Source organism: Sphingomonas sp. Xoc002, assembly GCF_050408055.1.
GTDB lineage: Bacteria > Pseudomonadota > Alphaproteobacteria > Sphingomonadales > Sphingomonadaceae > Sphingomonas > Sphingomonas yabuuchiae.
Map to the genome: position 1 here is coordinate 1 of NZ_CP191175.1, position 111681 is coordinate 111681.

At 67.1% G+C, this 111681-nt stretch carries 108 protein-coding genes, 1 tRNA gene and 1 pseudogene (1 of these 110 only partly in view); 56 read left to right on the plus strand and 54 right to left on the minus strand.

The genetic code is table 11. From position 1 onward, the window contains the following. Both ACQR50_RS00005 and ACQR50_RS00010 read right to left on the minus strand, forming a co-directional pair. Nucleotides 1–382, minus strand: a 382-nt coding sequence (locus ACQR50_RS00005; RefSeq protein WP_428969325.1) for a Maf family protein, incomplete at its 3' end; no start/stop codon positions are given. Continuing rightward, entirely contained in the window at nucleotides 379–1197 is an 819-nt protein-coding gene (locus ACQR50_RS00010) for a pyruvate, water dikinase regulatory protein (protein WP_056438836.1), read from the minus strand. The genes ACQR50_RS00005 and ACQR50_RS00010, both read right to left, overlap by 4 nt. A gap of 372 nt (nucleotides 1198–1569) precedes the next feature. On the opposite strand from ACQR50_RS00010, the gene hemE reads away from it, so the two are divergent. From hemE to rho, 3 genes are all read left to right on the plus strand, one after another. Then, a complete protein-coding gene (gene hemE / locus ACQR50_RS00015; protein WP_428970741.1) occupies nucleotides 1570–2535 on the plus strand; it encodes a uroporphyrinogen decarboxylase in 966 nt (321 codons plus the stop codon). Then, nucleotides 2535–2996, plus strand: a complete 462-nt coding sequence (locus ACQR50_RS00020; RefSeq protein WP_428970742.1) for a CopD family protein — start codon at nucleotides 2535–2537, stop codon at nucleotides 2994–2996. The genes hemE and ACQR50_RS00020 overlap by 1 nt, the downstream gene beginning before the upstream one ends. A gap of 324 nt (nucleotides 2997–3320) precedes the next feature. Further along, entirely contained in the window at nucleotides 3321–4577 is a 1257-nt protein-coding gene (gene rho / locus ACQR50_RS00025; RefSeq protein ID WP_042486922.1) for a transcription termination factor Rho, read from the plus strand. Between the two features lie 383 nt (nucleotides 4578–4960). Here the strand turns inward: rho and ACQR50_RS00030 are convergent, their stop codons facing one another. Then, a complete protein-coding gene (locus ACQR50_RS00030) occupies nucleotides 4961–5452 on the minus strand; it encodes an outer membrane protein assembly factor BamE (RefSeq protein WP_056439014.1) in 492 nt (163 codons plus the stop codon). A 148-nt stretch (nucleotides 5453–5600) separates the two neighbouring features. Here ACQR50_RS00030 and ACQR50_RS00035 point away from each other — a divergent pair, with 148 nt between their 5' ends. Next, nucleotides 5601–6134, plus strand: coding sequence for a ubiquinol-cytochrome C chaperone family protein (locus ACQR50_RS00035; RefSeq protein WP_428969326.1), 534 nt, complete (start codon nucleotides 5601–5603; stop codon nucleotides 6132–6134). Next, nucleotides 6131–6658, plus strand: coding sequence for a YceD family protein (locus ACQR50_RS00040; protein ID WP_428969327.1), 528 nt, complete (start codon nucleotides 6131–6133; stop codon nucleotides 6656–6658). Before ACQR50_RS00035 ends, ACQR50_RS00040 begins: the two co-directional genes overlap by 4 nt. A gap of 73 nt (nucleotides 6659–6731) precedes the next feature. Here the strand turns inward: ACQR50_RS00040 and ACQR50_RS00045 are convergent, their stop codons facing one another. Both ACQR50_RS00045 and ACQR50_RS00050 read right to left on the minus strand, forming a co-directional pair. Beyond that, nucleotides 6732–7265 carry a SixA phosphatase family protein gene (locus ACQR50_RS00045; RefSeq protein WP_184105771.1) on the minus strand — a complete coding sequence of 178 codons (534 nt, stop codon included), beginning with the start codon at nucleotides 7263–7265 and terminating at the stop codon, nucleotides 6732–6734. Then, nucleotides 7262–9997: an ATP-dependent DNA helicase gene (locus tag ACQR50_RS00050; RefSeq protein WP_428969328.1), complete on the minus strand. Its 2736-nt coding sequence runs from the start codon at nucleotides 9995–9997 to the stop codon at nucleotides 7262–7264. Before ACQR50_RS00050 ends, ACQR50_RS00045 begins: the two co-directional genes overlap by 4 nt. A 323-nt stretch (nucleotides 9998–10320) precedes the next feature. On the opposite strand from ACQR50_RS00050, the gene ACQR50_RS00055 reads away from it, so the two are divergent. Continuing rightward, nucleotides 10321–11895 carry a lysine--tRNA ligase gene (locus ACQR50_RS00055; RefSeq protein ID WP_428969329.1) on the plus strand — a complete coding sequence of 525 codons (1575 nt, stop codon included), beginning with the start codon at nucleotides 10321–10323 and terminating at the stop codon, nucleotides 11893–11895. 38 nt (nucleotides 11896–11933) lie between these two features. Here the strand turns inward: ACQR50_RS00055 and ACQR50_RS00060 are convergent, their stop codons facing one another. Further along, nucleotides 11934–12635: a dienelactone hydrolase family protein gene (locus ACQR50_RS00060; RefSeq protein WP_428969330.1), complete on the minus strand. Its 702-nt coding sequence runs from the start codon at nucleotides 12633–12635 to the stop codon at nucleotides 11934–11936. Between the two features lie 70 nt (nucleotides 12636–12705). Between ACQR50_RS00060 and ACQR50_RS00065 the strand changes: the two genes are divergently transcribed. From ACQR50_RS00065 to ACQR50_RS00090, 6 genes are all read left to right on the plus strand, one after another. Beyond that, a complete protein-coding gene (locus tag ACQR50_RS00065; protein ID WP_428969331.1) occupies nucleotides 12706–12930 on the plus strand; it encodes a DUF6489 family protein in 225 nt (74 codons plus the stop codon). Between the two features lie 8 nt (nucleotides 12931–12938). Then, nucleotides 12939–14225 (plus strand): tRNA uridine-5-carboxymethylaminomethyl(34) synthesis GTPase MnmE, encoded by a 1287-nt coding sequence (gene mnmE, locus ACQR50_RS00070; RefSeq protein ID WP_428969332.1) that lies wholly within the window; start codon nucleotides 12939–12941, stop codon nucleotides 14223–14225. Between the two features lie 81 nt (nucleotides 14226–14306). Then, nucleotides 14307–16142, plus strand: a complete 1836-nt coding sequence (gene mnmG / locus ACQR50_RS00075) for a tRNA uridine-5-carboxymethylaminomethyl(34) synthesis enzyme MnmG (protein WP_428969333.1) — start codon at nucleotides 14307–14309, stop codon at nucleotides 16140–16142. Next, nucleotides 16139–16753, plus strand: coding sequence for a 16S rRNA (guanine(527)-N(7))-methyltransferase RsmG (gene rsmG / locus ACQR50_RS00080; RefSeq protein ID WP_428969334.1), 615 nt, complete (start codon nucleotides 16139–16141; stop codon nucleotides 16751–16753). Before mnmG ends, rsmG begins: the two co-directional genes overlap by 4 nt. Beyond that, nucleotides 16750–17541, plus strand: coding sequence for a ParA family protein (locus tag ACQR50_RS00085; RefSeq protein ID WP_056438807.1), 792 nt, complete (start codon nucleotides 16750–16752; stop codon nucleotides 17539–17541). The genes rsmG and ACQR50_RS00085 overlap by 4 nt, the downstream gene beginning before the upstream one ends. Beyond that, nucleotides 17538–18464: a ParB/RepB/Spo0J family partition protein gene (locus tag ACQR50_RS00090; protein WP_184105765.1), complete on the plus strand. Its 927-nt coding sequence runs from the start codon at nucleotides 17538–17540 to the stop codon at nucleotides 18462–18464. Before ACQR50_RS00085 ends, ACQR50_RS00090 begins: the two co-directional genes overlap by 4 nt. Before the next feature lie 123 nt (nucleotides 18465–18587). On the opposite strand, the gene ACQR50_RS00095 is transcribed toward ACQR50_RS00090, so the two are convergent. Beyond that, the gene (locus tag ACQR50_RS00095) at nucleotides 18588–19256 is read right to left on the minus strand and encodes an HAD family hydrolase (RefSeq protein WP_428969335.1); all 669 of its coding nucleotides are present in this window, start codon (nucleotides 19254–19256) and stop codon (nucleotides 18588–18590) included. Then, the gene (locus ACQR50_RS00100; protein WP_428969336.1) at nucleotides 19253–19912 is read right to left on the minus strand and encodes a YggS family pyridoxal phosphate-dependent enzyme; all 660 of its coding nucleotides are present in this window, start codon (nucleotides 19910–19912) and stop codon (nucleotides 19253–19255) included. Before ACQR50_RS00100 ends, ACQR50_RS00095 begins: the two co-directional genes overlap by 4 nt. A gap of 22 nt (nucleotides 19913–19934) precedes the next feature. Between ACQR50_RS00100 and ACQR50_RS00105 the strand changes: the two genes are divergently transcribed. Both ACQR50_RS00105 and ACQR50_RS00110 read left to right on the plus strand, forming a co-directional pair. Next, the gene (locus tag ACQR50_RS00105) at nucleotides 19935–20486 is read left to right on the plus strand and encodes a thiamine phosphate synthase (protein ID WP_428969337.1); all 552 of its coding nucleotides are present in this window, start codon (nucleotides 19935–19937) and stop codon (nucleotides 20484–20486) included. Between the two features lie 22 nt (nucleotides 20487–20508). Then, on the plus strand, nucleotides 20509–20988 hold the full coding sequence (locus ACQR50_RS00110; protein ID WP_428969338.1) for a hypothetical protein: 480 nt from the start codon (nucleotides 20509–20511) through the stop codon (nucleotides 20986–20988). 38 nt (nucleotides 20989–21026) lie between these two features. On the opposite strand, the gene ACQR50_RS00115 is transcribed toward ACQR50_RS00110, so the two are convergent. Next, complete coding sequence (locus tag ACQR50_RS00115) at nucleotides 21027–21719, minus strand: hypothetical protein (RefSeq protein WP_428969339.1); 693 nt, start codon at nucleotides 21717–21719, stop codon at nucleotides 21027–21029. Between the two features lie 248 nt (nucleotides 21720–21967). On the opposite strand from ACQR50_RS00115, the gene ACQR50_RS00120 reads away from it, so the two are divergent. Genes ACQR50_RS00120 through holA form a run of 4 tightly spaced genes read left to right on the plus strand, consistent with a single transcriptional unit; the run spans nucleotide 21968 to nucleotide 26473 of the window. Then, a complete protein-coding gene (locus ACQR50_RS00120) occupies nucleotides 21968–22402 on the plus strand; it encodes a DUF3576 domain-containing protein (protein WP_056439008.1) in 435 nt (144 codons plus the stop codon). Nucleotides 22403–22414: 12 nt separating this feature from the next. Then, nucleotides 22415–24916: a leucine--tRNA ligase gene (gene leuS / locus ACQR50_RS00125; RefSeq protein ID WP_428969340.1), complete on the plus strand. Its 2502-nt coding sequence runs from the start codon at nucleotides 22415–22417 to the stop codon at nucleotides 24914–24916. Beyond that, entirely contained in the window at nucleotides 24913–25440 is a 528-nt protein-coding gene (lptE, locus tag ACQR50_RS00130) for an LPS assembly lipoprotein LptE (RefSeq protein WP_428969341.1), read from the plus strand. Before leuS ends, lptE begins: the two co-directional genes overlap by 4 nt. A gap of 13 nt (nucleotides 25441–25453) precedes the next feature. After that, nucleotides 25454–26473, plus strand: a complete 1020-nt coding sequence (gene holA / locus ACQR50_RS00135) for a DNA polymerase III subunit delta (RefSeq protein ID WP_428970743.1) — start codon at nucleotides 25454–25456, stop codon at nucleotides 26471–26473. Between the two features lie 184 nt (nucleotides 26474–26657). On the opposite strand, the gene ribA is transcribed toward holA, so the two are convergent. The 7 genes from ribA to ACQR50_RS00170 all read right to left on the minus strand — a co-directional run bounded on the left by ribA (nucleotide 26658) and on the right by ACQR50_RS00170 (nucleotide 32638). After that, nucleotides 26658–27707: a GTP cyclohydrolase II gene (gene ribA / locus ACQR50_RS00140; protein ID WP_428969342.1), complete on the minus strand. Its 1050-nt coding sequence runs from the start codon at nucleotides 27705–27707 to the stop codon at nucleotides 26658–26660. Next, nucleotides 27704–28486, minus strand: coding sequence for an exodeoxyribonuclease III (locus ACQR50_RS00145; RefSeq protein WP_428969343.1), 783 nt, complete (start codon nucleotides 28484–28486; stop codon nucleotides 27704–27706). Before ACQR50_RS00145 ends, ribA begins: the two co-directional genes overlap by 4 nt. A 415-nt stretch (nucleotides 28487–28901) precedes the next feature. Further along, nucleotides 28902–29534, minus strand: coding sequence for a LolA family protein (locus ACQR50_RS00150; protein WP_428969344.1), 633 nt, complete (start codon nucleotides 29532–29534; stop codon nucleotides 28902–28904). 67 nt (nucleotides 29535–29601) lie between these two features. After that, a complete protein-coding gene (locus ACQR50_RS00155) occupies nucleotides 29602–30996 on the minus strand; it encodes a carbohydrate porin (protein WP_428969345.1) in 1395 nt (464 codons plus the stop codon). 206 nt (nucleotides 30997–31202) lie between these two features. Continuing rightward, complete coding sequence (msrB, locus tag ACQR50_RS00160) at nucleotides 31203–31664, minus strand: peptide-methionine (R)-S-oxide reductase MsrB (RefSeq protein ID WP_428969346.1); 462 nt, start codon at nucleotides 31662–31664, stop codon at nucleotides 31203–31205. Between the two features lie 22 nt (nucleotides 31665–31686). Continuing rightward, nucleotides 31687–32355, minus strand: a complete 669-nt coding sequence (locus ACQR50_RS00165) for a DsbA family oxidoreductase (RefSeq protein ID WP_428969347.1) — start codon at nucleotides 32353–32355, stop codon at nucleotides 31687–31689. A 79-nt stretch (nucleotides 32356–32434) separates the two neighbouring features. After that, nucleotides 32435–32638, minus strand: a complete 204-nt coding sequence (locus ACQR50_RS00170; protein ID WP_428969348.1) for a hypothetical protein — start codon at nucleotides 32636–32638, stop codon at nucleotides 32435–32437. 220 nt (nucleotides 32639–32858) lie between these two features. Between ACQR50_RS00170 and ACQR50_RS00175 the strand changes: the two genes are divergently transcribed. Further along, entirely contained in the window at nucleotides 32859–33608 is a 750-nt protein-coding gene (locus ACQR50_RS00175; RefSeq protein WP_428969349.1) for an SDR family NAD(P)-dependent oxidoreductase, read from the plus strand. On the opposite strand, the pseudogene ACQR50_RS00180 reads toward ACQR50_RS00175, so the two are convergent. Next, nucleotides 33609–34091, minus strand: a pseudogene (locus tag ACQR50_RS00180) (N-acetyltransferase family protein). 104 nt (nucleotides 34092–34195) lie between these two features. On the opposite strand from ACQR50_RS00180, the gene ACQR50_RS00185 reads away from it, so the two are divergent. Then, nucleotides 34196–34609, plus strand: coding sequence for a VOC family protein (locus tag ACQR50_RS00185; RefSeq protein ID WP_428969350.1), 414 nt, complete (start codon nucleotides 34196–34198; stop codon nucleotides 34607–34609). A gap of 97 nt (nucleotides 34610–34706) precedes the next feature. Here ACQR50_RS00185 and ACQR50_RS00190 read toward each other — a convergent pair. Then, a tRNA-Gly gene (locus ACQR50_RS00190) sits at nucleotides 34707–34781 on the minus strand. A gap of 131 nt (nucleotides 34782–34912) precedes the next feature. Between ACQR50_RS00190 and ACQR50_RS00195 the strand changes: the two genes are divergently transcribed. The 4 genes from ACQR50_RS00195 (at nucleotide 34913) to clpS (ending at nucleotide 41244) form a co-directional block, all read left to right on the plus strand. Further along, on the plus strand, nucleotides 34913–35674 hold the full coding sequence (locus ACQR50_RS00195; protein WP_428969351.1) for a hypothetical protein: 762 nt from the start codon (nucleotides 34913–34915) through the stop codon (nucleotides 35672–35674). Beyond that, a complete protein-coding gene (locus tag ACQR50_RS00200) occupies nucleotides 35565–37118 on the plus strand; it encodes a Y-family DNA polymerase (protein WP_428969352.1) in 1554 nt (517 codons plus the stop codon). The genes ACQR50_RS00195 and ACQR50_RS00200 overlap by 110 nt, the downstream gene beginning before the upstream one ends. Before the next feature lie 161 nt (nucleotides 37119–37279). Next, nucleotides 37280–40573 (plus strand): error-prone DNA polymerase, encoded by a 3294-nt coding sequence (locus tag ACQR50_RS00205; RefSeq protein ID WP_428969353.1) that lies wholly within the window; start codon nucleotides 37280–37282, stop codon nucleotides 40571–40573. 314 nt (nucleotides 40574–40887) lie between these two features. After that, nucleotides 40888–41244 (plus strand): ATP-dependent Clp protease adapter ClpS, encoded by a 357-nt coding sequence (gene clpS / locus ACQR50_RS00210; protein WP_056438998.1) that lies wholly within the window; start codon nucleotides 40888–40890, stop codon nucleotides 41242–41244. Between the two features lie 32 nt (nucleotides 41245–41276). Here clpS and ACQR50_RS00215 read toward each other — a convergent pair whose 3' ends face one another. Next, the gene (locus ACQR50_RS00215) at nucleotides 41277–42224 is read right to left on the minus strand and encodes an NAD(P)/FAD-dependent oxidoreductase (RefSeq protein ID WP_428969354.1); all 948 of its coding nucleotides are present in this window, start codon (nucleotides 42222–42224) and stop codon (nucleotides 41277–41279) included. Nucleotides 42225–42561: 337 nt separating this feature from the next. Between ACQR50_RS00215 and katG the strand changes: the two genes are divergently transcribed. Both katG and ACQR50_RS00225 read left to right on the plus strand, forming a co-directional pair. After that, nucleotides 42562–44823, plus strand: coding sequence for a catalase/peroxidase HPI (gene katG / locus ACQR50_RS00220; protein ID WP_428969355.1), 2262 nt, complete (start codon nucleotides 42562–42564; stop codon nucleotides 44821–44823). Between the two features lie 51 nt (nucleotides 44824–44874). Next, nucleotides 44875–45225 carry a thiol-disulfide oxidoreductase DCC family protein gene (locus ACQR50_RS00225; RefSeq protein ID WP_428969356.1) on the plus strand — a complete coding sequence of 117 codons (351 nt, stop codon included), beginning with the start codon at nucleotides 44875–44877 and terminating at the stop codon, nucleotides 45223–45225. Between the two features lie 31 nt (nucleotides 45226–45256). On the opposite strand, the gene ACQR50_RS00230 is transcribed toward ACQR50_RS00225, so the two are convergent. Then, nucleotides 45257–45946 (minus strand): Crp/Fnr family transcriptional regulator, encoded by a 690-nt coding sequence (locus tag ACQR50_RS00230; protein ID WP_428969357.1) that lies wholly within the window; start codon nucleotides 45944–45946, stop codon nucleotides 45257–45259. A 211-nt stretch (nucleotides 45947–46157) separates the two neighbouring features. Between ACQR50_RS00230 and murA the strand changes: the two genes are divergently transcribed. Then, a complete protein-coding gene (gene murA / locus ACQR50_RS00235; RefSeq protein ID WP_428969358.1) occupies nucleotides 46158–47438 on the plus strand; it encodes a UDP-N-acetylglucosamine 1-carboxyvinyltransferase in 1281 nt (426 codons plus the stop codon). A 131-nt stretch (nucleotides 47439–47569) separates the two neighbouring features. Here the strand turns inward: murA and ACQR50_RS00240 are convergent, their stop codons facing one another. Then, a complete protein-coding gene (locus ACQR50_RS00240; RefSeq protein ID WP_428969359.1) occupies nucleotides 47570–48286 on the minus strand; it encodes a LytTR family DNA-binding domain-containing protein in 717 nt (238 codons plus the stop codon). A 191-nt stretch (nucleotides 48287–48477) separates the two neighbouring features. On the opposite strand from ACQR50_RS00240, the gene ACQR50_RS00245 reads away from it, so the two are divergent. Next, nucleotides 48478–49005 carry a DUF2306 domain-containing protein gene (locus ACQR50_RS00245; protein WP_428969360.1) on the plus strand — a complete coding sequence of 176 codons (528 nt, stop codon included), beginning with the start codon at nucleotides 48478–48480 and terminating at the stop codon, nucleotides 49003–49005. Here ACQR50_RS00245 and ACQR50_RS00250 read toward each other — a convergent pair. Further along, nucleotides 49002–50594 (minus strand): cisplatin damage response ATP-dependent DNA ligase, encoded by a 1593-nt coding sequence (locus tag ACQR50_RS00250; protein ID WP_428969361.1) that lies wholly within the window; start codon nucleotides 50592–50594, stop codon nucleotides 49002–49004. The two genes, ACQR50_RS00245 and ACQR50_RS00250, sit on opposite strands and share 4 nt — an antisense overlap. 7 nt (nucleotides 50595–50601) lie before the next feature. Continuing rightward, nucleotides 50602–50787, minus strand: coding sequence for a DUF1328 domain-containing protein (locus ACQR50_RS00255; protein ID WP_007407044.1), 186 nt, complete (start codon nucleotides 50785–50787; stop codon nucleotides 50602–50604). 184 nt (nucleotides 50788–50971) lie between these two features. Here ACQR50_RS00255 and ACQR50_RS00260 point away from each other — a divergent pair, with 184 nt between their 5' ends. After that, nucleotides 50972–51700 carry a Crp/Fnr family transcriptional regulator gene (locus tag ACQR50_RS00260; RefSeq protein WP_428969362.1) on the plus strand — a complete coding sequence of 243 codons (729 nt, stop codon included), beginning with the start codon at nucleotides 50972–50974 and terminating at the stop codon, nucleotides 51698–51700. A 52-nt stretch (nucleotides 51701–51752) separates the two neighbouring features. Here the strand turns inward: ACQR50_RS00260 and ACQR50_RS00265 are convergent, their stop codons facing one another. The 3 genes from ACQR50_RS00265 to ACQR50_RS00275 all read right to left on the minus strand — a co-directional run bounded on the left by ACQR50_RS00265 (nucleotide 51753) and on the right by ACQR50_RS00275 (nucleotide 53281). Beyond that, nucleotides 51753–52250, minus strand: a complete 498-nt coding sequence (locus tag ACQR50_RS00265) for a Dps family protein (RefSeq protein ID WP_409665373.1) — start codon at nucleotides 52248–52250, stop codon at nucleotides 51753–51755. A 102-nt stretch (nucleotides 52251–52352) separates the two neighbouring features. Beyond that, nucleotides 52353–52910, minus strand: coding sequence for a hypothetical protein (locus ACQR50_RS00270; RefSeq protein ID WP_428969363.1), 558 nt, complete (start codon nucleotides 52908–52910; stop codon nucleotides 52353–52355). A gap of 11 nt (nucleotides 52911–52921) precedes the next feature. Continuing rightward, complete coding sequence (locus ACQR50_RS00275) at nucleotides 52922–53281, minus strand: hypothetical protein (RefSeq protein WP_428969364.1); 360 nt, start codon at nucleotides 53279–53281, stop codon at nucleotides 52922–52924. 172 nt (nucleotides 53282–53453) lie between these two features. Between ACQR50_RS00275 and rpmG the strand changes: the two genes are divergently transcribed. Next, a complete protein-coding gene (gene rpmG, locus ACQR50_RS00280; RefSeq protein ID WP_007407030.1) occupies nucleotides 53454–53621 on the plus strand; it encodes a 50S ribosomal protein L33 in 168 nt (55 codons plus the stop codon). Nucleotides 53622–53870: 249 nt separating this feature from the next. Here the strand turns inward: rpmG and ACQR50_RS00285 are convergent, their stop codons facing one another. Continuing rightward, on the minus strand, nucleotides 53871–54761 hold the full coding sequence (locus ACQR50_RS00285) for a LysR substrate-binding domain-containing protein (RefSeq protein WP_428969365.1): 891 nt from the start codon (nucleotides 54759–54761) through the stop codon (nucleotides 53871–53873). A gap of 262 nt (nucleotides 54762–55023) precedes the next feature. Here ACQR50_RS00285 and ACQR50_RS00290 point away from each other — a divergent pair, with 262 nt between their 5' ends. Beyond that, on the plus strand, nucleotides 55024–57315 hold the full coding sequence (locus ACQR50_RS00290) for a CDC48 family AAA ATPase (RefSeq protein WP_428969366.1): 2292 nt from the start codon (nucleotides 55024–55026) through the stop codon (nucleotides 57313–57315). A gap of 152 nt (nucleotides 57316–57467) precedes the next feature. Here ACQR50_RS00290 and ACQR50_RS00295 read toward each other — a convergent pair whose 3' ends face one another. Continuing rightward, nucleotides 57468–57785, minus strand: coding sequence for an antibiotic biosynthesis monooxygenase family protein (locus tag ACQR50_RS00295; RefSeq protein WP_428969367.1), 318 nt, complete (start codon nucleotides 57783–57785; stop codon nucleotides 57468–57470). A gap of 148 nt (nucleotides 57786–57933) precedes the next feature. Between ACQR50_RS00295 and ACQR50_RS00300 the strand changes: the two genes are divergently transcribed. Further along, nucleotides 57934–58548, plus strand: coding sequence for a class I SAM-dependent methyltransferase (locus tag ACQR50_RS00300; protein WP_056438713.1), 615 nt, complete (start codon nucleotides 57934–57936; stop codon nucleotides 58546–58548). Nucleotides 58549–58675: 127 nt separating this feature from the next. Here the strand turns inward: ACQR50_RS00300 and ACQR50_RS00305 are convergent, their stop codons facing one another. Beyond that, complete coding sequence (locus ACQR50_RS00305; RefSeq protein WP_428970744.1) at nucleotides 58676–59863, minus strand: phospholipase D-like domain-containing protein; 1188 nt, start codon at nucleotides 59861–59863, stop codon at nucleotides 58676–58678. Nucleotides 59864–60010: 147 nt separating this feature from the next. Between ACQR50_RS00305 and rpoZ the strand changes: the two genes are divergently transcribed. Then, complete coding sequence (gene rpoZ / locus ACQR50_RS00310; protein WP_042486773.1) at nucleotides 60011–60355, plus strand: DNA-directed RNA polymerase subunit omega; 345 nt, start codon at nucleotides 60011–60013, stop codon at nucleotides 60353–60355. A gap of 122 nt (nucleotides 60356–60477) precedes the next feature. On the opposite strand, the gene ACQR50_RS00315 is transcribed toward rpoZ, so the two are convergent. Beyond that, nucleotides 60478–60804, minus strand: a complete 327-nt coding sequence (locus ACQR50_RS00315; protein WP_428969368.1) for a hypothetical protein — start codon at nucleotides 60802–60804, stop codon at nucleotides 60478–60480. A 145-nt stretch (nucleotides 60805–60949) separates the two neighbouring features. Between ACQR50_RS00315 and ACQR50_RS00320 the strand changes: the two genes are divergently transcribed. The 3 genes from ACQR50_RS00320 to ACQR50_RS00330 all read left to right on the plus strand — a co-directional run bounded on the left by ACQR50_RS00320 (nucleotide 60950) and on the right by ACQR50_RS00330 (nucleotide 63389). Then, a complete protein-coding gene (locus ACQR50_RS00320; RefSeq protein WP_428969369.1) occupies nucleotides 60950–61423 on the plus strand; it encodes a hypothetical protein in 474 nt (157 codons plus the stop codon). A gap of 133 nt (nucleotides 61424–61556) precedes the next feature. Further along, nucleotides 61557–62504, plus strand: a complete 948-nt coding sequence (locus ACQR50_RS00325) for an MCP four helix bundle domain-containing protein (protein WP_428969370.1) — start codon at nucleotides 61557–61559, stop codon at nucleotides 62502–62504. Between the two features lie 12 nt (nucleotides 62505–62516). Continuing rightward, nucleotides 62517–63389, plus strand: a complete 873-nt coding sequence (locus ACQR50_RS00330) for a methyl-accepting chemotaxis protein (protein ID WP_428969371.1) — start codon at nucleotides 62517–62519, stop codon at nucleotides 63387–63389. A gap of 92 nt (nucleotides 63390–63481) precedes the next feature. Here the strand turns inward: ACQR50_RS00330 and ACQR50_RS00335 are convergent, their stop codons facing one another. Continuing rightward, complete coding sequence (locus ACQR50_RS00335) at nucleotides 63482–64879, minus strand: M20/M25/M40 family metallo-hydrolase (protein WP_428969372.1); 1398 nt, start codon at nucleotides 64877–64879, stop codon at nucleotides 63482–63484. Nucleotides 64880–65124: 245 nt separating this feature from the next. Between ACQR50_RS00335 and ACQR50_RS00340 the strand changes: the two genes are divergently transcribed. After that, a complete protein-coding gene (locus ACQR50_RS00340; protein WP_082442340.1) occupies nucleotides 65125–65778 on the plus strand; it encodes a queuosine precursor transporter in 654 nt (217 codons plus the stop codon). Between the two features lie 48 nt (nucleotides 65779–65826). Next, nucleotides 65827–66726 carry an acetylglutamate kinase gene (gene argB, locus ACQR50_RS00345; RefSeq protein WP_056438695.1) on the plus strand — a complete coding sequence of 300 codons (900 nt, stop codon included), beginning with the start codon at nucleotides 65827–65829 and terminating at the stop codon, nucleotides 66724–66726. A 215-nt stretch (nucleotides 66727–66941) separates the two neighbouring features. Here the strand turns inward: argB and ACQR50_RS00350 are convergent, their stop codons facing one another. After that, complete coding sequence (locus ACQR50_RS00350) at nucleotides 66942–67103, minus strand: DUF1674 domain-containing protein (RefSeq protein ID WP_076714385.1); 162 nt, start codon at nucleotides 67101–67103, stop codon at nucleotides 66942–66944. A gap of 68 nt (nucleotides 67104–67171) precedes the next feature. Between ACQR50_RS00350 and ACQR50_RS00355 the strand changes: the two genes are divergently transcribed. From ACQR50_RS00355 to purH, 4 genes are all read left to right on the plus strand, one after another. Then, entirely contained in the window at nucleotides 67172–68515 is a 1344-nt protein-coding gene (locus ACQR50_RS00355; protein ID WP_428969373.1) for an RsmB/NOP family class I SAM-dependent RNA methyltransferase, read from the plus strand. 33 nt (nucleotides 68516–68548) lie between these two features. After that, complete coding sequence (gene rpe / locus ACQR50_RS00360; RefSeq protein ID WP_428969374.1) at nucleotides 68549–69205, plus strand: ribulose-phosphate 3-epimerase; 657 nt, start codon at nucleotides 68549–68551, stop codon at nucleotides 69203–69205. A gap of 29 nt (nucleotides 69206–69234) precedes the next feature. Further along, the gene (locus ACQR50_RS00365; protein WP_428969375.1) at nucleotides 69235–70965 is read left to right on the plus strand and encodes a heparinase II/III family protein; all 1731 of its coding nucleotides are present in this window, start codon (nucleotides 69235–69237) and stop codon (nucleotides 70963–70965) included. Nucleotides 70966–71308: 343 nt separating this feature from the next. Then, nucleotides 71309–72928, plus strand: a complete 1620-nt coding sequence (gene purH, locus ACQR50_RS00370; RefSeq protein ID WP_428969376.1) for a bifunctional phosphoribosylaminoimidazolecarboxamide formyltransferase/IMP cyclohydrolase — start codon at nucleotides 71309–71311, stop codon at nucleotides 72926–72928. A 129-nt stretch (nucleotides 72929–73057) separates the two neighbouring features. Here the strand turns inward: purH and ACQR50_RS00375 are convergent, their stop codons facing one another. The 4 genes from ACQR50_RS00375 to nadB all read right to left on the minus strand — a co-directional run bounded on the left by ACQR50_RS00375 (nucleotide 73058) and on the right by nadB (nucleotide 81110). Beyond that, on the minus strand, nucleotides 73058–74572 hold the full coding sequence (locus ACQR50_RS00375; RefSeq protein WP_184105734.1) for a lipopolysaccharide biosynthesis protein: 1515 nt from the start codon (nucleotides 74570–74572) through the stop codon (nucleotides 73058–73060). Between the two features lie 196 nt (nucleotides 74573–74768). Next, complete coding sequence (polA, locus tag ACQR50_RS00380; RefSeq protein ID WP_428969377.1) at nucleotides 74769–77543, minus strand: DNA polymerase I; 2775 nt, start codon at nucleotides 77541–77543, stop codon at nucleotides 74769–74771. Nucleotides 77544–78158: 615 nt separating this feature from the next. After that, complete coding sequence (locus tag ACQR50_RS00385; RefSeq protein ID WP_428969378.1) at nucleotides 78159–79148, minus strand: serine hydrolase; 990 nt, start codon at nucleotides 79146–79148, stop codon at nucleotides 78159–78161. A gap of 384 nt (nucleotides 79149–79532) precedes the next feature. Continuing rightward, nucleotides 79533–81110: an L-aspartate oxidase gene (nadB, locus tag ACQR50_RS00390; RefSeq protein ID WP_428969379.1), complete on the minus strand. Its 1578-nt coding sequence runs from the start codon at nucleotides 81108–81110 to the stop codon at nucleotides 79533–79535. Nucleotides 81111–81211: 101 nt separating this feature from the next. Here nadB and ACQR50_RS00395 point away from each other — a divergent pair, with 101 nt between their 5' ends. Beyond that, nucleotides 81212–81961 carry an energy transducer TonB gene (locus tag ACQR50_RS00395; RefSeq protein WP_428969380.1) on the plus strand — a complete coding sequence of 250 codons (750 nt, stop codon included), beginning with the start codon at nucleotides 81212–81214 and terminating at the stop codon, nucleotides 81959–81961. Nucleotides 81962–82113: 152 nt separating this feature from the next. Here ACQR50_RS00395 and pdeM read toward each other — a convergent pair whose 3' ends face one another. Next, nucleotides 82114–82776, minus strand: a complete 663-nt coding sequence (gene pdeM, locus ACQR50_RS00400) for a ligase-associated DNA damage response endonuclease PdeM (RefSeq protein ID WP_428969381.1) — start codon at nucleotides 82774–82776, stop codon at nucleotides 82114–82116. Between the two features lie 158 nt (nucleotides 82777–82934). On the opposite strand from pdeM, the gene ACQR50_RS00405 reads away from it, so the two are divergent. Next, nucleotides 82935–84887 carry a potassium transporter Kup gene (locus ACQR50_RS00405; RefSeq protein ID WP_428970745.1) on the plus strand — a complete coding sequence of 651 codons (1953 nt, stop codon included), beginning with the start codon at nucleotides 82935–82937 and terminating at the stop codon, nucleotides 84885–84887. 188 nt (nucleotides 84888–85075) lie between these two features. Here the strand turns inward: ACQR50_RS00405 and ACQR50_RS00410 are convergent, their stop codons facing one another. Together ACQR50_RS00410 and ACQR50_RS00415 are read right to left on the minus strand one after the other, a co-directional pair. Further along, nucleotides 85076–85342, minus strand: coding sequence for a hypothetical protein (locus ACQR50_RS00410; RefSeq protein WP_042486719.1), 267 nt, complete (start codon nucleotides 85340–85342; stop codon nucleotides 85076–85078). A 196-nt stretch (nucleotides 85343–85538) separates the two neighbouring features. Continuing rightward, nucleotides 85539–86906, minus strand: coding sequence for a DEAD/DEAH box helicase (locus ACQR50_RS00415; RefSeq protein ID WP_428969382.1), 1368 nt, complete (start codon nucleotides 86904–86906; stop codon nucleotides 85539–85541). A 274-nt stretch (nucleotides 86907–87180) separates the two neighbouring features. On the opposite strand from ACQR50_RS00415, the gene ACQR50_RS00420 reads away from it, so the two are divergent. After that, on the plus strand, nucleotides 87181–88182 hold the full coding sequence (locus ACQR50_RS00420) for a fumarylacetoacetate hydrolase family protein (protein WP_428969383.1): 1002 nt from the start codon (nucleotides 87181–87183) through the stop codon (nucleotides 88180–88182). 171 nt (nucleotides 88183–88353) lie between these two features. On the opposite strand, the gene ACQR50_RS00425 is transcribed toward ACQR50_RS00420, so the two are convergent. After that, nucleotides 88354–88644, minus strand: a complete 291-nt coding sequence (locus ACQR50_RS00425; protein WP_058746286.1) for a 4a-hydroxytetrahydrobiopterin dehydratase — start codon at nucleotides 88642–88644, stop codon at nucleotides 88354–88356. Nucleotides 88645–88701: 57 nt separating this feature from the next. On the opposite strand from ACQR50_RS00425, the gene ACQR50_RS00430 reads away from it, so the two are divergent. The 4 genes from ACQR50_RS00430 to ACQR50_RS00445 are packed head-to-tail and all read left to right on the plus strand — an operon-like array spanning nucleotide 88702 to nucleotide 91097. Further along, entirely contained in the window at nucleotides 88702–89121 is a 420-nt protein-coding gene (locus ACQR50_RS00430; protein WP_428969384.1) for a metallopeptidase family protein, read from the plus strand. Further along, nucleotides 89118–89708: a heme ABC exporter ATP-binding protein CcmA gene (gene ccmA / locus ACQR50_RS00435; protein WP_428969385.1), complete on the plus strand. Its 591-nt coding sequence runs from the start codon at nucleotides 89118–89120 to the stop codon at nucleotides 89706–89708. Before ACQR50_RS00430 ends, ccmA begins: the two co-directional genes overlap by 4 nt. Before the next feature lie 8 nt (nucleotides 89709–89716). Further along, entirely contained in the window at nucleotides 89717–90355 is a 639-nt protein-coding gene (locus ACQR50_RS00440) for a heme exporter protein CcmB (RefSeq protein WP_428969386.1), read from the plus strand. Continuing rightward, nucleotides 90348–91097, plus strand: a complete 750-nt coding sequence (locus ACQR50_RS00445) for a methyltransferase (protein ID WP_428969387.1) — start codon at nucleotides 90348–90350, stop codon at nucleotides 91095–91097. The genes ACQR50_RS00440 and ACQR50_RS00445 overlap by 8 nt, the downstream gene beginning before the upstream one ends. Nucleotides 91098–91146: 49 nt before the next feature. Here ACQR50_RS00445 and ACQR50_RS00450 read toward each other — a convergent pair whose 3' ends face one another. The 13 genes from ACQR50_RS00450 to coxB all read right to left on the minus strand — a co-directional run bounded on the left by ACQR50_RS00450 (nucleotide 91147) and on the right by coxB (nucleotide 104603). After that, complete coding sequence (locus ACQR50_RS00450; RefSeq protein ID WP_428969388.1) at nucleotides 91147–92016, minus strand: class I SAM-dependent methyltransferase; 870 nt, start codon at nucleotides 92014–92016, stop codon at nucleotides 91147–91149. A gap of 9 nt (nucleotides 92017–92025) precedes the next feature. Further along, nucleotides 92026–93414 (minus strand): threonine synthase, encoded by a 1389-nt coding sequence (gene thrC, locus ACQR50_RS00455; RefSeq protein ID WP_428969389.1) that lies wholly within the window; start codon nucleotides 93412–93414, stop codon nucleotides 92026–92028. Nucleotides 93415–93427: 13 nt separating this feature from the next. Continuing rightward, on the minus strand, nucleotides 93428–94048 hold the full coding sequence (locus tag ACQR50_RS00460; protein ID WP_428969390.1) for an SURF1 family cytochrome oxidase biogenesis protein: 621 nt from the start codon (nucleotides 94046–94048) through the stop codon (nucleotides 93428–93430). After that, the gene (locus ACQR50_RS00465) at nucleotides 94045–94458 is read right to left on the minus strand and encodes a DUF983 domain-containing protein (protein ID WP_428970746.1); all 414 of its coding nucleotides are present in this window, start codon (nucleotides 94456–94458) and stop codon (nucleotides 94045–94047) included. The genes ACQR50_RS00460 and ACQR50_RS00465 overlap by 4 nt, the downstream gene beginning before the upstream one ends. Next, nucleotides 94448–95359 (minus strand): cytochrome c oxidase subunit 3, encoded by a 912-nt coding sequence (locus ACQR50_RS00470; RefSeq protein WP_184105718.1) that lies wholly within the window; start codon nucleotides 95357–95359, stop codon nucleotides 94448–94450. Before ACQR50_RS00470 ends, ACQR50_RS00465 begins: the two co-directional genes overlap by 11 nt. Nucleotides 95360–95396: 37 nt before the next feature. Next, on the minus strand, nucleotides 95397–95936 hold the full coding sequence (locus ACQR50_RS00475) for a cytochrome c oxidase assembly protein (protein ID WP_428969391.1): 540 nt from the start codon (nucleotides 95934–95936) through the stop codon (nucleotides 95397–95399). Further along, a complete protein-coding gene (locus ACQR50_RS00480) occupies nucleotides 95936–96070 on the minus strand; it encodes a hypothetical protein (RefSeq protein WP_257575300.1) in 135 nt (44 codons plus the stop codon). Before ACQR50_RS00480 ends, ACQR50_RS00475 begins: the two co-directional genes overlap by 1 nt. Beyond that, the gene (locus ACQR50_RS00485; RefSeq protein WP_428969392.1) at nucleotides 96067–96966 is read right to left on the minus strand and encodes a heme o synthase; all 900 of its coding nucleotides are present in this window, start codon (nucleotides 96964–96966) and stop codon (nucleotides 96067–96069) included. The genes ACQR50_RS00480 and ACQR50_RS00485 overlap by 4 nt, the downstream gene beginning before the upstream one ends. Nucleotides 96967–97173: 207 nt before the next feature. Next, nucleotides 97174–98238 (minus strand): NAD(P)-dependent alcohol dehydrogenase, encoded by a 1065-nt coding sequence (locus ACQR50_RS00490; protein ID WP_428969393.1) that lies wholly within the window; start codon nucleotides 98236–98238, stop codon nucleotides 97174–97176. Between the two features lie 161 nt (nucleotides 98239–98399). Next, the gene (locus ACQR50_RS00495) at nucleotides 98400–99788 is read right to left on the minus strand and encodes a DUF1501 domain-containing protein (RefSeq protein ID WP_428969394.1); all 1389 of its coding nucleotides are present in this window, start codon (nucleotides 99786–99788) and stop codon (nucleotides 98400–98402) included. Then, a complete protein-coding gene (locus ACQR50_RS00500) occupies nucleotides 99788–101554 on the minus strand; it encodes a DUF1800 domain-containing protein (RefSeq protein ID WP_428969395.1) in 1767 nt (588 codons plus the stop codon). Before ACQR50_RS00500 ends, ACQR50_RS00495 begins: the two co-directional genes overlap by 1 nt. A gap of 196 nt (nucleotides 101555–101750) precedes the next feature. After that, on the minus strand, nucleotides 101751–103424 hold the full coding sequence (gene ctaD / locus ACQR50_RS00505; protein ID WP_428969396.1) for a cytochrome c oxidase subunit I: 1674 nt from the start codon (nucleotides 103422–103424) through the stop codon (nucleotides 101751–101753). A 3-nt stretch (nucleotides 103425–103427) separates the two neighbouring features. Next, nucleotides 103428–104603: a cytochrome c oxidase subunit II gene (coxB, locus tag ACQR50_RS00510; RefSeq protein WP_428969397.1), complete on the minus strand. Its 1176-nt coding sequence runs from the start codon at nucleotides 104601–104603 to the stop codon at nucleotides 103428–103430. A 252-nt stretch (nucleotides 104604–104855) separates the two neighbouring features. Between coxB and pyrE the strand changes: the two genes are divergently transcribed. From pyrE to ACQR50_RS00535, 5 genes are all read left to right on the plus strand, one after another. Next, a complete protein-coding gene (gene pyrE / locus ACQR50_RS00515) occupies nucleotides 104856–105440 on the plus strand; it encodes an orotate phosphoribosyltransferase (protein ID WP_056438614.1) in 585 nt (194 codons plus the stop codon). Beyond that, nucleotides 105437–106165, plus strand: coding sequence for a pyridoxine 5'-phosphate synthase (locus ACQR50_RS00520; RefSeq protein ID WP_428969398.1), 729 nt, complete (start codon nucleotides 105437–105439; stop codon nucleotides 106163–106165). The genes pyrE and ACQR50_RS00520 overlap by 4 nt, the downstream gene beginning before the upstream one ends. Before the next feature lie 133 nt (nucleotides 106166–106298). Then, complete coding sequence (acpS, locus tag ACQR50_RS00525; protein ID WP_056438608.1) at nucleotides 106299–106709, plus strand: holo-ACP synthase; 411 nt, start codon at nucleotides 106299–106301, stop codon at nucleotides 106707–106709. Beyond that, nucleotides 106706–107686 carry a signal peptidase I gene (lepB, locus tag ACQR50_RS00530; protein ID WP_428969399.1) on the plus strand — a complete coding sequence of 327 codons (981 nt, stop codon included), beginning with the start codon at nucleotides 106706–106708 and terminating at the stop codon, nucleotides 107684–107686. The genes acpS and lepB overlap by 4 nt, the downstream gene beginning before the upstream one ends. Beyond that, nucleotides 107683–108765, plus strand: a complete 1083-nt coding sequence (locus tag ACQR50_RS00535) for an AI-2E family transporter (protein WP_428969400.1) — start codon at nucleotides 107683–107685, stop codon at nucleotides 108763–108765. The genes lepB and ACQR50_RS00535 overlap by 4 nt, the downstream gene beginning before the upstream one ends. Before the next feature lie 194 nt (nucleotides 108766–108959). On the opposite strand, the gene ACQR50_RS00540 is transcribed toward ACQR50_RS00535, so the two are convergent. Next, nucleotides 108960–110066, minus strand: coding sequence for a glycosyltransferase (locus tag ACQR50_RS00540; RefSeq protein ID WP_428969401.1), 1107 nt, complete (start codon nucleotides 110064–110066; stop codon nucleotides 108960–108962). 212 nt (nucleotides 110067–110278) lie between these two features. On the opposite strand from ACQR50_RS00540, the gene ACQR50_RS00545 reads away from it, so the two are divergent. Both ACQR50_RS00545 and ACQR50_RS00550 read left to right on the plus strand, forming a co-directional pair. Beyond that, complete coding sequence (locus tag ACQR50_RS00545) at nucleotides 110279–111247, plus strand: hypothetical protein (RefSeq protein WP_428969402.1); 969 nt, start codon at nucleotides 110279–110281, stop codon at nucleotides 111245–111247. Further along, nucleotides 111244–111681, plus strand: the 5' portion of a protein-coding gene (locus tag ACQR50_RS00550) for a DUF2141 domain-containing protein (RefSeq protein WP_428969403.1). 87 nt of this gene lie beyond the right edge of the window; 438 of the gene's 525 nt are visible here — the first part of the coding sequence; its start codon is at nucleotides 111244–111246; its stop codon lies off the right edge, out of view. The genes ACQR50_RS00545 and ACQR50_RS00550 overlap by 4 nt, the downstream gene beginning before the upstream one ends.

Sequence of the window (111681 nt, forward strand, 5' to 3'; positions counted from 1 at the left end):
GGAGCTTGGCGCGCTCGACATGCCGCCAGACCGGACGGCCATGCTCGGCGATGACGGCGGCGCTCCACAGCTCGTGGCTCCCGCCGCTCATCCGCGCCAGATGCTCGGCCGCCTCCTCGCGGCTCTCCGGCTTGTCGAGCAGCGTGCCGTCGGCGAGCGCGACGATGGAATCGGACCCCAGCACCGGCACCGGCCCGGCATTGGCGGAGACCTTTACCGCCTTCATCTCGGCCAGCGCATCGGACAGGTCGCGCGGGGAAGCCCCGGCCATCGCCGCCTTGACCCCGGCTTCGTCCACCCGCGCAGGCAACGCTTCATAGGCCACGCCCGCCGCGTCGAGCATCGCCCGGCGGGAGGCGCTTTGCGAGGCGAGGATGATCATGCGTCGGACTTTCTCTGGTTCACGAGGGAGATGATCGCCGCCGCCGTTTCCTCGATCGAGCGGCGGGTGACGTCGATCACCGGCCAGTCATTGTCGGCGAACATCCGCCTGGCGAAAGTGAGTTCGCGATTGACCGCCTCCTGCTCGACATAATCGGTGTCGGGCGCCTGGTTCAGCGAGAGCAGCCGGTTGCGCCGGATCGCGATCAGCCGGTCCGCACTGGTGGTCAGCCCCACGACCAGCGGCTTTTTCAGCGTGAACAGGAAGGGGGGCGGGGGGCTTTCGACGACGATCGGGATGTTGGCGGTCTTGTATCCGCGATTGGCCAGATAGATGGAGGTCGGCGTCTTGGACGAACGGCTGACACCCGCCAGCACGATATCGGCCTCTTCCCATTCCTCCCACGCGATACCGTCGTCATGCGCGATGGTGAACTGGATCGCATCGACCCGCGCGAAATAGGCGGCGTCGAGCACATGCTGGCGGCCGGGGCGCATCTTGGCCTGCACGCCCAGCAACCCCGACAGCGCGGCATTCACCGGATCGAGCGGCGCGACCGTCGGCAGGCCCAGCGCGTGGCAGCGGCTTTCCAGCACGCGCCGCGTCGTCGGGTTGACCAGCGTATAGATCACCAGCCCCGGATTCTGCGCGATCTCCTGCAGGATGCGCTCCAGATGACTCTCGGTACGCACCATCGGCCAGAAGTGCCGGACGGTTTCCACATCGTCATATTGGGCAAGCGCCGCCTTCGCGATGTTCTCCAGCGTTTCGCCGGTGGAATCGGACAGGAGGTGCAGGTGGAGCCGCGTCTTCATGACCGACCTAATGACTCTGTGGATAACATGGGAAGAATCGGTAGCGTAACTTCGCCGACCGGCCAAGCGGCGGACCGGCGGTGGATAACGACCGATTCGTCCACAATGAATCTCACAGGTCCGATTCTTTTCCACAGCCTGTGAGTTACGGGGGTCATGAATCCGAATCCCGTTGAATCGGCGATTCCCCATGAGTCAACGTGTTGGCATATCGGGGAGAGCCGCATAATCCCGACAACCAACGTGCCAACCACTTCAACAATCCATTCTTAGAATCTTCTTTAATAGAAGAAGGGGGGTCTCCTGACCGACGTTGCGATTCAAAAGCCCCTGCTCGCCGTGCTGAACGGAGAGCGGCAGGCGACGCCGCCCATGTGGCTCATGCGACAGGCCGGACGCTATCTGCCGGAGTATCGCGCGCTGCGGGCGGAGAAGGGCGGCTTCCTGGCTTTGGCCACCGATCCGGCGGCGGCGGCCGAGGTGACGGTGCAACCGATCCGTCGCTTCGGGTTCGACGGCGCGATCCTGTTCTCCGACATCCTGATGGTCCCCTGGGCGCTGGGGCAGGACCTCAGCTTCGGGGCGGGGGAGGGGCCACGTCTGGCGCCTGCGCTGGTCGATCATGCGCTCAATGCCCTGGAGCGCGTCCCTGAGCGGCTCGATCCGGTCTATGCCACCGTGGCGGGGGTGAAGGCGCAATTGCCCCCACAGACCAGCTTCCTGGGCTTTGCGGGCTCTCCCTGGACGGTCGCGACCTATATGGTGGCGGGGCAGGGGTCGAAGGATCAGGGCGAGACGCGGCGTTTCGCCTATGCCGACCCGGCGGGGTTCGGGGCGATCATCGATGCGATCGTGACCATGACCATCGATTATCTGGCCGGACAGGTCGAAAACGGGGTCGAGGCGGTGCAGCTGTTCGACAGCTGGGCGGGCTCGCTGTCCCCCGCGCAGTTCGAGCGTTGGGTGATCGCGCCCAATGCCGCGATTGTCGAGGGTTTCCGGGCGCGCTGTCCCGGCGTGCCGGTGATCGGCTTCCCCAAGGGCGCCGGGGGCAAGCTGCCCGCCTATGCGCGGGAGACGGGCGTGGATGCGGTCGGGCTGGACGAGACGGTCGATCCGGTCTGGGCCGACGCCTATCTGCCCAAGGGTTTGCCGGTGCAGGGCAATCTCGATCCCCTGGCGCTGATCGCCGGGGGCGAGGCGCTGAACGGGGCGGTGGATCATATCCTGGCGGCCTTCACCGAACGGCCGCATATCTTCAACCTGGGCCATGGCATCCTGCCCGACACGCCGATCGCGCATGTCGAGCGGCTGATCGCCCGCGTACGGAGCGCATGATGATCGGACTGTTGGGGGCCGCCTATGAATGGGTGAAGGCGGCGCATATCATCTTCGTGATCTTCTGGATGGCCGGGCTGTTCATGATGCCGCGCTATCTGGTCTATCATCAGGAGGCGCTGGTCGCGGGCGACGCCACCGATGCGGCGCGCTGGGTCGAGCGCGAGGGCAAGCTGCGCAAGATCATCCTGACCCCGGCGATGATCGTGGTCTGGGTGCTGGGGCTGCTGCTGGCGGGCTCGCTGGGGCTGTTCTCGGGGGTGCCTGGGCTGGGATGGCTCCATGCCAAGCTGTTCTTCGTGCTGCTGCTCAGCGGCTATCATGGCTGGATGGTCGGCTATTCCAAGACACTGACGCGGGGTGAGATGAAGCTGACGGGCAAGCAGCTGCGCATGATCAACGAAGTGCCCGCGCTGGCGGCGACAATCATCGTCGTGCTGGTGGTGATCAAGCCGTTTTAAGGCTGGTCAGTTTTGTTCTTACTCCCCTCCCGCCTGCGGGAGGCACCCCCTTCTGCCCCCCTCCCGTAAACGGGAGGGGTTGGGGGAGGGCAGGGAGTCTCACCGAGACCAGCGCTCGCGGCTTTCCCTCCCCCATCCCCTCCCGCCTGCGGGAGGGGCGTGAGTCTCAAGGGGCGATGGGCTTTCCCCATTGACTTGGGGCACCCCCAATCCTAACTCCTCCCCCGTACGGCGCGGTCCTCGCGTCGGGTACGCTTCCTTATCGACAGCCTCGTTTCGCCGCGATCCTCGCCGACCGACGCCCTCCGACCATCCGGACCGATCATGCATCTGAAAGACCTCAAGAAGAAAACCCCCGCCGACCTCGTGCAGCTGGCCGAGGAATTGGGGGTCGAGAGCGCGTCCACGCTGCGCAAGCAGGACCTGCTGTTCGCCATCCTGAAGGAGCAGGCGGAGAAGGGCGACCAGATCATGGGCCTGGGCACGATCGAAGTGCTGCCCGACGGTTTCGGCTTCCTCCGCTCGCCGGAAGCCAATTACCTTGCCGGGCCGGACGATATCTATGTCTCGCCCAATCAGGTGCGCAAGCACGGCCTGCGCACCGGCGACACGGTGGAAGGCGAGATCCGCGCGCCCAAGGACGGCGAGCGCTATTTCGCGCTGACCAAGCTGACCAGCGTCAATTTCGACGATCCGGAGGCGGTTCGTCACCGCGTCAATTTCGACAACCTCACCCCGCTCTATCCCGAGCAGAAGCTGATCCTCGACCCCGCCGATCCGACCCAGAAGGACAAGTCGGCGCGTGTCATCGATATCGTCTCGCCTCAGGGCAAGGGCCAGCGCACGCTGATCGTCGCGCCCCCGCGCGTGGGTAAGACGGTGATGTTGCAGAACATCGCCAAGGCGATCACCGACAATCACCCGGAAGTCTTCCTGATCGTCCTCCTCATCGACGAGCGTCCAGAAGAAGTTACCGACATGCAGCGCTCGGTGCGCGGCGAAGTCGTCTCCTCGACCTTCGACGAACCGGCGCAGCGCCACGTCCAGGTCGCCGAGATGGTGATCGAAAAGGCCAAGCGCCTGGTCGAGCACAAGAAGGATGTCGTCATCCTGCTCGACTCGATCACCCGTCTGGGCCGCGCCTACAACACCGTGGTCCCGTCGTCGGGCAAGGTGCTGACCGGCGGTGTCGACGCCAATGCGCTCCAGCGTCCCAAGCGCTTCTTCGGTGCGGCGCGCAATATCGAGGAGGGCGGTTCGCTCTCGATCATCGCCACCGCGCTGATCGACACGGGCAGCCGCATGGACGAGGTGATCTTCGAAGAGTTCAAGGGCACCGGCAATTCGGAAATCGTCCTCGACCGCAAGGTGGCGGACAAGCGCATCTTCCCGGCGATGGACGTCGGCAAGTCGGGCACCCGCAAGGAAGAGCTGCTGGTCGAGAAGGACAAGCTGTCCAAGATGTGGGTGCTGCGCCGCATCCTCATGCAGATGGGCACGATCGACTCGATGGAGTTCCTGCTCGACAAGATGAAGAACTCGAAGACCAACGAGGATTTCTTCGACTCGATGAACCAGTAAGGGTTGGGGGGCTCAGTCCCCCACCGACGCTACGGTTTGATGGGTTCGCTGGCGGCAAACAGGCCCGCTTGCGAACCCATTTTCGTTTTGGGGCGTTAGCACGCCCGATCCCACCCCCTTTCGGGATCGTGCCGGTCCAAGCACGGCACGGCCGCGTCGTTGCTTAACACGCGACGCGGCCAAACGGGGGGCACCGGTCGCCTCCGCCTTATCCCCAACTTCCGTTCAGCCTGAGCCCTTCGGCTGGCTGGCCAGCCAGCCGCTTAGGATAAACTTCGGTGCTTTGCACCGAAGTCGAAGGCCAAGGGAATCCTTAGGCCAACGTTGGAACGTGCACGTCGACCTCGCTCAGTGCGAACGGAGCGAGGGAAAATTGGTCGGGATTACGGCCGGGTACGCCCGCCACCCATGCCGCCGCCCTGGCCGCCACCGGCACCCGGCGCACCGACTGCGCCGATATTGCCGAACAGATCCTGGAAGAAGCCGCGCTGGCGACCCAGGGTCGGCGTGGTCTTGCCGTAGGGCGAGATGTCGGCGACCTGGTCGACACCGGCGCGGCGGATCGTCGCGACGTTGCCCGCCTGGTCGAAGCTGATCTGCAATGTGATCTGCGACACGGGCTTGGGCAGGGTATAGCCCAGGTTGCGGCTGTCGCGGGCGACATAATACCAGTCGCCACCGCCGAACTGGCTGGAGATGGTCGGCGTGCCCAGCGTCTGGAGCACCGACTGGCGGTTGTCGACGCCCGGCTGGATCGAGTTGACGAGATCGACATCGACCACATAACCCTGATGCGACCGCAGCGGCGTACAGGCCGACGCCGCCAGGGCCATGATCAGGCCCAGCCCGAGGGCGCGGGTGGAAGAAACGCTCATCATTATCTCCGGGCCGGACGATCGGCCGCACAGGCAGCTATACAGGCGGTCGATCCGCTCGACCGTCACCCCCTCGATATGCCAAGGGAAAGGCGCATACAAGCAATTCGCGCGCAACCGGTCGTGCGGGCAGGAAGGGGAGGGGCACATGGCCTGGGGCTGGCTCAAGCAGGGGATCGCCCGCTATTTCGGGCGGGACGCGGATGCGGCGCTGCCGCTGTACAACGCCATCGTGCTGCGTGCGCGGGCGGAGCATTGGTATCTGGACGGGGCGGTGCCCGATACGGTCGATGGCCGGTTCGACATGATCGCGGCGGTCCTGTCGGTGGTGCTGATCCGGCTGGAGGCCGAGCCCGAGGGCGTGGCGCCCGCCGCGCGGCTGACCGAGCGCTTCGTCACCGATATGGACGGACAGCTTCGCGAACTCGGCATCGGCGACATCGTGGTCGGCAAGCATATCGGCAAGATGATGGCGATGCTGGGAGGGCGCCTGACCGCCTATCGCGAGGGGCTGGCCGGGGATAAGGCGATGATGGACGCCGCCTTGGTCCGCAACCTGTATCGCGGCGCGGCACCCGCGGATACGGATGCCGTTGCCCATGTTCGTGACGCGCTTCGCACCCTACATGAGCAACTGGCGGCCGTTTCGCTCGCCCGATTGACCCTTGGAGACCTGCCGTGACCCCCGAATGGAGCCGCCCCGAAAAGATCGACACGATCGGTGAGCGCGAAAAGCCCGTCTCGATCGACACGACTGCGGACGAACGCCGGGCGCTGGCCGGGCGGTTCGGGCTGCTCTCGGTCGAAGCACTGTCGGCCGATCTGGTCGTGCGGCGCGATGCGGCGGGCATCCTGGTCACCGGCACGGTGCGCGGGTCGGTGGTTCAGCCCTGTTCGGTGACGGGCGACCCGGTCCCGGCCAAGGTCGACGAACCGGTCGCCCTGCGCTTCGTCGAACCCACGGGGCATGGTGCGGACGAGGAAATCGAACTGTCCGAGGATTCGCTCGACACGATCGAGATCGAGGGCGGCACGATCGACCTGGGCGAAGCGGCGGCCGAAACCATGGCCCTCTCACTCGATCCCTTCCCGCGCAGCCCGAACGCGGCGGCAACTCTGAAGGAAGCGGGCGTGATCAGCGAGGACGAAGCGGGGCCGTTCGGCGCGCTGGCTGGGCTGAAGGCGAAGCTGGAAGGGAAGGGGTGAGCTTATTCCTCCCCAAGTTCGCTTGGGGAGGGGGACCGCCGGGCGTCGGCCCGGTGGTGGAGGGGCGGGCGGGCTACGGCGTATCCGGCCCCAGCGTCGGGTCCAGATCGCGCGGCCGGATGAACGCCACCAGCGTCGCGCTATGTGCCCGCACCTCGGCCCAGCGATCGACCGGCAAGGTCATCTGCGCCACCGTCGCGGTCGGGTATTTGTCCTCCACCCGCTCGCGCAATTCGCCGTCGAGCGTCAGGTCGAGGACCAGATCCTCCAGCCCCGGATTATGCCCGACCATCAACACATGGTCCGCTGCGTCGGGCATCGCCTGGACCAGATCGAGCAGGCTGGGGGCGGAGGCCAGGTACATCGCCTTGTTCCATACCGGCTCCAGCTTTTGGCCGTAACCGCTCCACACCTCGTCCAGCGTTTCGATCACCCGCACGGCGGGGGACGCGAGGACATGGTCGAACGCGAACCCTTCGGCCTTCAGATGCCGCCCGATCATCGCTGCCGCGCGCCGTCCCTTGGCATTGAGCGGACGATCGAAATCGCGGGCGACGGGATCGTCCCAGCTCGACTTGGCATGGCGAAGGAGCGTCAGCGTCTTCATCGATCCGGAAACTCCGTCGCGGCGGCTGGCAGGATTTGGCTATCCCCATGCCCTATCGGCGCGTCGGAGGAAAGCCGCCCCGCGACCCGCGCGACCGCTTCGTCGAGCGTCACGCGGGAAATCGCGACACCGGGGGGAAAGGCGTCGAGCAGCCGCGACGGCATGGCGGCGGACAGCAGCACGAACGCCCCCCGGTCATCGGCGCGCCGGATCAACCGGCCGAACGCCTGCGCCAACCGCGCGCGCACGATCCGGTCGTCATAGGCGCTGCCGCCGCCCGCCAGCTTGCGCGCGGCGTGCAGCACGGTCGGCTTGGGCCACGGCACGCCCTCCATCACCACCAGCCGCAGCGACGAGCCGGGCACGTCCACTCCGTCGCGCAACGCATCGGTGCCGAGCAGCGACGCCGATGGATCGTCGCGAAAGATATCCACAAGCGTGCCGGTGTCGATCGGATCGACATGCTGCGCGTGCAGCGCCAGCCCGTCGCGCGCGAGCCGGTCGGCGATCCGGCCATGCACGCCGCGCAACCGCCGGATCGCGGTGAACAGCCCCAGCGTCCCGCCCTTGGCCGCCGCGATCAGCCGCGCATAGGCATTGGCGAGTTGTGGAATATCACCGCGCTTCACATCGGTGACGATCAGCACTTCGGCGCGGGTCGGATAATCGAACGGGCTCTCGGCGACAAAATGGGCGGGGCCACGCGCCAGATGCGGCGCGCCCGTCCGCGCCTCCGCCACGTCCCAATTTCCCCCGGCCCGCAAGGTCGCCGAGGTGACGAGCGCGCCATGCGCAGGCTTCAGCACGATCTCGGCAAAGGGGCGGGTGGGGTCGAGCCAGTGGCGGTGCAGCCCGATATCATATTCGCGCCCCTCGACCCGATCGACCGCCAGCCAATCGACGAAATCGGGATCGACCGGCCCGCCGATCCGCGCGAGCAGCGACAGCCAGGCGGCCACCGTCTCCGCGCGCCATGCGATCGAGGCGATGGCGCCTTCCACCCGCGCGCGCGCTTGCCCGTCGAGCCAGTCGGGGGCTTCCTGTAACACCGCCTCCAGTCGCTGGCCCAAGGTCACGAGCGGCCGCAGCAGCGCGTCGAGCGCATGGGCGGCGGGCCCGGCGGCCTCGATCAGCGCGGGCGAGGGATCGGCCAGTTCGGTCTCCAGGCCATAACCTGCATCGCCCGGTTGCTCGGCGCGGGCAAAGGCGAGCCCACGTACCGCTGCCAGCAACGCCTCGATGGGGCCGAAAGGCTGGCCCTCCGCCAGTCGTCCCAGCCAGCCTTCGCTCGCCAGCGCATGCGCCGCCTGCACCGCATCGCCGATCGCGCGGTTGCCGCCCTCGTCATAGCTGGCGACATCGGACAGTCTCGCGGCGAGGCCACGGCGGCGGCCCCGCGATCCGGCTTCGGGGCCGAGTATCCAGCGGCGTAGCTCGATCGTCTCCGATCCGGTCAGCGCGGTGGCGAACATCGAGTCCGCCGCGTCGAACAGATGATGGCCCTCGTCGAAGACGTAGCGCGTCGGCCGAGTCTGAGTCTCGCGACCGCGTGCGGCGTTGACCATGACCAGTGCGTGATTGGCGATGACGATGTCCGCCTGCACCGAGGCGCGCGCCGCATGCTCGATGAAGCATTTCCGGTAATGCGGGCAGCCCGCATAGACGCACTCCCCGCGCCGGTCGGTCAATGCGGCCGAGCCGTTGCGACGGAACAAGGTGGTCAGCCAGCCGGGCAGGTCACCCCCGACCATGTCGCCATCGGCGGTATAGGCCGCCCAGCGTGCGACCAGCTGCGCCAGCACCGCCGCGCGTCCGGCGAACCCGCCTTGCAGCGCATCCTCCAGATTGAGCAGGCACAGATAATTCTCACGGCCCTTGCGGGTGACGACACGTTCCTTGCGCAGCACGGCATCCGGGAAAATACGCGCCGTCTCCCCGCTCAACTGGCGTTGCAGCGCCTTGGTATAGGTCGAGATCCACACCGCGCCGCCCGCCCGCTCGGCCCAGAGGCTGGCGGGGGCGAGATAGCCGAGCGTCTTGCCGATACCGGTTCCCGCCTCGGCCAGCACCATATTCGGCGTGTCCCGCACCGCGCGCGGGGCGAAGGCCGCGGTGACGGCGGCGGCATAGGCGCGCTGCCCCGGGCGTTCCTCGGCCCCGTCGCCGGTCAGGCGTCGCAGCCGTTCCTCCGAATCCTGCGGCGGCAGGTCGATGGTGCGCGGGGCGGGACGGGGGGCGTCCTCCTCCCATTCAGGCAGCGCGCTGAACAGCCAGCGCTCGTTGTGCTCCGGCCGGGTGAGGCGTGGGCCGATCAGCGGCGCCCAGGGCCAGCGTAGTCGGGCAAGGCTTTGCGCAGCCGTCCAGGCCCCTTCGCGTTCGGGCCAGGCTCCGTCCGGCACGGCGAGCAGCTTCTCACTCGCCCGAAGCAGGAAGGCGGCCACGTCCGCATCGCTTTCCGGTGGTTCCAATCCACAGGCGCGGGCGAGGCCGTGCGGCGTCGGGACCGCGAATTGGGCGGGGCGCAGAAAGGCGAAGAGCTCCAGGATGTCGAGCCCGGACAGTTCGGCATAGCCCAGTCGCTGGCCGATCAACGGCGCGTTGAGCAGGATGACCGGCGTTTCCGACGCCAGCCCGATCGCCTCGCCGCGTGAGACGGCACGGGTCTGTCCCCCGGTGGAAATCCACACACCGCTATGGCTGGCATGAAGGGCGGGGTGGGGGAGTGAAGTCACGTTTTCGATGTGGGGGAGTGGGAACAGGTTGGCAACGGGGATTTGTCCGTTGTTATGTGCTGGGGTGCTTGGGGCTGGCCCTCCCCAAACCCCTCCCGCCTGCGGGAGGGGCTTACCGCATGAGGCGCGCTTGTCCTTTCAACTAGGCACGCCCCTCCCGCAAGCGGGAGGGGATGGGGGAGGGAGGGCCAAACAGTACGATCCCATCTGTTCCACGTGGAACAACCTAACCCTGTGGATAACTCTGTGCATGAACCGGGAGCGGTCCGTGGAAATCGCAAAATGCATTGTGCATCACGCCCCGGCTTGCCAGAGGCAAATCCATGACAGACGAACTCCGCTCCACCGCTCTCGAGTCCAAGGCCTGGCCCTATGAGGAGGCTCGCAAGCTCCTCAAACGCTATCCCGAGGGCAAGCCGGGCGGTGCGCCGATCCTGTTCGAAACTGGTTATGGCCCATCGGGCCTGCCGCATATCGGCACGTTCAACGAAGTGCTGCGCACCACCATGGTCCGCAATGCCTTCCACGCGCTGTCGGATCAGAAGACCCGGCTGATCGCCTTTTCGGACGATATGGACGGTCTGCGCAAGGTGCCGGACAATGTGCCGAACCAGGAAATGCTGCGCGAGCATCTCGGCAAGCCGCTGACCCAGGTGCCCGATCCGTTTGAGAAGTTCGACAGCTTCGCTGCGCACAACAACGCGCTGCTGCGCCAGTTTCTCGACCGCTATGGTTTCGATTATGAGTTCGCCTCGTCGACGGAATACTACACGTCCGGCCGGTTCGACGATGCGCTACGGCTGGTGCTCAAGCATTTCCAGGGCATCCAGGACGTGATGCTCCCGACGCTGCGTGCCGAGCGCCGCGCGACTTATTCGCCGGTCCTGCCGATCAGCCCCAAGTCGGGCATCGTGTTGCAGGTGCCGGTCGAGGTGATCGACGCCGAAGCCGGGCTGATCGCCTTCGAGGACGAGGGCGAGCGGATCGTCCAGTCGGCGCTGGGCGGCCTGTCCAAGCTGCAATGGAAGGTCGACTGGGCGATGCGCTGGGTGGCGCTGGGTGTGGATTACGAGATGGCGGGCAAGGACCTGATCGACTCGGTCACCCAGTCGTCCAAGATTGCGCGCGTACTCGGCGGCCGTCCTCCGGAGGGCTTCAACTATGAGATGTTCCTCGACGAGCATGGCGAGAAGATCTCCAAGTCGAAGGGCAACGGCCTCAGCCTCGACCAGTGGCTGACCTATGGGCCGGAGGAGAGCCTGGCCTTCTTCGCCTATCGCGAGCCGAAAAAGGCCAAGCAGCTGCACATGGGCGTCATCCCACGGGCTGTGGACGAATATTGGCAGTTCCGGGTCAACTATCCCAATCAGTCGCTCAAGGAGCAGCTGGGCAATCCGGTCCACCATATCCATGACGGCAAGCTGCCCGAGGGCGAGCTGCCGGTGACGTTCGGGCTGCTGCTCAATCTGGTCGGCGTGATGGGCGAGGCGACCAAGGAACAGGTCTGGGGTTATCTCGCCAATTACGTTCCGGAAGCGTCGGCGGAGAAATATCCCGAGCTCGACCGGCTGATCGACCATGCGCTGGCCTATGCCCGCGATTTCGTCGCGCCCACGCTCCAGCGCCGCGCGCCCGAGCCGCATGAGGCGGAGGCGCTGCGCCAGCTGGATGCACAACTCGCGGCGCTGCCCGAGGGCGCGACCGCCGAGGACATCCAGAATATCGTCTATGAGATCGGCAAGACCGACGCCTTCCCGTCGCTGCGCGACTGGTTCAAGGCGCTGTACGAAACGCTGCTGGGCTCGGCGCAAGGGCCGCGCATGGGGAGCTTCATCGCGCTTTACGGTGTGGATAACAGCCGCAAACTGATCGCCGAGGCCCTGGCCAAGGCGGCGTAACGGGGAAGGGGGGAGCGGCTGGCTCCCCCCTTTTCATATCAGCGGAGATGCTCCGCAAAGAACGCCATGGTGCGTTCGTCCGCCAGCTTGGCGGACTCATCCGACCGACGCTGACCGAACTCGGTCGCGAAGCCGTGATCCTCACCGGCATAATCATACAGCGTGACCTTGGGGTGATCGTCCAGCCCCTCATGCATCCGCGCTTGCGCGTCCTTGTCGACGAAGTGATCCTCCTGCGGAATGTGGAGCAGGACCGGCTTGGCGATGGCGTGCTTCTCGCCCAGCAGGCCGTCGATGCCGACGCCATAATAGCCGACACTGGCATCCACATCGGTGCGCGTGGCGGTCATGAAGGCCAGTCGCCCGCCCAGGCAATAGCCGACGACGCCGACCTTGAAGTCCGCGCCATGCTCGTCGCGGATCGCCTCGATCGTCGCCTCGATATCGCGAATGCCGCCGTCCTGATCGAACTGGCCCATCAGGTCGAGTGCCTGTTGCATCTCGTTGGGGACGTCGGGATCCAGCTCGATGCCGGGGGCGATCTTGTGGAAAAGATCGGGGGCGACGGCCAGATAGCCCGCCTCGGCCAGCGTATCGCATTTGCGGCGGATGCCCGCATTCACGCCGAAAATTTCCTGGATGACGATGATCGCGGCGGTCGGCTGACCCTCCGGTTCGGCATAATAGGCGTTGAACTGGCCTTCGCCGTGGGTGGCGGCGATGGTCTTGGTGGCAGTCATGCGGGTCTCCTGTGGTCGTCGCGACGATAACGCCTTATGCCGTTCTTGGTCGCGTGATGGAGGATGGCGCATGAAAGTGAATGTGGAAATCGACTGCACGCCCGAAGAGGCGCGCCGCGCCATGGGCCTGCCCGACCTGACGCCGATCCATGAACGCTATGTCCAGATGATGCTCGACACAATGCAGTCCGGCGTGAAGCCTGAGATGATCGAGGCGATGATGCGCAACTGGGCACCGATGGGCGAGGCGGGCATGTCCATGTGGCGCCGGATGTTCGAGGGGCAGAAGGGCTGACCCTGAGCATGACCGACACGATCTTCGCCGTCTCCAGCGGACAGCCGCCGGCCGCCATCGCGGTGATCCGTGTGAGCGGCCCGGCGGCCTTCGCAGCCGCCGAGCGGCTGGGCGGACGGTTGCCCGAGGCCCGTCGCGCGAGCCTGCGGACGTTGAAGGATGGGGCGGGGGCAGTGCTGGATTCGGCGTTGCTGCTCTCCTTTCCCGGCCCGGCGACGGCGACCGGCGAGGATCTGATCGAACTGCACTGCCATGGCGGTCGCGCGGTGGTGGCAGCGGTCGAGCGGGCCTTGGCAGAACAGCCGGGCGTTCGCCGTGCCGAGCCGGGCGAGTTTACCCGTCGCGCTTTGCTGAATGGCCGGATCGATCTGGCCGAGGCGGAAGGGCTGGCCGATCTTCTGGAAGCACAGACCGAACGCCAGCGCCGCGCCGCGATCGGTGCGGTCGAAGGGCGGGTGAGCCAGGCGGTGCGCGGCTGGATGGATCGGCTGGCGATGCTGTCGGCGATGATCGAGGCGATGCTCGATTTCGCCGAAGAGGATGACGTGCCGCTCGATCAGGCGGCGGTGGCGCGGATCAAAAGCGAGATGCACGATCTGGCTATCGCCATGCTGGAGGTGGTCGAGCGGCCGCCGGTCGACCGGCTTCACGACGGTATCCGCGTGGTGCTGGCCGGGCCGCCCAATAGCGGCAAGTCGACCTTGCTCAACCTGCTGGTCGAGCGCGAGGCGGCCATCGTCTCGCCGATCGCGGGCACGACCCGTGACCGGATCGAGGCGAGCGTGCTGCGGGGCGGGGTGGCCTATGTGCTGACCGATACCGCCGGACTGGCCGAAGATACCGATGACGTGATCGAGGCGATCGGCGTAACCCGCGCGCAAGAGGCGATCCTTCAGGCGGACATCCTGTTGTGGATGGCCGACACGCCTCCGCCGCGTGGCGATGCGATCTGGCTCCATTCGCGGGCGGATTTGCCGGGGCGGGAGGGGCTGCCCGAGGGGCGGCGGCTGGCCGTGCGACGTGATGAGGGGAGCAGTGTAGCCAGCGTCTGGGACGCGATTGCGGAGACCGCCACCGGACTGCTGCCGCGCGAAGATGCGATCGGATTCAAGCGGCATCAGCAGGACCAATGCCGCCGCGCCGCCAATGCGTTGATCGCCGCGCCGAGCGATGACATCCTTTTGATGGCGGAGGAATTGCGGGTGGCACGACAGGCGCTGGCGGAAGTGCTGGGCGTCAGTGCGACCGAAACGATGCTCGATGCACTGTTCGGGCGCTTTTGCCTCGGCAAGTAATTGTTCCACGTGGAACGTTAAGCATAGAATGTTGGTGGGGATCGCTTTGACGCTGCCCGGTCCTTCCGGTAGGGCGGGGGCATGTTTGATGTCGTAGTGATCGGTGGTGGTCACGCGGGAACCGAGGCCGCTGCGGCGGCTGCGCGCCGGGGTGCGCGGACGGCCCTTTTGTCCTTCGATCGTCATGGCCTGGGCGCCATGTCCTGCAATCCCGCCATCGGGGGATTGGGGAAGGGCCATATCGTGCGGGAGGTCGATGCCTTTGACGGGCTGATCGGCCGCGCGGCGGATATGGGTGCGATCCATTATCGGATGCTCAACCGCAGCAAGGGCACCGCCGTCCAGGGGCCGCGCGTGCAGGCGGACCGGCGGCGCTATGCCGGGGCAATCCAGGCGATGCTCGCGGCGCAACCCAATTTGACCATCGTCGAGGGTGAGGCCGAGGCTCTGGTTCTCGACGGCGATCGGGTCGCGGGTGTGCAGCTGGCCGACGGCACGATCCTGTCGGCTCGTGCGGTGGTGCTGGCGACCGGGACGTTCCTGGGCGGACGGCTGTTCCGCGGCGACGAACGGCATCTGGGCGGTCGCATCGGCGAGCGCGCCGCGACCCGTATGGCCGAGCAGCTCCGTGCACTCGGCTTGCCGATGGCACGGATGAAGACCGGCACGCCGCCGCGTCTCGACGGCCGCACCATCGACTGGGCCAAGCTGGACGAGCAGCCTTCCGACACCGATCCCTGGACCATGTCGCCGATGACGGCGGCCCGGCCACTGCCCCAGATCGCCTGCGCGATCACGCGGACGACCGAGCAGACTCATACGATCATCGCGGCGGCCTTCCACCGCTCGCCGCTATTCACGGGCGCGATCGAGGCGAACGGTCCGCGCTATTGCCCGTCGATCGAGGACAAGATCAAACGCTTCGCCGACCGCGACAGCCACCAGATCTTTCTGGAGCCGGAGGGGCTGGACGATCCTCTGGTCTATCCGAACGGCCTGTCGACCTCGCTACCGACCGATGTGCAGGAGGCGATGATCGCCTCCATGCCAGGGCTGGGAAGGGCGGTGATCACGCTGCCGGGCTATGCAGTCGAGTATGATCATATCGATCCGCGTGCCCTCGATGCGCGACTGGCACTCGGCGCTTTGGCGGGGGTATTCTGCGCCGGTCAGATCAATGGCACGACCGGCTATGAGGAAGCGGCGGGGCAGGGGCTGATTGCCGGGCTCAACGCCGCGGCCCATGCCTGTGATCTGTCGCCTGTCGTCCTCGACCGGGCATCGAGCTATCTGGGCGTGATGATCGACGACCTGGTGTTGCAGGGCGTGACCGAGCCCTATCGCATGCTGACCGCACGCGCCGAGTATCGTCTGTCGTTGCGTGCGGACAATGCCGAGACGCGGCTGGGCGGCATTGCCGAAGCGGCCGGGTGTCTCTCGGAAGAGCGGCTGACCCATCGGCGGCAGCGACAGGAACAGCAGGCAACGTTGCGCGAGCGGCTGTCCGTGGTTCGCACCGCCTCCGATCTCGCACGCGGTGGGGCTTCGATCGCGCAGGATGGCGCGCGGCGGACGGCCTATGAATGGCTGCGTTTCGACGGCGTCACGCTCGCCCATGTGGCACCCGATGCAGCCGAGGGCTGTGATCCGGCAGTGGTGGCCGAGACGCTGGAGGACGCGCGTTACGCGCCCTATGTCGAACGACAGGCGGAAGAGGTCGCGCGGCTCCGTGCCGATGAGCAAATCCTGTTGTCACCTGCACTCGACTATGCCGCCATCCCCGGTCTGTCGCAGGAGATGATCGACCGGCTCAGCCTCGCGCGCCCCGCCACCCTGGCGGCGGCATCGCGTATTCGCGGCATCACGCCTGCTGCCCTGTCGGCAGTGCTTCTCTACGCTCGAAAGGTCGCCGCATGAACGAGGATCAGGCCCGCGACTGGGCGGTGCAGCGCTTCGGGGAGGATGCAGCGGCGCGGATCGACTGGTTCCTCGACCGTGTGGTGGTGGAAAACGACCAGCAGAACCTCATCTCGCCTTCGACCATCGGCACGATCTGGAGTCGTCATGCGGTCGACTCGGCGCAGCTGATTCCGCTGGCCGAGCGGGCCGATGGCCAGTGGATCGATATCGGCACGGGCGGCGGCTTCCCCGGCATGATCGTCGCCATCGCCTGGCCCGGCCGCGTCGCGCTGGTCGAGCCGCGCAAGAAGCGGGCAGAGTTCCTGCAGGAATGTGTCGACGGGCTGGGCATGGGGGACCGGGTGACGGTCCACGCGTCCAAGATCGAAGCGGTACCGCTCCAGGCCGACATTATTTCTGCTCGCGCGGTGGCGACAGTCGAAAATCTTTTGCGCGCGGCCGCCCACTGCGGCAAACAGGAAACGCGGTGGCTGCTCCCGCGCGGCCGCCTGGACGAGCGCGAAATCAAGACCCTCAAGCGGCAATGGCGCTTCGTGTTTCACGTGGAACATAGCATCACCTCGGCGGAATCGTCGATCGTGATCCTCGACCGAGTAGAGGCCCGATGATCTGCGTTGCCATCGCGAACCAGAAGGGTGGGGTGGGCAAGACCACCAGCGCCATCAATCTTGCCACCGCGCTGGCGGCGACGGGGCTGAACGTCCTGCTGATCGATCTCGATCCACAGGGTAATGCCTCGACGGGGCTGGGCATTCCCAACAGCCAGCGAATGTTCTCCAGCTATCATGTGCTGCTGGGCGAGGCGCGGATCGACGACGCGGTGGTGCACAGCCAGGTGCCGCGTCTGGACGTCGTACCCGCCACGGTCGACCTGTCGGGCGCCGAGCTGGAGCTGGTCGATTTCGAGAATCGCACGCACCGGCTGGACCATGCGCTGCGCCGGACGCAGGGCAATTGGGACATCGTGCTGGTCGATTGCCCGCCCTCGCTGGGACTGCTGACGATCAACGCCATGGTGGCGTCCGACTCGTTGTTCGTGCCGCTGCAATGCGAGTTTTTTGCGCTGGAAGGTCTGTCGCAGCTGCTGACCACGGTCGAGCGGATCCGTGCGCGGTTCAATCCGGGCCTTGCGATCCTGGGCGTGGCCTTGACGATGTATGACCGGCGCAACCGGCTGACCGACCAGGTGTCGGCCGATGTGCGCGCCGTTTTGGGGGGTGTAGTGTTCGATACGGTGATACCGCGCAACGTCCGGCTGTCGGAGGCGCCCAGCCATGGCCTGCCCGCGTTGATCTATGACCATCGCTGCGTCGGCAGCCAGGCCTATATCGCGTTGGCCCGCGAGCTGATCGCGCGCCTGCCGCTCGGCCACCAGCCGGGAGCGGCGGCGGCATGAGCAGCGAGACCACAGCAAAGCGTCCGCGTCCCGGTCTGGGCCGCGGTCTGGGCGCCTTGCTCGGCGATATCGCGCGCGAAGCGCCGATTCGGCCGGGCGATCAGCCGACGCCGGGGGGCGTGCGGATGCTGCCCGTCGGCTCGTTGCAGCCGCATCCCGATCAGCCGCGCCGCCATTTCGAGGAAGCCGCGCTCGACGAACTTGCAGCCTCCATCGCGGCGCGCGGACTGATCCAACCGATCGTCGTGCGCCCGCATGGCAAGGACTATCAGATCGTCGCGGGCGAACGCCGTTGGCGTGCGGCCCAGCGTGCGCGGTTGCACGAGGTGCCGGTCGTCGTCCGGGACTTCGACGATGCTCAGACGCTCGAAGTCGCGCTGATCGAAAATATCCAGCGGCAGGACCTGAACGCCATCGAAGAGGCGCAGGCCTATCAGCGGCTGGCGGGCGAGTTCGGTCATACCCAGGAAGCGCTGGCCAAGATCGTCCACAAGTCGCGCAGCCATGTCGCCAATCTGCTGCGCCTGCTCGAACTGCCCGATACGGTGCAGGGGCAAGTGGTCAGCGGCGCGCTGTCGATGGGCCATGCCCGTGCGCTGCTGGGCGCGAACGAGGTCGAGGCGCTGGCCGATCAGGTCATCGCGCGCGGCCTGAGCGTTCGTGAGACCGAGAAGCTGACCCGCGAAGCCAAGGGTGGCGGTCGCAAGGGATCGGACGAGGGCGAGAAGGGCGCCGCCAAACTGCCGCCGGGGCAGGACGCGGCGGATGCCGATATCGCCGCCCTGGAGGGACAGCTTGCCGATCTTCTCGGCCTGTCGGTGCGTATCGCGCATGGCGAGAAGGGGGGCACGCTGACCCTCAGCTATTCGACGCTCGATCAGCTGGACATGGTATGCCAGCGCCTGACAGGTGAGGGTATTTGAAAGGGATACGCCAGCATCCTTTTAGGACCGGCGCAATTTTCCTTTGATTTTTGAGGGAGTGGGTTCCGCCTGAACCCACTCCCCAACTTCCGCTCAGCGTGAACGGAAGGATGAGGAGGGGCTTCAGAACCCCAGTTCGCGGCGGACGTCCTCATAATCCTGCGCGATCGCGGCGACGCCGATGTCCCGCAGTCTTTGGTCATGGCCGATGGCGCAATGCGTGCCCATGCACATGCCGATGACATGGCCGCCGCTGGCCACCGCGCCGGTCGCACCGACCGGGGAGTCCTCCAGGATCGCGCAATCCGCGATCCGTACGCCCAGCTGCTCGGCTGCATGGAGATAGAGGTCGGGGGCGGGCTTGCCGCGCGTCACATGCTCGCGGCCGCTATAGATATGCTCGCCGAACAGGTCGCGCAGGCCGATATGGCGCAGATGCTGGTCGATCCAGACGGTCGGGCTGGACGAGACGATCGCCTTGGGAAAATCGGCGGGAAGCGACTTCACGAACGCCACCGCGCCGCCGATCGCCGCCACGCCCTCGGCCATGGCGCGCACATCCTCGGCCCGGCGCGCTTCGTAGAAGCTCTCGGGCAGGGTGTGGCCGATACGTCCCTCGATCGTCGCGATGAAGTCCTCGCCCGCCAGCCCCATATAATGGTGCATCGCTTCCTGTGGAGAATGCGGGTGGCCGTTGGCGGTCAGCCATTCGGCGAGGTGGCGATTGCCCTCATATTCACTGTCGATCAGGACACCGTCGAAGTCGAACAGAAGGGCGGCGAAGCGGCTCATGCGCGCGCTCCGAACAAGGCGCTGCCGATGCGGACATGGCTGGCGCCGAGCATCGCGGCGACCTCATAATCCTCGGACATGCCCATGCTGAGCTTCGCCAGCCCCAGTTCGCGCGCCATCTTGGCGAGCAGGGCGAAATAGGGGGCGGCGTCCAGCCCGTGCGGCGGGATCGCCATCAGGCCGATGATGGGAAGGCCGGCACTGCGGGCCGCCTCCAGCATCGCAGGAGCCTCGGCGATGGCACAGCCGCCCTTCTGGTCCTCGTCGCCGATATTGACCTGAAGGAAGCAGTCGGGCCGCTTTCCGCTCTTGTCCATCGCCTCGGCTAGCGCGGCGATCAGCGAGGGGCGGTCGACGGTGTGGATCACATCGAACAACGCGACCGCATCGGCGGCCTTGTTCGATTGAAGTTGGCCGATCAGATGGAGTTCGACGCCCGGATAGGCCGCCCGCAGGTCGGGCCATTTGGCGGCGGCCTCCTGCACCCGGTTTTCGCCGAAGACGCGATGTCCGGCCTCCAGCAGCGGGCGGATCGTGTCGGCATCATGCGTCTTCGACACCGCGATCAGAGTCGGGGTCGCATGCTGCCCGAGCTTCGCGGCGTGCTGAAGCTGGGCGGAGACGGTGGCAAGGCGGGAAACGCTGTCGTCGGTCATGCCCGGCGCTATAATGCCCCCGATGGCCGACCGATACCCCGTGACATGGCTGATGACCGACGAGCGGCTGGGGGAGGGGCTTTGGACCGCGCTGCGCAGGCTGCCGCCCGGATCGGGGGTGGTGTTCCGTCACCACGCGACGCCCCCGGCCGAGCGGCGTGCGATTCACCGCCGCGTCCGGCGAATCGCCAAAGCGCGGGGGCTGGTTCTGCTGATCGCGGGAGGGGGTTTGCCCGGCGATGGTGTGCATAAGGCAAGGCGGGGCAGGGGGCTGCGAAGCTGGCCTGCGCATGATCGGGCGGAAGCGGTGGCGGGATGGAAGGCCGGGGCCGACCTTTTGTTCGTCTCGCCGGTCTTTCCCACGCGCTCGCATCCGGGCGCTCCGGCACTGGGCTTGGCAAGGGCAATGCGAATCGGACGCGAGCTCGGTCTGCCGCGAATCGCATTGGGCGGGATGAATGCGCAACGCTTTCGTCGGTTGCGCAGGGTGTTTCAGGGCTGGGCCGCGATCGATGCCTGGAGTTCGTCCCATCCCATGTGCTCGTCATTAAACGGTCGTGCAGACACGCGATGATGGTCGAGCGAGGAGGAACGTCATGATGGTTTTGCTGGTTCTGGCCGCCTTGGCCGAGCCGATGCCGATTCCTGCTGGGCTGGCCGCCTATGTCCGCGACCTGAAACTCACCCGGTATGATTATGCGCTCCGTGATCTGAACGGCGACGGTCGACCCGAGGCGTTAGTCTATGCTAGGCAAGCACGCGAGGATGGCCAGGACGTCAGCCTATGTGGCTCGGGTGGGTGCGATCTGACGATCCTGACACTGACGCCGACCGGCTATCATGCAGTATCCGATATCAGCATCACGCGTCCGCCTATCCGCGTTCTGAATAGCAGTACGAAGGGTTGGCATGATCTGAGCGTGCTGGTCAGCGGCGGCGGCATCCTGCCCGGCTATCGTGTGCGCTTGCGTTTCGATGGGAGAAGCTATCCGACCAATCCCAGCGTCGCGCCCACCCGACGTTTGAAGGGGCAAGAGCCAGCGGGGGTAACCGTGATCGACGTCAGATCAGACTGACGGGAAATCCATGCCGGGTCCGCGATGGACAGCAGGAATCAGAAGCGGAAGGCCGTTCCCAGATAAACCGCCTGGCTGTTGCGGCGATCGTCGTCGATCCGGGCCAGACGCTCACGATCCGAGCGATAGCGGACACCCGCCGTCACATCGAGATTGCGGGTCAGCGAATAGGAGCCGCCCATGTCGAGCGAATAGCTGGACGGCATGTCGATCATCTTCGGTGCGCCGTCGATCGGGCGGTCGGTCGAGGCCTTTACGCGGCCAGTGAAGCGACTCGCGGTATAGCTGACCGCCACATCGGCGCTTTCGCGGCTGCCCGGCAGCCCGGCCAGATCGACACGCGCGATATCACCCGACAGCGCGACACGCTTCCAGCCGACCGACACGCCCAGATTATAGGAGATCGGGGCCAAGCCGACGGTCGGCGCGGTGTTGGCGGCGACGCGTTCCTCACTGGTGCGGCTGCTCTGCGCACGCACCGCAATGACCACGGGGCGGTTGACGCCACGCTGGCTCTCCGCGGGGGTGAAGCGCAGATCGCCCGCATCGAGTCCGCTCTTGGCGAAGATAGCGGCGAGCCGGGGGTCTGCGGCGGACGGGGTAAAACCACCACGGCCGAGCAGGCTGAGTGCCCGTGACTTGACCGGGTGCTTATTCTGGTCGACCGCACCGATGGCGGGCGCGACCATCGCGGTCGTGGCGGCGAGCGCCCCGATTGCGATTCCGATCACGATACGCCCGAACGACACGGTCCACCCCTTTTATGAGACCCTTTTGCAAGATTGCTCCTAACATGGAATCGGTCGTGAGCGATCCCATTGTTACGCCCGTGATCGCGAATCTTGTCCGAGTGTTGCGCAACCTCCACAGAATCGGTCGCATCGTCCATGATGTCCGGCGCTTGCCGGGGTGTCGGCACCCCTGTAGAGGCTATAGGCAACCCTTATTCCCGTCCTTCATCGCAGTCAGGATAATGCCGATGCTTCGCCGTTCCGCCACCGCGTTCGCGGTAATCGCCGCTTTGTCGCTCGGCGCCTGTGCCGGCAAGAAGGAGCGCCCGCAGGGCGATCTGGCCGCGTCGAAGATCACCACGATCGGCGTCAATTCCTATCTGTGGCGTGCCAGCCTCGACACGCTGAGCTTCATGCCGCTGGCCGAGACCGACTCCAATGGCGGCGTCATCGTCACCGACTGGTATGTCAATCCGCAGGTCCCGACCGAGCGGATGAAGGTCACCGTCACCATCCTCGACCAGGATCTGCGCGCCGATGCGTTGCGCGTGACCGCCCTGCGCGAAGTCAATCGCGGCGGCCAGTGGGTGGAGGCGCCGGTGCAGGCGGCCACCATCCAGAAGCTTGAAGACATCATCCTCACCAAGGCGCGCGACCTGCGCCGCGCCTCGATCACGAAGTAAAAGACCACCCGAATGGCTTCGCGTTACAATGCCCTGAAATCGGATTCGACCTGGCAGCGGATCTGGGAAGAACGGCGCACCTTCGCCGCCGACGACCACAGCCCCAAGCCCCGGTCCTATGTCCTTGAGATGTTTCCCTATCCGTCGGGGCGCATCCATATGGGGCATGTCCGCAACTATACGATGGGCGACGTGCTGGCGCGCTATCGCCGGATGATCGGGCATGAGGTGCTCCACCCGATGGGCTGGGACGCGTTCGGCATGCCCGCCGAGAATGCCGCGATGGAAAAGGGCGTCCATCCGGGCGGCTGGACCCGCGACAATATCGCGACGATGAAGGCGCAGCTGAAGCGGCTGGGCTTCGCGCTCGACTGGACGCGCGAGATCGCGACCTGCGAGCCCGATTATTACGGGCATGAGCAGGCGCTGTTCCTCGACCTGTACGCAGGCGGCCTGGTCTATCGAAAGGAATCGGCGGTCAACTGGGACCCGGTCGACATGACCGTGCTGGCCAATGAACAGGTGATCGACGGGCGCGGCTGGCGCTCGGGCGCGCTGGTTGAGAAGCGCAAGCTGAACCAGTGGTTCCTGAAGATCACCGACTTCGCCGACGAGCTGCTGGAGGGTCTGACGACGCTCGAGCATTGGCCCGACAAGGTGAAGCTGATGCAGGAGAACTGGATCGGCCGCAGCAAGGGCCTTCAGTTCCGCTTCGCCCCCGTGGCGCCCTTTGCGACGCCGATCGAGGTCTATTCGACCCGTCCCGACACCATCTTCGGGGCGAGCTTCGTCGCGATCGCGGCGGATCACCCGATCGCGCGCGAACTGGCCGAAACCAATGCCGACGCGGCCGCCTTTATCGAGCGCTGCAAGGCGGGCGGCACGACCGCGGCCGAATTGGAAACCCAGGAAAAGCTGGGCTTCGACACCGGTTATCGGATGCAGCATCCGATGGACGACGGCATCACCTTGCCCGTCTATATCGCGAACTTCGTGCTGATGGATTACGGCACGGGCGCCGTCATGGGCGTGCCCGCGCATGACCAGCGCGACCTGGATTTCGCGCGGAAGTACGGCTTGAGCGTCACGCGCGTCGTCGCCGATGGCGATGTCACCGCGCCGATGTTCGAGGGCGACACCGCCTTTACCGGCACCGGGCGTCTGGTGAACTCCGGTCCGCTCGACGGCATGGATGTCGAGGCCGCCAAGGCCGCCGTCATCACCCGCGCCGAAAGCGAGGGCTGGGGGCAGGGCCAGACCGTGTACCGCCTGCGCGACTGGGGCGTCAGCCGCCAGCGTTACTGGGGCACGCCGATCCCGATCATCCATTGCGACGACTGCGGCGCGGTGCCGGTCCCCAAGGACCAGTTGCCGGTGACTTTGCCCGAGGACGTGACCTTCGACGTCCCCGGCAATCCGCTCGATCGCCATGCGACGTGGAAGCATGTCGACTGCCCGACCTGCGGCAAGCCCGCCCGGCGCGAAACCGACACGCTCGACACCTTCGTCGATTCGTCCTGGTATTTCATCCGCTTCGCCAGCCAGCCCAAGGATCGTCCGTTCGATCCCGAGGTGGTGAAGCAGTGGCTGCCCGTCGGGCAGTATATCGGCGGCGTCGAGCATGCGATCCTGCACCTGCTCTACGCCCGCTTCTGGACCCGCGCGCTCAAGCATATCGGCTTGATCGACGTGGCGGAGCCCTTTGCGGGCCTGTTCACGCAGGGCATGGTCACGCACGAGAGCTACAAGTCCTCGGACGGCCGCTGGCTCGCACCCGGCGAGATTCGCGACGGCATCGAGATCGCGACCGGTCAGCCGATCACCGTCGGCCGCGTCGAGAAGATGTCCAAGTCTAAGAAGAACACCGTCGATCCCGAGCCGATCGTGGATCAGTACGGCGCGGACGCGGTCCGCTGGTTCATGCTGTCCGACAGCCCGCCCGAGCGCGACCTGCCCTGGTCGGAGTCGGGCATCGAGGGGTCGTGGCGTTTCGTCCAGCGCCTGTGGCGTCTGTTCGACGGCTCGGAAGCGGCCGAGGGTGAGGACAAGGCGCTTTCCCGCAAGCTGCACCAGACCATCGCGGGCGTCGCGGCGGATATCGAGGCGCTGGCCTTCAACAAGGCGGTCGCCAAGCTGTACGAGCTGGTCAACGCCATCGAAAAGGCCAAGCCGTCGGCCGCCCGCAACGATGCGATCCGCACCACCATGCTGCTGGTCGCGCCGATGGTCCCGCACATGGCCGAGGAAGCCTGGGCGGGCATGGGCCAGGAGGGCCTGATCGCCGACGCCGCCTGGCCGGCGGTCGACAAAAGCCTGCTGGTGGAGGACGAAGTCACCGTGGCGGTGCAGGTCAACGGCAAGCTGCGCGACACGCTGACCGTCGCCAAGGGGCTGCCCAAGGATCAGTTGGAGGCGACCGCGCTGGCGTCCGAGAAGATCGTCCGCGCGCTCGACGGCGCAACCCCGAAGAAGGTGATCGTGGTGCCCGACCGTCTGGTGAACATCGTCGCATGAACCGCACGCTTCCCCTGATCGCTGCCGGTCTGGCGCTGACGCTGGGTCTGTCGGGCTGTGGGCTGCATCCGCTTTATGCGGGCGGCGGCTCGGGTCCGGTCGCGAATGCCCTGTCGCAGATCGAGGTCGCGCCGATTCAGGGGAAGGCGGGCTGGCTGATGGCCAATGCGCTGAACGACCGGCTGGGCGGCAAGACCGGCACGGCGCGCTATCGGCTCGACGTGAAGCTGGACGACCAGATTCGCGGGCTTGGCGTGCGGCGCGACGATTCGGTGGTGCGTGAACGCCGTATCCTGCGCGCGCGCTATCAGCTGGTCGACCAGACGAGCAACGCGGTGCTCGTCGATTCCACCGCCGGATCGGACGCGGGGATCGACGTGGTCCGCTCCGAATATGCGACCATCGCGGCGGAAAACACCGCTTTGGAGCGGCTGTCGGTGATCGTTGCGGACGAAATCGTCGCGCGGCTGGCCACCTATGCCCGGTCGCGACCCGGCGAGGCGATGGTGCCCGCCCGCCAATGAAGGCCCGTTGGTCTTGAAGGCTAACGCCAACCAGATCCGACAGGCGCTGGGGCGTCCCTCCGCCGATATCCGCCTCTACCTGCTCCATGGCCCCGACGAGGCGGGGGCGAGCGAACTGGCGCGAATCCTCGCCAAGGCGATGGGGCAGGATGCCGAGCGGATCGACCTGGATTCGGCCACGCTGAAAAGCGATCCCGCCCGCCTGACCGACGAAGCGGCGGCCATGTCGCTGTTCGGCGGCCCGCGCCATATCCGGATCGCCAGCGTCGGCGAGGAAGGGCTGGCGGCGTTCACTGCGCTGCTGGAGGCCGAGTCGGCGGGCAATCCGGTCGTCGCCATCGCCCCCACGGTCAAGACGACCGCCAAGATCGTGAAACTGGCGCTCGATTCGCCGCGGGCGATGGCGTTCGGCTGCTATGCGCCCACCGCCGCCGATGCGGAGCGGCTGGCGACGACGATCGGCGGCGAGATGGGCTTGCGGCTGGCGGCGGGCGTGCCGGCGCGACTGGTCGAAGCGGCGGCCGCCGACCGTTCGGTGATGATGCGCGAGCTGGAGAAGCTGGCGCTTTACCTCGACGCCGCGCCGGATCGCCCGCGCGAGGTCGATCACGCCGCGATGGATGCGATCGGCGCCGATCTGGGCGAGGTCGAGATGGGCGACGTAGTCGAGGCGGTGGTCGAGGGACGCGTGGGCGATCTGGGCGGGGAACTGGCGCTGCTCGACGAGGGCGGGGCCTCGCCCATCCCCTGGCTACGTGCGCTGGCCCGGCGGCTGGTGGCGCTGGCCGAGATGCGCGCCGATGTCGATGCGGGCGAGCCGGTCGACGCGGTGATGAAGCGCCACCGCGTCTTCTTTCGCGACGAAGCGAAGACCTCGCGTGCGCTGCGCCGCTGGACCCCCGCCATGCTGGCCCGCGCGATGGCGCGTATCCGCGCGGCCGAACGCGCGGTGATGGCGCCGGGCAATGCCGGATCGGTGCTGGCGGAGGCGGAGGCGACGATCATCGCCCGGGGAATCGCGCGGCGGGGGTAAGGTTTAGAAGAAGATATGATGTTCGCGCGGAGGCGCGGAGAACGCAGAGGTGTCTGGCTTGCCGCGACAGCGGCCCTCTCATCGCAACCGCAGTGAAAGCAGTTCCACCTAACCGCGAGCGAATCCTCTCCGCGCCTCTGCGTCTCCGCGCGAACCATTCTTCGGAAAGAACGCGACGCGCTCCTTAAAGCTGGTGCCCCGTCCGATCGCGCTTGGTCGCGAGATAGCGTTCGTTATGCGGATTGGGCGGCAGGCTGTGCGCGACCCGCTCGATCACCTGCACCCCTGCGGCTCCCAGTCCCGCAACCTTGGCCGGATTGTTGGTCAGCAGCCGCACCTTGTCCTGCCCCATCAGGGTCAGCATCCGCGCCGCCACGCCGAAGTCCCGCGCATCGATCGCGAAGCCCAGCCGGGTGTTGGCGTCGACCGTATCGAAGCCCTGATCCTGAAGCTGATAGGCACGCAGCTTGTTGACCAGGCCGATCCCGCGCCCCTCCTGCCGCAGATAGAGCAATATGCCCCAGCCCGATGTGGCAATCGCATGGATCGCGGCATGAAGCTGCGGCCCGCAATCGCATTTCAGGCTGCCGAGCACATCGCCGGTCAGGCACTCGCTGTGCAGCCGGACGAGCGGCGGCTGGCCGTTCGGCTGGCCGATCAGCAGCGCGACATGCTCGCCCGCCGCATGGGGCGAGCGGAAAGCGACGATCTCGGCATCCTCCGCCCCCGCCACGGGCAGGCGCGCTCGGGTGGCGATGGCGAGCGCCTCGGCATTTTCATGCGCGGCGATGTCGGCGAGCGAAATCTCCGCCTCGACACCGGTACCGCCGACGAAGAAGGCGGGCAGCATCCCGGCGATCCGCGCGAACCGGATCGCCGCTGCGGCGACCGCCGGATTGGGCAGGGGGAGGGCGCGGAACGGCCCTTTCAAAGGCGTGGCCAGATCGAATTGCGGATCGGCCAAGGCGGTCGCGGCGGCGAAGTCGACCCAGGGCGCACGCTCGACCAGCACGGCGGCGTCAGGATCGGCGGCCTCCAACTGGTTGGTCAGCTTCAACGTCGCGGCGCGCCCCGCCGAGATCAGGACGGGCGCCTGGCCCTCCGGATCGAAGGCGGCAAGGCGCAGCGGATCGGCCGTCTCGACCGCCAGCAGCGGCTGGCCCGCAATCGCGATCGGCCAGCCCCGGCGCAGCGCATCGATCGCGCGGGCGGCGGCCTTCGGATCGGCGCTCAAAAATCGAATTCCGTCATGATCGGGATATGGTCGGAGGGCTTCAGCCAGCTGCGGCACGGCTCGAACACCTGATGCGCCACCGCCTTGTCGGCCACGTCGCGCGTCGCCCACATATGGTCGAGCCGCCGCCCGCGATCCGACGCCGCCCAGTCCTTCGCGCGGTAGCTCCACCAGGTATAGAGCCGCTGCGGCGCGGGGATGAAGTGGCGGCCCAGATCGACCCAGTCGTTGGACGCCTGCAACCTCGCCAGCGTCTCCACCTCGATCGGGGTATGGCTGACCACGTCGAGCAGCTGCTTGTGGCTCCACACGTCCGATTCGAGCGGGGCGATGTTGAAGTCGCCGGTCAGGATCGTCGGGCAGTCGAGCTGGCCCGACCAGTCGATCATGCGGCCGAGGAAATCGAGCTTCTGGCCGAATTTCGGATTCACCTCACGGTCGGGCACGTCGCCGCCCGCCGGGATATAGACATTCTCCAGCCGCACGCCGTTCGGCAGGCGGATACCGACATGCCGCGCCTCGGCATTGGCCTGCCAGTCGAGGTGGTCGTCCTCGGCGATGGGCACGCGCGCGACGATCGCGACGCCGTGATGCATCCGCTGGCCATGAATGATGATGTGCTCATAGCCGAGCGAGCGGAACAGCTCGAAGGGGAAGTCGTCATCGACGACCTTCGTCTCCTGAAGACACAGCACATCGGGCGCGGCTTCCTTCAGGAATTGCTCGACGATCGCGGCGCGGAAACGCACCGAATTGATGTTCCAGGAGGCGATTTTCACGGGATGCGATGTAGCGGGGGCAGGGGAGTGAGACAAGATTACCTGCTCCGCATTCCTCCCCTGCAAGGGGAGGTGGCGCGCCTAGCGCGTCGGAGGGGAGTGGCAGGTCGAACCCGCCCCGCGGGTTCGAGGATTGCCGGGGGCAATCCGACCTGCCACTCGCTATCGAGAGGGGTGACACCCCTCTGTCAGACCCGCGGCCTGCCACCTCCCCTTGCAGGGGCGGAATAAGTGGAGAAACGGAAAGGCCCCCGCTCCGGGGGCATGGAGCGAGGGCCGACCTAGCGTTCGTCACGCAGGCGGGATGAGGGTGCTCGTCCGAGCAACAGGGGGGAATCTCGAAGGCCCCTCAACCGCAACGCCTTGATAGGGCAGCGAACCTGTCGCCCGGATGAATGAAACGGTCCGCCAGCGTTCAGTTACGCGCCGCCGTCCTCCGGGGATCGTTGAATCGGAACGCCTTGTCGTCCACCGGCACGCCGAAACGCTGGTTGGACAGGCGAATCGTCGTGCGGTTGTTCTGGCTGTCGAGCGCGACCCAGCCCTGCATCATCAGCCCGCCCGGGGCGGCGGCATCGCGGGCGAAGACCAGGGTGATCTTGCCATATTCGGGATGCTTCGGATCGTTCGCCTCGACCGAGAGCAGGCGCGGGTCGGCGCTGGGTACGACCTTGGCATAACGGCCGATGTCACGGGCAGGGTCGAGCAGCACGCCCAGCGGCGAGTTCTTGATCGGCCAGCGCTGCACCTGCTTGACCGAATAATCGATGAAGGTCAGCGCGCCGCCATCGGCGACGATCAACAGGGGCACGCCCTTTTCATATTGAAACCGGATCTTGCCCGGCTTCTTCATGGTCAGCGTGCCGGTCAGTACCTTGCCCGCGCGGTCGGTCTGGGTGAAGTCGGCGGTCATCGTCTGCACCGATTGCAGGTGACGCTGCACCGCCGCCAGATCGCCATTGGCCTGCGCCAGGGCGGGCACGGGGGCGGCGACCATGGCCATGGCGGTCGGCGCCAGCAGGGCGGACGCCATCATCGAACGGATCATCAAATCACTCCTTTGGGCACGCCTGTCCTTGCGCGCCGCCTATTGAACGGGTCGTGAATCAGGGGCGTTACAGGGTGAAGGCGGCCTTCAGCCCCAATATGGTGACGTCATCCGCCTGCGCATAGCCGCCGGGATGGTGGACGAACTGGACGTTGGGCCGCATCTCCAGCCACTCCGCCGGATGGATGCTGTAATAGACTTCGGCGGCATATTCGGAGCCCTGTACGGCGGGCCGGGTGGGATCGAGCCGCTGCCCGTCCGCGACGCGCCCGTTCACATGGGTCCGCGCCACGCCGAAGCCCAGCACGTCGCCGGGCACGGCGGGGACCAGCCCCTTGTAGAACAGCCCGGCCGCGACCTGATTGTCGGTCACGCTGGTCGCGCGGTCGGCCTGGGTGGCGTTGAGGAAGACGCTGAGGCCGTTTTCCGCCTTGCCGTCCTTGGTCTCACCGGTCAGCTGTTGCTGGATGTTGACGTACACGCCGTAGCGGCTGCTGCGTTCCAGCGGGGTCAGGCCGGTGATCGCCACGGGTCTGCGGTTCACGTCGAGGAATACGTCCGGCGCATCGGCCGTCGCGATCCAGCCGCCCAGCTTGTACGACCCGATCCGACCGGCACTGGCATTGCGGATCCAGCCGATTTCGGCGGGGACCAGCACGCCGGTCGCGCCCTTGAAGTGGCCGATGAAAAAATCATTGTCGAGGTTGCGCGGATTGATCTCATAAACCGCGCCCTGGACATACAGGTCGTCGCGCGGTTCGTAGCGCAGCCGCGCGCCCCATTGGCTGACCGGCCAGTTCTGCCAATAGTCGCCGACCAGATTGCCCGGCTGCGCGCCGCAGAAACTCAAGTTCATGAAGTGGCAGGAAAAGATCGCGAAATCCTCGCCCGGATTGGTGCGGCCCAGCTTCAGCTCGAACCGCTCGCCGATCCGCTGCTCGTACCAGAATTGGGTCAGGCGCAGCGTCTGGCCGCGCCCGTAAACCTCCTGCACCTGTTGCAGCGTGCCGAGATTCGCATCGTCGCTGAGGTTACGGCCCCGGCGATAGGTGAGGGTGGCCTGAAATGCCCCGCCCTTCAGCCCCATCACCTTTTCCAGGTCAAACAGCGCGCCTGCGTCGAACTGGCCCGTCTCGCGGAACAGCGTCTTGCGCCCGCCGGTGACGTTGGCGGCGCTTTCCGAGGCGTAACGCGCGGTGACGGTGATGCCGCGCTGGTTCAGGCGGGTGCGGATGTCATGCCAGTCGCCGATGATCCCCGGCGGCGGCGTGCGGCGCGTGTCGGCGGTGATCGCCGAGGGCGCACTGTCGGAGGGGCGGACCGGGCGGCGGCGGGTCGGCGTGCGCTGCGTATCGCCCGCTGCGGCATCGGGGGTGATGCGCGCGGCGGTGGGGACGGGATCGGTGGTCTGCTGGGGCGCCAGCGGTGCCGCCATCAACAGCGGAGCCCAACCCCAGATCATCGTCGCCAACATTGCCCCTGTTTCCCGAACCTTATCGTTGCGGAGGCCAAACGATCGGACGGGCAAAAGGTGCCGTAAACGTCAATGCGGATTCCTCCCCTGCAAGGGAAGGTGGCAGTCCGCAGGACTGACGGAGGGGTGTCCGGGCTGGTGAGGTGGGCGAACCTCGCCAGCGGTGACACCCCTCCCCTTGCAGGGGAGGAATTTTAGCCCTGTTCGGCGGCGCGGACCTGGTCGACATAATCGCCATATCCCTGCGCCTCCATATCCCCAAGCGGCACGAAGCGCAGCGAGGCGGAGTTGATGCAATAGCGCAAACCGCCGCGATCGCGCGGGCCGTCGGGGAAGACATGGCCCAGATGGCTGTCGCCATGCGCCGAACGGACCTCGGTACGGACCATGCCGTGCGTGGTGTCGCGCAGTTCGTTGACATGGGCGGGCTCGATCGGCCGGGTGAAGCTGGGCCAGCCGCAATGCGAATCGAACTTGTCGGCCGAGGCGAACAGCGGCTCGCCCGAGACGATGTCGACATACAGGCCCGGCTCGCAGGTGTGGAGATATTCGCCGGTCCCGGGGCGCTCGGTGCCGCTCTCTTGCGTCACATAATATTGTTCGGGCGTCAGCTTCGCGAGCGCTTCCTCGGTCTTGGCATAACGGGTGTCGGCCATGGGGACTGTCCTTTCCGTGAAATCAGGCAGCAGCAGGTTCGGCGGCGATCTGGCGCAGCGCCTGCTCGAAGGATTCGGGCGGCTGTCCGCCCGAGATGAGATAGCGGTTGTCGATCACGATGGCGGGCACCGACTGGATGCCGCGTCCCTGCCACAACCGCTCCGCCTCGCGCACCTCGGTCGCATAGCGGTCGGACGACAGGATCGCGCGGGCCTCGTCGGCGTCCAGCCCGGCGCGGCTCACGGCGGCGACCAGCACGTCATGGTTCGAGATATCCTCGCCACGCGTGAAATAGCTGTCGAACAGCGCGTGCTTTAGCGCCGCCTGCCGCCCTTCCATCTCCGCCCAGTGGAGCAGCCGGTGCGCATCGAAGCTGTTATAGATGCGCGCATTGTCGGCCATCGCCATGGTGAAGCCGACCGAGGCCGCCCGCTCGCGGATATTGGCGCGGTTGGCGGCCGACTGTTCGGGCGTCGCGCCATATTTGCGGCCAATATGCTCGACGATATTCTCGCCCTCGGGCGCCATGGCGGGGTTCAGCTCGAAGGGCTGGAAATGGATGTCCGCCTCGACCGTATCGCCCCACTCGTCCTTCAGTCGCTCCAATGCGATCTCCAGCCCGCGCAGCCCGATAATGCACCAGGGGCAGGAAATGTCGGAGACGAAATCGATACGAAGGCGGCGGGGCATGAGGGGTCCTGGCTGATGCGACCCCAAGGCGGCCGCCCCGCTTATGTGGGAGGGCGATCGGGCCCCCGCAACCGTGGCGCTACCAACGGACCGGGACCCAGCCGTCCACCGCCTCGTCTTCCGGGCAAGGATAGATTGCGCGGACCGTCATGGCGCCATCCGCCTCGGTCGCTGCGCCGGTCAGCGCGGGCCGGAAATCGCACCGTCCGCCCTGCGCACGGGGGAAGGGGCCGCGCGAGCGGTCACTGGCGATTCGTCGCGGCTGGCCTGGTCGATAGTCCATGCCTGTCTTCTCCCGGGCCGATCATGGCGCCATCCAGATATCCCGGCCATCCGGGAAAAGCCCGGTATTTCTGTTGCTTGGATAAGGAGCGGGAACAGAGGCCGGTCTTGCCGCCTTGTGCACCGCGTACGCTTTGCCATGTCCGGCCCCGCCGGATACCAGCAGGTGCCCGGCCCCGCCGGATACCAGCAGGCAAACCGCTTGAGAGGGAGTTGGACGGATGACGAAGACAGTTCTGGTGACGGGGGCGACCGCCGGAATCGGTGCGGGCACCGCGCGTGCTTTTGTCGCGGCCGGATGGCGGGTGATCGGGACGGGCCGCCGCGCGGACCGGCTCCAGGCGCTGGCCGACGAGCTGGGGGCGGCCTTTCATCCGCTGGCCTTCGACATCACCGATGAGGAGGCGCTCGACGCCGCGCTGGGCGGCCTGCCGCCGGAATTCGCCGAGATCGATCTGCTCATCAACAATGCGGGCCTCGCGCTCGGCACCAAGCCCGCCCAGGACAGCGATCTGGCCCAGTGGCGGACGATGATCGCGACCAATATCGACGGGCTGATCACCATCACCCATCGGCTGCTGCCCCGGCTGATCGAACGGCGCGGGGCGATCATCAACCTGTCCTCGGTGGCGGCGAACTATCCCTATACCGGCGGCAACGTCTATGGCGGCACCAAGGCGTTCGTGAAGCAATTCTCGCTGAACCTGCGCGCGGACCTGCACGGCAAGGGGGTGCGCGTCACTTCGGTCGAGCCGGGCATGGTCGAGACCGAGTTCACCACCATCCGCACCGGCGGCGACCAGGCGGCGTCGGACGCGCTCTATGCGGGTTCCGACCCGATGACCGCCGAGGATATCGCCGCGACGCTGCTCTGGGTCGCCGAATTGCCGCCGCACCTCAACATCAACCGGCTGGAGCTGATGCCGGTCAGCCAGTCCTTTGCAGGCTTCCAGGTCGCGCGGGCGGGCTGATCATAGGGGACGGTGCATCACCAAGGCATCGACCAGACCCAAATTTGGGTGCCGGAACGCCTCCGGCACCCTTCCGACCGTGGCGAAGCCCAGCGCCGTCCACAGATGCACGGCGGCCTCATTGCTGGCGACGACGAAGTTGAACTGCATCGCGGCAAAGCCCCGCGCGCGGGCTTCGTCGAAGGAATGCTGCGCTATCGCCCGCGCCACCCCGCGCCCGCGCGCGGCGGGGCCGGTCATATAGCCCGCATTGGCGACATGATCCCCGCCGCCCGCCTGATTGGCGCGCAGATAATAGGTGCCGAGGATGGCGTCGTCCTCTTCGAACACGAAGACCGTCTTGTCGCCCCCGAACCAGTAAGCGAGCGCCGCCTCTTAGGTCATCGCGGGATCGAGCGCATAGGTCTCCCCCGCACGGATCACCGGCAGGATGATCGCGGCGATGGCATCGGCGTCGGCGGGGGTGGCGGGGCGAATCGGCATGGAGATCAAATAGCGCGGGGCGTCGAGGATGGGCATCCACGGACCATGACTTGATCGGCACGGCGCCTCCTCCGATGCTGGCTGCGCAAACAAGGCGTGAGAACATGGCCGCAGGCATCACCGGATTGAATCACATCACGCTCGCCGTCGTCGATCTCGAAAGGTCCGTGGCATTTTACCGGGATGTGCTGGGCTGCACGGTCCGTGCGATCTGGGCGGATGGCGCGTATCTGGAGGCGGGATCGTTATGGTTATGCCTGTCTCGCGATGACGAGGCACGCCGTAGACCACACGCCGATTATAGTCATATCGCCTTCAGCGTATCGGAAGAGGATTACACCGCGCTCAGCGTACGATTGGTGGCGGAGTATGCCATCTGGAAAGAGGATCGAAGCGAAGGGCGTTCGACCTATTTTCTCGATCCCGACGGCCACAAGCTCGAAATCCATGTGGGGACGATGGAATCACGATTGCGCCATTATCGGCAGCATCCAGAGAAGAATGTGAAAATCTTCTGACGAAACAAGCGATGGTAACGATCCATGCCGTCGTTTATCGTCAGGTCATATGAAGACCGTCGCTATGCGACGAAGGCGATCTCATCCGAGAGATCGCTGGAGCGGGCGAAGGGATTCGAACCCTCGACCCCAACCTTGGCAAGGTTGTGCTCTACCCCTGAGCTACGCCCGCTCTGGCGTTCCGAACCGGCTGACCGGCTGGGGTGAGGCGGGCTATTAGATGTGGGTTTCGAATCCGGCAAGCACTTTTTTCAATTTTTTTACGGCTGGCGACTCCGATCTTAGAACATTACAAGAACATATATGGAGGAGCCCTTTGCCCTGATCGATCGTCTGCGCCGCGCCGCCGCTCTGGTGGCGCCGGGCGATGATGGCGGGATGGAGTCGGGACGGGGCTTCGAGGTTCGGCTGGCGGTTGCGCAGCTCCATGAGATCCATGCGCTTTCGGAAGGCGAAGCGGCGAGCGGCGCTGGGCTGGCGCTGGGCTGTGCGTTGACGGTGGGCGCGCGGCCGATCCTGTGGCTGCGCACCGAGGCGGCCGAGCGGCAGGGCGGGCGACTCCATGGGCTGGGGCTGGTCGCGATGGGACTCGACCCCGCCGAGCTGGTCGTGGTGGTGGTCGCCGATGATGCCGCGCTGCTGCGCGCCGCCGCCGATGGCGCGCGCTGTCCGGGGCTGGGGACGGTGATCGCGGAAGGCTGGGGGGCGATGCGCGGGCTGGACCTGACCGCGTCGCGACGGCTGATGCTGGCGGCCGAAGCCTCGGGGGTGTTGATGCTGGTGCTGCGCGTCGGTGGCCAGGTCGTGCCCAGCGCGGCGGCGACCCGCTGGTCGGTCGCCTCCGCCCCCTCGCGGGCGCTGGCGGCGGAGGCGCCGGGGGCACCGGCCTATGATCTGGAATTGCTGCGCCGAAGGGGAGGGCCCGCGGGCGCCCGGTGGCGCGTGGAGTGGAACCGTGACACGCAAAGCTTCGACCCCGCGCCGCTATCTGGCGCTCGTCTTCCCCTGGTTGCCGATCGAGCGGTTGCGGGCCCGGCGCCCGCACCTGTTCGTGGCGCGGGATGAGGCGCCGATCGCCTTTGCCGAATCGGTCGGCGGCGCGATTCGCCTGGCGGCGCTGAACGCCCAGGCAGCAGCGGCGGGGCTGTCGGTCGGGCTGACGCTGGCCGATGCGCGCGCGCGGGTGCCCGAGGTCGAGATTTTTCCGCACGACCCCGCCGCCGATGCCGACTGGCTGGAGCGGCTGGCCGAGGGCGCGCGGCGCTACAGCCCGGCGGTGGCGCTCGATCCGCCGCAGGGGCTGGTGCTCGATTCGGGCGGGGCGGATCATCTGTTCGGCGGCGAGCGGGGCCTTGCCGAGGATATCGAGACGCGGATGGCGCGGCGGGGACTGACCGTGCGGCTGGCCTATGGCGATACGCCAGAAGCGGCACGTGCGCTGGCGCGGCATGCGGGCGCTCCGGCGCCCGACGAAATGGGGGCGATCCGTCGCCTGCCCGTCGCGGCGCTGGAACTGGACGAGGATGCCGGCGCGGCGCTGATCGCGGCGGGGCTGAAGTCGGTCGGCGATGTGCTGGCGCGACCGATGGCGACGATCGCGGCGCGCTTCGGGCGGGAGGCGGCGACGGCGCTGCGGCGGTTGACCGGGGAGGAGGACAGCCCGCTGACCCCCCGCACCGTCGCCGCGCCGGTCGGGGTGGAGCGGCGCTTTGCCGAGCCGGTGGCGCGGACCGAGCATATGCTGGGCGTTCTGGAGGAGCTGACGGGAGAGGCGGCGCGCGTGCTGGAGGAGCGGCACGAGGGCGGGCGGCGCTGGGACGCGCGGCTGTTCCGTTCGGATGGCGAGGTGCAGCATCTGCGGGTCGAGACGGGGCAGCCGACCCGCGATCCGGCCGTGCTGCTGCGGCTGTTCCGCGAGCGGATCGAGGCGTTGGCCGATCCGCTCGACCCCGGTTTCGGATATGACCTGATGCGGCTGGATGTCGGGCTGGCCGAGAAGCTGGACGCGGTGCAGCTTCGGCTGGAGGGCGGCGAGGCCAAGTCGGAGGCGGTGGCGGCGCTGATCGACCGGCTGGGCACGCGGCTGGGGCGCGAGCGGGTGCGGCGGATCCATCCCCGCGACAGCCATGTGCCCGAACAGGCCGAATTGCTGCTGCCCGCGACCGATCCCGCGCCCAAGGCCGAATGGACCCGGCCCGAGCCGGGCGAGCCGCCCTTGCGGCCGATTCACCTGTTCGACCCGCCCCAGCCGATCGAATCGCTCGCCGCCGAGACGCCCGATGGCCCGCCGGCGCGGTTTCGCTGGCGGCGCAAGATGCACGACGTGGCGCGCGCGGAAGGGCCGGAGCGGATCGCGGGCGAATGGTGGCGCCGCGCCGACATGGCGCCGCCGACACGGGACTATTACCGGGTCGAGGATGTGCGCGGGCGGCGCTTCTGGATCTTCCGCCATGGGCTCTACACCGAAACCGAGCGGCCGCGCTGGTATGTGCATGGGCTGTTCGCGTGAGGGGGCGGGCCGATATTCCTCCCCTGCAAGGGGAGGGGGACCATGCGCGGCATGGTGGAGGGGTGTCACCGGTTGCGAGGGCATCCATCCTCTCCGACGGTGACACCCCTCCGTCAGTCCTTCGGACTGCCACCTCCCCTTGCAGGGGAGGAAAAGGGTAAATGCCCGACTTCGCCGAACTGGTCGCGGCGACGCATTATTCCTTCCTCGACGGCGCAAGCTCGGCGGAGGCGATGGTTCAGCGGGCGATCGTGCTGGGGCTGGACGGAATCGGCATTGCCGACCGCAACACGGTGGCGGGGGTGGTGCGGGCCTACCGGGCGCTGCGGGAGATCCGCGAGACGCTCGGTGACCGGATGCGGCCTTTCGAACTGGTCGTCGGCGCGCGCCTCGTCTTCGCCGATGGCACGCCGGACATCGTCGCCTATCCGATCGACCGAACGGGCTGGGGGCGGCTGACCCGGTTGCTGACGACGGGCAACAAGCGGGCGCGCAAGGGCGGCTGTATCCTGGGGCTGGGCGACCTGATCCGCCATGCCGAGGATCTGCTGCTGATCGCACTCCCCAAGTCGAGTGCGCGGCCCTGCGAGCCGATGACGGATGCGATGCTGCCCCCCAGGCGCGCCGATCCGGGGCTGGCGGCGACGCTCGACCGGCTGGTGGCGGCGGCGCCGGGGCGGGTGTGGCTGGGCGTGACCATGCCGCGATCGGGGGCGGACCGGCGGCGGCTGATGGCGCATGCCGCACTGGCCGAGGCGCGGGGGGTGCCCCTGCTCGCCACCACCGATGCGCTGTGCGCTTCACCTGCGGACCGTCCGGTACAGGATATACTGACCTGCATCCGCGAAGGGCTGACCGTGCGCACCGGGGGGCGGCGGCTGGCGGCCAATGCCGAGCGGCATCTAAAACCCGGTGTCGAAATGGCGCGTCTGTTCGCCGACCGGCCGGGAGCAGTGGCGGAGAGCATGGCGATCCTGGAACGGATCGCCTTCCGTCTGAATCATATCTCCTACCAATATCCCGACGAGCCGGTCCCACAGGGCTGGGACGCACAGGACTGGCTGGAGGGACTGGTCCGGCGCGAAGCCGCGGAGCGCTATCCGAACGGCGTTCCGGTCAAGCTGCGCGCCTTGCTGGACGAGGAACTCGGGCTGATCCGCCGGTGCGGATATGCACATTATTTCCTGACCGTGCATGATGTCGTCCGCTTCGCGCGGACGGTGGACCCGCCCATTCTCTGCCAGGGGCGCGGGTCGGCGGCCAATTCGGCGGTCTGCTGGGTCCTGGGCGTCACCTCGGTCGATCCGGTGCGATATGACCTGCTCTTCTCGCGCTTCGTATCGGAGGAGCGCCGCGAGCCGCCCGATATCGACATCGATTTCGAGCATGAACGGCGCGAGGAGGTGATCCAGTATATCTATGGCCGCTATGGCCGCCACCGCGCCGCCATCGCCGCCACTGTCATCCATTACCGCCCGCGCAGCACGGTGCGCGAGGTCGGCCGTGCGCTGGGGCTGAGCGAGGATGTGACGCAAAGGCTGACCAGCACCGTCTGGGGCAGCTTTTCCAAACAGTTCGAGGAAAAGCGGTTCCACGAAACCGGTTTCTCCCCCGACAATCCCGAGATCGCCCGCCTGCGCACCCTGGTCGACCGGTTGCTGGGCGCGCCGCGTCATTTGTCGCAGCATGTCGGCGGCTTCGTGCTAACGCAGGGGCGGCTCGACGAGACGGTGCCGATCCACAACGGCGCGATGGAGGGGCGAACCTTCATCGAATGGGACAAGGACGATATCGACGAGCTGAAGATCATGAAGGTCGACATATTGGCGCTGGGCATGCTGACCTGCATCCGCAAGGCGTTCGATCTGATGGAAGCGAACGGCCTGGCCCGTCCCGATCTCGACACGCTGGCGCAGGATGAGGACGCGGCCGTCTACAAGATGCTGCAACGGGGCGACAGCATCGGCGTGTTCCAGGTGGAGAGCCGCGCGCAGATCAACATGCTGCCCCGGCTGAAGCCCCGCGAATTCTACGATCTGGTCGTGCAGGTGGCGATCGTGCGGCCGGGGCCGATCGAGGGCGACATGGTCCATCCCTATCTGCGGCGGCGGGCACAAAAGGAGGCGGTGACCTATCCCTCGCCGCATCCCGATCATGGCCCGGCGGACGAACTGCGCACCTTGCTCGGCAAGACGTACGGCGTGCCGCTGTTTCAGGAACAGGCGATGAAACTCGCCATCACCGCCGCCAAGTTCACCCCCGACGAGGCCAATCAGCTTCGCCGTGCCATGGCGACGTTCCGCAAGGTCGGGGGAATGGACGGGTTCCAGCAAAAGATGATCGGCGGCATGGTCGCGCGCGGGTACGAGCCCGAATTCGCCGAGCGGTGCTTCAAGCAGATCGAGGGGTTCGGCTCCTATGGCTTTCCCGAAAGCCATGCGCTGTCCTTCGCCCGGCTGGTCTATGTCTCGGCCTGGCTGAAACGCCATCAGCCCGCGATCTTCACCTGTGCGCTTTTGAACGCCCAGCCGATGGGCTTCTATGCGCCCGCGCAGCTCGTCCGCGACGCGCGCGAGAATGGCGGGGTCGAGGTGCGGCCGGTCGATGTGAATTTCAGCGGCTGGGACAACCGGCTGGAGCGGCGGGAGGACGGAACCTTCGCTCTGCGGCTGGGCTTTCGGCAGGTCGATGCCTTTCGCGAGGCGTGGGGCAAGGGAATTGCGGATCACGCCCCCTATGAGACCATCGAGTCGGTCGCGATCCGGGCGCAGCTGCCGCGCCGTGCGCTCGACCTGCTGGCACAGGCCGACGCCTATCGCTCGCTGAGCCGCGGACGGCGCGAGGGGCAGTGGGAGGCGCGGCGGATGAAGTCGGCGCAATTGCCGCTGTTCGCGGCGATGGAGGCCCCCGAAATGGCCGCCGAACCCGATGTCTCGCTGCCGCCCATGCCGCTGTCCGAACAGGTCAGCGCCGATTACCGCGCGACGCGGCTGTCGCTGAAAGGCCATCCCATGGCGTTCCTGCGCCGCGAGCTGGCAAGCGAAGGCATCCTGTCCGCCGCCGATCTGGGCCATCTGGCCGATGGGCGGCGGGCCAAGGTAGCGGGGGTGGTGCTGGTCCGCCAGCGACCGGGCAAGGGCAATGCGATCTTCGTCACGATTGAGGACGAGACGGGCATCGTCAACGCGTTGATGTGGGCGCGCGATTTCGAGGCGAACCGGCGCGCGGTGATGGCCTCGCGGCTGATGCTGATCCACGGTGTCGTCCAGCGCAGCGAGGAGGGCGTGATCCACCTGATGACCGCAGGGGTCGAGGATCGCAGCGCGATGCTGACCCGGCTGGAGGATGTGCCTGCCGCCGCCACCCGCTCGCACGATCCGCGTGGGGCTCCGGCGCAGCGCGGGGTCCATCCCCGCGATGTCCGCCTGCTGCCCCGCTCGCGCGACTTTCATTAGGGGTGATTGCGATTCACCCTATTCCTCCCCGCGAAGGGGAGGTGGCAGGCCGCAGGCCTGACGGAGGGGTGTCCCGGCGGGAGAAGTTGGTCGACGCTCGCTATCGTGGACACCCCTCCACCATGCTTTGCATGGTCCCCCTCCCCTGCAAGGGGAGGAATGGGGACGGACCCTCCTCGATATCAATCCGTCCTAGCCGGCACGTGCCGATTTATACGATCGACGCTGTCCCCAAGGGCTTGTGCCTACCCCCCGCCATGCCATATTTTACCGTCATGGCCCAGAACAGCGACACCTTCACCCATCCTCTGGGAATGGCCGGCAATGGTCCCGGGCAAGGGCCCGATCATGGTCCCGATCACGGCGATGACGAGGGCACCGGCCTGGGCGTCGCGACGCGAACCCGGACGCGCACCAAACAGCCGACGCCGTACCGCGTGCTGATGCTGAACGACGACTATACGCCGATGGAATTCGTCGTGCTGTGCCTGCAGCGTTTCTTCCGCATGAGCATGGACGATGCGACCCGCGTCATGCTGCACGTCCATCAACGCGGCGTGGGGGTGTGCGGCGTATTCTCCTATGAGGTCGCCGAAACCAAGGTGGCGCAGGTGATCGACTTCGCCCGCGCCAACCAGCATCCGCTTCAGTGCACGCTGGAGAAGGCGTAACTCCTGTTCACTCCTCTCCGGCACGGGGAGGACTACGCAATCGCCATCTCCGCCGCCTGCCGCCCGGACAGCCAGGCGCTCTCCACCCGTGGCGCGATCAGCCAGTCGCCACAGGCCGCCAGCCCCGTATCGGCCTGGTGATAGGCCCCTACACCCGCCTTGCCCGACCGCGCGTAACGCCAGCGATGCGCGGTGGCATGGACCGGTACGGGCAGGGTGCCCACCCGTTCCTCCAGCGCGCGTAGCAGCGAGGCGGTGACGGAGGTGCGGTCGCTTTCGACATGGCGCCGCGACCAGTCGGCCGTGGCATGGATCGTCCAGGCCTCGCCGCCCTTGCGGCCCGGCTTGGCGCTGTTGCGTGCGGCCCAGTCGATGGGATCGGCGGCGGACAGGATATCCGGGGCCGAGAAGCCGGCGTCGAACCCCAGCAGCACGGTCCAGCACGGGTCGGACGGATGCGCGCGGGCCAGTTCGGCCAGCGTCGGGTCGATCGGTGCGGCGAGTCCCGCCGTCTGCTCGGCGGGTAGCGCGAGTATCGCCACATCGAACGGCCCCTCGGCCATCTCGTCATGGTCCAGCCGCCATCCGTCCGCATCGCGGCGCAACGCGCGGATATGCGTCGACCAGCGAACGTCGAGCCCCGCCGCCATATGCGTGACGAGTGCATTCATCCCCGGCACCCCGACCCAGGCATCGTCGCCCATGGCGGGCCATTGCGCGGCGACACCCCGCTGCTCCCAGTCCCGGACTTGCGCGACGAAGGCCGGGTCGCGCGCGGTCAGATATTGCGCGCCATAATCGAAGGCGAAGCACAGGCCTTGCGCCGTCACGACCTTGCTTGCCATGCGGCCGCCGGGGCCGCGGCCCTTGTCGAACAGCGTGACCCGCCATCCCGCCTCGGTCAGGCGTGAGGCGCAGGCCAGACCCGCTATCCCCGCGCCGACGATCGCCGCCGATCCGGCCATATCCCGTTCCTTCATGCTTCGCCGCATCGCGCGCAATCCGACGATACGCCCCGGGCCGGGGATCGATCCGTCTCATCGGTGAACCGCCCTTCGGATCCGGCAAAGTATCGGGCCTGATCCATGCTAAAATTTTTGGCCGCGGGGTGGTCCAGTCAAGGATCGACCGGGAATGCCCGACGTTGTGGGGCATGACGAGCGGCGGTCCCTTCCGCTCAGGGGAAGACCTCAGGCCGTCCATGTCCATGACAGACGCGACATGATCCCGCCCGATGGGCGTGCCGGTGAGCCTGTGGGCTTGCCAAGTCTTTGCACGCCCAGCCTTTTTACCAGATGAACCCGGAGAGCTTGCGGCATGGAAGACTATAAGACGGTACTCGAAGGCAAGTGCCCCTTTGGCGGCGACCGGATCGGGGGTGCCTTCACCACGCCGCCGACGCTGGCCGAATGGTATCCCAATCGCCTGCGCGTCGAGCAGCTGCACCGCCACGGCCCGCGCGCCAATCCGCTGGGGGAGGATTTCGATTATCGCGCCGCCTTCGCCAAGATCGACCTCGATACGCTGAAGGCCGAGATCAAGCGCTTCCTGACCAGTTCGGTCGCGTGGTGGCCGTCCGACTATGGCAATTACGGGCCGCAGATGATCCGCATGTCGTGGCATTCGGCGGGCAGCTATCGCATCGCCGACGGGCGCGGTGGTGCTGGCGAGGCGATGCAGCGTTTCGCGCCGATCAACAGCTGGTGGGACAATGGCAATGTCGACAAGTCGCGTCGCCTGCTCTGGCCGATCAAGCAGAAATATGGCGCGGCGCTGTCCTGGGCCGACCTGATCGTCCTGACCGGCAATTGCTCGCTCGAGATCATGGGGCTGCCGACCTATGGTTTCGGCGGCGGGCGCGAGGATGCGTGGGAGGCCGATGACGCGACCTATTGGGGTCCCGAAGTCTTCGACATGACCCAGGTCGACTCGTTCGACGAGATGGTCAACCGCGACAAGCGCTGGCGCGGGCAGAATGGCGATGCGGATTACGATCTGGAGCAGCCGCTGGCCGCCTCGCACCAGTCGCTCATCTATGTGAACCCCGAAGGCCCCTATGCCAGCGGCGATCCGATGGCCTCGGCCCGCGACATCCGCATCACCTTCACCCGCATGGCGATGAACGACGAGGAGACGGTGGCGCTGATCGCGGGCGGTCATGCCTTCGGCAAGAGCCATGGCATGGTGAAGGCCGACCGCATCGGCGCGCCGCCCGAAATCGCCGCGATCGAGGAGATGGGGCTGGGCTGGCACAACCCCGAGGGCACCGGCAATGCCGAGTTCACCATGACCAACGGCATCGAGGGCAGCTGGACCCAGAACCCGACCCAGTGGGACAACAGCTATCTCGAAAACCTGCTGGGCCTGGAATGGGAACAGACGCGCAGCCCGGCGGGTGCGCTGCAATGGACGCCGGTCAGCGGTGACGCGCCGCGCACCCCCGACGCGCATATCGAGGGCAAGAGCCATGCGCTGATGATGATGACCAGCGACATCGCGCTGAAGGTCGATCCGGTCTATCGCCCCATCTGCGAGCGGTTCCTGACCGACTTCGACTATCTCACCGAGCAGTTTTCCAAGGCTTGGTACAAGCTGACCCACCGCGACATGGGGCCGCGCGAGCGTTATGTCGGCCCCGAGGTCACGATCGAGCCGGACCTGCTGTGGCAGGATCCGATTCCGACGCGCGATTACGAACTGATCGACGCCGCCGACATCGGGGCGTTGAAGCAGCGGATCCTCGACAGCGGCCTGTCGGTGTCGGACCTGGCCTTCACCGCCTTTTCCGCCGCCGTCACCTATCGTGACAGCGACAAGCGCGGCGGCGCCAACGGTGCGCGACTGGCACTTGCCCCGCAAAAGGACTGGGCGGTCAATCGCCGCACCGTGCCCGTCATCGCGCGCTTGCGCGAGATCATGGGGGCGTTCAACGACGGGGCGACCGGCGGCAAGCGCGTGTCGCTGGCCGACCTGATCGTGCTGGGCGGCTGCGCGGCGGTCGAGAAGGCGGCGGCGGATGCGGGCGTCGCGCTGGAGGTGCCGTTCACCGCCGGGCGTCGCGACACGACCGACGAACTGACCGATGCCGACAGCTTCGAATGGCTGAAGCCGGTGGTCGATGGTTTCCGCAACTATGTCGACGATCACTTCGCCGAGGTGACGGCGGGCCGTGTCGCCCCCGAGGAGCTGTTCCTCGACAAGGCGGCGCTGCTGAAGCTCAGCGCCCCCGAATGGGTGGTGCTGACCGGCGGCCTGCGTGCGCTGGGGGCGAATTGGGACGAGAGCGAGGCGGGCCTGTTCACCGACCGGGTGGGCGTGCTGAGCAACAACTTCTTCCGCGTGCTGACCAGCATGGACTATGTCTGGACCAAGACGGACGAGGCGGGCTTGGGCTTTACCCTGGACGACCGGGACAGCGGTGAGACGCGCTATACCGCCACGCGTAACGACCTGGTCTTCGGGGCCAATTCGCAGCTGCGCAACATCGCAGAATTCTACGCTGCCGAGGACGGCCATCCCCGCATGGTCGGCGACTTCGTGAAGGTCTGGAACAAGGTGATGACCGCCGATCTTTTCTGATGGTGGAGGCGGCCCGGTCGCGATCGGGCCGCCCTTGCCGGAGAGAAGGGCATGACGACCGTCACCGTCTGGTATGATGCCGCCTGTCCGCTGTGTCGCCGCGAGATCGCGGTGATGCGGCGGCTGGATCGGCGTGGCCGGATCGAATTCGTCGCGATCGGCGGGGAGGGGCCCGACCGTTGCCCGATCGACCGCGACACGCTGCTGGCGCGCTTTCACGCGCGGGAGGATGGCCGGATGCTGTCGGGCGCGGCGGCCTTTGCCGCAATGTGGCGGGCGATCCCGCTCCTCCGGCCGCTGGGTCTGGCGGCACGCTCGCCCCGGATGCTGGCATTGCTCGAGCGCGGTTATCGGCGCTTTCTGAAGGTGCGACCGCGCCTGCAACGTTGGGCGGGACCCTGACCGTTCCTCCCCTCACCGGAGGGGAATGCACTCAATGCCCCGGCGGCAGCCAGCTGAGGTCCAGTCCCTCGAACCGGTCGATATAGCCCGCTTCGCGCACCAGCCGTGCTTCGTCGAGCAGGTGGACACGCCCGCCCTCGCGCTTGATCAGCCCATCGTCCTCCAGCTGGCGCAGCATACGGTTGACGTGGACGGCGGTCAGCCCGATCGCGTCGCCCATCTCCTCCTGGGTCAGGCCGGGGGCGAAGGACGCGGCCACCTCCATGCCCGCCTGGCGCATCTGGCCGCGCAGCGACAGCAACAGCGTCGCCACCCGCACCCGCGCCGAGGTGCGGCCGAGACCGGCCAGCCGGTCGGTGGTGATGACCCGCTCGATCTGGTTGAGCACCAGGATCAGGCTGAACAGGCGGGGATGCCGGGTCGCCAGTCCTGCGATCTGGCCCCGGTCGAAGGGACAGACGATCGCGTTGGACACCGCCACCACCGTATCGGGCGAACGGCCATAGACCAGCGCCGACAGCGCGAAGAGGTCGCCGGGAAACAGGAAGCGCACCACCTGGCGGCTGCCATCGTCGAGCAGGACATAGCACATCAACATGCCCTGCTGCACGACGAACAACTCGTCGCTGCGCGCCTGTTCCTCCATCAACACCGCACCGCGCCGGATCGCCTTTGGTCGATCCTCCAGCCGTGCCAAGGCCTCACGCTCGGCCGGGGTCAACGAAACCCATTTGTTCAGGCGATCCGCTAGCCCGCAATTTGACACTGACACCTCATCCCCGGAGCGGACGAACGCCTTAGCCATCAAGGGTGCGACCACGCATTAATATCGATCAACCGGCCCTTTTCTTGCCATTTCCTGCTCTTTCGCCATGGGAGGATGGGGCACGACCCTTGGCGATGCCCGCCACGTCCGCTAGGAGAACGGGTCTATGGACCGTATCCTTATTCGCGGCGGCAACCGGCTGTCGGGTCGCCTGAAGATCTCGGGCGCGAAGAACGCCGCGCTCACCCTGATGCCCTGCGCGATCCTGACCGACGAACCGGTCACGCTGCGCAACCTGCCGCGTCTGGCCGATGTCGACGGGTTCGGCCATCTGCTGAACCAGATCGGCGCGTCGACCCGTGTCGAGGGGACGCGGCCGGAGGATTTCGGCCGGGTGATGACGATCCGGGCGGGCCAGCTCTTCTCGACCGAGGCGCCGTACGACATCGTGCGCAAGATGCGCGCCTCGATCCTGGTGCTCGGCCCCATCCTGGCGCGCGCGGGCGAGGCGCGGGTATCGCTGCCCGGCGGCTGCGCGATCGGCAACCGCCCGATCGACCTGCACCTGAAGGCGCTGGAGGCGATCGGCGCGGAGATCGAACTGACCGCCGGTTACGTCAAGGCCAGCGCGCCCGGCGGCCGCCTGTCGGGCGGGCGCTACACCTTCCCGGTGGTGTCGGTCGGCGCGACGGAGAATGCGCTGATGGCCGCCGTCACGGCCAAGGGCACCTCGGTGCTGGGCAATGCCGCGCGCGAGCCCGAGATCGTCGACCTGTGCCGCTTGCTGATCGCGATGGGCGCGCGGATCGACGGCGTCGGTACCGAGACGCTGACCATCGAGGGTGTCGACCGGCTGCACGGCGCCACCTATTCGGTGATGCCCGACCGGATCGAGGCGGGCAGCTATGCCTGTGCCGCCGCGATCACCGGCGGTGACCTGGAACTGGTCGGCGCCTGTGCCGAGGATATGCGCGCCACCTTGTCCGCGCTGACCGAGGCGGGCGTGACGGTCGAGGAAGGCCGCGATTCGATCCGGGTGAAGGCCGACGGCCCGCTCCAGCCGCTGACCCTGTCGACCGCGCCCTATCCGGGCTTCGCCACCGACATGCAGGCGCAGTTCATGGCGATGCTGTGCAAGGCGGAGGGCACCAGCACCCTGACCGAGACGATCTTCGAGAACCGCTACATGCACGTGCCAGAGCTGGCGCGGATGGGCGCGGACATCCAGGTCCATGGCCGTACCGCGATGGTGAAGGGCGTGAACAAGCTGACCGGCGCGCCGGTGATGGCGACCGACCTGCGCGCCTCGATGAGCCTGATTCTCGCCGGTCTGGCCGCCGAGGGCGAGACGTCGGTGTCGCGCGTGTACCATCTCGACCGCGGTTACGAGCGTCTGGAAGAGAAGCTGTCGGCGGTCGGCGCGGATATCGAACGCGTCGGCGACTAACAACTTGTTCCTCCCCTGCAAGGGGAGGGGGACCGCCGCGAAGCGGTGGTGGGGGGTGTCAGCAGCAGCGTTGACACCCCTCCGTCAGTCCTACGGACTGCCACCTCCCCTTGCAGGGGAGGAATGACGGGCTACCACCAGCCCTCGGCCTCCAGCACCGGCACCATCGCGCGCGATACCCGCGCCTCGACCCCGCCGGTCAGGACCAGCCGCACCCCGCGCCCCTCGCGATGCGTCTCGCGAACGGCACCCCGCGCCACCCACCAGCTGCGATGCACCTGCGCGCCGATCAGCGGCGCGACCTCCTGTACCGCGTCACGCATCCGGAGCAGGATCAGTTCCGACCCATAGGCGCCGTGGACGCGCAGATAATGGTCCTCCATCTCCAGCGCGACGATGTCGGGGCCGAAGCCGGGCGGGAGGCGGTCGAGCAGCGCGGGGCGGGGGGCTGCAACCGGCGCGGCGGATGCAGCCGGCTCCGGCGCGACAGTCCGTCGCGTCTGCCCATACCAAAGGAGCAGGCTGGCCAATCCCCCGATCACCAGCACATTGCCATAGAGCAGCAGCGCCCGATCCGCATCGGGCCAGCGCAGCGGTTGGCCAAGCCGCTCGACCCACCAGACGATGACGCTCATCGGCACGCTGGCCAGAATCGCGGCGGCGGCCCAGCCCGCCATTTCAGGCAGATGCAGTCGCGCCGCCATGACCAGCGCGCCCGCCATCATCGGCTTGTAAAGTGCATAGCCCGCCAGCATCAGCGCGATCCAATAGGTCAGCCGATAGGCGAAGCTCGCGTCGAAGGTCCCGAACGGTCCCAGCACCGCGAGCAGCAGTCCGACGCCGATCATCAGCGCGATATCGATCACTATGCGGCGCGAGCGGGGCATCACGGCCCCGTGCCTATGGCCAATTGGCGCTTCGCGAAATGGCAAATCGGCCGGTCCACGAAGGGAAGCCGCCGATCCACGCAGCCGGGCTGGCATGGGATCGATGGGGCGGCAGGAAAGGGACGACCCTTTTTCGATCAGGATTTCGACCGATGACAAGCCTTTCGATCGCCACCCCGAACCGCCGCCCTTTCGATACGTCGCCCGCCGCCCGCGCCGCGATCCTGCTTGCAGGGGGCACCTTGTCGCTGATGGCGGTGGTCGCCATGGCGCGCGGTGCGCTCGGGCTCTCGCCGACCCTGGCGCGGACGCATGACGTGGCGGTGTGGATTCATCTCGGTTCGGTCCTGCCCGCCCTGCCGCTGGGGCTCTATGTCCTGCTGGCGCGCAAAGGGGATGCGCGGCACCGGATGCTGGGCAAGCTCTGGGCGGTGCTGATGGTGATCGCGGCCCTTTCCGCCCTGGCGCTGCGCGACCTGAATCACGGGCAATTCAGCTTCATCCATATCTTCGTGCCCGTCACGCTGATCGGACTGTGGCGCGCGATCGCGACGGCGCGGGCCGGGCGGATCGACACGCATCGCAAGGTGATGGTCGGCCTGTATCTCACCGGTCTGATCGGCGCGGGCTCCTTCGCCTTCCTGCCCGGCCGGGTGATGGGGACGTGGCTGTTTGGTTAAGTCACCAGCCGCTTGAGCGTCTCCACCCGGTCGGCTTCGGCGGCGGGCTTGTCGGTGCGGATGCGGGCAATGCGAGGGAAGCGCATGGCGACGCCGGACTTGTGGCGCTTCGAATCGTGGATCGAATCGAACGCGATCTCGAGCACCAGCGTCTTTTCCACCTCGCGCACCGGACCGAAGCGGTGGACGGTATGCGCCCGCACGAACCGGTCGAGCTGGCGCAATTCCTCGTCGGTGATCCCCGAATAGGCCTTGCCGACCGGCAGCAACTCGCCCTCCTCGGTCCAGCAGCCGAAGGTATAGTCGCTATAATAGCTCGAACGTCGGCCATTGCCGCGCTGCGCATACATCATCACGCAATCGGCGGTCAGCGGGTCGCGCTTCCATTTGTACCACAGGCCGACGCGTCGCCCGCCGCTATAGGGAGAATCGCGGCGCTTGAGCATCACCCCCTCGATCGCGGCATCGCGCGCGGTGGCGCGCAAGGCTTCCAGCGCGGTGAAGTCCTCCGCCTCGATCACCGCGCTGACGTCGAACCGCTCGGGGTCGAGCTTGGCGGCGAACCCCTCCAGCCTCTTGCGCCGCTCGGTCCAGGGCAAAGCGCGGACATCCTGGGTCCCGTCGACCAATATGTCGTAGAGCCGGACAAAGGCGGGGTAATCGGCCAGCATCTTGGCCGACACCGTCTTGCGCCCGAGCCTTTGCTGGAGCGCGTTGAAGCTGGCCGCGCCGCCGCCATCCTCCAGCGTGCCACCCTGATGCTCGCCCTTGACCAGCAGCTCGCCGTCGACCGCGCCGATCGCATCGAAAGCGCTGGCGACATCGGGAAAGGCGTGGGTCACATCATCGCCGGTCCGGCTGTAGAGCCGGGTCTGGCCTGCGACATGGACGATCTGCACCCGGATGCCGTCCCATTTCCATTCGGCGGCATAGTCGGTCAGGTCGACCCGCAGATCCTCCAGCGGATGGGCGAGCATGAAGGGGCGGAAGACCGGCACATCGGCGGGCGTCGGCTGCGCGCCTGTGCCCTCGCCCCAGGCGAACAGCTCGGTATAAGGCGGCGACAGGCCGTGCCAGACCTCCTCGACCGCCTCGACATCCAATCCGAAATGTTGGGCGAAGGCGGTCTTCGCGAGCCGAGCGGACAGGCCGATGCGCAGGCCCCCCGTCGCCATCTTGAGCAGTGCGAACCGCTCCTCGGCGGTCGACCGGTCGAGCATGTCGGCCAGCACGGCGGGCGCGTCGGAACGCGACAGGTGCCGCAGCCGCTCGACTACATCGCTGACCGATAGGGGCTCGGGATCGAGCGGCCGGTCGGGCGCGGGCCAGAGCAGGGCGACCGTTTCGGCGGTATCGCCGACATAGTCGCGGCTCATGCGGAACAGCACGGGGTCCACCCGCTGCTCGATGAGCGCGCGGATCAGCGCGGGCTTGACGCCCGGCAGGTCGAGATCGCCCGTCAACGCCGCCATCGCCCAACCCCGGTCGGAATCGGGCGTGGCGGCAAGGTAATCCGCGACCAGCTTCAGCTTGGCGTTGCGCGAGCGCGTATAGATCAGCGCATCGAGCAACGCCGCGAATTCGCGCATCGGGGGATCAGTCGATCGCGTTCTTCACAGACTTGCCCGCGACCAGCCCGAGCACGAGGAAGATCACGAACAGCGCGATCGCGATGAAGAACAGAATCTTGGCGATCCCGACGAACGCGCCGCCAATGCCCCCGAAACCGAGTGCCCCCAGGATCAATCCGACGACGAGGAAGGTGATGGCAAGCTTGAGCATGGGGTAATCCTCCTGACCTGATAAGGGGTTAACTGGCGGGGAGGGTTGGTGTTCCGGTTACGGATGATCGGATGGGCCGGTTCGAAACACCGGGCAGGGTCGGTCATCTCCATCGCCACCGATTTTCCAATCTTATGCCAAGTCATTGGCAAGCGCGGCGGTGCCGTGTGAAAGGCCGGTCATCATGTCCTATCCGATCCACCGCTTTCAGGCCATCTGCCGCCTGACCCCCGCCGAAGAACGGCATCTGACGACCTTGGGCGATGCCGAGGTCGTGCGGCGGCGCGGCGAGACCTTTCAGCGGGAAGGCGATGCGCCGGGGGGCTTCCATCTGCATGTGCGCGGCTGGATCAGTTCGTCCATCCTGCTGCGCAGCGGGCATCGGCTGATCCAGAAGATTCATCTGCCCGGCGACATATTGGGTACGCCCAGCATGGTCCTGCCCCAGGCCGCCGACACGCTGACCGCGATCACCGAGGCGGTGACGGCCTTCGTGCCCTATGAACGCTTCGGTCAACTCTTTACCCAGGCCCCACGTCTGGCCGCCCTGTTCACCATTGCGGTGCAGATGGAGCGGCTGGCGCTGATGGACGTGCTGGCCGTGACCGGCAACGCCTCGGCGCGCGAACAGCTGGCGCGGCTGCTGGTCGATCTCCATGCGCGGCTCAGCCCGATCGGAATGGTGCAGGATGACAGCTTTCATCTGCCGCTGACCCAGGAAGTTCTGGGCGACCTGCTCGGCCTGACCGCGGTGCACGTCAACCGCACGATCCGGGGCATGGAAGCCGATGGGATCATCTCGCGCGAGGGGCACCGGGTGCGCCTGCTGAACCTGCCCGCCCTGCGAGAAATCTCGCCGCTGCCACCCCGGCGCCCGCAGTTCGAACCGGCATGGCTGCCCACGCCGCTATAAAAAAGGCCCCGGTATCGACCGGGGCCTTTTCGTATCGGGTCGGGGAGGGCGATCAGCCCTTGCGACCGGCCTCGAACAGGAACCAGGCGCGTTCCTCGGCCTGGTCGGTCCATTCGTCGACGATGCCGCTGGTGGCATTGTCCTTGGCCTCCTCGGCGGCGTCCTTGACCGCACGGAAACGCTCGACCAGCTTCAGATTGTCGTCGCGCAGTTCGACCAGCATGTCGGCGGCCGACACGAATTCGCGGTCATTGTCGACGATGGTCTGGCGGCGAGCGATGTCGCCGATCGAACGCAGCGTGACGTTGCCGGTCTTGCGCACGCGCTCGGCAATGGCGTCGGTCACGCCCAGGATCTGCGCGGCCTGATCGTCGAGCATCAGGTGATAGTCGCGGAAATGCGGGCCCGAGACATGCCAGTGGAAATTCTTGGTCTTCAGATAAAGCGCATAGCAATCGGCCAGCGCGCCGTTCAGGGCGTCGGCGACGCTGGCGGTGGCGTTGCGATTGAGGTCGGTCGGCGTATCGAGCGCCGGATTGATATCGGACATGGACATGCTCCCGCTGTCTGAGGAATCGTTGCGTTAACGATCCGATGGCCCAATGGCTCCCCCGCTGTCCATGTACAAAGCCTGCGCTGTCTGATCGACCGCCTAGATCAATCCCTTGGCCGAAAGCGCGATGACGATGCCGATCAGGATCATGATCGCGCCGCCCGTCATCCGGATCGGTCGCCACGCCAGCCTGCGCCACTCGCGCGCACCCAGCAGGATCGCCGGTATCAGGGCGCCGAGCATTCCCAGCATCGCGCCCGGCCAGGCCGCCCAGGGCAGGGGCGAGCGTGCGGCGGCGACCGCGACCAGCACCAGCCCGGATTCCATCAACAGGATCGTGCCCGCCCCCAACAAGGCGGTGCCGAACACCCCCAGCCGGACCGAGCCGAAGGACGAACCGGCGCGCGGCAACCGCCCCATCATGCCGAGGCCCACCAGCACCAGCGCGACCGCCAGCAACAGGCTGCGCGCCTCAGGCGTCACGTGCGGTCCCAGCAATATCCCGATGCGAATCGCCGCCGCCGCCAGCAATCCCTGCGCCAGCAGGACGCCTGCCAGGACCGGCAGGGCACTGTCCGTCCGTTCCGCCAGCCTTTCGGCAAAACCGCTCAGCCGCCCGCCCGCCTGTGACAGGAGCGTGGCGACCAGGACGATCATCAACGCATCCATCAGCTGGCCAGACGTACCGAACAGGCCTCTGCAAAGGCGTTGGCGGCCTGCCAATCCTGCCGCTCGCTGGCGATGGCGTCGCTCAGGATCGCGAACCAGCCATGGACCGGCGCGGGTTCGTCCTGCCGCATGAGGGCGCGGTCGATGAAATGGGTGACAGTGACGGCGGGGACCAGCCCGTGGCGATGGGCGATGCGGCGAATCGCCTCCACCCCGTCGATCAATTCGGCCGCCTGCGCATAGGGGGCGGACACGTCGAGCGCGGCGATTCGCGCCCAGAGCTGGTCGCGAATCTCGGCGGAGCTGATGCCCGCATGGGGTGATTCGCCCGGCTCCATCGTGATGGTCATCCCTCTCATGCCCGCCCCGATAGCGGGAAGCGGCACGGTTTCCATAGGGCCTTGGCCGTAAAGAGGGGCTTAAATCGGGTGAAATGCTTGACTCATGCAGGCCCATGGGCCATGGGCGGCCCTTATATAGCGGCGGCTCCGGCTGCCGCTTTCGCTTTTTCACGCATACAGGAACCAGGTCATGGCCAAGCCGACCACCGTCAAGATCAAGCTCGTCAGCTCGGCTGATACCGGCTTCTTTTACGTCACGAAGAAGAACCCGCGCACCAAGACCGAGAAGCTGAGCTTCAACAAGTACGACCCGGTCGTGCGCAAGCATGTCGAGTTCAAGGAAGCCAAGATCAAGTAATTTGCGGGCGGCGACCCCAGGGTCGCCCCGTGAGTCTTGAAGGCGTGAAGCCGCCGTCCGAGAGGACGCGCGGCTTTTTGTCGTAGGGTTATTTGCATTCCTGCGGGCCAAGCAGGCTCCCCCTCCCGCAGGCGGGAGGGGGCCGGGGGGAGGGTTTGGAGTCTCACCGAGACCGTCGCTCGTGGCTTTCCCTCCCCCATCCCCTCCCGCTTGCGGGAGGGGCGTGCTTGTGGCGGGTGTAGGGGAGTATCAACCCGCTTCCGGGTACAGCGTGCGAATCAGCCAGTCGTGGAACAGCTTCACCGACTTCAGCTGAAGCGCGCGCGGGCGGCAGACGAACCAGTGGCTGTACGGGCTGTCGACCTCGATATCGAACAGGCGGACCAGACGCGGATCATGCGCATGTTCGAAATGGCTGGCGTGCATGAAGGCGATGCCCAGCCCCTGCGCCGCGGCCTCCAGCATCAGGCCGCCCGAGTCGAAAAAGTCGATCGCCTTGGGTTTGATCTCGATCAGCCCGGCGGCTTGGCACCAGGCGGTGAAGGCGTCGGGCATTTCGCGGTGCAGCAGCGCGGTCATGCCGTTCATCTGCTCGGGGCGGAGTAGTGGATCCGGACCTTCGAGCAGCCGCTTGGCGCCGATGACATAGACTTTGTTGCGGTCGAGCCGCTTGGCATAGAGCGAGGGGTCGATGTCGCGACCCAGCGCGATCACCGCGTCCAGTCCTTCGCCCAGCCGCGCGATGCCATGCCCGGCGGTGTCGATATCCAGATGCAGTTCGGGATGCGCCGCGCGTAGCAGCCCCATATGGGGGAACAGCCGCTGCGACGCATAGAGCGGCAGCACGCCCAGGCGCAGGCGCAGCACTTCCTGCCCGCTGGTCATCGCCTCCACCGCATCCGACAATTGGTCGAGCAGCGGCGCGATCTGCTCCATCAGGCGCTGGCCCTCTTCATTGGGCACCATCGCCTGGTGCCGCCGGGCGAATAGCGGCTTGCCGACAAAGCGTTCCAGCGTCTGCACCCGGCGGCTGAGCGCGGGCGCCGACAGCGCCAGTTCCTCGGCCGCCGCCTTGATGGAGCCCAGACGCACGACCTGGACAAATGCTTCGATCGCACCCAGCGGGGGGAGCCTGCGCATGGCGTACCTGTACTCGTTGACCTATTGGGCAGAGAATTGCATAAACTGCAATCATAACCAAGCTTTTCGCACTTGCAACATAACGTGTCGCACCGCAAAAGGAACGGGCCTTTCAGGCATCCTCTCCTAAAAACTTTCACGGGCTGGTCGTTTCGATCGGCCCTTTTTTTTGCCTCGGCTCGGCCGTCCGCCCTTTTGCTCGCCGGAACCCGCCCCCACGTCCCGCGCTTTCGTGTTTCAGACACTTTGCCAAGGGACGATCATGGCCGACAGCGACGCGCCGACCCGCAAGATACAGGTGGCCAATAGCCGCCCCGAGGATTCGGGCCGGGGTCTCGCCCATGTCCCGCGCAGCCTGATGGCCGCGCTGGGCATCACCGAGGGCGACGTGGTCGAGATCGTCGGCAAACAGGCCACCCCGGCGCGCGCGGTCGCCCCCTATCCCGAGGATGAAGGCTTGGACCTCGTCCGCATTGATGGGTTGCAGCGCGCCAATGCGGGCGTCGGTTCGGGCGATTTCGTCGAGGTGCGCAAGGTCGAATCGAAGCCCGCGACCCGCGTCGTCTTTGCCCCTGCGCAACAGAATCTGCGGCTCCAAGGCTCGGCCCAGGCACTGAAGCGGACCTTCTTCAACCGGCCGCTCTGCCAGGGCGATGTGGTGGCCACGGCGGGGCAGCAACGGGTCACCAACATGCCGCCGGGCGTGGCGCAGTTCATGAACGCGCCCGCCTATGCGTTGCAGGAAATCCGCCTCGCGGTCGTCGCGGCCAGCCCCAAGGGGGTCGTCCATATCGACGAGAATACCGAGGTCGAGCTGCGTCCCGAATATGAGGAACCGCGCGAGGCGCGGCGGGCCGACGTCACCTATGACGATATCGGCGGCATGGCCTCGACCATCGACCAGTTGCGCGAGATGGTCGAGCTTCCCTTGCGCTATCCGGAATTGTTCGAGCGGTTGGGCGTCGAGCCGCCCAAGGGCGTGCTGCTCCACGGGCCGCCCGGCACCGGCAAGACGCGGCTGGCCCGCGCCGTCGCCAACGAGTCGGACGCCCAGTTCTTCCTGATCAACGGCCCCGAGATTATGGGCTCGGCCTATGGCGAGTCGGAGCAGCGGCTGCGCGAGATCTTCGAGGAGGCGACCAAGTCCGCCCCCTCGATCGTGTTCATCGACGAGATCGACTCGATCGCCCCCAAGCGCGACCGTGTGCAGGGCGAGGCGGAGAAGCGGCTGGTCGCGCAGTTGCTGACCCTGATGGACGGGCTGGAAGCGCGCGCGAACCTGGTCATCATCGCCGCGACCAACCGGCCCGAGGCGATCGACGAGGCGCTGCGGCGGCCGGGTCGGTTCGATCGTGAGATCGTGGTCGGCGTGCCCGACGAGCGCGGGCGGCGCGAAATCCTGGGCATCCATACGCGCGGCATGCCGCTGGGCGACAAGGTCGATCTGAACGAGCTGGCGCGCACCACTTTCGGCTTTGTCGGCGCGGATCTGGCCGCGCTGACCCGCGAGGCGGCGATCGAGGCGGTGCGGCGGATCATGCCGCGCCTGAACCTGGAGGAACGGACGATCCCGGCCGAAGTGCTCGACACGCTGTCGGTGACGCGCGAGGATTTCCTCGAGGCGCTGAAGCGCGTCCAACCCTCGGCGATGCGCGAGGTGATGGTGCAGGCGCCGACCGTGCGCTGGGACGATGTCGGCGGGCTCGACACCGCGCAGATGAAGCTGAAGGAAGGCGTCGAACTGCCGCTGAAGGACCCGGATGCGTTTCGGCGTCTGGGCATCCGGCCCGCCAAGGGCTTCCTGCTCTATGGCCCGCCAGGCACCGGCAAGACGCTGTTGGCCAAGGCGGTCGCACGCGAGGCGCAGGCCAACTTCATCGCCACCAAATCGAGCGACCTGCTGTCCAAATGGTATGGCGAGAGCGAGCAGCAGATCACCCGGCTGTTCGCCCGCGCGCGGCAGGTCGCGCCGACGGTGATCTTCATCGACGAACTGGATTCGCTAGTCCCGGCGCGCGGCGGCGGGCTGGGTGAGCCGCAGGTGACCGAGCGGGTGGTCAACACCATCCTGGCGGAGATGGACGGGCTGGAGGAACTCCAGTCGGTCGTTGTGATCGGCGCGACCAATCGGCCCAATCTGGTCGACCCGGCGCTGCTTCGCCCGGGCCGGTTCGATGAACTCATCTATGTCGGCGTGCCCGACAAGGCGGGGCGGCGGCGCATCCTGGGCATCCAGACCGCCAAGATGCCGTTGGCCGAGGATGTCGACCTGGATGACGTGGCGGCGCGGACCGATCGGTTCACCGGTGCCGATCTGGGTGACGTGGTGCGACGGGCAGGCCTGATCGCGCTGCGCAAGTCGTTAGGCGCGACTCAGGTCGATATGGCGGCCTTCGACGAGGCACTGACCGAGGCGCGGGCGAGCGTTACCCCGGAAATGGAGCGCGATTACGAACAGATCGCCGCCAAGTTGAAGCAGGAAGCGGCGGCGATCCAGCCGATCGGCTTCATCGCGCCGGGCATGCTGACGCCGCGAGGGGATAAGACGCCGTAGCCGAAGCTTAAGCCCCTCCTCCCGGCAGGGGGGAGGGGTTTGGGGTGGGGGCAGGGCCGCAAGCGATGGTCTCGGTGAGACTCCTTGCCCTCCCCCATCCCCTCCCGCCTGCGGGAGGGGCGTGCTGGTGGCGCGCTTTGGATTCCAAACGGCTAAGTTTGATCCCATTCATAACTCCGCCCGACTTGGGCCACCGCAACCTCATAGCGCGAATACCATTCCGCCCGCCCGCGCTCCCGGATCGCGGCATGGTCCGGGTGCGCCCGCCACGCCAACGCGCTGTCTTCGTCTGCCCACCAACTGACGGTGATCCCGATCCCATCCGCCCCGCGCGCACTGTCGACGCCACGATAACCCGGTTGCCCGGCGGCGAGGGCGTCCATCGCCTCCGCCGCCGCGGCATAGCCCGCCGCATCGCCATCCGTCCGCGTCGACACGAAAATCACCGCGATCTGCCCTGTCCGGTCCATGCCAAATCCCCCGTCGATCGAGTCCGCTTTGCGACGGAATGCACCGTGCCCGCGCAACCCAATAGCTTGAAAGTCGTTCGGCACCTGTGCGACGAGGGGGTTTCCCTCGCGCGTCCCTTACGCGGGGATCACGAACGACAGGAACTCGATGCCCAGCTCGACCACCGCCGCGCGCAAGTCCCGCACCGACGCCACGGGTTATCCGTCGCCCGGCCAGATGTTCTTTCAGCAGTTCCTGAAGCATCCGGTGATGGTGGGCTCGATCATTCCGTCGTCGGGCAAGCTGATCCGCAAGATGCTGGCCCCCGTCGACTGGGCCAACACCAAGTTGTTCGTCGAATATGGCCCCGGCGTCGGCACCTTCTGCCGCCCGGTGCTGGAACGCATGGCGCCCGACGCGACGCTGATCGCGATCGATACCAATGCCGATTTCTGCGACTATCTGCGCCACACGATCATCGATTCCCGCTTCAAGGCGGTGAACGGATCGGCGGCGGACGTGCAGAAGATCGTGCGCGACCATGGTTTCGACCATGCCGATTATGTCCTGTCGGGCCTGCCCTTCTCGACCCTGCCGCCCGGCGTCGGCCCGGCGATCGCACAAGGCACGCATGACGTGCTGCGCCCCGGCGGCGCGTTCCTGGTCTATCAGTTCAGCCCCAAGGTGAAGGACTTCCTGGTCCCGCACTGGTCGAACATCGACCATGACATGGAATGGTGGAACGTGCCCCCGGCGCAGCTCTACTGGGCCTGGAAGGACTGACACCCATTCCTCCCCTGTAAGGGGAGGGGAACCAGCGAAGCTGGTGGAAGGGTGTCACCCTCTCGATAGTGCGACACCCCTCCGTCAGGCCTGACGGCCTGCCACCTCCCCTTGCAGGGGAGGAATTTTAGTCCCCGTCAGGCGACTCGATCCCGAAATTGAGTCCCCGCGATACCGACGGGTCGATCACCGCGATCAGCAGGTACGCCGCAAACTGGCGCAGCCGCTGGAACCAGCCGGTATTGCGCTTGTACCAGTCGGGCGTGATCGCCTCCGACCGCGCGATCTCTCCGTCGATATAGGCGCGGACATGGGTTGCGAAGGCGGCGTCCTCGATCCGCAACATCAGTTCCAGATTCACGAACAGGCTGCGCATGTCGAAATTGGCCGAGCCGACGTGCACGGCGTCGTCGATCACGTATAATTTCGTGTGCAGCTTGGTCAGCTGATATTCGAAGATCCGCACGCCCTTGCGCAGCAGGCCCGCATAGGTGAAGCGCGCGGCGGCGATCGTCGCCTCGTTGTCGGACTTGCCGGCCGTCACGATCCGCACCTCGGCCTCGCGCCGCCCGGCCCGGTCGAGGCGGCGCAGCATGGTGGGGCTGGGGGTGAAATAGGCGGCGATCACGTCGATGCGTCGCCCCCGGCGCATATCGTCGCGCACGGTTCGCGCCCAGGGCGACAGCCGCCGGGTCGGCCCGCCGATCAACCAGCGCAATCTGCCCTTCGACTCGCTCCAATGCGCCAGCGCCTTGTTCAAATCGCGGAGGCGCCCCTTGGGATCCTCCGTCCAGGCGAACAGCGCATCGAAATACCCCGCCATCCGCGCCGCCGCCGAACCCTCGACCAGCAGGCCCAGATCGCGCCAGCTCTGGTCGGCGGGGGTGCCGAAGTAATCATCTTCGATATTGAAACCGCCGATGATGATCGAGGGGGAGGGTCCTTCGGCATCCGCCAGCGCCAGCTTCTGATGGTTGCGCAACAGATAGCGGCGGCCGAAGCGCGGCTCGAACCGCGACAGCCGCGCACCCGTCTCGACCAGCGGGCGGAAGAACGCCTCGTCCGCGCCCGCGCCGAAGCCGTCGACGATCACCGATACCGAGACGCCGCGCCGGGCCGCCGCGATCATCGCGTCGCGGACCCGCCGCCCGGTCTCGTCATCCGCATAGATATAATAGAGGATGCGCAGCGAAACCTGCGCCCCCTCGATCAGCGCCAGCACCGCCTCCAGTCGCCGTGGCCCCGTGTCGAGCAGGGTCAGCCGCTGCCCATCGACCTGGAAACCGGGCTGCTCGGGCGGATGGGGGGCGGAAATGGCGCGGCTCCTTGGGGTAGGTGATCCTGTCGAAAACGTAACGACCCAGGGGGCGGGGGCGTTGCAAGCCCAAGGCTTTTGACTTGGGCGGCCTTTGCTGCTAGGCGGCACGCTTTCATCCCAGCATTATTTGCGAAGGACACACGCATGGCGCGCGTCACCGTCGAAGATTGCGTCGACAAGATTCCCAACCGTTTCGATCTGGTGCTGTTCGCGGCGCAGCGGGCCCGTCAGATTTCGGGCGGGGCGGATCTGACCGTCGACCGCGATCGCGACAAAAACCCGGTCGTCGCGCTGCGCGAGATCGCAGAGGAAACGGTTCGTCCGACCCATCTGGAAGAAGCCGTGGTCAACAGCCTGCAGCGCGTCCAGATCGACGACGAGGACGAGGCGGATGACGTCGGCAGTCTGCAGGCCTCGGCCGAGGCGCTGCGCCTGACCGCCGCCGCTCCGCCGCGCAACCAGAATCTGGGTGCCGATTACGACGGCTGATCGGCTGCGGGCCGATCGCCCGGCGTGATCGCCCAGTGTATCGCCCAGTGTATCGCACAGCAAAAAGGGGCCGACGCTAACCCAGCGTCGGCCCCTTTTCCGTTGGGCGTCGGGGGAGGGGCTTACCAGCCCCAGCCGTGATGCCGCCACGAACCCCAATATTGCGCCTTCTTCGCCTCATGCGCGAAGCGGGCGGCCTGCTTGGCCTCCGACCGGCGGATCGAGGCGTCGTGCGCATAGGCGTTGGCGGCGCGGTAATCGCCATAATAGGCGGCTTCGTCGGCGGCGCGCTGGTCGCGGCCCGCCTGATAGGCGCGATACTGGGCATCCTGATGCGCCTGTTGCGCGGCATAGCCGTCATAGCGCCAGTCCTGCGCGCCGGCGGCGGTGGCCGTCAGCATCGCCCCACCGGCCAGGGCCACCAGCAATCCGGTCTTGAGCATCTTCATTGCCAGTTCCTCGAAACGTATTCGCTCCCGTATGGTAAGGATATTGCGGCATTTGATCTGAACGAAGCATGGCGGCGGCGTTCAGCCAATTGGCAGCTTGCGACGGGCGGGACGCCCTAGCGGCGGAAGGAACGGGAGAGCCAGGATGATCGCGGCATTGATCCTGCAAGCCAGCATCACCGGGCCGTTGCCCGATGATGTCTGGGCTGACATGACCTATGGGCCGTCACTTGCCTATAGTTCGGAAACCATCGCGTTTCTTCGCGACGAGACCAGTAGCATGGCGGATCCCCGCATCCTGCGCATGACCTTACGGCAACATGGCAAGCCGACCGTCACCATATGGGCCGACAGCCGGACATGTCCCGGCGCGGCCGAAGCCGTTCGCCATTTGCGATCCATCCCCATGCCGACACCGTCGCTGCCCAGTGACGCGACGGACCTGATCCTGGACGGTGTGGGCTATCGGGTCCGCTTCCGGGCCCATTACGGCTCGGAAATCGGGTTCCCCCTCGAGCTGAATTCGAATGTGGGCACGCCGCTTGCCGAATGGGTGAACCGGACGCGCGCGATGCTGAAACCCTGCTGGACGACGGCCCGTCCGGCAAAGGACCCGTGAGCCGGCCGGACGAGCAAAAGGTGTATGATTCGGGTGCAGCGCCTGTGGATAAGCCTGTCTAAGACAAGGGAAATATGATGTAGATTAATTTGAAAGGGTTTTCACCTAGCAAAAGCCGATCGGGAGACATGAAATGACGATCGGCACGAAACTGACCGCGTGCTTGGTGGCACTGGGTTTGATCATCGTGGGACTGGGCGGACTGGGACTGACCAGCATGACCGGCAGCGAAGCCGCCCTGACGACCATTTTGCAGGACCGGGTGGTTCCCCTGCGCGATCTGAAGATCGTGGCGGACAAATATGCGGTCGACATTGTCGACGCCTCTCACAAGGCGCGCAACGGCAACCTGGCATATCCGGACGCGGCCGATCGGGTGCGCCAGGGCATCATCACCCTGCACCGTCACTGGAAGCAATATCGGGCGACCGAAATCAATGCGCAGGAAGCGGTGCTCGCCAACGAGGCCGAGCGCAACATGCGGGTTGCCGACCAGCGGGTTGCCGAACTGGAAGGCATACTGGACCGCGGCGACCGTGCGGCGCTCGATGCCTTTGTGATCGGCGCGCTCTATCCCAGCATCGATCCGGTATCCGCGTCGATCGGCAAGCTGGTCGATCTTCAGATCAAGGTCGCCGAAGAGGCCGGCACCGAGGCGCGCGACCGGGCGGCGTTCAACCGCAAGCTGATGATCGGCCTGATGCTGGTTTCGGCCCTGATCCTGGGCCTGTCGATCCTGACCATCGCGCGTGCGGTGCTGGCCCCGGTCAAGCGGCTGGCCACGACCATCCGCGATCTGGCCCGCTCGAAGGGGACGGCCGCCGTTCCGCATCTGGAGCAGCGCGACGAGATCGGCGACATCGCGCGGTCGGTCGATGCCTTCCGCCAGTCGGTGGTCGATGCCGAGCAGGAAAAGGCCCGCGCCGCGTCCGAGGCGACCGAAATCCTGGGCCGCAGCCTGGCCGCGCTGGCGGCGGGCGACCTGACCTGCAAGATCGATACGCAATTCCCCGAAGGCTATGCCAAGCTGCGCACCGACTTCAACAGCGCGGTGACCGAGTTGAACACCACGATCGCCTAGGTGGCGGCCAGCGTGACCCAGATCCGTACCGGCGCGAGCGAGGTCAACCAGGCCTCGGATCATCTGTCGCAGCGCACCGAGCAGCAGGCCGCAAGCCTGGAGGAAAGCTCCGCCGCCATGGCCGAGGTCACCGATACGGTCCGCAACACGGCGAAGGACGCCGCCCAGGCCAGCGAGGTCGTGGGCAAGGCGCAGGAGGACGCCCAGCGCAGCGGCGAGGTGGTGCGCCGGACGGTCGAGGCGATCGCCCGCGTCGAACAGACCTCATCCGAAATCAGCGAGATCATCTCGGTCATCGACGGCATCGCCTTCCAAACCAATCTCCTGGCGCTCAATGCCGGGGTCGAGGCGGCGCGCGCGGGCGATGCGGGCAAGGGCTTCGCGGTCGTCGCCTCCGAGGTCCGCGCCCTGGCGCAGCGTTCGGCCGAGGCGGCCAAGGACGTCAAGGCAAGGATCAGCGCCAGCGCCCAGCAGGTCGAGGCCGGGGTCGCGCTGGTCGGGGAGACGGGGCGGTCGCTGGAACGCATCATCGGGCGTGTCGGCGAGATCAGCACGCTGACCCGGACGATCGCCAGCGCAGCCGAGCAGCAATCGACCGGCTTGCAACAGATCAACACCGCCGTCGCGGAGATGGATACCGTCACGCAACAGAATGCGGCGATGGTGGAAGAGGCCAATGCGGCGGCGCGCAGCCTGGCGAACGAGGCGGACATGCTGGCAAATCAGGTAGGGCGCTTCCGGCTGGACCGGACGAGCGCGGCCCCGATGGCGGCCCCGTCGCCGAGCCCGATGCCCATAGCACCGCAACCGAGCCGCAAGCTGCCTGCCCGGCACGGCAATCTGGAGCTGGTCGAACAGAGCGAGGACGACTGGGCCAGCTTCTGACCGGCTGCCTCCGGGCGGAACGCAGGGCTGCGGCAAAAGGGGATGTCCCGTCCCGGCGGTGACACCCCCTTTTTCGGCGAACGAAGCGCTGCTCAATAGGCGTAGGCGCGGACCAGATCGTAGAGATAATCCCGCCCATCATAGAGCGAGCTGACCCGGATGCGCTCGTTCAGGCCGTGGATGCCCGACATGTCCTTTTCGATGAAGATGCCCGGCGCGCCGTAGACGGGAATGCCGATCGTCTGGAAGAAGATGCCGTCGGTCGCCCCGGTCGACATCATCGGGACCAGCGGCACGCCGGGGAAATGCCTGGCGGCCAGCGTCTTCATCGGGCCGATGATCTTCGGGTCCAGCTTGGGCGGAATCGCGGTCGGGCGCACCGGCTGGTTGGCGGTGACGGTGACCTTGGGGCCCGCCAGTTCCTTCAGCCGGGCCAGCGTGCCGTCGACCGTCTCACCGGGGAAGATGCGGCAGTTGATATTGGCCGTCGCGCGCTGGGGCAGGGCGTTTTCGGCATGGCCCGCCTGGAGGAGCGTCGCGACGCAGGTGGTGCGCAGCGTCGAGTGCAGCGCCTTGTCCTGGCTGACGATCGCATCCGCGGCCTTGTCCTCCGGATTGGCGAGCAGGCGGGTGATCGCATCGCCCAGCTGGCCGCCGACCTTCTGCGCGGTCGCGGTCAGGAAGGCGCGCGTGGTGTCAGTCAGGTGGATGGGAAACTCGTAACCCTGCACCGCCTTCACGGCATCGGCGAGTTCGTAGATCGCGTTTTCCGGCGTCGGCTGCGAGCTGTGCCCGCCCGGATTGGTGGCGAGGAAGGTATAGTTCTGCGCCGCCTTCTCGCCGACCTGCACCGCCAGCAACTCGCGCTTGCCGTCGGAGTCGAGCCGCCCGCCGCCGCCCTCGTTCAGGACGAATTCGGCGGCGATCAGGTCGGGCTTGTTCTTGGCCAGCCATTCCGCGCCGTTGAAGGCGAAGGTCGTTTCCTCGCCACAGGTCAGCGCCATCTTGATCGTGCGCTTGGGCGGGGTCTTTTTCAGGCGGATCAGCGTGTCGGCCCAGACCGCGCTCATCGCCTTGTCGTCGACGGTGCCGCGTCCATAGAGGAAGCCGTCCTCCTCGATCAGCTTGAACGGATCGCGCGTCCAGTCCTCGCGCTTGGCTTCGACCACGTCGAGATGGCCGAGCAGCAGCATCGGCTTCAGCTTCTTGTCGGTACCGGGCAGAACCGCAACGATGCCGCCGTCCTTGGGATGCTCGGGGACCGAGAACAGGGTGATGTCGGCGTCCTTGTAGCCCGCCGCCTTCAGCCGGTCGGCGATCTGGGCGGAGGCCTGGGTGCAGCTGCCGACCGACAGGCTGGTATTGGTTTCGACCAGCTGCTTGTACAGGTCGAAGAACGCCTTCTGGTCGGGCCTCCCTTGCGCCGCCGCGATGCCGGGCAGCATCGCCAGCGTCGCCGCCACCCCGCCGAGCCATTTAGCCAACCGCATGTGATCCCCCTTTTTTCTGTGTCGGCGGGGAATAGAGCCTGTCACGGGGTGCGGTGCAAGCGGTTGAGCCTTCTAATTCCTCCCCTGCAAGGGGAAGTGGCGCGCGTAGCGCGTCGGAGGGGGGGCGCTATCGAGAGGGGCGACACCCCTCCGTCAGGGCTTCGCCCTGCCACCTCCTCTTGCAGGGGAGGAATGAGACGCTCCTAATCCTTTGCCCCGGATCGTTTTCGCGCTAGCAGTCGCCGATGGACCAGCCCGACATTTCCGCTCGCCCCCGCCTGATTTCGCCTTCGCTCTTTGCCCTGTCGATCTTCTATGGCGGCATGGTCTGTATCGCGGGCGTGCTGGGCAACAAGCAGGTGGCACTCGGCCCGCTGGCGGTCGAGGCGGGCATCTTCGCCTTCCTGCTGCTGGTCGTCACGTCGAGCGCGGTGGCCGAGCTGCACGGCCCCGCCACCGCCGGACGGCTGGTGCGGGTGGGCTTCGTGCCGCTGCTCGTGTCGCTGGTTCTCTCCTTCGTCGTCTACAAGCTGCCCGCCTCGCCGGAGATGATCCCGGCCAATCGCGATGCCATCCAGCTGGTGCTGGGATCGACCTGGCGGATCTGGATGGGGGGCATCGTCGCCTACGGCGTGTCGCAGACGCTGAACGTCACCATCTTCGCCGCCCTGAAAGGACGCGAGGGCAGCAAGCTGCTCTGGCTGCGCGCGGCGATCGCCAGCATGCTCAGTCAGGTGGTCGACACGCTGCTGTTCGTGACGATCGCCTTTTACGGCGAGTTTCCCGTCGGCCCGCTGATCGTGGGGCAGATGATCGCCAAGGTCACGCTGTCGGCGATCCTGGTGCCGCCGTTGATCTATGTCTTCGTGGGGCTGGGGCGGCGGCTGGACCGCGCCTGACCCATATTGCCGGTTTTCCCCGCTCCCGACCCGCGATAAAGGGCCGCCATGACCAACCACGATCCCGACGCCGCCCTGCTCGCCAAGGCCGAGACGCTGACCGAGGCGCTGCCCTATCTTCAGCGTTACGCGGGCAAGACCTTCGTGGTGAAATATGGCGGCCACGCCATGGGCGATCCCGAGCGGCAGCGCGACTTCGCCGAGGACATGGTGCTGCTCAAGGCGGTCGGTATCAACCCGGTGGTCGTGCACGGCGGCGGCCCGCAGATCGGCGCGATGCTGAAGCGCCTCGGCGTCGAGTCGCAATTCGTCAATGGCCTGCGCGTCACCGACCGCGAAACCGCGCAGATCGCCGAGATGGTGCTGGCGGGTTCGATCAACAAGGAAATCGTCAGCTGGATTTCCGCCGCCGGGGGCCGCGCGGTCGGCATCTCGGGCAAGGATGCGGGCCTCGTCATCGCCGAGAAGATCCAGGGGCGCGAGGCCGATCCGCTGAAGGGGATCGAGCGGCATGTCGACCTGGGCTTCGTCGGTGAACCGGTCGCGGTCGACCCGCGCCTGATCGAAAGCCTGTGCGCCGACGGCATCATCCCGGTCATCGCGCCGGTCGCCATCGGGTTGGACGGGCATACCTATAACATCAACGCCGACACCATGGCGGGCGCGATCGCCGCGCGGCTGGGTGCGTCGCGCTTCTTCCTGCTGACCGATGTCGCGGGCGTGCTTGACAAGCAGGGCGAGCTGATGACCGACCTGAACCCGGCCAGGATCGCGGAACTGCGCAGCGACGGGACGATTTCGGGGGGGATGATCCCCAAGCTGGAAACCTGCGTCAATGCGGTGGAAGCGGGCGTGGATGCGGCGGTGATCCTGGACGGGCGCGTGCCGCACGGGATGCTGCTGGAAATCTTCACCAAGCAGGGGGCGGGGACTTTGGTGCGGCGGTGATTTTTTGCTTGAGGTGAGGTTGGGGTGTGGCCTTCGACTTCGCTCAGGCTGAACGGGGGTGAGTAAGGCTCACCTGGCCTCTGGCCGCTCCCCTCCCGCAAGCGGGATGGGGAAGGGCAAGCCACAGGGGATGGTCTCTGCGAGGCCCCTTTCCCTCCCCAAACCCCTCCCGCTTGCGGGAGGGGCTTAAGAAGTAGGCGGGAGGGTCTTAACCCTCAAAAATCGACCGCAACGCCCTTCAATTCCCAATCCCCATAGCGCACCGGATTCTTCCCCAACGGGTCGTCCTGCGGCTCCGGCTTGGCCTCGGGCTGCGGCACGGGCGGGTTCTGCGAGAGATAGGCGGGCGGCTTCACATGGTCGGGGCGCTGGCCCATGAGCGGTCCTTTCGACTAAGGGGACGGAATATTGCAGCCCATGTCGGGGCTGACAGGAGTTTTGCCAAGTGACACGTCCTCCCCAATCGCCGACCCGTGGCCGTCCCGATCGTCGTGGTGGCCCCAAGGGCGAGGACCGTCGCGGGCGGCAGCAGCGCCCGACCGAGCCGCTGGGCACCGCAAGCCGCCGCGCCGCCATCCGCCTGCTCGACGCGGTGCTGCGCCGGGGCGAGCCGCTGGAGGCCGCCCTCGCCTCGGCGACCCGCGCGCTGCCGGGCGGGCCTGACCGGGGTCTGGCGCATGCCATCGCGGCGGAGACGCTGCGCCGCCTGCCCGATCTCGACGCGCTGATCGATTCGGCGACCAAGCAGCGGCTGCCCGACGATGCCAAGGCGCGCTTCGCCCTGCGCATCGCGCTCGTCCAGGTGCTGGCGCTGGGCACGCCGCCGCATGCGGCGATCTCGACCGTGCTGCCGCTGGTCGATGGCGGCCCACGCAAGCTGGTGCACGGGGTGTTCAGCACCATCACCAAGAGCGGCGTGCTGCTCCCCGAAATCCCCGCTCTGCCCGACACGACCGAGGCGCGCTGGGAAGAGAAGTGGGGCGAGGAGATGGTCGAGGCCGCCGCCCATGCCATCGCCGCGCCGCCGCCGCTCGACCTGACGCTGGCCGACCCCTCCGCGACCGGGGAATGGGCGGAAAAGCTGGGCGGGGTCAGCCTGCTGCCCGGTCATGTGCGTTTGCCTTCCGGCAGCGCGGTGATGGAGTTGCAGGGTTTCGACGAGGGTGCCTGGTGGGTGCAGGACCTCGCCGCCTCAATCCCCGCACGGCTGCTGGGCGAGGGCAAGGGCCATGTGCTCGACCTGTGTGCCGCACCGGGTGGCAAGACGCTCCAGCTCGCCGCCGCCGGTTGGACCGTCACCGCGATCGACCAGTCCGAGTCGCGCCTGGCCCGACTCGCCGAGAATCTGGAGCGCACCAACCAGTCCGCCGAGGTCGTCACCGCCGACCTGCGCGAATGGAGCCCGAAGCAACCGGTCGACGCGATCCTGGTCGACGCGCCGTGTAGCGCCAGCGGCATCTTCCGCCGTCACCCGGACGTTCTCTACCGCGTCCGCCCCGCGATCATCGCCGAGATGGCCGCGTTGCAGCGCGTGATCCTGGCGCGCGCCGCCGACTGGCTGAAGCCCGGCGGGACCTTGGTCTATGCCACCTGCTCGCTGGAGCCGGAAGAGGGCGAGCGCCAGATCGCCGCCTTCCTGGCCGAGCGCCCCGACTATGCGCTGTCGCCGATCACCGGCGAGTGGCCGGGGATCACCGATGAGGGCACGATCCGCACCCTGCCGACGATGCTCGCAAAGGAAGGGCGGCTCGACGGGTTCTTCATCGCGCGGCTGCAACGCAAAGGCTGACTTGGGCGCGATATGGCGTTAAGGACAAATGCCATGCTCCCCGTCCGTATCGCACCCTCCATCCTGTCCGCCGATTTCGCCAAACTGGGCGAGGAAGTCCGGGCCATCGACGCCGCTGGTGCCGACTGGATCCACATCGATGTGATGGACGGGCATTTCGTGCCCAACATCACCATCGGCCCGGCGGTGGTGAAGGCGTTGCGCCCGCACACGACCAAGCCGTTCGACGTGCATCTGATGATCTCGCCGATCGACGCCTATCTCGACGCCTTTGCCGAGGCCGGGGCGGACACGATCACGGTCCACCCGGAGGCGGGGCCGCATATCCACCGCACGATCCAGCACATCAAGGGGCTGGGCAAGCGCGCAGGGGTCGTCCTGAACCCCGCCACGCCCGCCAAGATGCTGGATTACCTGATCGACATGGTCGACCTGGTCCTGGTGATGAGCGTGAACCCGGGCTTTGGCGGGCAGAGCTTCATCGAGAGCCAGCTCAAGAAGATTTCGGCGATCCGCAAGATGATCGAGCATTCGGGCCGCGCCATCGACCTGGAGGTGGATGGCGGGGTCGATCCGGCCTGGGCCAAGCGCTGTATCGAGGCCGGGGCGGATGCGCTGGTCGCGGGCACCGCCGCTTTCCGGGGTGGCCCGGAGCATTACGCCGCGAACATCACCGCTCTGCGCGGTTGAGCGGGCCGTTGACTCAAATGCGCGATCGCATGGGAGCCGAAGAGGCCCGTATCGCCGCCGACAGCATCGAGGAAGGCAAACGCCTGGTCCGCGTCCAGAGCGGTGGCCTGTCGCTCGCGGATCGGCTCAGCGAGCATCTCCACCGGCTGACCTGGCGTACGCCGCTGCATTCGCTGCGGCTGAAGGGGCGGCATCCGCTCAAGCTGATGGCGGTGCCCGAGGACCCCGTATTGGGCGATATCGAGCGCGGTCATGCGCTGCTCGGCGGGGTGCTCGACTGGCGGGGCGAGGAGCGCGGGGTCGAGTCGATCGATTTCGCCCGGCCCGACTGGTCGACCGGGTTCGCCGATCATCTGCACAGCTTCGCCTGGCTGCGCGACCTGTCGACCGTCGCGACCCGGGCGCAGGGCGCGCCGATCGCCGAGTATCTGATGGGCCGCTGGCTCGACGCCTTTGCCGAGACGGTCGATGCCGTCGCCTGGCGCCCCGATCTCTGGGGGCGGCGCATCCTGTTCTGGACCGCGCATGCGCCGCTGATCCTGTCGTCCAACGACCTCGTCTATCGCTCGCGGGTGCTCAACACGATGGCGCGGGGCGCGCGGCATCTCGATCGCGGCGCCGACAAGGCCCCGCCGGGCGTCGCGCGCATCGCGGCGTGGTGCGGGGTGATCGCGGCCGGGCTGCTGCTGGCGGGGGGCGATCCGCGCCAGGCGTTCGGTGAGGCGGGGCTGGCCCGCGCGCTCGATACCGGGCTGTTTCCCGATGGCGGCGTGATCGCGCGCAGTCCGGCGGTACAGCTCGACGCGGTGATGCTGCTGACCATGATGCGCGAAGTCTATGACGCGCGCGGCCTGGCCTTTCCCGAGCAGTTCCAGACGCGGTTGCAGCGGATGATCTCCGCGCTGCTCGGCGTCATGCATGGCGACAGGGCGCTGTCGAGCTGGCAGGGCTCCGGCCCCGAAACGCCCGAGCGGATCGCCGCCGTGATCGAGGCGTCCGGTGTACGCACCCGGCCGCTGCGCCAGGCGGGCGACTGGGGCTATCAGCGGCTGGCGGCGGCGCAGGCGGTGCTGGTCATGGACGCCGCCCCCCCGCCGATCGCCCGCGCGATCGAGGGCGGCTGTGCCTCGACCCTGGCCTTCGAGTTTTCGGACGGCGCGCAGCGGATCGTCGTCAATTGCGGCGGCGCGCGCGCCACTGTGGCGCAGGTGCCCGCCAGCCTCGCCCATGGCCTGCGCACCACGGCGGCGCATTCGACGCTGACGCTGGGCGACAGCAACTCCACCGCCATCCATGCCGACGGCACGCTGGGACGCGGCGTCGCCGAGGTGGAACTCAGCCGCCAGGAGTCGGACGCGGCCAGCCGGATCGAGGCGAGCCATGACGGTTATGTCCGTCGCTATGGCTTCACCCATCGTCGCCAGCTGCTGCTGACCGGCGACGGACGCGAGCTACGCGGCGAGGATGCGCTGCTGCCCGAGGGGCGCAAGCGGCAGGCCGGCAGCACGGTCTTCGCCCTGCGCTTCCATCTGGGTGACGGGGTGGAGGCGATGGTGACGGCCGAGAGCGGCCAGGCGATCCTGCGGCTGGAGGACGGTGCGCTGTGGCAGTTCCGCTGTCGCGGCGGCATGCTGGCCATCGAGGAGTCGCTGTGGATCGACGGCACCGGACGGCCGGTGGCGACGCAGCAGCTGGTCGTGACCGGCGAAACGCCCGCGGGCGGCGCGCATGTCAGCTGGGCATTCAAACGGGCGCTTTAAGAAGGATTGTTCGCGCGGAGGCGCGGAGATTGGCGGACTTGCCGCGCTGACAAGGCTTCCGCTCTGGCCGCTTATCGATCCGAAGGATTTGCCACCGGGCAAAACCCCTCCGCGTTCTCCGCGCCTCCGCGCGAAACTTGAAATCCTCCCCGGAACGGGGAGGGGGACCACCCGCAGGGTGGTGGAGGGGGATCGCCACAAGGGGCGCCCCATGAGGAAGCCCCCCTCCGTCAGGCCTTCGGCCTGCTACCTCCCCATACTGGGGAGGAACATTTTGCGCTTCGGCGAATCGGAGTCTATCGGGTCCGCAAACTCCCCTTCAGCATGTAGGACCCGCTGCCCGATGGCCGTTTCGCTCCCCTCCGCTCCCTCCGTCGATCTGGTGCCGGTCCGCCGCGCGCTGCTGTCGGTGTCCGACAAGACCGGCGTCATCGACCTGGCCCGTGCGCTGGCCGAGCGCGGGGTCGACCTCGTCTCGACCGGCGGCACCGCCAAGGCGATCCGCGATGCGGGCCTGCCGGTGCGCGACATTTCCGAGGTCACCAACTTCCCCGAGATGATGGACGGCCGGGTCAAGACGCTGCACCCGATGGTGCATGGCGGCCTGCTCGCGGTGCGCGACGACCCCGCCCATGCCGCCGCGATGACCGAGCATGGCATCGGCGCGATCGACCTCGTGGTGGTCAACCTCTATCCCTTCCAGCAGACCGTCGCGAAGGGCGCGGAGCGTCCCGAGATCATCGAGAATATCGATATCGGCGGCCCATCCATGGTCCGCTCGGCGGCCAAGAACCATGGCTATGTCTCGATCCTGACCGATCCGGCCGACTATGCCGACTTCCTCGCCGATCTGGCCGCCCATGACGGCGCCTCGACGTTGAAGACCCGCCAGCGCCTGGCCGCCAAGGCCTTCGCCGCCACCGCCGCCTATGACTCGGCGATCGCGCAGTGGTTCGGCTTCGTCGACCAGGGCGAGGCCTTCCCGGCGACCCTGCCGCTCGCCTTCACCAAGCATCCCGAAACGCTGCGCTATGGCGAGAACCCGCATCAGGTCGCCGCGCTCTATCTGCCGCAAAAGGGCGGTCAGGGCATCGCCCAGGCCGAGCAGTTGCAGGGCAAGGCGCTGAGCTACAACAATCTCAACGACGCCGACGCCGCGCTGGAGCTGGTCAGCGAGTTCCTCGACGGTCCGCCGACCGTCGTCATCGTCAAGCACGCCAATCCCTGCGGCGTGGCGAGCGGTGACACGCTGCTGGAGGCCTATCAGGCGGCGTTCGCCTGCGACACGGTGTCGGCGTTCGGCGGCATCATCGCCTGCAACCGCCCCCTCGACGCCGAGACGGCGGAAGCGATCTCGGGTATCTTCACCGAAGTGGTGGTGGCCCCGGACGCTTCGCCGGAAGCGCGTGAGATATTCTCCAAGAAGAAGAATCTCCGCCTACTGCTCTCGGGCGAACTACCCAACCCGGCGCGTCCCGGCCTGATGATGAAGTCGATCGCGGGCGGCCTGCTGGTCCAGAGCCGCGACAATGGCCGCCTGACCGACGACATGCTGAAGGTCGTGACCAAGCGCGCGCCCACGACGCAGGAACTGGCCGATTGCCGCTTCGCCTGGACGGTGGCCAAGCATGTGAAGTCCAATGCGATCGTCTATGCCAAGGGCGGCTCGACCGCCGGTGTGGGTGCGGGCCAGATGAACCGCCTGGAATCGGCGCGCATCGCGGCGTGGAAGGCCAAGGACGCCGCCGAAAAGGCGGGCTGGGCGGAACCCCGCACCATCGGTTCGGCGGTCGCGTCGGACGCCTTCTTCCCCTTCGCCGACGGCCTGCTCGCCGCGGTCGAGGCGGGCGCGACGGCGGTGATCCAGCCGGGCGGCTCGATCCGCGACGACGAGGTCATCGCGGCGGCGGACGAGGCCGGCCTGGCGATGGTCTTCACCGGCATGCGTCACTTCCGGCACTAAGTTCACGTCCTCCCCTGTAAGGGGAGGGGGACCGCCGCGAAGCGGTGGTGGAGGGGTGTCCCCGCCGATGGTGACACCCCTCCGTCAGTCCTGCGGACTGCCACCTCCCCTTGCAGGGGAGGAAAGGGGTTACCGCGTAATCCCGCCCGCATTGGGCAGCGTCGCCTCCTCCACGCTCGGCGCCTTGCCGAACAGCGCCCGGTCCGCCGGACCGAAGGCCCAGCGCCACAGCACCAGCAGATAGGTCGCGGCGATGGCGGGCTCGCCGAACAGCAGTTCGGCCCATTCCAGCCGCTTGGGCAGCAGGGTGAACGCACCCCCGACCACGACCGCCGCACCGGCCGCCCAGACCAAAGGCCAGCGGAACGGCGATACCGGCGCCTTCAATATGCCCGACAACACGCGTGCCTTGATGACCGAGGTCATGGTGACACTCATCGCCAGCGCCACGGCCGGGCCCGCCGCCGCCCAGGTCTGTGGCCAGCCGAGCGCGCGCATCCCCAGGATCAGCGCGAAGCTCAGGCCGATCTGCACGCCCAGCATCGCGATCGAGATCATCAGGTTGCGGTGCCGCGCGGTATAGACCAGCGCCGATTCACATACCGCGCCGGTCGAGGCCAGCACCTCGGCAAACAGCAGGAAGGCGAGTGCGGCGGTGCCCGACACGAATTGCGGGCCGACCACGCCCATCACGCCTTCGCCCGGAATCGAGCCCATCAGTGCCAGGCAGCCCTGCGCCGCCATGATCCAGAAGGCGACCTGCCGCACCTGCCGCGCGATCGCGCCCATGTCGCCATTGGCCAGGCTCTGGGTGATGACGGGGCCCAGGATCGGGTCGAAACTGGTCTTCAGCTTCTGCGGCAACGAGGCGACCTGCTGCGCCATATAATAGATGCCGACGATGCGCGGTTCGAACATCACGCCCAGGATGAAGCGGTCGACATTGCGCGTGCCCCATTCCAGCGCGTCCGCCCCCGCGAGCGGGGCATTGGCGCGGGCCAGCGCGAAGACGCGGGCGAGGCGCGGGCTCCAACCCTGTGGCAGGCCATAGCTGCGCAGGAACGGCACCAGGCTGGCGATCAGCGCGGCCGTCATCGACGCGACATAGGACAGGACGAGGCCGTCGCGGATGGTGAAAAAGGAAAAGACCCAGGCGGCGATCGAGATGGTCCAGGGTTCGATCACCGCCCGCGCCGTGACGGTCGCCTTGACGTTGTGGCGATAGGCGAGCGCGGCGAGACTGACATCGGACCAGGCGATGGCGACGATGATGCAGGGCAGCCACCGGTCCAGCCCGGTGATCGCGCTGTTGGGGTAGAGAAGCTCGGGAAAGCTCCACAACACCGCGCTCGCCGCCACCGAGGCCAGGAAGGCGAGCGCCATCGCGTCCCAGACGACATGGACATGCGGTCGATCGGTCGAGGCCAGTGCCTGTGCCAGCCCGCGCTTCATGCCCAATGTCGCGACCAGCGCCGCCAATTCGACGACGACCACGGCAATGGCGAAGCGCCCGACCAGATCGGGGCCGTAGATGCGGCCCGCGATGAACAGGAAGGGGATGCGCGCGGCCAGCCGCAGGACGAAACCCGCGATATTGGTCCGCCCGCCCTTGGCCAGCGCGTCGATGTCCTGGGTCTGGGCCATTAGCGGGCGCGATGCCCTGAAGTCGGTCGATGGTCGCAATTTCCTCCCCTGTGAGGGGAGGTGGCAGGCCGAAGGCCTGACGAAGGGGTGTCACCGGCCGCGAGGTTGGGCCGAGCTGCCCCCCCACCATGGCTATCGCCATGGTCCCCTTCCCCAAGCGGCGCCTGGGGAGGAATGGGGGTGAGGGACGCGTGGATCAATGCGCCGCGCCCCAGCTCTTGCCGAAGCCGATCTCGACGCCCAGCGGCACCGACAGCGACACCGCCGGTTCGGCCGCGCCCGCCATCACTTCGCGAATGACCGCGCCCGCCGCCTCGGCATCCGCCTCGGGCGCCTCGAACACCAGTTCGTCATGCACCTGCAGCAGCATCCGGACATGGCCGAGGCCAGCGGCGGCGAGCGCGGGTTCCATGCGGACCATGGCGCGCTTGATGATGTCGGCGCTGGTCCCCTGGATCGGCGCGTTGATCGCGGCGCGCTCGGCCCCCTGGCGCTCGCCCTGGTTGCGCGAGGCGATGCGCGGGAAATGCGTCTTGCGGCCGAACAGCGTCTCGGTGAACCCCTTCTCGCGCACGCTCGACAAAGTCTCGGCGATATAGCGGTTGATGCCGGGGAAACGCTCGAAATAGCGGTCGATCATCGCCTGCGCCTCGTCCGCCGACACGTCTAGGCGACCGGCCAGCCCCCAGCGCGAAATGCCGTAGAGGATGGCGAAGTTGATCGTCTTGGCCCGCCCGCGCGTGTCGCGATTGACCTCGCCGAACAGCTCCATCGCGGTCAGGCTGTGGATGTCGTCGCCATTGGCGAAGGCGTCGCGCAGGGCGGGCACGTCGGCCATATGCGCGGCCAGCCGCAACTCGATCTGCGAATAGTCGGCGGCGATCAGGACATGGCCGTCCTCGGCGATGAACGCCTCGCGCAACTGCCGCCCGACCTCGGTACGAATCGGGATGTTCTGAAGGTTCGGCTCGGTCGAGGACAGACGGCCGGTCTGCGCGCCGGTCAGGCTGTAGCTGGTGTGGACGCGGCCAGTCCTGGGGTTGATCTGCGCCTGAAGCGCGTCGGTATAGGTGCTCTTCAGCTTGGAAAGCTGGCGCCATTCCAGGATCTTGCGCACGATCTCCGCCGCCTCGCCGCCGTCGCGGGCCAGGCGTTCGAGTTCGGTCACGTCGGTCGAATAGACGCCCGACTTGCCCTTGCGCCCGCCCTTCAGGCCGAGCCGGTCGAACAGGATTTCACCCAGCTGCTTGGGGCTGCCGATGGTGAAGGGGGTGCCCGCCATCGCATGGATTTCGCCCTCCAGCGCGGCGATCTGCACCGAGAATTCGGTCGAGAGCTGCGACAGGCGGTCGCGATCGACCTTGATCCCGCGCCGCTCCATGCCCGCGATCACCGGCACCAGCGGGCGGTCGACCATCTCGTAGACGCGCGTCGCCTGCTCCATGGGCAGCCGCGCCTTGAACCGCTTCCACAGCCGCAGCGTGACGTCGGCATCCTCGGCGGCGTAGCGGGTGGCGAGTTTCAGATCGACCTCGTGGAAGCCGAGCTGCTTCTTGCCGGTGCCGACCACCTCCTTGAACGCGAGGCAGGTGTGCGACAGATGCGTCGCGGCCAGCTCGTCCATGCCATGGCCGTGCAGCCCCGCATCGAGATCGAAGCTCAGCACGATCGTGTCGTCATGCGGTGCGACGGCAATGCCGCGCTCGCCCAGCACGATCATGTCGAACTTCAGGTTCTGACCGATCTTCAGGACCGACGGGTCCTCGCACAGTGCCTTGATCCGCTCCAAGGCTTCGGCGACCGGAATCTGTACCGGCACCTCGGCCAGCAGGTCGGTGCCGCCATGGCCGAGCGGGATGTAGCACGCCTTGTTGGGCGCCAGGCACAGGCTGACCCCGACCAGTTCGGCCTGGGTCGCGTCGGTCGAGCTCGTCTCGGTATCGATCGCGACGAAACCCTGATGACGCGCATCGGCCACCCATTGGTCGAGCGTCGCCAGGTCCTGCACCGTGGTATAGCCGTCGAGATTACACGGCTCGTCATCGTCCATCGGGGCGGACGGAGCAGCCTCTCCGGCGGCGGGGGCGGGCGCGGCGTCATCGGTGATCTGGCCCATCTTGGCGATCAGCGAGCGGAAGCCGTGATGCTCCAGAAACGCGCGCAAGGGCGCATCCGGGATGGTCGGATGCAGCGCCAGTTCCTCCAGCGGCTGCGGCAGCGGCGCGTTGCACTCCAGCGTGACCAGCCGCTTCGACAGCCGCGCATTCTCGGCATGTTCGATGAGGTTGTCGCGCAGCTTGCCCTTCTTCATCTCGGGCGCGGCGGCGAGGACGGATTCCAGGTCGCCATGCTCGACGATCAGCTTGGAGGCGGTCTTGGGGCCGACGCCCGGCACGCCCGGCACGTTATCGACGCTGTCGCCCATCAGCGCGAGCACATCGCCCAGCTGCTTCGGCCCGACGCCGAACTTCTCCTGGACATAGGCTTCGCCCAGCCGCCGGTTGTTCATCGTGTCGAGCATGTCGAGGCTGCCATCCTCGACCAGCTGCATCAGATCCTTGTCGCCCGACACGATCGTGACCTGCCACCCCTGCGCCATCGCGGCGCGGGCATAGCAGGCGATCAGGTCGTCGGCCTCCAGCCCCATCTCCTCGATGCAGGGCAGCGAGAAGGCGCGGGTGGCCTCGCGGATCATCGGAAACTGGGGCACCAGATCGGGCGGGGGCGGGGGCCGATGCGCCTTATACTGGTCGTACATCTCGTTGCGGAAGGTCTTGGACGACTTGTCGAGGACCACCGCCATATGGGTCGGCCCGTCGGCGGCGTTGATCTCGTCCACCAGCTTCCAGAGCATGGTGGTATAGCCGTACACCGCTCCCACCGGCTCGCCATGCTTGTTCGTCAGCGGCGGCAGGCGGTGATAGGCGCGGAAGATATAGCCGGAGCCGTCGACGAGATAGAGATGGGGCATATGCTCGCGGTTTAGCGGATGCGGCGGAGGGTAAACAGCCCCTGATGTTAGCGGTTTTTCAGGGCTGTGGCGGATGGGCCACGCCATTGAGCGGTTTGTGGGGCGCACATGAGCAAGGATGCCGAAACGCAGCTTTGTGGGTGATGACGGCGCACTAACCAAAACAAGCCCCTCCCCTTCAGGGGAGGGGTTGGGGTGGGGCCTCTCCATCAGCGTTGCGCCTGCGGAAAGGCCCCACCCCCGGCCCCTCCCCTGAAGGGGAGGGGTGATCGAAGATCGAGTTGTTTCGCTAAAAATAGTAGTATTTTAGCGGGATTGGTTGTTTAAAATCCATATCGGTGCGCAGAAGATCGCGTTCTGCTTCTTCCAGTTCGGGCCGCAAATAGCTTGCCAGCGCCTTATTTGCCGCTCCTTCTGCCGCGTCGTAACGCTTCTTTACTCGCTCGTGTCGGTCAAAGTCGCGTATTCAATCCTGAAACGATCCGGCATCTGGAGTTGTCACAATAAATGAGCCTTCTGGCTTGAAAAATACATTCAACTATCGCACCGGTGGCCATTTGATATGATCGGTCAAAGGTTGGCAAACGCCAGTCATCTTGCGACAGTTGTACGCAATCAATTCGCCACCGCCACCGGCCCTCTCGGCGGTCCCGCCGCATTGGCCACCGCCGCCGCGACATTCTGGATCAGCTGTTGCCGCTGGCGGATATCCTCGGTCGTGTCGCCGATCATCACGGCAATCGCGAAGCGGCGGCCGTCGGGGGCGGTCAGCAAGCCGACATCGTTGAAGCCCGCATTGCGGCGGCCCAGATCCTGGCCGGTGCCGGTCTTGTGCGCGATCTGCCAGCCACTCGGCACGGCGGCGCGCAGGCGGGCATGGCCGGTGCGTGAGGCCTCCATCGTGTCGATCAGGATGCGGGTCGAGGTCTCCGACAGCAACTCGCCGCGCGCCAGCCGGGCGAGCGCATCGGCGATGGCGATCGGTGCGGCGCCGTCGGGCGGATCGCTGACATAAGCGTCGAGCGCGGCCTTGCGCGCCGCCGGATCGAGCCGGTTGCGTGCCGCCTGGAACGCGCCCGCCGCCGCGAAGGCGGGCTGCCACGTCAGACCGGCGGTCTTCGCCTGGAGCAGCCGCTCGCCGGGACCGAAGCGGATGTCGCCCAGCCGCTTGGCGGCGATCATCGCGCGCACCGCCTGCGGACCCCCGACATAGGTCAGCAGCCGGTCGTTCGCGGTATTGTCGCTCATCGTCAGCGCGCGGTTCAGCAACTCGCCGACCGTGGTGTGATAGCCATCGCCCTTGACCAGCATCGCGATCGGCTGGTGGAAGACGGTCAGGTCCTCGCGCCGCACGACGATCGGCTCGTCCAGCCGCGCCCGGCCCCGGTCGCGAAGGTCGAGCAGGGTGATCGCAACCCATAGCTTGGATACGGATTGCTGCGGCAGGCGCTGGCGACCGCCGACTTCGACCGTCCAGCCGTCATCGACGGCGCGCACGGCAATGCCCTTCTTGCCCGCGAAGGACGCGGAGAGACGGTTGATCGTCGACACCAGTTCGGCGGGGGCGGCGGGCGCCCGGCTGGGGCGGGGCGGGGGGAGCGGCATCGATACCGATACCTGGGGATCGGGCAAACCGGGCGCATGGGCGGTCGCACCGGGGCGTGAATCGGCTCCGCAGCCTGCCAACCCCAGGAGGAGAAACCCGGTAGGCCATGAACGCAGCCCACCGCTCGATACTCGCTTCGTCACCGCTGTACCCCGCTACACACCGGCATCCTTACGGGTTGACCCAATGGGGGAAATCCCCGCGCACAGGGCTTGCGACGAAAGGCGGCAAGCGCGCGACAAGATGCGAAACCTCCCCATTCCTCCCTGCAAGGGGAGGTGACGCGCGTAGCGCGTCGGAGGGGTATCCTGCTCTCGATAGGGTGGCACCCCTCCGTCAGGCCTGCGGCCTGCCACCTCCCCTTGCAGGGGAGGAATGGGGGTTCACGGAATCAGGATGGTGTCCACCGCCTCGTCCAGCGTCTCGGGATAATCGAGCGTATAGTGCAGCCCCCGGCTCTCCTTGCGATGGAGTGCGCAGTTGACGATCAGTTCCGCCGTCTGGAGCAGGTTACGCAGCTCGATCAGGTCGGGCGTGACGCGGAAATGGCCGTAATAATCGTTGATCTCGTCGGTCAGCATCCGGATGCGATGCTGGGCGCGTTCCAGCCGCTTGGTGGTGCGCACGATGCCGACATAATTCCACATGAAGCGGCGGATCTCGGTCCAGTTCTGCTTGATGACCACCTCTTCGTCCGAATCGGTGACGCGGCTTTCGTCCCAGGGGCGGATGGCGGGCGGTGGGGGCAGGTCGTCCCAATGCTGCGCGATATGGTTGGCGCACGCCTCGCCATAGACGAAGCATTCGAGCAGCGAGTTGGAGGCCAGCCGGTTCGCGCCGTGCAGGCCGGACTGGGTGACCTCGCCCGCCGCATAGAGACCGGGCAGGTCGGTTCGCCCGTCGCGGTCCACGATGACGCCGCCGCAGGTGTAATGCTGGGCGGGGACGACCGGGATCGGCTGCACCGTCATGTCGATGCCGAGCGAGAGCAGCTTTTCGTGGATGTTGGGGAAATGCTCGCGCACGAAAGCGGGTGGCTGGTGGCTGATGTCGAGATGGACATAGTCGAGGCCCAGCCGCTTGATCTCATGGTCGATCGCGCGCGCCACGATGTCGCGCGGCGCCAGTTCGGCGCGGGCATCGAAATCGGGCATGAAGCGATGCCCGGTCTCGGGGATCTTCAGGTGTCCGCCCTCGCCGCGAACCGCCTCGGTGATCAGGAAATTCTTGACCTGGGTGTTGTAGAGGCAGGTCGGGTGGAACTGCATGAACTCCATGTTGGAGACGCGCGCGCCCGCCCGCCACGCCATAGCGATGCCGTCGCCGGTCGCCCCCTTGGGCGCGGTCGAGAATTGATAGGTTCTCCCTGCGCCGCCCGTGGCCAGGATCGTCGCGCGCGCCTTGTGCAGCACCACGCGGCCCGTCCGCCGGTCGACGGCATAGATGCCCCAGACATGACCCGCCCCCGAATAGCGCATTTCGTGGCGGCTGGTCGCCAGGTCGATCGCGACCTGATCGGGGACCATGGTGATATTGGGATGCGCGTCCGCCGCCTTCAGCAGCGCGTCGAGCACCGCCCAGCCGGTCGCGTCCGCGACATGCACGATGCGGCGATGCGAATGCCCGCCCTCGCGCGTCAAATGCAGCATATTGCCCTCGGTCGCGAAGGGCACGCCCAGCTTCTGGAGCCGCTCGATCGCGGCGGGGGCGTTCTCGACCACGAACTCGACGGTGGCGCGGTCGTTCAGGCCCGCACCCGCGACCATCGTATCCTCGATATGGCTGTCGAACGTGTCGCCGGGTTCGAGGACGGCGGCGATCCCGCCTTGCGCCCAGGCAGTCGAGCCTTCGTTCAGCTTGCCCTTGGCCAGCACCGTCACCTTGAACCGGTCGGCCAGGTTCAGCGCGGCGGTCAGCCCGGCCGCGCCCGATCCGACGATCAGGATATCGGAATCGGTCATGCGCGGGCTCCTTGGGGCGCTGGGGTCATGGGGCACCCTCTGGCACGGACGCGGGGCGGTAACAACTTGTCCCGGGCGATGGCGCTTCCCACCTCGTGTCCATGACGCCGGCCCGGCCCGATTGGCGCGACCGTCTGCGCGCTGCGATCCCTACGGTACTGATCGTGGGGGGCATGGGCTATGCGCTGATCATAGGGCTGGGCTTTGCGCCGACCCTGCCGAGTCCGGCCGAGGCGCTGGACAGTTTCGACGTGCGTCCGCCCGCACCGCCCCCGCCGCCGCGCATCCAGCCCAAGCGGGTCCAGACCCACCGCCCGCGTGGTGCCGCCGCACCGCCCAATCTGCGGTCGCAGGCGACACAAGTCGTTGCGCCGCCGCCGGTGGTCGTGCTGCCGCCCGTCTCGCCGGTGATCGCCGCGCCGGTTGCGGGCACCGGCACGCAGGCCAGCCAGGGGGCATCGGACAAGCCCGGTCCCGGCACCGGTGCGGGTGGGATCGGCAATGGCACGGGCAGCGGCGGGTCGGGCGATGGCGACGGGTATGGCGACGAAACCCCGCCGCGCCGGATCAAGGGCCGCATCAAGGACTCCGACTATCCCCGCGAGGCCGCCGAGGCGGGTGTGAGCGGCAGCGTGACGGTGCGCTATTTCGTCAATGTCGACGGCCGGGTCAGCGGCTGCGTCGTGACCCGCAGCAGCGGCAACCGCGCGCTGGACGAGACGACGTGCAGCCTGATCGAGAAACGCTATCGCTACGACCCGTCGCGCGATGCGGACGGGCGGCCGGTGCGCTCGATCATCGTCGTCAGCCAGGATTGGATCCTGGAGCGCGAGCCGCCGGAGGGGCGGTGAGCTTTTGTTCGCGCGGAGGCGCGGAGAGGAGCAACCTGCCGCGCCAGCGGCCCTACGACCTCAAGCGGTTGATGAGATTCTGGCTTCGCCAAGCGGGCATCCACCTCCGCGTCTTCGCGTCTCCGCGCGAACCATTCTTCTTCGTCGGTCGATCACGCCGCGACGGGAAAGCGCAGCATCCGGTCGCGCACCGGCACCAGTGCTTCGGCAGGGCGACCGACGGCCTGGCGCAGGGCGGGGTGGTCCACGTCCAGCCCACCGGTCAGCGCGCCGAAGGCAGGCAGGATCAGCTTGTTCGCCGTGCCCACGAAGCAGCGCCGCGCGACCAGCTTGCCGCGCACCCGTAAGCGAAGCTTGGGGTGGAAATGCCCCGACAGTTCGGGCCGCGTCTCGGCCGGATCGGCTTCGTGGCGCAGGACGAGGCCATCGACCGCCGCCTCCTCTGCCACCGCGCCGCCGCAGCGATCGCGCATCATCGGATCATGGTTGCCGGTGATCCATGTCCAGTCGGTCGAGCCAGTCAGCGCCAGCAGCATCGCCCGCGCCTCGGGCAGCAGCCGGTCGCAGCCATCCACGTCATGGAAACTGTCGCCCAGGCACCAGACCTCCCGCGCCCCTGTCCGCGTAACGATCGCGGTCAGTTCGCTGAGTGTCGCCAGCGAGTCGTAGGGCGGCAGCATCTGTCCGCCGCCCGCATACCAGCTTGCCTTTTCCAGATGGAGATCGGCGACCAGCAACGCCCTCCGCGCAGGCCAGTAGAGTGCGCCATCGGCCAGCGCCTGGAATGCATGACCGCCGAACGAAAAGGGAACCATTTCACGCCCATGCGCTTGACGCCTGGCAATATCAAGCGTTTGCAAACGGTCGCCGAAAGCCCTTGCGTCAGGCGCGCATAAGCGTAAAGCGCGCCGTCCTTTTGGCACAGGGGGTTCCGGTGGGCATGACGGGGACGGCAACCGACATGAGGGGCGAGATGACGGGCCATTCGGCGCCATCGACCGACACGGGCGACGCGGGCGTGCGACGCCACCCCGCGCTGGTGGCATTGACCATCGGCGCGATCGGTGTCGTGTTCGGCGATATCGGCACCAGCCCGCTCTACGCCTTTCGCGAGGCGCTGGCGCAATCGGCGGGCGACGGCATCGACCCCGGCGAGATCCTGGGCGTGCTCAGCCTCGCGCTCTGGTCGCTGATCCTGGTCGTGACGATCAAATATGTCGTCTTCCTGATGCGCGCCGACAATCAGGGCGAGGGCGGGGTGCTGGCGCTCGCCGCGCTGGCCCGGCGGGCGGCGGGTGCGCGTTCGCGCATCGCGCTGGTGCTGGGCGCAGCGGGGGCGTCGCTCTTCTATGGCGATGCGATCATCACGCCCGCGCTGTCCGTGCTGTCCGCGATGGAGGGCCTGCGCACCATTCCCGCCGCCGCGTCGATCTTCGACGAGGGCGTGATCCGCATGTGCACGATCGTCATCCTGGTCGGGCTGTTCTTCATCCAGTCGCGCGGCACGGCACAGGTGTCGAAGCTGTTCGGGCCGATCTGTATCCTCTGGTTCCTCGTCATCGGCGGGTTGGGCATCTGGCATATTGCCGACGAACCCTCGATCGCGCGGGTCGTGTGGCCGGGTTATGGCGTCGGCTTCCTGGCCAGTCACGGCGTCGTCGGGCTATTCGTGCTGGGCGCGGTGTTCCTGACCGTCACCGGGGCCGAGGCACTGACTGCCGATATGGGGCATTTCGGTCGGCTGCCGATCCGCATCGGCTGGTTTTCGCTCGTCCTGCCCGCGCTGGCGCTCAACTATCTGGGGCAGGGGGCCTTTGCCCTTTCCACGCTCGAACAGGCGGCGGCGAGCGGCAAGCCCTTCACCAATCAGGACTGGTTCTTCCTGATGGCGCCCGAACCGCTTCGTCCGGCGCTGATCGTGCTGGCGGGGCTGGCGACGGTCATCGCGGCGCAGGCGGTCATCACCGGCGCCTTTTCGCTGACGCAACAGGCGATCCAGCTCGGCTTCCTGCCCCGGCTGCGAGTGCGCCAGACCTCGGCCGATTTCCAGGGCCAGATTTATCTGCCCGCGATCAACTGGATGCTGCTGTTCGGCGTGCTGGTGCTGGTGATCCAGTTCAAGACGTCCTCGGCGATGGCCGCCGCCTATGGCATCGCGGTGACGGGCACGATGGTCGTGACGACCTGCCTGGCCTATCTGGTCGTGCGCCACCGCTGGGGCTGGTCGCGGGCGCTCGCGCTGGCGGCGATCCTGCCCTTCCTGACGCTCGACCTGGTCTTTTTCGGCGCCAATATCCTGCGCGTGATCGAAGGGGGCTGGGTCCCGCTGCTGGTCGGGGCGGGCGTCGGCCTCGTCATCTATACCTGGGTGCGCGGGCGCGGGATCGTGTCGGCCTTCGAGAAGCGCCAGGCGATCCCGCTCGCCGATCTGGCCGCCGCGCTGGCCAAGCGCCCGCCGGAGCGGGTGCCGGGCACGGCGGTGTTCCTGACCGCCAACCCCGCCTCGGCACCGGGCGCGCTGCTCCACAATCTGAAGCACAACAAGGTGCTGCATGCGCAGAACCTGGTGATGACGATCCGCACCGCCGACCGCCCCTATGTGCCCGCCGAGCGCCGCGCCCATGTCGAGCGGCTGGACGACAATTTCGCGACCGTCACGCTGACCTATGGCTTCATGGAGAGCCCGGACGTGCCGCGCGACCTGCCGCGCGATCTGGGCGTCGAGAACAGGACGACCGGGCTGGACCCGATGAAGACCAGCTTCTTCATCGGCCGCAACACGCTGAAGCCCGAGGCGGAAAAGGGCATGCCGCTGTGGCAGGACCGGCTGTTCATGTTCCTGCAGCGCAATGCCAGCGACCCGACCGAGTTCCTGCGCATTCCGCCGGGCAAGGTGCTGGAACTGGGCGAGCAGGTGACGGTGTAACCCCCATTCCTCCCCAGGCTCGGCCTGGGGAGGGGGACCGCTCGGCGACGGCCGAGTGGCGGAGGGGCGAAGCCCGATGCCCCATCCTCTTCCCGGTTCTGGTTATGGGCGGGGCGTAGGGCCTTGCCCCTCCACCACTGGATGGCGTCCGGCGGTCCCCTCCCCATCGGGGATGGGGAGGAATGGGGCTACAGCGTGACCTTGGGCGGCTTGGCGGCTTCGACCGCGACCAGCACCATCTTTTCCCAGATCGCCGGATCGCCCGCATCGGCCATCGCCTGATCGGGTTCGCGCAGTGTGCGCAGCACGGCCAGTGCATCGGCCATATGATCGCGCCACTGCGCATCGACCAGCTTGGAGGCGGATTCGGAGTCGCCCTTAGCATTGGCGCTCAGCCGCTGGCCGCACAGCACGCGTGCGATGCGTTCGGCGGCGGGGGTGTGGGCAATATCCATGGCAACCTCTCCTGATGCGCGGAAATCGTTACGCGCTCAACGCGGGAGAGGGGGGAATGGTGCCAGCATCTGCGGCTGGGCACGCCCCTCCCGTAAACGGGAGGGATGGGGGAGGGTATGTCACAAGCGATGGTCTCGGCGAGACCCCTTTGCCCTCCCCAACCCCTCCCGCCTGCGGGAGGGGCTAAGAAGTCGTTCAGCCCTGCGCGCCGCGACCGGCACCGCCGCCGGGACGACCGCCACGACCACGGCCGCCGGCACCACCACCGCCGCTACGGCGACGCGGCTGGCGGCCCTGCGGCGCCCGCGAGTCCGTCGCACGCGGATGATGCGTGGCGCGCGGACGCGCCGGGTCACGCGGACGGTCGACGCGCGGCGCGGGGTCGGCGCCGATCGCCTTCACGCGCTGCGACTTGATCGTCTCGGCGCGCTTCACGAAGTCCGCGGGAAGCGGCACGACGGTGATCTTCTGCCGCGTCAGCTTCTCGATATCCTTCAGATACGGACGCTCGTCCTCGGCGCAGAAGGCGATCGCCATGCCCGAACGACCGGCGCGCGCGGTGCGGCCGATGCGGTGGACATATTGCTCGGCGACGTTGGGCAACTCGAAGTTGAAGACGTGGCTGACGCCCGGAATGTCGATGCCGCGCGCGGCGATGTCGGTCGCCACCAGCACGCGGGTTTGCCCTGAGCGGAACTCGCCCAGCGCGCGCTCGCGCTGGCCCTGGCTCTTGTTGCCGTGGATCGCGTTGGCGGCGATGCCGTTGCCCGCCAGCAGCTTCACGACGCGGTCGGCGCCATGCTTGGTGCGGGTGAAGACCAGCGCCAGCTCGATCGCGGGATCGGCGAGCAGGATGGTCAGCAGCGCCTGCTTTTCCTGTTGCGTGACGAAGGTCACCGACTGGTCGACGCGCTCGGCGGTGGTCGACACCGGGGTCACGGTGACGGTCGCCGGATTGTCGAGGAACTTGTCGGCCAGGTCGCGGATCGCGGCGGGCATGGTGGCCGAGAAGAACAGGGTCTGACGCTTGCGCGGGATCATCTTCACGATGCGGCGCAGCGCGTGGATGAAGCCCAGGTCGAGCATCTGGTCGGCTTCGTCGAGCACCAGGATCTCGATCATCGACAGGTTCAGGAAGCCCTGCTCGACCAGGTCGATCAGGCGGCCGGGCGTCGCGACCAGGATATCGACGCCGCGCGACAGGTCCTGCCGGTTCTTGTTCAGGCTGGTCCCGCCGAAGACGGTCGCGACCGCCAGCTTGGAAAACTTGGCATAGCCCTTGGCATTTTCGGCGATCTGGCTGGCCAGTTCGCGCGTGGGGGCCAGGACGAGCATCCGGCAATGGGTCGGCAGGACGCGCTTGTTCGCCTCGACCAGACGCTGGATCGAGGGGAGGACGAAGGCCGCCGTCTTGCCGGTGCCGGTCTGCGCGATGCCGAGCAGGTCGCGGCCTTCCAGCAGCGTCGGGATCGAGTCGCGCTGGATCGGCGTGGGTTCGGAATAGCCCTTGGCTTCGAGCGCACGGACGAGCGGCTCGGCGAGGCCGAGTTCGGAAAAGGACATGGAATTACTTTCGATCATGGCGCGCGAGTCACGACAGGCCGCAAGCGCGGGCCGGGGTTGATGACACCCCGCGTGACAAGGGAAGCCTGAAGACAGGGTCGGGGCGGAGCCGGGACCAGATGGTCCGTTCACGCTGCGAGTGGACGCCTCGACGGGCGGGCATGTGCGCTGGCCATTGCCAAAAGTCAAGTTTCGGGCAGGATCACCACCCCAATGCGTGACAAGCGCGGACGGATGGTTACATCCGATACCAGTTAGCGAAGAGGAGTCCTGCATGAAACTCGCCAGTCTCAAGAACGGTCGCGACGGCAAGCTGGTCGTCGTGTCGAGCGATCTCGCCTGGTATGCGGATGCGGGGCATATCGTGCCGACGCTTCAGGCCGCACTCGACGATTGGGAGACGCACGCGCCGGCGCTCGCCAATCTGGCGACCGATCTGGATCATGAAGCGATTCCGCGTGCGCGCTTCCACGAGCATGACGCCGCCTCGCCCTTGCCGCGTGCCTATCAATGGGCGGACGGATCCGCCTATGTGAATCACGTCGCGCTCGTCCGCCAGGCGCGCGGGGCGGAACTGCCCGAAAGCTTCTGGCACGACCCGCTGATGTATCAGGGCGGCTCGGACGGATTTCTGGGGCCGCGCGACGCCATTCCACTGGCCGATGAAGGCTGGGGCTGCGACCTGGAGGGCGAGGTCGTCGTCGTCACCGGCGATGTGCCCATGGGTGCGAGCCGCGAGGAGGCGCTGGCGGCGATCCGGCTGGTCGGGCTGACCAACGACGTGTCGTTGCGCGGGTTGATCCCCGGCGAGCTGGCCAAGGGGTTCGGCTTCTTCCAGTCCAAGCCCGCCTCGGCCTTCTCCCCCGTCTTCGTGACGCCGGAGTCGCTGGGCGACTGGTGGCAGGACGGCAAGCTGCACCGCGTTCTGAAGGTCGACCTGAACGGCCAGCCCTTCGGTCGGGCGGATGCGGGGCAGGACATGACCTTCGATTTCGGGACTTTGGTCGCCCATGCCGCCAAGACCCGCGCGCTGGGGGCGGGGACGATCATCGGGTCGGGCACCGTGTCCAACCGCGATTCGGACGGCGGCCCGGGCAAGCCGGTCGCGGAGGGCGGTGTCGGCTATAGCTGCCTGGCCGAACTTCGCATGATCGAGACGATCCGCGGCGGCGAGGCGGTGACGCCGTTCCTGAAGAAGGGCGACACGGTCCGCATCTGGATGGAGGACGATCGCCACCATCCGATCTTCGGCGCGATCGAACAGACGGTCGAATAATCCCAAATCCTCCCCAAGCTGTGCTTGGGGAGGGGGACCATCGCGCAAGCGATGGTGGAGGGGCAGGGCCGCGCCATCACCGATCATCGAAGGCGTCCGGCATCGCCCCTCCACCACCGAGCTGACGCCCGGCGGTCCCCCTCCCCATCGGAGATGGGGAGGATTTAGGGGTTACTCCACCAAAGCGTCGATCGCCTCGGCCATGTCGATATCGCGCGCCGACAGCCCCCCTGCGTCATGGGTGGTCAGCACGATGTCGACCCGGTTCCAGACATTGGACCATTCGGGATGATGATCCGCCTTTTCCGCCAACAGGGCGACGCGGGTCATGAAGCCGAACGCCTCGTTGAAGTCGGCGAACACGAAACGGCGGCTGATCGCGTCGCGCGATTCGTCCCAGTCCCATTCGGTCAGGCCGTCCAGCGCCTCGTCCCGGTCCAGCTCGCTCAGCCGTTCCACCATTTCCGTCCCCTTGGCGTATCTTGTTCTTTTGACCGGCACAGCGGTAAGACGGCGGCCATGAGCGGGCAAGACGCGATTGGTGAAGCACCCGGTCCCGAGGTGATCGAGCGGATCGCGCGGGATACGATCGCGCGTCTGCCCGCCGCGTTCGCCGCGCATCTGGGCGATGTCGTCCTGATCGTCGAGGAATTCGCCGATGACGAGACGCTGGCCGCGCTGGGCCTCGACCATCCGCTGGACTTGACCGGCCTGTATCACGGGCGGCCGGTGGGTCAGAAAAGTTCGATGGATTCCGGCAGCCTGCCCGACCGCATCCATTTGTATCGCCGCGCGATCCTGGACGAATGGGTCGAGACGGGCGTGCGGCTCGACGATCTGGTCGTGCATGTGACGATCCATGAGATCGGCCATCATTTCGGCCTGTCCGACGACGACATGCACGCGCTGGAAGACGCCGTGGACGACGCCCGCGCGTGATCCTCGACCTGTCCCAGGTCGCCTGCGCACGCGGCGGGCGGCTGCTCTTCACGCATCTGTCACTGTCCCTGGCGGCGGGCGAGGCGGTGGTCGTCACTGGCCCCAACGGCATCGGCAAGTCGAGCCTGCTGCGTCTCGCCGCCGGGCTGATCGCGCCGTTCGAGGGGCGCGTCACCCGGTCGGGGCGCATCGCCCTGGCGACCGAGGATCTCGCGCTCGATACGGAGCGGCGGCTGGGGGAGGCGCTGTCCTTCTGGGCGCGGCTCGACGGGTTGGCGGGGGCGGATCGGCGGGTCGCCGCGGCGCTCGATACGGTCGGGCTGGGCAAGCTCGCCGATGTGCCGGTGCGTCTGCTCTCGACCGGGCAGCGGCGGCGGGCGGGGCTGGCACGGGTGCTGGCGGCGCAGGCCCCGCTCTGGCTGCTCGACGAGCCGGGCAATGGACTGGACGTCGCGGGTGTTGCGATGCTGGAGCGGGCCATCGCGGATCATCGTGCGGCGGGCGGCGCGGTGCTGCTGACCACGCACCAGCCGCTGGCGTTGACGGACACGCGGATACTCGCGCTGGACGGGTACGTCCCGGCATGACCACGGCCATGACCCTTGTGGCGACCCTGGTCGCGCGCGACGTACGGCGCGGCTATGCCGGGGGCGGGGCGGGGCTGGTCTGCGGCTTCTTCCTGCTGGCGGTGGTGCTCTTCCCCTTTGCGATCGGGCCCGACCGGGCGGTGCTGATGCGCATGGGTGCGGGCGCGATCTGGGTCGCGGCGCTGCTGGCCGCGCTGCTGCCGGTCGAGCGGCTGGTCGCGCCCGATGTCGAATCGGGATGGTTCGACCAGATTCGCGTCCACGGCCTGTCGCTGCCGCTGGTGATGGCGCTGCGGATCGTCGCCCACTGGCTGGCCTTTGCGCCGCCGCTGATGCTGTCCGCGCTCGTAGCGGCCGGGCTGTTCGGACTGGAGACGGCGGCGCTGGTGCGGGTCGAGGCGGGGTTGCTGCTCGGCACCCCCGGGCTGGCGGCGCTGGCGGTGGCGACGGGGGCGCTGACCGCCGGATTGCGCGGCGCCGGAGGGCTGGCCGGGCTGCTCCTGCTGCCGCTTGCGCTGCCGCTGCTGATCTTCGGGGCGGGCAGCGGCGACATGGGCGCGCCGAAGCTGCTGGCGGCGGTGTCGCTGATGCTGGTCGCGGGCGCGCCGTGGATCGCGGCGGCGGCGATCCGATCGGTGCGTGATTGAGGTGACGGGCGAAGCGAAAGCGATCGCGCGCGCCTTCGACGCGGCCTCGACCTATGACGCGCATGCGGTGGTGCAGCGGCAGGTCGCCGACTGGCTGGCCGAACGGATCGTCGCGGTGGCCCCGCCCGCCCCGCGCGTGCTGGAAGTGGGGTGCGGGACCGGCTTTCTGACGGCTGCGACCTTGCCGCGATTGGCCAATCCCGACTGGCTGATGACCGACATCGCGCCCGCCATGCTGGCGCGGGGCCTTGCCAAGCATCCGGGCGTGCGCGGGTGGGTGATGGATGGCGAGTATCCCGATCTGCCGGGCGAGGCGCCGTTCGACCTGATCGTCAGCAGCCTGGCGGTGCAATGGTTCGGCGATATGGAGGCGGGCTTGCGGCGGCTGGCCGGGTTGCTGGCGCCTGGCGGCCGGATACTGGCGACGACGCTGGTCCGGGGGACCTTCGCGGCCTGGCATGAGGCGCACCGGGCGGAGGGGCATGAGGCGGGGAGTCCGGTCTATCCGCCGGTCGAGGCGCTGGGCTGGCCGGTCCAGACCCGGCGGTTCGAGCAGCGGCACGAATCGGCGGCGGACTTCATGCGCGCGCTACGGGCGATCGGGGCGGGGACACCGCGCGAGGGGCATCGTCCGATCCCGCCGGGCGCGATGCGGCGGATCGCCAGGCGGTTCGAGGCAGGCGGGGCGGTGGCGGCCTATGAGGTCGCGTTGATCGAAATCCTCGCCCCCCGTTCAGCCTGAGCGAATTCCAAGGCCGCGCCGGATCATCGCGGCGGGGCGGGGGCGGGCCTTACCGGCTCCACCGCGCCCAGATGGCGGTGGGCAGGGTCAGGCCGCGGGCTTCCTCGCGCACGCCGAGTTCGCCGCATTCCACCTTGCCGGGCAGGTCGGCCATCACCTGGCGCATCATCTCGCCGATCGCCATCGCCGACATGCGCACGGCGTACACCGTCAGGAACAGGAAGCGTGAATTGGCGTCCAGCAGCTGGCGGCAATTGGCGATCAGACCCGGCAGGTCTTCCTCCAGCCGCCAGACCTCGCCCTCCGGCCCGCGTCCATACTTCGGCGGGTCGAGCAGGATGCCGTCATAGCGCCGTCCGCGCCGCACCTCGCGCGCGACGAACTTGGCGGCATCGTCGATGATCCAGCGGACCGGCGCATCGCCCAGACCCGACAGCATCGCATTGCCGCGTGCCGCCTCGACCGATTTCTTGGACGCGTCGACATGGACCATCTTGGCGCCCGCGCTCGCCATCGCCAGCGTGCCGACGCCGGTATAGCCGAACAGGTTCATGCATTCGGGCTCGGCCATCCCGTCGACCTGCTCGCGCATCCAGCTCCACACCGGCGCCATGTCGGGGAAAAAGCCCAGATGGCGGAACGGCGTGTTCTGCGCGGTGAAGCGCACCTCGTTCCACTTGAGCGGCCAGCCGTCGCGCGGGACCGGTTCGTTGAAGTTCCAGCGGCCGCCGCCATCCTCGTCCGATCCGGGCACGAACTCGGCCGCCGCGCGCCAGTCGGTGGTCGCGGGGGCCCACATCGCCTGCGGTTCGGGGCGGATGAAGCGGAACCGGCCATAGCGTTCCAGCTTGCGGCCATGGCCGGAGTCGACCAGCCCGTAATCCGCCCAGGGCTCGCCGATCATCGTTTCGAGTTTCATGGGAGTGCGTTAGCGCAAACCATGCCCGTCGATAAAGGCCGTCACCGCGTCGAAGGTGGCGGGCAGGGTGGTATAGCGTTCCTCGCGCTCGAACAGGTCGCCGACGCGGCGGGGCAGCGCGGGGCGGCTGCCGGTCGCGCGCTCGACCGCATCGGTGAACTTGGCCGGGTGCGCGGTGGCCAGCGTCACCACCGGCACGTCCAGCCCGCTCTTGCGCGCGGCGGACAGGGCGATGCCGGTATGCGGGTCGAGGATCTGCCCGGCCTCGTCCGCCGCCCAGCGCATCGCGCGGCTCATGTCGTCGGCATCGACGCGCGCGCTGGTGAAGAGCGGGGCGATATTCTGGCTCTGCGCATTGGTCAGCCGCATCGCGCCCGTGCCCTCGAAGCCCTTCATCTGCGCGGCCAGCGCGGCGCCGTCACGGCCATTGGCGTCGAACAGCAGCCGCTCGAAATTCGAGCTGACTTGAATGTCCATCGAAGGGGTGGCGGTCGCCTGGACCTGCCCCTTGGAATAATCGCCCGACGACAGCGCGCGGTGGAGGATGTCGTTGACGTTGGTCGCGACGATCAGCCGCTCGACGGGCAGGCCCATGCGCGCCGCGACATACCCCGCGAACACGTCGCCGAAATTGCCCGTCGGCACCGAGAAGGCGATGGCCTTGCCCGGCGCGCCCAGCCGGACGGCGGCGTAGAAATAATAGACGACCTGCGCCATCAACCGCGCCCAGTTGATCGAATTGACTGCCGACAGGGTGTGGCGGTCGGCAAAGGCGCGGTCGTTGAACATCGCCTTCACCAGCGCCTGCGCGTCGTCGAAATTGCCCTCGATCGCGATGTTGTGGACGTTGGGGGCGAGCACCGTCGTCATCTGGCGGCGCTGGATCTCGGTCACGCGGCCCGCCGGGTGCAGCATGAAGATGTCGATATTGGCACGCCCCGCCACCGCATCGATCGCGGCCGAGCCGGTGTCGCCGCTGGTCGCGCCGACGATGGTCAGGCGGGTGTCGGTGCCTCGCAGGAACCGCTCGAACAACAGGCCCAGCATCTGGAGCGCGACGTCCTTGAACGCCAGCGTGGGGCCGTGGAACAGCTCCAGCAGCCACTGGTCGTGGTCGAGCTGGACCAAAGGCGTGACGGCCGCGTGCGAGAAGCGACCATAGGCGGTGTCGCACAGAGTCTGGAGTTCCTCTGCGGTCAGGCTGTCGCCGATGAACGGCGTCATGATCTTTGCGGCGGTCTGCGCATAGGACAGGCCCGCCAGCCCCTCGATCTCTTCGCGGGTCAGGGTCGGCCAGGTCTCGGGCACGTAGAGCCCGCCATCGCTGGCGAGACCGGCCAGGGTCGCGCCCCGGAAATCGAGGACGGGGGCGGAGCCACGGGTACTGTGATAGCGCATGATGCACTGCGGCTTAACGGGGAGCGTTGCGTACCACAACCATTCGATTGCGCCGGGCGACTGCCAAAACATAGATAATTGCGGCGATGGCGGCAAAGAGGAACCATTGCAGCGCATAGGCGAGATGGTTGTTGGGTATTCCGCCGATCCCCGGGCGGGGATTCGCGTCGAGGCCGGGGGCAGGGGTGTCGGCGACCAGCAGCATGTCCTGCGGCCGATGGTCGAAGGCGGACTGGAGCAACGAACGGCTGTCGGGCGCATGGGAGACATAGCCGCTCACCCGACCGCCCGGCCAATGGCTCACCGCGCGCGGATCATGGGTCGTGCCCAGTTGCACCTGCAGCGATCCCTGCGGCACCGAACAGGTGGCGATCAGGCGGAATCCCGCCGCCCCGGCACCTGCGCGGCGGATGGCGAGGGGCGGGCGGCAATCGGCGACCGTACGGCGGAAGAGCAGGCTGTCGTCCGGGAAAAGCGGAAAGGCGATGACGGGGCGCGCCGGATTGGCGGCGAGCTGCGCCAGATAGGCTTCCTTCCGCGGCAGCCGGTCGAGCAACTGCCACAGGCCCAGCGCGATCATCGCCGCGACCGCCAGACCGACGATCAGCGTGGGGAGGATCGGCAGGCGCTTCACGCGTCGTCCGCGTCGTCTTCGGGACGAACCACGGCCCCCTCACGCGCCTCGTTGCGATATTCGGCCGCCATCAGCGCGCCCTTGGCGATGCGCAAGCTATAGACCACGCCGATCGCGGTCAGCGGCAGCCAGATCGCCATTTGCAGCCACAACGGCGGATGCAGGGTCAGCTCGACGGTGATGGCCGCGATGGTGATGATCGTGCCCAGGATCAGCGTCAGGAACGCGGCCGGGCCATCGCCGACATTGAAGCGGGTGAAGTCCAGCCCGCACGCGGCGCACGCATCGGCAAAGGTCGTCACCTTCGTCGAGAAGACCGGCCCTGCAAACAAATGGGGCTGGCCGCAACGCGGACACAGCCCCTGAAATGCCGCCTGCGCGATGGTCGGAGGCGTAAACTCAGCCACTATGAACCGGCGCGCCCCAGCCACCCCAGACATAGATGGTGACGAACAGGAACAGCCACACCACGTCGACGAAATGCCAGTACCAGGCCGCCGCCTCGAACCCGAAATGCTGGCGGGGCGTGAAGTCGCCGCGATAGGCGCGGATCAGGCAGACGATCAGGAAGACGGTGCCGACGATGACGTGGAAACCATGGAAGCCGGTCGCCATGAAGAAGGCCGCGCCATAGTTGATGCCCTTGAACGGGAAGGGCGCGTGCATGTATTCATAGGCCTGGATCGCGCTGAAGATCAGGCCCAGGATCACGGTCAGCCACAGGCCCTTGAGCACGCCGTCGCGGTCGCCCACGCCCAGCGCACCCCACAGGCCGCGCTTCTCGCCGCCGCGCTGGTTGTGGATCAGCGCATGATGCGCCCAGGTGACGGTGGTGCCGCTGGTCAGCAGGATCAGCGTGTTGAGAAGCGGCAGCTTGAAGGCATCGATCACCTCCAGCCCCTTGGGCGGCCAGGTCGCGGCGATGGCGGCGGCGCCCTCGGTCGCGCGTTCGACCTGTCCGTCGACGAAGCTCATCGCGGTCGGGAACAGCGCGAAGTCGAAAAAGGCCCAGAACCAGCCGACGAAGAACATCACTTCCGATGCGATGAACAGGATCATGCCGTATCGGAAATGCAGTTGGACGACGGGGGTATGGTCGCCATGATGCGCCTCGCGCACCACGTCCGCCCACCAGCTGCCCATGCAGAACAGCACCGCCGCCAGGCCCGCCAGGAACGCCCAGCCGCCGCCCTGCACGCTGTGCATCCACATGATCGCGCCGGAGGCCATCAACAGCGCCGACATCGAACTGGCCAGCGGCCAGGGGCTCGGCGGCAGGATATGATAGTCGTGGTTCTTCGCGCCAGCCATGATCCCGTCCCTATGTTTTTGCTATTTTGGGGACAGGCTAACCCGCTTTCTTCGCCGAATCCACCGGGTAAAATGTGTAGGACAGGGTGATGGTCTCGATGTCGCGCGCGTCGGGGTCGTTCAGGATCTTCGGGTCGATGAAGAAGATGACCGGCATCCGCGCCGTCTCGCCGGGCTTCAGCGTCTGCTGGGTGAAGCAGAAGCATTGGATCTTGGTGAAATAGCGGCCTGCCTGATCGGGGGTGACGTTGAAGGTCGCGGTGCCGGTGACCGGCACCTTCGCATTGTTGGTGGCGGTGAAGAACACCATGTCGCGCGCCCCGATATCGACGGTCTCGTGCGGGTTCTCGGGCTTGAAGGTCCAGGCGAGGCGCGAGGAGACATTGGCGTCGAAATTGACCGTAATCTGGCGGTGGACGCTGCCGGGGGCGCGGGCGCCCCGCTGGGTCGTGCCCTGATAACCCGTCACCTGGCAGAACATGCGGTAGAGCGGCACGCTGGCAAAGGCGAGGCCGGTCATGAACACCACGCCCAGAACCGCGAACACGACCGTCCGTGTCTGGCGGGTCAGTCGCATCAGTGCATGCCCGACCGGATTTTCGACAGGGTGATGAAGAAGATCAGCACCACCAGAAAGCCGAGCAGCAAGGCCATGGCGGTGGCACGGGCGCGCTGCTTGGCGCGAATCCGATTCGAATCGTCAGGCGTCATGCCCAACGATCCACCACCAGCGCGCCAAAGAGAAGGAAAAGATAGAGAATCGAATATTTGAACAGCCGCTTCTCGGGCTTCATCGAATCCTCGGGCTGGGTATGGCGGAAGGCGACGATCGCGGCATAGGCGGCGAACAACGCGGTCCCGGCGGTCGCGATCACGCCATAGATCGAACCCGTCAGCCCCAGCGGCCAGGGCGCGACGGCGGCGATCGCCATCGGGATGGTGTAGAGCCCGATCTGCGCGCGCGTCACCCGCTCGCCCGCCACCACGGGCAGCATCGGCACGCCCGCATTAGCGTAATCGGTCTTCACGAACAGCGCGAGCGCCCAGAAATGCGGCGGCGTCCACAGAAAGACCAGGCTGAACAGCAGGAAGGGGAGGAGCGCGACCTCACCCGTCGCGGCGGCCCAGCCGATCAGCGGGGGAAACGCACCCGCCGCCCCGCCGATGACGATATTCTGCGGCGTCCGCCGCTTCAGCCAGACGGTGTAGACCAGCACATAGAACAGGATCGAGACGGTCAGGATGCCGGCGGCAACATAATTGACCGCCAGCCCCATCAGCAGAACCGAGAAACAGGCAAGCCCCACGCCGAAGTGCAGCGCCGATTCGCGGGTCATGCGACCGGCGGGCAGCGGCCGTTTGGCGGTGCGCTTCATCAGCGCGTCGAGGTCGGCCTCATACCATTGGTTCAGCGCCCCCGCAGCGCCTGCGCCCAGCGCGATGCACAATATGGCGGTGAAGCCGATGACCGGATCGACGCCGACAGGGGCCGCCAGCATCCCGCACAGGCCGGTGAACACCACCAGCGTCATCACCCGCGGCTTGGTGAGCGCCAGGAAGTCGCGCCAGTCGGCGGGAACGAAGACGGAGGAGGGAATGCTGGACATGGGAGCCCCGCATATAGGGCTTGGCGGGGAGGGGGGCAATCGAAGCGGGTGTCTTGGAAGGATACTCCCGCTCGCCCAAAGCGCACCCCCTCCCGCAGGCGGGAGGGGGATGGGGGGAGGGCTGGGGCTCTCACCGAGACCATCGCCCGTGGCCTTGCCCTCCCCCATCCCCTCCCGCCTGCGGGAGGGGCGTGAGACTCAATACCGTTACGCCTGCTTCAACGTCGCCATGTCGATGACGAAGCGATACTTCACATCGCTCTTCTGCATCCGGTCATAGGCGGTGTTGACCTCGTCCATCGCGATCATCTCGATGTCGGCGGTCAGGCCATGCTCATGACAGAAATCGAGCATCTCCTGCGTCTCGGCGATGCCGCCGATCAGCGAGCCCGCCAGCGAACGGCGGCGGAAGACGAGGTTGCCGACCGAAGGCGACGGGTGCGGCGAATCGGGTACGCCGACCAGCGTCATCGTGCCGTCGCGCTTCAGCAGCATCAGGAACGCGTCGAGATTGTGCGGCGCGGCCACCGTGTTCAGGATGAAGTCGAAGCTGTTGGCATGTTCCGCCATCTGCGCCTCGTCCTTCGACACGATCAGGCCCTTGGCGCCCAGCCGCTTGGCATCCTCGGCCTTGTTGGGCGAGGTCGAGAAGACATGGACCTCGGCCCCCATGGCGGCGGCGATCTTCACGCCCATATGGCCCAGACCGCCGAGACCGACGATGCCGACCTTCTGGCCCGGCCCGACCTTCCAGTGGCGCAGCGGCGAATAGGTGGTGATGCCCGCGCACAGCAGCGGCGCGACGGCGGCCAGATCGCCCTTGTCATGGTTGATCTTCAGCACGAAGCCTTCCTTGACCACGATATGGTCGGAATAGCCGCCAAAGGTATGGCCGCCCAGCACGGGATCGGGGCCGTTATAGGTACCGACGAAGCCGGTCGTCTCGCAATATTGCTCTTCGCCGTCATGGCAGGACGGGCAGTGGCCGCAGCTGTCGACCATGCAGCCGACGCCGACCAGGTCGCCGACCTTGTACCGGGTCACGTCGCCGCCGATAGCGGTCACGCGGCCGACGATCTCATGCCCCGGCACGCACGGATATTGGGTGCCCGCCCATTCGCCGCGCGCGGTGTGCAGGTCGGAATGGCAGACGCCGCAATAAAGGATGTCGATCGCGACATCGTCGCCCTGCGGGTCGCGACGCTCGAAGGAGAAGGGGGCGAGCGGGGTTTCGGCCGACTGGGCGGCATAACCCTTGGCGGGAGTGGGCATGGAAGCTCCTCTGGAATCTGTATCGCGACCGGACGGGCGCGGCCGCCCATATGGGGGCCGCGCGGTTCGGTGCCAGACGATCCGAGGGTTAAGTTTTCCGATTGGCGATGATCGGAGAATTGCCTCAAATCAATATGTTATATTATCACAAGGCGCTCAGCCTATCCCATGAACCCCTGATTCCAGGTCGAGGAGTCGTAGTTGCCGATATTGGGCAACACGGTCCGCAAGCCGCCGGAATCGATCCCGAACCAGCTGGCCAGGGTCGCGGCATATTGGTCGACCGACATGGTGGGGATCAGGCGGCCCTGACCGACATCGTCATTGGTGTTGGTGCCGACGATCGGTGCCTTGCCATAGAAACGCTGACCCTTCACCGCGCCGCCGACGATGAAGTGCATGCCGCCCCAGCCATGGTCCGACCCGTCATCGTTCGACTGGAGCGTGCGGCCGAAGTCCGACGCGGTGAAGCTGGTCACCTGATTGGCGACGCCCATCGCGGCGGTGGTGTCGTAAAAGGCCTTCATCGCCGAGGAGATCTTGGCGAGCAGCCCCGGATGCTGCGCGACCAGATTGTCGTGCAGGTCGAACCCGCCCATCGACACGAAGAACACCTGCCGCTTCAGCCCCAGCGTCTGGTTCACCGCGATCATCCGCGCGACCATCTTCAGCTGGTCGGCAAGCGTGTTGTTCGAGGGGAAGAGCGGGAAACTGGTGGCGGGCGCCCCGGCCAGCGCGCTGCTCAACTGGGCCTGGATGTCGAGCGACCGCTTGCTGATCCGCGCATGTTCGTTGGCCATCGCAAGGCCGGTCTCGGTCGTCATCAGCGCGCGCAGCGTGTCGAGCGCGGTCGACGATCCATACAGTGTGCGGCTGCTGTTCAGCAGGGCGATCGGGCCGCCGGTGCCGACCGAATATTGGATGGCGTTGCGCCCGGTCAGGTACACCGCATTGCCGCTGGTGTTGATGCAGGTCAGCGCGGCATTGCCGTTGCCGTTCTGGAACACGTCGCCGATCCGCCCGCCCCAGCCGCTGCCCGCACCCTCCGGGCTGGACGCCTGGAAGAAGCTCTGCTGATCATTGTGGCTGAACAGCTTGGGCGGCAGTTGCACGGTGCGGCGCTGATACTGGCTCTTGGTCGTCGGTTCGACCAGTGTGCCGACGTTCAGCGCGACCGCCATCTTTCCGGCGGCGAACAACTGGCTCATCTCCGGCATGCTCGGCGACAGCGCATAGGCGCGGCCATCGGGCAGGGCGACCGTCGGGTTCAGCACGGTCCCCGCCAGCACGTCGCGCTGATAGCCGATATTGGCGCGCGCCGCGCGATAGGCGGCAAAGCTGCCCTCGTCATACGGCACCAGCGTGTTGGCATAGTCGTTGCCGCCATAGAGGAACACGCACACCAGCGCCTTATAGTCGGACGCGGTGGCGGCGGCGGCCTCGCCGATCGCGGCCAGGCTGGAGACGAAGGGGGTGGCGGTCCCGGCCAGGCCGAGCAGCGCGCTGCGCTTCAGGAAGGCGCGTCTGGACTGATCTTGCATCATGCTCATCACCGCAGGGTCAGGTAATCGGGGGAGGCCATCGTCAGCAGGATCGCGATGCCGACGCGGTTGATCGGGCCATTGGCGGCGGTGGCGGACACGCTGTCCACCGCCGCGCGGATCGAGGCCAGGGTGGCGGCGGACAATTGCCCGGCGGCGAGGACCAGATTGACCTCGTCGAGCAGCGCCTTGCTGTCGGCGGCCAGCGTCAGGATGTCGGTGTAATCGGCCTTCACGTCGCCGATGCCGTTGGCGATCAGGCCGTACATGAAGTTCACATAACCGACGACGCTCTGTTCGTTGGTGATCTGGAACTCGGGCGCGACCAGGCCGCTGCTCGCCAGGTTGGTGCCGGGCGGGGTATAGCCGGGACGATAGAAATTGAAGACCGAGGGGCTGTGCCCCTTGGCCTGGCCCAGCCGGTTCGCCGGATTGGTGGTGTCGCCGATCAGCCAGGCGTTGGAGGGCGAGGTCGCCTTGAACGCCCGTGCCCAGCCGGTCAGGCGCAGCACGGGTTCGCGCAGCTTGCCCGCGGTGGCGGCGGTCGGCACGTTGCGTGCCTCGCTGTCGAGCAGGATGGCGCGGATCACCGCCTTCATGTCGCCGCGCACGCCCTGACCGTTATCGGCGAACTTGGTGGCGACGCGGGTGACATAGCCGGGCGAGGGGTTGCTGGTCACCAGCCGCTGGATCAGCTGTTTCGCAATGAAGGGCGGCACATTGGGATGGGCGAGGATCGTATCCAGCGCGGCCGAGATCGCGGCCATGCCGCCGCCGCTGACCGTGGTGCCCAGAAAGGTCGAGGCGCCGGTTTCGTTGAGCGAGGCGTTCATGACCAGCGGCTGGCGCAGGCGGGCGGGGGTGTTGCTGTCGGTGCTGGTCGGGACCAGCCCGGTGAAGACGCGCGCCAGCCCGGTCACATCGGCCTGGCCATAGGTGTCGATCGTCTGGCCGCCGTTCAGCTTGGGCGTGCCGTCCATGTTCAACTGGCTGACGCCCAGCGTGAACAGCTGCATCAGCTCGCGTGCGTAATTCTCGTCGGGCTGGGTGCCGGTGGTCGGGTTGGCCTTGCGATTGTAGAGATAGGTCAGGAAATTACCCATCGCATAGCTGGTCGTCACCGCGCCCAGCAGGTCGCGGTAATTGCCGAAGGCGTTGTCGAGCAGAAGATCGACATAGGCCCCCATCGCATAGGCGCGCCACGTATCGCTGGACTGGTCGATGCCGACGACCAGGATGTCGAGCAGCGCCATGCCGACCCGCTGGCGCAACTGGTCGGGTTCGACGATCATCTGCCGCCACATGGACGGGTCGAAGCCGTTGATCGAATTCATCTTGGCCGAGTCGAAGCCGTTCGCGGTCAGCCAGTCCCAGTGGCTCGTGGCGCGGGGCAGGGCGAACTGGTCGGTCAGCCAGCCGTCATAACCGCGCGAGACGACGGCATCGATGGTGCTACGGGTGGCGCCCATCGTCGCCTGCGCCAGGAAGCGGCTGGCCTCGGTGGCGGTGGGCGGCGCGGTGACGACGACGATCGGGGTGGAGCTGGATGTATCGGTCGGCGTACCGGCATTGCCGGCGGGTGTGGCGCTCGTCGTGCCCCCGCCCGTGCCACCGCCGCCGCCGCACGCGGCCAGCGCGACCAGCGGCAACAGCGCGCTGCCCTTTCCCGCCCGCGCCAGGACGCCGATCGTCTCGCCCGGTATCGCAGGCGCGGCCGTCCCGTCGGTGGCGGTGGCCGCCATCGGCGACGCGTCCCGCTCGTCCCACCCCGTCATGTGTCGAAATCCCGCTAGGCCCGCCTGTCTGCGGACCCGCCGAAAATGCCGCGAAGTTGGATAACAAACCGTGAAAAGGTTCCACGCTTCGTCGCATATCGCGATAAGCCGAGCCGATCGCATGACATTGCGAAACCGCAATGAAAAAGGCCCCGGAGCAAAGCTCCGAGGCCCCTTCCGGATGGGGTGGCCGGGATCAGTCGATGCGCGGCAGCGTCTCGAACTGGTGATAGGGCGGCGGGCTGGACAACGTCCATTCCAGCGTCGTCGCGCCTTCGCCCCAGGGATTGTCGCCCGCGGGCTTGCCCGCGATCAGCGACCAGATCAGGTTGATGAAGAAGATCGCCATGCCCGCGGCCATGATCTCATAGCCGTGGGTCGCAACGTTGTTCCACAGCGCGAAGGCGTCCGGATAGTCCGGATAGCGGCGCGGCATGCCCTGCAACCCCAGGAAGTGCATCGGGAAGAACAACAGGTTCACGCCCGCGAAGAACACCCAGAAATGCAGCTGGCCGAGCAGCTCGCTATACATCTTCCCCGACATCTTGGGGAACCAGTAATAGAAGCCCGCGAACAGCGCGAACACGGCGCCCAGCGACAGGACGTAGTGGAAGTGCGCCACGACATAATAGGTGTCGTGCATGTAATCGTCGATGCCGCCATTCGCCAGCACGACGCCGGTCACGCCGCCGACCGTGAACATGAAGATGAAGCCGATTGCCCAGACCATCGGCGTCTTGAACGACAGCGATCCGCCCCACATGGTCGCGATCCACGAGAAGATCTTGATGCCGGTCGGCACCGCGATGATCATCGTCGCGGCGGTGAAGTACATCTTGGTGTTCACCGACAGGCCGGTGGCGAACATGTGGTGTGCCCACACGACGAAGCCGACCACGCCGATCGCGACCATGGCGTATGCCATGCCGAGATAGCCGAAGACGGGCTTGCGGCTGAAGGTCGCGATGATCTGGCTGACGATGCCGAAGCCCGGCAGGATCATGATGTACACTTCGGGGTGGCCGAAGAACCAGAAGAGATGCTGGTACAGGATCGGATCGCCGCCCCCGGCGGGGTCGAAGAAGGTCGTGCCGAAGTTGCGATCGGTCAGCAGCATGGTGATCGCGGCGGCCAGCACCGGCAGCGACAGCAGCAGCAGGAAGGCGGTGACCAGCACCGACCAGACGAACAGCGGCATCTTGTGCAGCGTCATGCCCGGCGCGCGCATGTTGAAGATGGTGGTGATGAAGTTGATCGCCCCCAGGATCGACGAGGCGCCCGCCAGGTGGAGCGACAGGATCGCCATGTCGACCGACGGACCCGGCTCGCCGAAGGTCGATAGCGGGGCATAGGCGGTCCAGCCGACCCCCGCGCCCGACCCGAAGAAGGGCGAGGCGAGCAGCAGGGTGAAGGCCGGGATCAGCAGCCAGAAGGACACGTTGTTCATGCGCGGGAAGGCCATGTCGGGCGCGCCGATCATGATCGGCACGAACCAGTTGCCGAACCCGCCGATCATCGCGGGCATGACCATGAAGAACACCATGATCAGGCCGTGCGCGGTGATCAGCACGTTCCACAGGTGGAGCGACTGGTCGAGGCTCTGCGCGCCGCCGTGGAGCATCCCCGCCCAGATACCCAGATACTGGATGCCCGGCTCGCGCAGCTCGGCCCGCATCAGGCCGGAGATGCCGCCGCCGATGATCCCCGCCACGATGGCGAAGATCAGATAGAGGGTACCGATATCCTTGTGGTTGGTCGACAGGAACCAGCGCGCGAAGAAGCCGGGCTTGTGGTCGGCGTCATGGTGCGCGTGGTGATGATCCTCATGACCGACGAATGCCGATCCGGGGTGAAGTGCGGTGTCGGTCATGGCTTATTGTCCAGCGTTGCCGGGGCCGGCCGGATTTCCGGTGGCGCCCTGCGCGGAAGAAGGGGACTGGGCGGGGGTGGCCATGTTGTCGGCCGGACCGGTGACCGCCTCGGCCGCATCGGCCTGGGTGGCTTCGACCTTCGAACCCTCGGCACCCGGCTGCGGGATGACCGCCGCCGACGGCGCGACCGAACCCGGCATCTTGCCGCCCTTGGCCGCGACCCAGGCGGCGAACTGCGCCGGGGGCACCGCCTGCACCGCGATCGGCATGAAGGCATGGCGTGCGCCGCACAGTTCCGAACACTGGCCGAAATACAGGCCCGGCTTCTCGATGGTGAAGCTCGTCTCGTTCAACCGGCCGGGCACCGCGTCCAGCTTCATCCAGAAGGCCGGGATCGCCCAGCTGTGGATGACGTCGTTGGAGGTGGTGATCAGGCGGATCGGCACGCCGACGGGCAGGACGATGCGATTGTCCACCGCCAGCAGGCGGGGGCCGTCGGCATCGGTGCGCGCACGCTCGCCCGGCGCGACCTGATCCTTTTCCTTCAGCATGTTGGCGGTGATCTCGATCCCGCCATGATCCGGATACTGATAGGTCCAGTACCATTGGTTGCCGATCGCCTTCAGCGTGACGGCACCGGCGGGCGCGGGCTTGAACTGCGCCTGGAGCAGGCCGATCGACGGGATGGCGATCAGGACGAGGACCACGACCGGCCCCAGCGTCCACAACACCTCGACCAGCGTGTTGTGGCTGGTCTTGGACGGCACCGGATTGGCGGCGCGGCGATAGCGGAACACGACCCAGGCGAGCAGCAGCAGGACGAGCACGCAGATCGCGGTGATGACCGGCACCAGCACGTCGTTGTGCATCCAGTGCGCGAACTCGCCGTTCTTTGTCACCTGCGGCTGGAGGCCGAAACGGCCGTCGATCGGCAGGCCGACATTGGGATCGATCGTCATCGCGGGCGCACCGTCCTGCGCCAGCAACGGGCTGGTCGGCGCGGCGGTGGCGGGGGCCGCGGCGCTGGTCGGCGCGGTGTTGGAGACGCCCGCCCCCTCGGCGGCGGCCTGCGGCGCGGGGGCGGCGGTCTGGGTCGCAGGGGGCGCGGCCGGAGTCGCGAAGGCGACACCCGACAGCGCGGCGCATCCCATCCCGGCGGCGATCGCGAGCGCCTTCATGCGTTTGGGCATCCTCATCCTCCGGGGTCCGGACATGCGCTTGACCTCGCTCATCCCGCTCTCGTCTCCCATCTCCCTCACCCGTCCATCGGTCGTCCGACGGTCCTGGGGCGGGGCCTCATGTCGTTCTTGTTAGAGTGACTATAGCACGGGACTTCGCCCCCTCAACCCTTGAGCGCACATGCCAGATTGCGCGGGGGGCAGGGCGATCCTATGAGGCCGGGTCATCTGACCGATGCCGGAGTTGCCCCCATGACCGATGAAGACGTCCTTGCCGAGTTCCGTGCCGCCGAGGCGCTGCTCGAAGGGCATTTCATCCTCTCCTCGGGGCTGCGCAGCCCGCGCTATCTGCAATGCGCGCGCGTCCTGATGGACCCGGCCCGCGCCGCCCGTCTGTGCGAGGCGGTGGCCGCCAAGATCCCGGCCGACATCAAGGCGCAGATCAGCGCGGTGGTCGCCCCCGCCATGGGCGGCGTCATCGTCGGCCATGAAATGGCGCGTGCGCTGGGCGTGCCGGGCATGTTCCTGGAGCGGCCCGAGGGAACCTTCCACCTGCGCCGCGGCTTCCGCCTGGAGCCGGGGCAGAAGGTGCTGATGATGGAAGACGTGGTCACGACCGGCCTGTCCAGCCGCGAGGCGATCGCCGCCATCGCGCGCGAGGGGGGCGAGACGATTGCCGCCGCCTCGCTGGTCGACCGCTCGAACGGCGCCGCCGATCTGGGCGTGCCTTTCTTCCCGCTGATCCGGCTGGACGTGCCGAGCTACAGCCCCGACGATCTGCCGCCCGAACTGGCCGCGATCCCCGCGATCAAGCCGGGGAGCCGCGCGGCGGCATGACCGAGCACTTACGCCTGGGCGTCAATATCGACCATGTCGCGACCGTGCGGAACGCGCGCGGCGCGGGCTATCCCGATCCGGTCAAGGCGGCGCTGATCGCGGCGCAGGCGGGCGCGGACGGCATCACCGCGCATCTGCGCGAGGACCGGCGGCACATCACCGACGACGACATCGCGCGGCTGTCGGCGGAACTCACCGTGCCGCTCAACCTGGAGATGGCGGCGACCGAGGAAATGCTGGCCATCGCGCTAAAGCATCGCCCGCACGCCGCCTGCATCGTGCCGGAAAAGCGCGAGGAGCGGACGACCGAAGGCGGCCTCGACGCCGCCGGGCAGCGCGAATGGCTGGCGCCCATGGTGGCGAAGCTGGGCGAGGCGGGAATCCGGGTCTCGCTATTCATCGAACCCGACCCACGCCAGATCGAGGCGGCGCTGCATCTGCGTGTGCCGGTGGTCGAGCTGCATACCGGCCGTTATGCCGAGCTGGACCGCGAGGCGCGCAGCGTGGAGCTGCGCCGCCTGTCGGACGCGGCGGCGCTGGCGGCAAAGAACGGGATCGAGGTTCATGCCGGGCACGGCCTGACCTATGACAATGTCGCGCCCATCGCGGCGATTCCGCAGGTGCGGGAATTGAACATCGGGCATTTCCTGATTGCGGATGCGGTGTTCGTCGGCCTGCCCGAAGTCGTGCGCAAGATGCGCGCCGCGATGGACCTGGCCCGGTGAATCCTCCCCGGCACGGGGAGGGGGACCGCCGCGCAGCGGTGGTGGAGGGGGTTCTCCACCTCGCGAGTCCTTTGGGGCGATCCCCCTCCACCAGCCTGCGGCTGGTCCCCCTCCCCGTACCGGGGAGGATTTTATGATCATCGGTCTCGGCTCCGACCTCTGTAACATCGAGCGGATTCAGGCCGCGCTGGATCGGCATGGCGGCCGGTTCGAGGCGCGCTGTTTCACCGATATCGAGCAGGCCAAGGCGGCCAAACGCCCCTTCACCCGCGCGGGCACCTACGCCAAGCGCTTCGCCGCCAAGGAGGCCTTTTCCAAGGCGGTCGGCACGGGTTTCTCGCAGGGTGTGTTCATGCGCGACATCGGCGTCGTCAACCTGCCCGGCGGCGCGCCGACCCTCTCTTTGACCGGCGGCGCGCGCGAACGGCTTGACGCGATGACGCCGGAGGGCCACGTCGCCCATATCCACTTGACCATGACCGACGATCACCCTTGGGCGCAGGCCTTTGTCGTGATCGAGGCACGACCGGAAGTTTCCGCATGAAGGACGCGGTGTTGGACACGAACCCAGGCTCACCCGCCGACCCGACGGTGAGCGCGCCGCCGCCACCTGCGCAGACGCCGCCCGCCAAGAAGAAGGGCACCGACTGGTGGGCCGAGGTCAAGGGGCTGTTCTGGCTGCTGCTGATCGTGCTGGGCTTCCACAGCTTCATCGCCAAGCCCTTCTACATCCCCTCCGAATCGATGCTGCCGGGCCTGCGCGTCGGCGACCGGCTGGTCGTCAGCAAGTTCGCCTATGGCTGGTCCTATATCTCGCCGACCATTCCCAACCCGGTCGCGATCTTCAAGTCGGTGGTGCTGCGCCAGCCCGAGGCGAGCTGGAGCTATCAGCTGCCCTTCATCCATGGCCGGGTCTTCGGCTCGCTGCCCAAGCGCGGCGACGTCGTGATCGTGACCCCGCCGGGCACGCATAACGACTATATCAAGCGGGTGATCGGCCTGCCGGGCGATACGCTGGCGGTGCGCGACGGCACGGTGATCCTGAACGGCAAGCCGGTGCAGCGCGGGCCGATCCATTATATCGACATCCCCATCGATACGAACAGCCCGTGCACCGATTATGGCGATCAGGCGCGCGTCCGCACCGCGAACGGCCAATGGGTCTGCCACCTGCCGATCGTGACCGAGACGCTGCCCAATGGCCGCCGTTACGACACGGTCGAAATGGGGTGGAGCCCGGGCGACAATTATCCCGCCATCACCATCCCGGCCGATCATGTCTTCCTGATGGGCGACAATCGCGACCGTTCGGCCGACAGCCGCTTCTCGCTGGCCGAGCTGGGGCTGGGCGGGGCGGTGCCCTATGAGAATATCGGCGGCCGGGCCGAGTTCGTGACCTTCAGCCTGGACGGCGACACGACGCTGAACCCCGTCACCTGGTGGACCTCGCTGCGGTCGGGCCGGGCGGGCCTGTCGCTGCACCCGACCACCGTCAAGACCGGCGACGGCGCCACGCCATGAGCGACCAGGCCCCGCTGACCGACCGCCCGGCGCCGATCGAGTTCCGGGAAGGCTTTGTCCGGCGGGAGCTGACCCGCGCGGCGATCTGGCTGGGGCTGATCGCCGCGATGGCGGTGACGGTGCTGCTGGTCCAGCCGTTGCTGGTGATCTTCGCCGGGCTGGTCTTTGCCACGCTGCTCGACGGCGGCGTGCGGCTGCTCGGCCGGGTGTTGCCGATCGGGCGCGGCTGGCGGTTGCTGATCGTCGTGCTGGCGGTGGTCGTCTTCCTGCTCGGCACCTTCTATCTGACCGGCGTCGAGATGACGCAGCAGGTAACCCAGCTTCGCTCCACGCTGGAGACGCAGGCGGGCAAGGTGACCGGCTGGCTGGCCTCGCAGGGGCTGATGCCCGGCACGTCGGATATCAACGGCCTGCTGAAACAATCGGTGGGGTCGATCGGCAAGCTGACCTCCTGGGTCGGCACCGCCGTGGGTGCGGTCACGACGATGTTCATGATCCTGATCATCGGCCTGTTCCTGGCGATGGACCCCGAAGGTTATGCGCGCGGCCTGCAATGGTTCGTGCCCCGTGCCGCCCGCGCCGAATTCGCGATCACGCAAGGCCGCGTCATGTTCACGCTGCGCCGCCTGCTCGCCGGGCGCCTGCTGGGCATGGCGGTGGAGGGGGTGCTGACCGGCATCGCGTTGATGATCGGCGGCGTGCCGATGGCGCTGCTGCTGGGGATCATCGCGGGCATCCTGGCCTTCATCCCCAATATCGGGGCGATCATCACCGGCACGCTGATGATCGCGGTCGGCTTTTCGGCCGGTAGCGATGCGGGCTTCTGGGCGATCGGCACCTATCTGATCGTGCAGACCTTCGACGGCTATGTCGTGGTGCCGATGGTCGCCAAGCGCACCGTCGACCTGCCGCCCGCGCTGACCCTGTCGACCCAGATCATGGCGAGCGCGCTGTTCGGTATTCTCGGGCTGGCGCTGGCCGATCCGATGACCGCCATGGCCAAGTCCGCGCTCCAGCGCCGCTCGGAGCGCGAGGCGGAACAGGACAAGGACACGGCGCGCGCCGAGGCCGATATCTGAGACCGATCGACATTCCTCCCCTGCAAGGGGAGGGGGACCATCCGTAGGATGGTGGAGGGGTGTCACCGGTGGCGATCATTGACCGGCCTCTTCCAACGGGACACCCCTCCGTCAGGCCTTTGGCCTGCCACCTCCCCTTGCAGGGAAGGAATGGGATGAATGCCGATCAGCCTGGTAGACCCCCGGCCGCTTTGTCAGACCAGCGCGGGTTCCAGCGGCCCCGTTTCGCCCAAAGTCTGGCGGGCACGGGCCGCGACGATCGAGTCGAACAGCGCCAGATAACGCTCGGCCGAATCCTGCCCGGGTTGCGGCACGGGTTCGGGACGCGGTGCCACGGGATCGAGCCAGTGGCGCAGCGCCGCGACCAAAGCGCCCAGATCCTCGCGCGGGACGATGGTGCCCAGCGAGCGATCGGACACGATCTCATGCACCGCCGAACTCGAGTCGGTGCTGACCACGGGGGTGCCGACCGCCAGCGCCTCGCGCAGCACGCCGGGCACGCCTTCATAGTCGGAGGGCAGGGCGACGACCTGCGCCGCCGCCATCGCGGCAGGCGCGTTGACGCTGTGGCCGGGCAGCGAGACCCGGTGCGACAGGCCCAGTATCTCGATCTGCGCGGTCAGGGCGGGGCGCAGGCTGCCCTCGCCCAATATGGTCAGGCCGATATCGTCGGGCAGATGGGTCATCGCGGTGATCAGCCGGTCCCAGCGCTTCTGCGGCTCCAGTCGCCCGACGCCCAGGATGTGGCGGTCCGGCGTCGTGGCGCGCGGAACCGCCAGGGGATCGAGCAATGTCGGTGGATTGGGAATGACCGCGACCGACAGCCCGGTGGCGGCTTGCGCCTCGCGCGCGGTAGCCGGGGTCATCGCGACCAGGGCGTCCAGGAACAGCCGGTGCCCTGCCAGCCATTGCCGCTGGCCCCAGGCGATCAGCGCGGGCTGGTCGCCGCGATCGACCGCATTGGACATCTTGGCGACGATCGGCGGGCAGGACCCGGCCAGCCGCGCCCGCGTCCACGCGGCCATGGCGGTATAGTGATTGCCCGGACAGAAGACGATATCGGGCCGCGCCCCCTCGATCAGCGCAGGCAGCGCGCGGCACAACCCGCCATAGCGTTGGTGCCCCAGCGTCACCGTCTCGACGCCCCTCGGCACGCCGCCCTGGAACTGGCCGTCCTGGTCGCCCAGGATCAGCGTGACGCGCCGTCCCCGGTTCAGCCAGCCCGGCAGCATCCGTCCCAGCGCGGCTTCGACACCGCCGCGCATGGCCAGGGCATAGGTCAGGATATGATCGGCGGGCATAGGCTCCGGGGAGATGGGGCGGGTCGATAATGGGAGCGCTAATCGCCGCTTGTCGCTGAATTATGTCAGTTTCAGCCCTAAGGTGGACACAATCGCGCGACAGAGGATGAATTCTTATTCAGGTGCGAGAAAGCAGTGTTGAGGTTAGCGGGCGCCACCGGCGAACGCCGCCGAGGAATCTCCATAACGTGCAGAATGAACGAGATGATCCCATGACCCCGCAACAGGCCCTGCCTGGCGGCTCGGCACCCGGAGCGGTCCAGGGCGCCGGTGGTGCGAGCGGTCCGGTAGCGCGCGACATGGCCGCGCTGGAGCCGTTGAAGACGGTCAAGAGCCGTTGGCCCGCCATTATCGGCGGCGTGCTGACGCTCGCCATGATCGTCGGGCTGGGGCAGGAACTGCTGGGGCGCGGTCTGGTCGGCCTCAGCCATTCGGTGCCGACCAACCCGCTCTTCTACATCGTCTTTGTCGGCCTCTACATGGCGCTGCCGATCGGCGATTATATCATCTTCCGGCGGCTGTGGGGCATCCCGATCAGCGGCATGGCCGCGCTGATCCGCAAGCGGATCGCGAACGAGGTGGCGTTCAGCTATTCGGGCGAGGCCTATTTCTATGCCTGGGCGCGCGCGAATGCGAAGATGGTCGCCGCCCCCTTCGGCGCGGTCAAGGATGTCGGCATTCTGTCCGCCATTGCGGGCAATGCGATCACCCTCCTCATGATCGGCCTGGCCCTGCCGGTCGGGCGCGAGCTGCTGACGCCGGAGCAGCTGCGGCTGGTCTGGGGATCGATCGCGATCGTCATGGCGACCTCGCTGCCCTTCCTGATCTTTTCGCGGCGGGTCTTCTCGCTGGATCGCAAGACGCTCTGGTGGGTCTTCATGGTCCACTGCACCCGCCTGATCGCCAATTCGCTGCTGGTCGCACTGGCGTGGCATTACGGCATGCCGAGCGTGTCGCTGGGCATGTGGCTGTTCCTGTCGGCGGCGCGGCTCCTCGTCTCGCGCCTGCCGCTGGTGCCCAACAAGGACCTTCTTTTCGCCAATTTCGCGATCCTGTTGATCGGGCAGGATCAGGAACTGAGCGAACTGATCGCCTTCACCGCGGCGCTGACCCTGCTGGTCCATGTCGTGTTGATCGCGGGGTTCGGTGTGGCGGCACTGGTTCGGAAGGTACGCGCATGATTCGCGTGATGAAGATGATGATGGCGGCGACGATCGGCCTGGCGATGATGCCGCAGGCGGCGGGCGCGCAGGTGCTGGGCAGCGATGCGGCGGCCTGCACGAGCGGCGGCGGTCCGGCCATCCTGGCGCGGATCGAGGGGCTGAAGGACCGCAAGGGCAATCTGAAGCTGGAACTCTATCCCGCGAACGAGGAGGATTTCCTCCAGGACGACGGCGTGCTGGTCCGCGCGGGCAAGACCTTCCGCCGCGTCCAGGTGCCGACCCCGGCAAGCGGCGCGATCGCGCTGTGCATCCGCGTGCCGCATCCCGGCCGCTATGCCCTGCTGTTCACCCATGACCGCGACGGCAAGAACAAGTTCAATTTCTGGAGCGACGGCGCCGGCTTCCCGGCCAATACGAAGCTCGGCCGCCGCAAGCCGCCGCTCGCCTCCGCG

Excerpts from the sequence above, each read along its gene's own strand:
- lepB (WP_428969399.1), top strand. The coding sequence starts at position 106,706 with ATGAAGGACGCGGTGTTGGACACGAACCCAGGCTCACCCGCCGACCCG.
- ACQR50_RS00285 (WP_428969365.1), bottom strand. The coding sequence starts at position 54,761 with ATGCGCAGGCTCCCCCCGCTGGGTGCGATCGAAGCATTTGTCCAGGTC.
- ACQR50_RS00270 (WP_428969363.1), bottom strand. The coding sequence starts at position 52,910 with ATGATCGTCCTGGTCGCCACGCTCCTGTCACAGGCGGGCGGGCGGCTG.
- ACQR50_RS00045 (WP_184105771.1), bottom strand. The coding sequence starts at position 7,265 with ATGAAGACGCTGACGCTCCTTCGCCATGCCAAGTCGAGCTGGGACGAT.
- ACQR50_RS00420 (WP_428969383.1), top strand. The coding sequence starts at position 87,181 with ATGAAACTCGCCAGTCTCAAGAACGGTCGCGACGGCAAGCTGGTCGTC.
- mnmG (WP_428969333.1), top strand. The coding sequence starts at position 14,307 with ATGTTTGATGTCGTAGTGATCGGTGGTGGTCACGCGGGAACCGAGGCC.
- ACQR50_RS00205 (WP_428969353.1), top strand. The coding sequence starts at position 37,280 with ATGCCCGACTTCGCCGAACTGGTCGCGGCGACGCATTATTCCTTCCTC.
- ACQR50_RS00265 (WP_409665373.1), bottom strand. The coding sequence starts at position 52,250 with ATGTCCGATATCAATCCGGCGCTCGATACGCCGACCGACCTCAATCGC.
- ACQR50_RS00195 (WP_428969351.1), top strand. The coding sequence starts at position 34,913 with ATGGAGGAGCCCTTTGCCCTGATCGATCGTCTGCGCCGCGCCGCCGCT.
- lptE (WP_428969341.1), top strand. The coding sequence starts at position 24,913 with ATGAACCGCACGCTTCCCCTGATCGCTGCCGGTCTGGCGCTGACGCTG.
- rpoZ (WP_042486773.1), top strand. The coding sequence starts at position 60,011 with ATGGCGCGCGTCACCGTCGAAGATTGCGTCGACAAGATTCCCAACCGT.
- ACQR50_RS00395 (WP_428969380.1), top strand. The coding sequence starts at position 81,212 with ATGACGCCGGCCCGGCCCGATTGGCGCGACCGTCTGCGCGCTGCGATC.
- ACQR50_RS00035 (WP_428969326.1), top strand. The coding sequence starts at position 5,601 with ATGGCCTGGGGCTGGCTCAAGCAGGGGATCGCCCGCTATTTCGGGCGG.
- purH (WP_428969376.1), top strand. The coding sequence starts at position 71,309 with ATGGCCGTTTCGCTCCCCTCCGCTCCCTCCGTCGATCTGGTGCCGGTC.
- ctaD (WP_428969396.1), bottom strand. The coding sequence starts at position 103,424 with ATGACCGACACCGCACTTCACCCCGGATCGGCATTCGTCGGTCATGAG.
- ACQR50_RS00520 (WP_428969398.1), top strand. The coding sequence starts at position 105,437 with ATGACCGAGCACTTACGCCTGGGCGTCAATATCGACCATGTCGCGACC.
- ACQR50_RS00385 (WP_428969378.1), bottom strand. The coding sequence starts at position 79,148 with ATGCCGCTCCCCCCGCCCCGCCCCAGCCGGGCGCCCGCCGCCCCCGCC.
- leuS (WP_428969340.1), top strand. The coding sequence starts at position 22,415 with ATGGCTTCGCGTTACAATGCCCTGAAATCGGATTCGACCTGGCAGCGG.
- ACQR50_RS00225 (WP_428969356.1), top strand. The coding sequence starts at position 44,875 with ATGACGACCGTCACCGTCTGGTATGATGCCGCCTGTCCGCTGTGTCGC.
- ACQR50_RS00490 (WP_428969393.1), bottom strand. The coding sequence starts at position 98,238 with ATGCCCACTCCCGCCAAGGGTTATGCCGCCCAGTCGGCCGAAACCCCG.
- ACQR50_RS00340 (WP_082442340.1), top strand. The coding sequence starts at position 65,125 with ATGGACCAGCCCGACATTTCCGCTCGCCCCCGCCTGATTTCGCCTTCG.
- ACQR50_RS00365 (WP_428969375.1), top strand. The coding sequence starts at position 69,235 with ATGGGAGCCGAAGAGGCCCGTATCGCCGCCGACAGCATCGAGGAAGGC.
- ACQR50_RS00010 (WP_056438836.1), bottom strand. The coding sequence starts at position 1,197 with ATGAAGACGCGGCTCCACCTGCACCTCCTGTCCGATTCCACCGGCGAA.
- ACQR50_RS00030 (WP_056439014.1), bottom strand. The coding sequence starts at position 5,452 with ATGAGCGTTTCTTCCACCCGCGCCCTCGGGCTGGGCCTGATCATGGCC.
- ACQR50_RS00405 (WP_428970745.1), top strand. The coding sequence starts at position 82,935 with ATGACGGGCCATTCGGCGCCATCGACCGACACGGGCGACGCGGGCGTG.
- ACQR50_RS00065 (WP_428969331.1), top strand. The coding sequence starts at position 12,706 with ATGAAAGTGAATGTGGAAATCGACTGCACGCCCGAAGAGGCGCGCCGC.
- hemE (WP_428970741.1), top strand. The coding sequence starts at position 1,570 with ATGTGGCTCATGCGACAGGCCGGACGCTATCTGCCGGAGTATCGCGCG.
- ACQR50_RS00485 (WP_428969392.1), bottom strand. The coding sequence starts at position 96,966 with ATGTCCAGCATTCCCTCCTCCGTCTTCGTTCCCGCCGACTGGCGCGAC.
- ACQR50_RS00315 (WP_428969368.1), bottom strand. The coding sequence starts at position 60,804 with ATGAAGATGCTCAAGACCGGATTGCTGGTGGCCCTGGCCGGTGGGGCG.
- ACQR50_RS00020 (WP_428970742.1), top strand. The coding sequence starts at position 2,535 with ATGATCGGACTGTTGGGGGCCGCCTATGAATGGGTGAAGGCGGCGCAT.
- ACQR50_RS00425 (WP_058746286.1), bottom strand. The coding sequence starts at position 88,644 with ATGGTGGAACGGCTGAGCGAGCTGGACCGGGACGAGGCGCTGGACGGC.
- ACQR50_RS00255 (WP_007407044.1), bottom strand. The coding sequence starts at position 50,787 with ATGCTCAAGCTTGCCATCACCTTCCTCGTCGTCGGATTGATCCTGGGG.
- pdeM (WP_428969381.1), bottom strand. The coding sequence starts at position 82,776 with ATGGTTCCCTTTTCGTTCGGCGGTCATGCATTCCAGGCGCTGGCCGAT.
- rho (WP_042486922.1), top strand. The coding sequence starts at position 3,321 with ATGCATCTGAAAGACCTCAAGAAGAAAACCCCCGCCGACCTCGTGCAG.
- ACQR50_RS00175 (WP_428969349.1), top strand. The coding sequence starts at position 32,859 with ATGACGAAGACAGTTCTGGTGACGGGGGCGACCGCCGGAATCGGTGCG.
- ACQR50_RS00480 (WP_257575300.1), bottom strand. The coding sequence starts at position 96,070 with ATGACGCCTGACGATTCGAATCGGATTCGCGCCAAGCAGCGCGCCCGT.
- ACQR50_RS00245 (WP_428969360.1), top strand. The coding sequence starts at position 48,478 with ATGACAAGCCTTTCGATCGCCACCCCGAACCGCCGCCCTTTCGATACG.
- ACQR50_RS00100 (WP_428969336.1), bottom strand. The coding sequence starts at position 19,912 with ATGACCGACGACAGCGTTTCCCGCCTTGCCACCGTCTCCGCCCAGCTT.
- ACQR50_RS00085 (WP_056438807.1), top strand. The coding sequence starts at position 16,750 with ATGATCTGCGTTGCCATCGCGAACCAGAAGGGTGGGGTGGGCAAGACC.
- ACQR50_RS00185 (WP_428969350.1), top strand. The coding sequence starts at position 34,196 with ATGGCCGCAGGCATCACCGGATTGAATCACATCACGCTCGCCGTCGTC.
- ACQR50_RS00060 (WP_428969330.1), bottom strand. The coding sequence starts at position 12,635 with ATGACTGCCACCAAGACCATCGCCGCCACCCACGGCGAAGGCCAGTTC.
- msrB (WP_428969346.1), bottom strand. The coding sequence starts at position 31,664 with ATGGCCGACACCCGTTATGCCAAGACCGAGGAAGCGCTCGCGAAGCTG.
- murA (WP_428969358.1), top strand. The coding sequence starts at position 46,158 with ATGGACCGTATCCTTATTCGCGGCGGCAACCGGCTGTCGGGTCGCCTG.
- ACQR50_RS00055 (WP_428969329.1), top strand. The coding sequence starts at position 10,321 with ATGACAGACGAACTCCGCTCCACCGCTCTCGAGTCCAAGGCCTGGCCC.
- ACQR50_RS00545 (WP_428969402.1), top strand. The coding sequence starts at position 110,279 with ATGACCCCGCAACAGGCCCTGCCTGGCGGCTCGGCACCCGGAGCGGTC.
- ACQR50_RS00500 (WP_428969395.1), bottom strand. The coding sequence starts at position 101,554 with ATGACGGGGTGGGACGAGCGGGACGCGTCGCCGATGGCGGCCACCGCC.
- ACQR50_RS00300 (WP_056438713.1), top strand. The coding sequence starts at position 57,934 with ATGCCCAGCTCGACCACCGCCGCGCGCAAGTCCCGCACCGACGCCACG.
- ACQR50_RS00170 (WP_428969348.1), bottom strand. The coding sequence starts at position 32,638 with ATGGACTATCGACCAGGCCAGCCGCGACGAATCGCCAGTGACCGCTCG.
- ACQR50_RS00295 (WP_428969367.1), bottom strand. The coding sequence starts at position 57,785 with ATGGACCGGACAGGGCAGATCGCGGTGATTTTCGTGTCGACGCGGACG.
- ACQR50_RS00535 (WP_428969400.1), top strand. The coding sequence starts at position 107,683 with ATGAGCGACCAGGCCCCGCTGACCGACCGCCCGGCGCCGATCGAGTTC.
- rpe (WP_428969374.1), top strand. The coding sequence starts at position 68,549 with ATGCTCCCCGTCCGTATCGCACCCTCCATCCTGTCCGCCGATTTCGCC.
- nadB (WP_428969379.1), bottom strand. The coding sequence starts at position 81,110 with ATGACCGATTCCGATATCCTGATCGTCGGATCGGGCGCGGCCGGGCTG.
- ACQR50_RS00320 (WP_428969369.1), top strand. The coding sequence starts at position 60,950 with ATGATCGCGGCATTGATCCTGCAAGCCAGCATCACCGGGCCGTTGCCC.
- ACQR50_RS00540 (WP_428969401.1), bottom strand. The coding sequence starts at position 110,066 with ATGCCCGCCGATCATATCCTGACCTATGCCCTGGCCATGCGCGGCGGT.
- ACQR50_RS00150 (WP_428969344.1), bottom strand. The coding sequence starts at position 29,534 with ATGATCCGTTCGATGATGGCGTCCGCCCTGCTGGCGCCGACCGCCATG.
- ACQR50_RS00260 (WP_428969362.1), top strand. The coding sequence starts at position 50,972 with ATGTCCTATCCGATCCACCGCTTTCAGGCCATCTGCCGCCTGACCCCC.
- ACQR50_RS00415 (WP_428969382.1), bottom strand. The coding sequence starts at position 86,906 with ATGTCCTTTTCCGAACTCGGCCTCGCCGAGCCGCTCGTCCGTGCGCTC.
- ACQR50_RS00335 (WP_428969372.1), bottom strand. The coding sequence starts at position 64,879 with ATGCGGTTGGCTAAATGGCTCGGCGGGGTGGCGGCGACGCTGGCGATG.
- ACQR50_RS00155 (WP_428969345.1), bottom strand. The coding sequence starts at position 30,996 with ATGATCTGGGGTTGGGCTCCGCTGTTGATGGCGGCACCGCTGGCGCCC.
- ACQR50_RS00110 (WP_428969338.1), top strand. The coding sequence starts at position 20,509 with ATGATGGTTTTGCTGGTTCTGGCCGCCTTGGCCGAGCCGATGCCGATT.
- ACQR50_RS00410 (WP_042486719.1), bottom strand. The coding sequence starts at position 85,342 with ATGGATATTGCCCACACCCCCGCCGCCGAACGCATCGCACGCGTGCTG.
- clpS (WP_056438998.1), top strand. The coding sequence starts at position 40,888 with ATGGCCGGCAATGGTCCCGGGCAAGGGCCCGATCATGGTCCCGATCAC.
- ACQR50_RS00095 (WP_428969335.1), bottom strand. The coding sequence starts at position 19,256 with ATGAGCCGCTTCGCCGCCCTTCTGTTCGACTTCGACGGTGTCCTGATC.
- ACQR50_RS00470 (WP_184105718.1), bottom strand. The coding sequence starts at position 95,359 with ATGGCTGGCGCGAAGAACCACGACTATCATATCCTGCCGCCGAGCCCC.
- ACQR50_RS00440 (WP_428969386.1), top strand. The coding sequence starts at position 89,717 with ATGACCCTTGTGGCGACCCTGGTCGCGCGCGACGTACGGCGCGGCTAT.
- rsmG (WP_428969334.1), top strand. The coding sequence starts at position 16,139 with ATGAACGAGGATCAGGCCCGCGACTGGGCGGTGCAGCGCTTCGGGGAG.
- ACQR50_RS00475 (WP_428969391.1), bottom strand. The coding sequence starts at position 95,936 with ATGCGACTGACCCGCCAGACACGGACGGTCGTGTTCGCGGTTCTGGGC.
- polA (WP_428969377.1), bottom strand. The coding sequence starts at position 77,543 with ATGCCCCATCTCTATCTCGTCGACGGCTCCGGCTATATCTTCCGCGCC.
- katG (WP_428969355.1), top strand. The coding sequence starts at position 42,562 with ATGGAAGACTATAAGACGGTACTCGAAGGCAAGTGCCCCTTTGGCGGC.
- rpmG (WP_007407030.1), top strand. The coding sequence starts at position 53,454 with ATGGCCAAGCCGACCACCGTCAAGATCAAGCTCGTCAGCTCGGCTGAT.
- ACQR50_RS00105 (WP_428969337.1), top strand. The coding sequence starts at position 19,935 with ATGGCCGACCGATACCCCGTGACATGGCTGATGACCGACGAGCGGCTG.
- ACQR50_RS00215 (WP_428969354.1), bottom strand. The coding sequence starts at position 42,224 with ATGAAGGAACGGGATATGGCCGGATCGGCGGCGATCGTCGGCGCGGGG.
- ACQR50_RS00430 (WP_428969384.1), top strand. The coding sequence starts at position 88,702 with ATGAGCGGGCAAGACGCGATTGGTGAAGCACCCGGTCCCGAGGTGATC.
- mnmE (WP_428969332.1), top strand. The coding sequence starts at position 12,939 with ATGACCGACACGATCTTCGCCGTCTCCAGCGGACAGCCGCCGGCCGCC.
- acpS (WP_056438608.1), top strand. The coding sequence starts at position 106,299 with ATGATCATCGGTCTCGGCTCCGACCTCTGTAACATCGAGCGGATTCAG.
- ACQR50_RS00325 (WP_428969370.1), top strand. The coding sequence starts at position 61,557 with ATGACGATCGGCACGAAACTGACCGCGTGCTTGGTGGCACTGGGTTTG.
- ACQR50_RS00290 (WP_428969366.1), top strand. The coding sequence starts at position 55,024 with ATGGCCGACAGCGACGCGCCGACCCGCAAGATACAGGTGGCCAATAGC.
- coxB (WP_428969397.1), bottom strand. The coding sequence starts at position 104,603 with ATGAAGGCGCTCGCGATCGCCGCCGGGATGGGATGCGCCGCGCTGTCG.
- ACQR50_RS00240 (WP_428969359.1), bottom strand. The coding sequence starts at position 48,286 with ATGATCGGCGTCGGACTGCTGCTCGCGGTGCTGGGACCGTTCGGGACC.
- ACQR50_RS00275 (WP_428969364.1), bottom strand. The coding sequence starts at position 53,281 with ATGAGAGGGATGACCATCACGATGGAGCCGGGCGAATCACCCCATGCG.
- ACQR50_RS00090 (WP_184105765.1), top strand. The coding sequence starts at position 17,538 with ATGAGCAGCGAGACCACAGCAAAGCGTCCGCGTCCCGGTCTGGGCCGC.
- ACQR50_RS00120 (WP_056439008.1), top strand. The coding sequence starts at position 21,968 with ATGCTTCGCCGTTCCGCCACCGCGTTCGCGGTAATCGCCGCTTTGTCG.
- ACQR50_RS00165 (WP_428969347.1), bottom strand. The coding sequence starts at position 32,355 with ATGCCCCGCCGCCTTCGTATCGATTTCGTCTCCGACATTTCCTGCCCC.
- pyrE (WP_056438614.1), top strand. The coding sequence starts at position 104,856 with ATGACCGATGAAGACGTCCTTGCCGAGTTCCGTGCCGCCGAGGCGCTG.
- ACQR50_RS00350 (WP_076714385.1), bottom strand. The coding sequence starts at position 67,103 with ATGGGCCAGCGCCCCGACCATGTGAAGCCGCCCGCCTATCTCTCGCAG.
- thrC (WP_428969389.1), bottom strand. The coding sequence starts at position 93,414 with ATGCGCTATCACAGTACCCGTGGCTCCGCCCCCGTCCTCGATTTCCGG.
- ACQR50_RS00450 (WP_428969388.1), bottom strand. The coding sequence starts at position 92,016 with ATGAAACTCGAAACGATGATCGGCGAGCCCTGGGCGGATTACGGGCTG.
- ACQR50_RS00495 (WP_428969394.1), bottom strand. The coding sequence starts at position 99,788 with ATGAGCATGATGCAAGATCAGTCCAGACGCGCCTTCCTGAAGCGCAGC.
- argB (WP_056438695.1), top strand. The coding sequence starts at position 65,827 with ATGACCAACCACGATCCCGACGCCGCCCTGCTCGCCAAGGCCGAGACG.
- ACQR50_RS00375 (WP_184105734.1), bottom strand. The coding sequence starts at position 74,572 with ATGGCCCAGACCCAGGACATCGACGCGCTGGCCAAGGGCGGGCGGACC.
- ACQR50_RS00250 (WP_428969361.1), bottom strand. The coding sequence starts at position 50,594 with ATGCGCGAATTCGCGGCGTTGCTCGATGCGCTGATCTATACGCGCTCG.